The 115,343-nt window shown below is 63.1% G+C and carries 92 protein-coding genes and 3 pseudogenes (2 of these 95 cut by a window edge); 33 read left to right on the forward strand and 62 right to left on the reverse strand.

All coding sequences use genetic code 11. The features are described from left to right. From L0U80_RS23560 to L0U80_RS23620, 14 genes are all read right to left on the reverse strand, one after another. On the reverse strand, positions 1-1,726 hold the 5' portion of the coding sequence (locus tag L0U80_RS23560; protein ID WP_233870953.1) for a FimV C-terminal domain-containing protein. 593 nt of this gene lie to the left of the window's left edge; only the first 1,726 of its 2,319 coding nucleotides appear in the window; the start codon lies at positions 1,724-1,726; its stop codon lies off the left edge, out of view. A gap of 154 nt (positions 1,727-1,880) precedes the next feature. After that, positions 1,881-3,002 (reverse strand): aspartate-semialdehyde dehydrogenase, encoded by a 1,122-nt coding sequence (asd, locus tag L0U80_RS23565; RefSeq protein ID WP_233870956.1) that lies wholly within the window; start codon positions 3,000-3,002, stop codon positions 1,881-1,883. Between the two features lie 82 nt (positions 3,003-3,084). Continuing rightward, a complete protein-coding gene (locus L0U80_RS31555) occupies positions 3,085-3,216 on the reverse strand; it encodes a hypothetical protein (RefSeq protein WP_267954867.1) in 132 nt (43 codons plus the stop codon). Between the two features lie 168 nt (positions 3,217-3,384). Then, complete coding sequence (gene leuB / locus L0U80_RS23570; RefSeq protein WP_233870959.1) at positions 3,385-4,452, reverse strand: 3-isopropylmalate dehydrogenase; 1,068 nt, start codon at positions 4,450-4,452, stop codon at positions 3,385-3,387. 50 nt (positions 4,453-4,502) lie between these two features. Beyond that, on the reverse strand, positions 4,503-5,153 hold the full coding sequence (gene leuD, locus L0U80_RS23575; protein ID WP_233870962.1) for a 3-isopropylmalate dehydratase small subunit: 651 nt from the start codon (positions 5,151-5,153) through the stop codon (positions 4,503-4,505). Between the two features lie 79 nt (positions 5,154-5,232). Continuing rightward, entirely contained in the window at positions 5,233-5,373 is a 141-nt protein-coding gene (locus L0U80_RS23580; RefSeq protein ID WP_233870967.1) for a hypothetical protein, read from the reverse strand. Positions 5,374-5,377: 4 nt separating this feature from the next. After that, positions 5,378-6,787 carry a 3-isopropylmalate dehydratase large subunit gene (leuC, locus tag L0U80_RS23585; RefSeq protein WP_233870972.1) on the reverse strand — a complete coding sequence of 470 codons (1,410 nt, stop codon included), beginning with the start codon at positions 6,785-6,787 and terminating at the stop codon, positions 5,378-5,380. 364 nt (positions 6,788-7,151) lie between these two features. Further along, entirely contained in the window at positions 7,152-8,453 is a 1,302-nt protein-coding gene (gene gltA, locus L0U80_RS23590) for a citrate synthase (RefSeq protein WP_233870976.1), read from the reverse strand. Positions 8,454-8,522: 69 nt separating this feature from the next. Further along, the gene (locus L0U80_RS23595; protein ID WP_233871560.1) at positions 8,523-8,795 is read right to left on the reverse strand and encodes an FAD assembly factor SdhE; all 273 of its coding nucleotides are present in this window, start codon (positions 8,793-8,795) and stop codon (positions 8,523-8,525) included. 55 nt (positions 8,796-8,850) lie between these two features. Next, complete coding sequence (locus L0U80_RS23600; RefSeq protein WP_233870981.1) at positions 8,851-9,552, reverse strand: succinate dehydrogenase iron-sulfur subunit; 702 nt, start codon at positions 9,550-9,552, stop codon at positions 8,851-8,853. Between the two features lie 28 nt (positions 9,553-9,580). Continuing rightward, complete coding sequence (gene sdhA / locus L0U80_RS23605) at positions 9,581-11,356, reverse strand: succinate dehydrogenase flavoprotein subunit (RefSeq protein WP_233870985.1); 1,776 nt, start codon at positions 11,354-11,356, stop codon at positions 9,581-9,583. Positions 11,357-11,359: 3 nt separating this feature from the next. Next, complete coding sequence (gene sdhD / locus L0U80_RS23610; RefSeq protein WP_124153804.1) at positions 11,360-11,728, reverse strand: succinate dehydrogenase, hydrophobic membrane anchor protein; 369 nt, start codon at positions 11,726-11,728, stop codon at positions 11,360-11,362. A gap of 3 nt (positions 11,729-11,731) precedes the next feature. Beyond that, positions 11,732-12,148: a succinate dehydrogenase, cytochrome b556 subunit gene (gene sdhC, locus L0U80_RS23615; RefSeq protein WP_233870989.1), complete on the reverse strand. Its 417-nt coding sequence runs from the start codon at positions 12,146-12,148 to the stop codon at positions 11,732-11,734. Between the two features lie 158 nt (positions 12,149-12,306). After that, complete coding sequence (locus L0U80_RS23620) at positions 12,307-13,101, reverse strand: GntR family transcriptional regulator (RefSeq protein ID WP_233870992.1); 795 nt, start codon at positions 13,099-13,101, stop codon at positions 12,307-12,309. A 578-nt stretch (positions 13,102-13,679) separates the two neighbouring features. On the opposite strand from L0U80_RS23620, the gene L0U80_RS23625 reads away from it, so the two are divergent. The 6 genes from L0U80_RS23625 to L0U80_RS23650 all read left to right on the forward strand — a co-directional run bounded on the left by L0U80_RS23625 (position 13,680) and on the right by L0U80_RS23650 (position 24,853). Then, positions 13,680-14,663 carry a malate dehydrogenase gene (locus L0U80_RS23625; RefSeq protein ID WP_233870997.1) on the forward strand — a complete coding sequence of 328 codons (984 nt, stop codon included), beginning with the start codon at positions 13,680-13,682 and terminating at the stop codon, positions 14,661-14,663. Between the two features lie 215 nt (positions 14,664-14,878). Then, positions 14,879-15,895, forward strand: coding sequence for an HpcH/HpaI aldolase/citrate lyase family protein (locus L0U80_RS23630; protein ID WP_233871001.1), 1,017 nt, complete (start codon positions 14,879-14,881; stop codon positions 15,893-15,895). Positions 15,896-16,111: 216 nt separating this feature from the next. Further along, the gene (locus L0U80_RS23635; RefSeq protein ID WP_233871006.1) at positions 16,112-16,642 is read left to right on the forward strand and encodes a hypothetical protein; all 531 of its coding nucleotides are present in this window, start codon (positions 16,112-16,114) and stop codon (positions 16,640-16,642) included. Positions 16,643-16,689: 47 nt separating this feature from the next. Next, entirely contained in the window at positions 16,690-18,141 is a 1,452-nt protein-coding gene (locus L0U80_RS23640) for a bifunctional 2-methylcitrate dehydratase/aconitate hydratase (protein ID WP_233871026.1), read from the forward strand. A gap of 89 nt (positions 18,142-18,230) precedes the next feature. Next, positions 18,231-20,948 (forward strand): aconitate hydratase AcnA, encoded by a 2,718-nt coding sequence (acnA, locus tag L0U80_RS23645; RefSeq protein ID WP_233871029.1) that lies wholly within the window; start codon positions 18,231-18,233, stop codon positions 20,946-20,948. 560 nt (positions 20,949-21,508) lie between these two features. Further along, positions 21,509-24,853 (forward strand): hypothetical protein, encoded by a 3,345-nt coding sequence (locus L0U80_RS23650; protein ID WP_233871032.1) that lies wholly within the window; start codon positions 21,509-21,511, stop codon positions 24,851-24,853. Positions 24,854-24,961: 108 nt separating this feature from the next. Here the strand turns inward: L0U80_RS23650 and L0U80_RS23655 are convergent, their stop codons facing one another. Then, positions 24,962-25,564 carry a response regulator transcription factor gene (locus L0U80_RS23655; RefSeq protein ID WP_233871035.1) on the reverse strand — a complete coding sequence of 201 codons (603 nt, stop codon included), beginning with the start codon at positions 25,562-25,564 and terminating at the stop codon, positions 24,962-24,964. A 184-nt stretch (positions 25,565-25,748) separates the two neighbouring features. On the opposite strand from L0U80_RS23655, the gene L0U80_RS23660 reads away from it, so the two are divergent. From L0U80_RS23660 to L0U80_RS23680, 5 genes are read left to right on the forward strand one after another with little or no spacing between them, the layout of a single operon-like run. Further along, entirely contained in the window at positions 25,749-26,489 is a 741-nt protein-coding gene (locus L0U80_RS23660; protein ID WP_233871039.1) for a TetR/AcrR family transcriptional regulator, read from the forward strand. Beyond that, entirely contained in the window at positions 26,486-27,439 is a 954-nt protein-coding gene (locus L0U80_RS23665; protein ID WP_233871042.1) for an HlyD family secretion protein, read from the forward strand. Before L0U80_RS23660 ends, L0U80_RS23665 begins: the two co-directional genes overlap by 4 nt. Further along, a complete protein-coding gene (locus tag L0U80_RS23670; protein WP_233871045.1) occupies positions 27,436-28,428 on the forward strand; it encodes an ABC transporter ATP-binding protein in 993 nt (330 codons plus the stop codon). The genes L0U80_RS23665 and L0U80_RS23670 overlap by 4 nt, the downstream gene beginning before the upstream one ends. 20 nt (positions 28,429-28,448) lie before the next feature. After that, entirely contained in the window at positions 28,449-29,567 is a 1,119-nt protein-coding gene (locus L0U80_RS23675; RefSeq protein ID WP_233871563.1) for an ABC transporter permease, read from the forward strand. A gap of 16 nt (positions 29,568-29,583) precedes the next feature. Beyond that, a complete protein-coding gene (locus tag L0U80_RS23680; protein WP_233871048.1) occupies positions 29,584-31,059 on the forward strand; it encodes an efflux transporter outer membrane subunit in 1,476 nt (491 codons plus the stop codon). 59 nt (positions 31,060-31,118) lie between these two features. On the opposite strand, the gene L0U80_RS23685 is transcribed toward L0U80_RS23680, so the two are convergent. The 4 genes from L0U80_RS23685 to L0U80_RS23700 form a co-directional block, all read right to left on the reverse strand. Continuing rightward, positions 31,119-31,958 (reverse strand): ABC transporter permease, encoded by an 840-nt coding sequence (locus L0U80_RS23685; protein ID WP_233871051.1) that lies wholly within the window; start codon positions 31,956-31,958, stop codon positions 31,119-31,121. Positions 31,959-31,980: 22 nt separating this feature from the next. Next, positions 31,981-33,258, reverse strand: a complete 1,278-nt coding sequence (locus L0U80_RS23690; RefSeq protein WP_233871566.1) for an ABC transporter permease — start codon at positions 33,256-33,258, stop codon at positions 31,981-31,983. A 116-nt stretch (positions 33,259-33,374) separates the two neighbouring features. Continuing rightward, positions 33,375-34,418 (reverse strand): ABC transporter substrate-binding protein, encoded by a 1,044-nt coding sequence (locus L0U80_RS23695; RefSeq protein WP_233871054.1) that lies wholly within the window; start codon positions 34,416-34,418, stop codon positions 33,375-33,377. A 91-nt stretch (positions 34,419-34,509) separates the two neighbouring features. Continuing rightward, positions 34,510-35,604, reverse strand: coding sequence for an ABC transporter ATP-binding protein (locus L0U80_RS23700; RefSeq protein ID WP_233871057.1), 1,095 nt, complete (start codon positions 35,602-35,604; stop codon positions 34,510-34,512). Positions 35,605-35,790: 186 nt separating this feature from the next. Here L0U80_RS23700 and pdxR point away from each other — a divergent pair, with 186 nt between their 5' ends. Next, entirely contained in the window at positions 35,791-37,317 is a 1,527-nt protein-coding gene (pdxR, locus tag L0U80_RS23705) for a MocR-like pyridoxine biosynthesis transcription factor PdxR (protein WP_373322264.1), read from the forward strand. A gap of 35 nt (positions 37,318-37,352) precedes the next feature. On the opposite strand, the gene L0U80_RS23710 is transcribed toward pdxR, so the two are convergent. Then, positions 37,353-41,084: a DUF748 domain-containing protein gene (locus L0U80_RS23710; RefSeq protein ID WP_233871063.1), complete on the reverse strand. Its 3,732-nt coding sequence runs from the start codon at positions 41,082-41,084 to the stop codon at positions 37,353-37,355. Positions 41,085-41,422: 338 nt separating this feature from the next. Next, positions 41,423-42,844 (reverse strand): DUF1254 domain-containing protein, encoded by a 1,422-nt coding sequence (locus L0U80_RS23715; protein ID WP_233871066.1) that lies wholly within the window; start codon positions 42,842-42,844, stop codon positions 41,423-41,425. Positions 42,845-43,125: 281 nt separating this feature from the next. Between L0U80_RS23715 and L0U80_RS23720 the strand changes: the two genes are divergently transcribed. The 4 genes from L0U80_RS23720 to L0U80_RS23735 all read left to right on the forward strand — a co-directional run bounded on the left by L0U80_RS23720 (position 43,126) and on the right by L0U80_RS23735 (position 49,475). Continuing rightward, complete coding sequence (locus tag L0U80_RS23720) at positions 43,126-43,770, forward strand: FMN-binding negative transcriptional regulator (RefSeq protein WP_233871069.1); 645 nt, start codon at positions 43,126-43,128, stop codon at positions 43,768-43,770. Positions 43,771-43,994: 224 nt separating this feature from the next. Next, positions 43,995-46,472, forward strand: coding sequence for a heavy metal translocating P-type ATPase (locus tag L0U80_RS23725; RefSeq protein ID WP_233871072.1), 2,478 nt, complete (start codon positions 43,995-43,997; stop codon positions 46,470-46,472). Between the two features lie 229 nt (positions 46,473-46,701). Next, positions 46,702-48,759: a methyl-accepting chemotaxis protein gene (locus tag L0U80_RS23730; protein WP_233871075.1), complete on the forward strand. Its 2,058-nt coding sequence runs from the start codon at positions 46,702-46,704 to the stop codon at positions 48,757-48,759. A 470-nt stretch (positions 48,760-49,229) separates the two neighbouring features. After that, positions 49,230-49,475: a hypothetical protein gene (locus L0U80_RS23735; RefSeq protein ID WP_233871078.1), complete on the forward strand. Its 246-nt coding sequence runs from the start codon at positions 49,230-49,232 to the stop codon at positions 49,473-49,475. A 683-nt stretch (positions 49,476-50,158) separates the two neighbouring features. On the opposite strand, the gene L0U80_RS23740 is transcribed toward L0U80_RS23735, so the two are convergent. Next, the gene (locus L0U80_RS23740; RefSeq protein ID WP_233871081.1) at positions 50,159-50,476 is read right to left on the reverse strand and encodes a hypothetical protein; all 318 of its coding nucleotides are present in this window, start codon (positions 50,474-50,476) and stop codon (positions 50,159-50,161) included. A gap of 707 nt (positions 50,477-51,183) precedes the next feature. Here L0U80_RS23740 and L0U80_RS23745 point away from each other — a divergent pair. Next, positions 51,184-52,173 carry a DedA family protein/thiosulfate sulfurtransferase GlpE gene (locus L0U80_RS23745; RefSeq protein ID WP_233871084.1) on the forward strand — a complete coding sequence of 330 codons (990 nt, stop codon included), beginning with the start codon at positions 51,184-51,186 and terminating at the stop codon, positions 52,171-52,173. Between the two features lie 158 nt (positions 52,174-52,331). Continuing rightward, positions 52,332-54,044: an FAD-dependent oxidoreductase gene (locus tag L0U80_RS23750; RefSeq protein WP_233871101.1), complete on the forward strand. Its 1,713-nt coding sequence runs from the start codon at positions 52,332-52,334 to the stop codon at positions 54,042-54,044. A gap of 56 nt (positions 54,045-54,100) precedes the next feature. Here L0U80_RS23750 and L0U80_RS23755 read toward each other — a convergent pair. Together L0U80_RS23755 and L0U80_RS23760 are read right to left on the reverse strand one after the other, a co-directional pair. Next, positions 54,101-54,299: pseudogene (locus tag L0U80_RS23755) on the reverse strand (IS5-like element ISCARN85 family transposase); the annotation flags it as partial. A gap of 121 nt (positions 54,300-54,420) precedes the next feature. After that, positions 54,421-54,696, reverse strand: a complete 276-nt coding sequence (locus tag L0U80_RS23760) for a hypothetical protein (RefSeq protein WP_233871104.1) — start codon at positions 54,694-54,696, stop codon at positions 54,421-54,423. A gap of 572 nt (positions 54,697-55,268) precedes the next feature. Between L0U80_RS23760 and L0U80_RS23765 the strand changes: the two genes are divergently transcribed. From L0U80_RS23765 to L0U80_RS23775, 3 genes are all read left to right on the forward strand, one after another. Further along, positions 55,269-56,069 (forward strand): class I SAM-dependent methyltransferase, encoded by an 801-nt coding sequence (locus tag L0U80_RS23765; protein WP_233871120.1) that lies wholly within the window; start codon positions 55,269-55,271, stop codon positions 56,067-56,069. A 40-nt stretch (positions 56,070-56,109) separates the two neighbouring features. Further along, positions 56,110-56,433: a thioredoxin family protein gene (locus tag L0U80_RS23770; protein WP_233871123.1), complete on the forward strand. Its 324-nt coding sequence runs from the start codon at positions 56,110-56,112 to the stop codon at positions 56,431-56,433. Between the two features lie 1,392 nt (positions 56,434-57,825). Then, positions 57,826-60,546, forward strand: a complete 2,721-nt coding sequence (locus L0U80_RS23775; RefSeq protein WP_233871143.1) for a mechanosensitive ion channel domain-containing protein — start codon at positions 57,826-57,828, stop codon at positions 60,544-60,546. A gap of 457 nt (positions 60,547-61,003) precedes the next feature. Here L0U80_RS23775 and L0U80_RS23780 read toward each other — a convergent pair whose 3' ends face one another. The 7 genes from L0U80_RS23780 to L0U80_RS23810 all read right to left on the reverse strand — a co-directional run bounded on the left by L0U80_RS23780 (position 61,004) and on the right by L0U80_RS23810 (position 68,554). Continuing rightward, on the reverse strand, positions 61,004-62,341 hold the full coding sequence (locus L0U80_RS23780; protein WP_233871147.1) for an ABC transporter ATP-binding protein: 1,338 nt from the start codon (positions 62,339-62,341) through the stop codon (positions 61,004-61,006). Between the two features lie 12 nt (positions 62,342-62,353). Then, positions 62,354-64,105 (reverse strand): ABC transporter permease, encoded by a 1,752-nt coding sequence (locus tag L0U80_RS23785; protein WP_233871150.1) that lies wholly within the window; start codon positions 64,103-64,105, stop codon positions 62,354-62,356. A 149-nt stretch (positions 64,106-64,254) separates the two neighbouring features. After that, positions 64,255-64,425 carry a hypothetical protein gene (locus L0U80_RS23790; RefSeq protein ID WP_233871154.1) on the reverse strand — a complete coding sequence of 57 codons (171 nt, stop codon included), beginning with the start codon at positions 64,423-64,425 and terminating at the stop codon, positions 64,255-64,257. Between the two features lie 843 nt (positions 64,426-65,268). Continuing rightward, positions 65,269-65,733 carry a hypothetical protein gene (locus L0U80_RS23795; RefSeq protein ID WP_233871157.1) on the reverse strand — a complete coding sequence of 155 codons (465 nt, stop codon included), beginning with the start codon at positions 65,731-65,733 and terminating at the stop codon, positions 65,269-65,271. A gap of 111 nt (positions 65,734-65,844) precedes the next feature. After that, on the reverse strand, positions 65,845-66,303 hold the full coding sequence (locus tag L0U80_RS23800) for a zinc-finger-containing protein (RefSeq protein WP_233871160.1): 459 nt from the start codon (positions 66,301-66,303) through the stop codon (positions 65,845-65,847). 314 nt (positions 66,304-66,617) lie between these two features. Further along, positions 66,618-67,889 (reverse strand): MFS transporter, encoded by a 1,272-nt coding sequence (locus L0U80_RS23805; RefSeq protein ID WP_233871163.1) that lies wholly within the window; start codon positions 67,887-67,889, stop codon positions 66,618-66,620. A 233-nt stretch (positions 67,890-68,122) separates the two neighbouring features. Beyond that, positions 68,123-68,554, reverse strand: coding sequence for a TOBE domain-containing protein (locus L0U80_RS23810; RefSeq protein WP_233871166.1), 432 nt, complete (start codon positions 68,552-68,554; stop codon positions 68,123-68,125). A 179-nt stretch (positions 68,555-68,733) separates the two neighbouring features. Between L0U80_RS23810 and L0U80_RS23815 the strand changes: the two genes are divergently transcribed. After that, complete coding sequence (locus tag L0U80_RS23815; RefSeq protein ID WP_233871169.1) at positions 68,734-69,618, forward strand: extracellular solute-binding protein; 885 nt, start codon at positions 68,734-68,736, stop codon at positions 69,616-69,618. Between the two features lie 2 nt (positions 69,619-69,620). After that, positions 69,621-71,456 carry an ABC transporter ATP-binding protein/permease gene (locus tag L0U80_RS23820; protein ID WP_233871172.1) on the forward strand — a complete coding sequence of 612 codons (1,836 nt, stop codon included), beginning with the start codon at positions 69,621-69,623 and terminating at the stop codon, positions 71,454-71,456. Between the two features lie 372 nt (positions 71,457-71,828). Here the strand turns inward: L0U80_RS23820 and L0U80_RS23825 are convergent, their stop codons facing one another. Beyond that, the gene (locus tag L0U80_RS23825) at positions 71,829-72,848 is read right to left on the reverse strand and encodes a hypothetical protein (RefSeq protein ID WP_233871175.1); all 1,020 of its coding nucleotides are present in this window, start codon (positions 72,846-72,848) and stop codon (positions 71,829-71,831) included. A gap of 1,112 nt (positions 72,849-73,960) precedes the next feature. Then, positions 73,961-74,992 (reverse strand): annotated as a pseudogene (gene nirK, locus L0U80_RS23830) (copper-containing nitrite reductase); the annotation flags it as partial. A gap of 1,071 nt (positions 74,993-76,063) precedes the next feature. On the opposite strand from nirK, the gene L0U80_RS23835 reads away from it, so the two are divergent. Together L0U80_RS23835 and L0U80_RS23840 are read left to right on the forward strand one after the other, a co-directional pair. Continuing rightward, on the forward strand, positions 76,064-76,837 hold the full coding sequence (locus L0U80_RS23835) for a formylglycine-generating enzyme family protein (protein WP_233871569.1): 774 nt from the start codon (positions 76,064-76,066) through the stop codon (positions 76,835-76,837). Continuing rightward, positions 76,834-77,412, forward strand: a complete 579-nt coding sequence (locus tag L0U80_RS23840; RefSeq protein ID WP_233871178.1) for an SCO family protein — start codon at positions 76,834-76,836, stop codon at positions 77,410-77,412. The genes L0U80_RS23835 and L0U80_RS23840 overlap by 4 nt, the downstream gene beginning before the upstream one ends. Positions 77,413-77,445: 33 nt before the next feature. Here L0U80_RS23840 and L0U80_RS23845 read toward each other — a convergent pair whose 3' ends face one another. Beyond that, positions 77,446-78,084, reverse strand: coding sequence for a Crp/Fnr family transcriptional regulator (locus L0U80_RS23845; protein ID WP_373322266.1), 639 nt, complete (start codon positions 78,082-78,084; stop codon positions 77,446-77,448). A gap of 437 nt (positions 78,085-78,521) precedes the next feature. Between L0U80_RS23845 and L0U80_RS23850 the strand changes: the two genes are divergently transcribed. Beyond that, on the forward strand, positions 78,522-78,992 hold the full coding sequence (locus tag L0U80_RS23850; protein ID WP_233871184.1) for an RrF2 family transcriptional regulator: 471 nt from the start codon (positions 78,522-78,524) through the stop codon (positions 78,990-78,992). 103 nt (positions 78,993-79,095) lie between these two features. Here L0U80_RS23850 and L0U80_RS23855 read toward each other — a convergent pair whose 3' ends face one another. From L0U80_RS23855 to nosZ, 13 genes and pseudogenes are all read right to left on the reverse strand, one after another. Continuing rightward, positions 79,096-79,872 carry a cytochrome c1 gene (locus L0U80_RS23855; protein WP_233871187.1) on the reverse strand — a complete coding sequence of 259 codons (777 nt, stop codon included), beginning with the start codon at positions 79,870-79,872 and terminating at the stop codon, positions 79,096-79,098. 24 nt (positions 79,873-79,896) lie between these two features. Beyond that, on the reverse strand, positions 79,897-81,282 hold the full coding sequence (locus L0U80_RS23860; RefSeq protein ID WP_233871190.1) for a cytochrome b: 1,386 nt from the start codon (positions 81,280-81,282) through the stop codon (positions 79,897-79,899). Then, complete coding sequence (gene petA / locus L0U80_RS23865) at positions 81,283-81,903, reverse strand: ubiquinol-cytochrome c reductase iron-sulfur subunit (RefSeq protein ID WP_233871193.1); 621 nt, start codon at positions 81,901-81,903, stop codon at positions 81,283-81,285. A gap of 70 nt (positions 81,904-81,973) precedes the next feature. Next, a complete protein-coding gene (locus L0U80_RS23870; RefSeq protein WP_233871196.1) occupies positions 81,974-82,627 on the reverse strand; it encodes a c-type cytochrome in 654 nt (217 codons plus the stop codon). Continuing rightward, complete coding sequence (locus L0U80_RS23875) at positions 82,624-84,855, reverse strand: 4Fe-4S binding protein (protein ID WP_373322267.1); 2,232 nt, start codon at positions 84,853-84,855, stop codon at positions 82,624-82,626. Before L0U80_RS23875 ends, L0U80_RS23870 begins: the two co-directional genes overlap by 4 nt. Before the next feature lie 138 nt (positions 84,856-84,993). Further along, positions 84,994-85,299 (reverse strand): annotated as a pseudogene (locus L0U80_RS23880) (c-type cytochrome); the annotation flags it as partial. Between the two features lie 45 nt (positions 85,300-85,344). Beyond that, complete coding sequence (locus tag L0U80_RS23885) at positions 85,345-85,743, reverse strand: hypothetical protein (RefSeq protein WP_233871203.1); 399 nt, start codon at positions 85,741-85,743, stop codon at positions 85,345-85,347. Between the two features lie 2 nt (positions 85,744-85,745). After that, positions 85,746-86,012 carry an MJ0235 family protein gene (locus L0U80_RS23890; RefSeq protein ID WP_233871206.1) on the reverse strand — a complete coding sequence of 89 codons (267 nt, stop codon included), beginning with the start codon at positions 86,010-86,012 and terminating at the stop codon, positions 85,746-85,748. 10 nt (positions 86,013-86,022) lie between these two features. Next, positions 86,023-86,550 (reverse strand): nitrous oxide reductase accessory protein NosL, encoded by a 528-nt coding sequence (locus L0U80_RS23895; RefSeq protein WP_308444884.1) that lies wholly within the window; start codon positions 86,548-86,550, stop codon positions 86,023-86,025. After that, positions 86,547-87,380, reverse strand: coding sequence for an ABC transporter permease (locus L0U80_RS23900; RefSeq protein ID WP_233871209.1), 834 nt, complete (start codon positions 87,378-87,380; stop codon positions 86,547-86,549). The genes L0U80_RS23895 and L0U80_RS23900 overlap by 4 nt, the downstream gene beginning before the upstream one ends. Beyond that, positions 87,377-88,285, reverse strand: a complete 909-nt coding sequence (locus L0U80_RS23905; RefSeq protein WP_233871212.1) for an ABC transporter ATP-binding protein — start codon at positions 88,283-88,285, stop codon at positions 87,377-87,379. Before L0U80_RS23905 ends, L0U80_RS23900 begins: the two co-directional genes overlap by 4 nt. Continuing rightward, positions 88,278-89,534: a nitrous oxide reductase family maturation protein NosD gene (locus tag L0U80_RS23910; RefSeq protein ID WP_233871215.1), complete on the reverse strand. Its 1,257-nt coding sequence runs from the start codon at positions 89,532-89,534 to the stop codon at positions 88,278-88,280. The genes L0U80_RS23905 and L0U80_RS23910 overlap by 8 nt, the downstream gene beginning before the upstream one ends. A 112-nt stretch (positions 89,535-89,646) precedes the next feature. Continuing rightward, on the reverse strand, positions 89,647-91,608 hold the full coding sequence (nosZ, locus tag L0U80_RS23915; protein WP_233871217.1) for a TAT-dependent nitrous-oxide reductase: 1,962 nt from the start codon (positions 91,606-91,608) through the stop codon (positions 89,647-89,649). Between the two features lie 452 nt (positions 91,609-92,060). On the opposite strand from nosZ, the gene L0U80_RS23920 reads away from it, so the two are divergent. The 4 genes from L0U80_RS23920 to tatA are packed head-to-tail and all read left to right on the forward strand — an operon-like array spanning position 92,061 to position 95,072. Further along, complete coding sequence (locus L0U80_RS23920) at positions 92,061-93,104, forward strand: FAD:protein FMN transferase (protein WP_373322278.1); 1,044 nt, start codon at positions 92,061-92,063, stop codon at positions 93,102-93,104. 18 nt (positions 93,105-93,122) lie between these two features. Then, on the forward strand, positions 93,123-94,088 hold the full coding sequence (ccmA, locus tag L0U80_RS23925; RefSeq protein ID WP_233871223.1) for a heme ABC exporter ATP-binding protein CcmA: 966 nt from the start codon (positions 93,123-93,125) through the stop codon (positions 94,086-94,088). Continuing rightward, complete coding sequence (locus L0U80_RS23930; protein ID WP_233871227.1) at positions 94,085-94,825, forward strand: ABC transporter permease; 741 nt, start codon at positions 94,085-94,087, stop codon at positions 94,823-94,825. The genes ccmA and L0U80_RS23930 overlap by 4 nt, the downstream gene beginning before the upstream one ends. A 25-nt stretch (positions 94,826-94,850) precedes the next feature. After that, positions 94,851-95,072 (forward strand): Sec-independent protein translocase subunit TatA, encoded by a 222-nt coding sequence (gene tatA / locus L0U80_RS23935; RefSeq protein ID WP_233871229.1) that lies wholly within the window; start codon positions 94,851-94,853, stop codon positions 95,070-95,072. A 560-nt stretch (positions 95,073-95,632) separates the two neighbouring features. On the opposite strand, the gene L0U80_RS23940 is transcribed toward tatA, so the two are convergent. From L0U80_RS23940 to L0U80_RS23970, 7 genes are all read right to left on the reverse strand, one after another. Further along, positions 95,633-96,832 (reverse strand): porin, encoded by a 1,200-nt coding sequence (locus L0U80_RS23940; protein ID WP_233871232.1) that lies wholly within the window; start codon positions 96,830-96,832, stop codon positions 95,633-95,635. 252 nt (positions 96,833-97,084) lie between these two features. After that, a complete protein-coding gene (locus L0U80_RS23945; RefSeq protein ID WP_233871235.1) occupies positions 97,085-98,245 on the reverse strand; it encodes an MFS transporter in 1,161 nt (386 codons plus the stop codon). Positions 98,246-98,272: 27 nt separating this feature from the next. Next, positions 98,273-98,914, reverse strand: a complete 642-nt coding sequence (locus tag L0U80_RS23950) for a hypothetical protein (protein ID WP_233871238.1) — start codon at positions 98,912-98,914, stop codon at positions 98,273-98,275. A gap of 3 nt (positions 98,915-98,917) precedes the next feature. Next, positions 98,918-100,417, reverse strand: a complete 1,500-nt coding sequence (locus tag L0U80_RS23955; RefSeq protein WP_233871241.1) for an aspartate aminotransferase family protein — start codon at positions 100,415-100,417, stop codon at positions 98,918-98,920. Beyond that, positions 100,414-101,085 (reverse strand): class II aldolase/adducin family protein, encoded by a 672-nt coding sequence (locus tag L0U80_RS23960; RefSeq protein ID WP_233871244.1) that lies wholly within the window; start codon positions 101,083-101,085, stop codon positions 100,414-100,416. The genes L0U80_RS23955 and L0U80_RS23960 overlap by 4 nt, the downstream gene beginning before the upstream one ends. Then, complete coding sequence (locus L0U80_RS23965) at positions 101,082-102,674, reverse strand: xylulokinase (RefSeq protein ID WP_233871247.1); 1,593 nt, start codon at positions 102,672-102,674, stop codon at positions 101,082-101,084. Before L0U80_RS23965 ends, L0U80_RS23960 begins: the two co-directional genes overlap by 4 nt. A 114-nt stretch (positions 102,675-102,788) precedes the next feature. Further along, the gene (locus L0U80_RS23970; protein WP_233871250.1) at positions 102,789-103,211 is read right to left on the reverse strand and encodes a DUF2147 domain-containing protein; all 423 of its coding nucleotides are present in this window, start codon (positions 103,209-103,211) and stop codon (positions 102,789-102,791) included. Between the two features lie 175 nt (positions 103,212-103,386). Here L0U80_RS23970 and L0U80_RS23975 point away from each other — a divergent pair, with 175 nt between their 5' ends. The 3 genes from L0U80_RS23975 (at position 103,387) to L0U80_RS23985 (ending at position 106,586) form a co-directional block, all read left to right on the forward strand. Next, a complete protein-coding gene (locus L0U80_RS23975; RefSeq protein ID WP_233871253.1) occupies positions 103,387-104,088 on the forward strand; it encodes a TetR/AcrR family transcriptional regulator in 702 nt (233 codons plus the stop codon). A 549-nt stretch (positions 104,089-104,637) separates the two neighbouring features. Continuing rightward, complete coding sequence (locus L0U80_RS23980) at positions 104,638-105,045, forward strand: OsmC family protein (protein ID WP_233871256.1); 408 nt, start codon at positions 104,638-104,640, stop codon at positions 105,043-105,045. 405 nt (positions 105,046-105,450) lie between these two features. Then, positions 105,451-106,586 (forward strand): IS3 family transposase gene (locus L0U80_RS23985; RefSeq protein WP_373322092.1). Its coding sequence is split into 2 segments (ribosomal slippage): positions 105,451-105,706 and positions 105,706-106,586, totalling 1,137 coding nucleotides; the frame shifts between segments, so codons are not numbered across the junction. Positions 106,587-106,954: 368 nt separating this feature from the next. Here L0U80_RS23985 and L0U80_RS23990 read toward each other — a convergent pair. The 8 genes from L0U80_RS23990 to L0U80_RS24025 all read right to left on the reverse strand — a co-directional run. Continuing rightward, on the reverse strand, positions 106,955-108,103 hold the full coding sequence (locus L0U80_RS23990; protein ID WP_233871259.1) for a porin: 1,149 nt from the start codon (positions 108,101-108,103) through the stop codon (positions 106,955-106,957). Positions 108,104-108,299: 196 nt separating this feature from the next. After that, positions 108,300-109,136, reverse strand: coding sequence for an amidohydrolase family protein (locus tag L0U80_RS23995; protein ID WP_233871262.1), 837 nt, complete (start codon positions 109,134-109,136; stop codon positions 108,300-108,302). A gap of 56 nt (positions 109,137-109,192) precedes the next feature. Then, positions 109,193-109,912 (reverse strand): maleate cis-trans isomerase family protein, encoded by a 720-nt coding sequence (locus tag L0U80_RS24000; RefSeq protein WP_233871265.1) that lies wholly within the window; start codon positions 109,910-109,912, stop codon positions 109,193-109,195. Between the two features lie 150 nt (positions 109,913-110,062). Then, positions 110,063-111,493, reverse strand: a complete 1,431-nt coding sequence (locus L0U80_RS24005) for an MFS transporter (RefSeq protein WP_233871268.1) — start codon at positions 111,491-111,493, stop codon at positions 110,063-110,065. Between the two features lie 207 nt (positions 111,494-111,700). Beyond that, entirely contained in the window at positions 111,701-112,945 is a 1,245-nt protein-coding gene (locus L0U80_RS24010; protein WP_233871271.1) for a LysR family transcriptional regulator, read from the reverse strand. Between the two features lie 84 nt (positions 112,946-113,029). Beyond that, on the reverse strand, positions 113,030-113,887 hold the full coding sequence (locus L0U80_RS24015) for a fumarylacetoacetate hydrolase family protein (RefSeq protein WP_233871274.1): 858 nt from the start codon (positions 113,885-113,887) through the stop codon (positions 113,030-113,032). 19 nt (positions 113,888-113,906) lie between these two features. Further along, a complete protein-coding gene (locus tag L0U80_RS24020; RefSeq protein WP_233871278.1) occupies positions 113,907-114,686 on the reverse strand; it encodes an SDR family oxidoreductase in 780 nt (259 codons plus the stop codon). 18 nt (positions 114,687-114,704) lie between these two features. After that, on the reverse strand, positions 114,705-115,343 hold the 3' portion of the coding sequence (locus L0U80_RS24025; protein ID WP_233871280.1) for an amidohydrolase family protein. It continues 372 nt past the right edge of the window; the window shows 639 of its 1,011 coding nt (coding positions 373-1,011); the start codon falls outside the window, past its right edge — the gene reads right to left on this strand; it ends in the stop codon at positions 114,705-114,707.

Raw genomic sequence — 115,343 nt, forward strand, 5'->3', positions numbered from 1 at the left:
GCTGTACGGCGCTTTCCGGTTCGGCATGAACCGGCGTATCGGTCTCGCGAGCCGCTTCAGCTTCATGCTGGTCAGACACCGGCTCCAGTTCAGCCTCGCGCGCCAGTCTTTCGGCTTCGCCCTCCGTGCGCTGCGCTTCGGCAGGCGCCATCGGCAGCGCCGAGGCGCCCAGTTCCGCAGCAGCCGCCAAGCTGGCCGCCTCGCTCGCGTCGGCGAGCGTTTCGGGCTCACCTCGTTCGACGCCACGCGCCGTCACGCCGTGTTCCACGCGATCTTGTCGTGCGACCGGGCTGGTCTGCGTCAGCTCATCCGACGGAGCGTCGAATTGCGCCGGCGGCAAAGCTTCGCCGCCCAGCACCGCAGCGGCAGAAATGCCCGCTGTCCGGGTCGCGTGATCGAGAATTTCATCTCGTTGCGCCGGAGCGGACACAGCCGCTGCCGTCGCCGGGGCAGCTGTTGCACGGGGCTCGGCAGCAGGTGTCTCGACCGCGCGCAGCGGCGTGTCGAGAACTGGTGGCTCGACGTGCTCGGGTGCCGCTTCAACCGCCGTCTTTGCGCGCTTTTTGCGTTTGCGCAGCAGCAAACCGAAAATCAGAACCAGAATTGCGGCGGCGATCGCCGCTGCAATGCTCATCGTCTGCGGTGACAACTCAATCTGACCGCCCGTTGCGCGAGACCCCGCGGTGCCCCCCGGGACGTTCGCGCCCGGCGCGCCGGCCACATTCGCCGGTTTGCCGCTGCCGTTGGCCAGCCCTTGCGACGACTGGCCAATGCCGTGCTGCTGCAACGCCATGAGCACGCGGTTCTTCAGTGCGAGCAACTGCTGGAGACTCGACACGGTCACGGGCACCTTTACCGCCGATGCACCCTGCGCCAACGCGCCCGATGCCGCGCCGCCCGCCGGTGCCGCCTGAACAGCGCCGCTCCACACGTGGGCGTCGCTGGGCGACGTAGCCGCGGCGGGCTGACTCGCCACCGCGCCGGCCGAGGCTGCAAGCGCCGCTGCCTGCGAGGCCGCGTCAACCGCTGCCGCGCTCGCGCCGCTTGCAGCGGCCGGAACGCTTGCCGCAACGGTGGCGCTGGCCGTCGCACCGGCTATCGCAGAAGGTGCGGACGCAGTAGAAGGCGCGGTGGATGGCGCGACGGCGCTCGCCGTTGCAGTTGCAACAGTGCCGGGACTTGCCGTCACGACGGGAGAAGCGCCCTGCGCAGCCGCCTTGGCAGGCGCATTCGCCGCTGCAGCGGCAGGCAAACCCTGCGCAGCCGCCGTAGCAGGCGCGCTCGCCGCAGCCGGCGCGGAGGCCGCCGTCACCTTCGCAGCAGTTGCCGGTGCCGACGCAGGCGCTGGTGCCGCCGCGTGCGGCGCGTTTACCACGACACCAGGCACACCGGGCACGTCGAGCACGGCACCAATCTTCAACCGGCTCGGATCGTGCTTGGTGAACGCCGTCGGATTGGCCTCAAAGAGCGCCCGGCTAACGTGCGCGAGCACGTATTTGTCGTTGGACTGCGTGAGTTCGGCGGCGATGTCGTGCAGCGACTGGCCAGGCTTGACGGTATACCGGCCGACGATTTGAAAGGCCGGCACCGCCTCCGAGACGGCTGCCGGCGCTTTACCGCCCTGCGCGCTGGCAATACCGCTCAACGCAAAAAACGCTGCTGCGATGGCAGCGCGTGCTGCCCGCCGCTTCATGGCAACGGGAACAGAATCAAATCGAACGATCATCAGATGTCCTGGCATACCGCTCATGCGGCTGTCGACGAATCGGGTACGGACTGCAAGATGAAAAACCGGTCGCGCGGTCAAAATAAAAAGCGCCGCGACTGGCGCGGCGCTTTTCCATCGTGCTACGCGTCATTAGCCGCGTAGTTTAATTCATTCACTTCTCAAGCAGAATGCGCAACATGCGACGAAGCGGTTCTGCGGCACCCCAAAGCAGCTGATCGCCGACCGTGAACGCCGACAGGTACTCGCCGCCCATCGCCAGCTTGCGCAGACGACCGACCGGCACCGTGAGCGTACCCGTCACCACGGCAGGCGACAGATCGCGCATCGACGCTTCGCGCTGGTTCGGCACGACCTTGACCCAGTCGTTGGCCGAAGCGAGGATGCCGTCGATTTCGTCGAGCGGCACGTCCTTCTTCAGCTTGATCGTGAGCGCCTGCGAGTGGCAGCGCATCGCGCCGATGCGCACGCACAGCCCGTCAACAGGGATCGAACCCGGCTGACCCATGGCCGGCTTGCCGAGGATCTTGTTGGTTTCGGCGCCGCCCTTCCATTCTTCCTTCGACATGCCGTTGCCGAGATCCTTGTCGATCCACGGGATCAGCGAGCCCGCGAGCGGCACGCCGAAGTGGCTGGTCGGCATGGCGTCGCTGTTCATGGTGGCGAGCACCTTGCGGTCGATGTCGAGGATCGCCGACGACGGGTTCGCCAGATCGTCCTTGACCGCACCGTTGAGCGCGCCCATCTGCGAGAGCAGCTCGCGCATGTTCTGCGCGCCCGCGCCCGAAGCGGCCTGATAGGTCATGGCCGTCATCCAGTCGACGAGGTTCTCGCGGAACAGACCGCCGAGTGCCATCAGCATCAGGCTGACCGTGCAGTTGCCGCCGATGAAGTCCTTCTGACCCTTGATGAGCGCGTCCTTGATGACGTCGAGGTTGACCGGATCGAGGACGATGACCGCATCGTCCTTCATGCGCAGCGACGACGCCGCATCGATCCAGTAGCCCTTCCAGCCCGCCGCGCGCAGCTTCGGATACACGTCGTTCGTGTAGTCGCCGCCCTGGCACGTGATGATGATGTCGCACTTCTTGAGCTCGTCGACGCTGTTTGCGTCCTTGAGCTTCGTCTCGTTTTTGGCGAACGACGGTGCCGCGCCGCCTGCGTTACTGGTGCTGAAAAACACCGGTTCGATCAGGTCGAAATCACGTTCTTCCTGCATGCGCTGCATCAGCACGCTGCCGACCATGCCGCGCCAACCTACGAGACCTACATTCATGACTTACCCTTGAAATGGACACTTCCCCGCTTCGCTCGCCCGGCGTGGCCGCGCGGGGAAGATGAGCGGGCACGACGAGCGATCAACGAGTGGTGATCGTTTTAATAATCGTTTTCGTGGTAATCGTGGCGCTTTTCGTCGCGCTGGCGAGCGAAATCGCACGGGCGGTGCCGTGGATTTTCGAAACAGTCTTGATCTGAGGGATCGTCGCCATCGGCACAGTCTACACGAAAACCTTCAATTCGCACGGTAAAGAACCGCATGTCTCGCCATTTGCAGCGAGACATGCGACCAGACACCGCATCTCAATATTCGACGGTGCTCCGCGCACCCCTGAAACGCAGCGGGCATGTCCGTGGACATGCCCGCCTTCACCCTGCAATTACAGCGCGGCGACCACTGCGTCACCCATCGCCACCGTGCCGACTTGCTGGCAACCCGGCGTGAGGATGTCGCCCGTGCGATAGCCTTGTTCGAGCACCTTCTTCACGGCGGCCTCGATGCGGTCGGCCTGTTCGGCGCGGCCCAGCGAATAGCGCAGCATCATCGCGGCCGAGAGGATCGTCGCGAGCGGATTGGCCACGCCCTTGCCGGCGATGTCCGGTGCCGAACCGTGCGACGGCTCGTACAGGCCCTTGTTGTTCTTGTCGAGCGAGGCCGACGGCAGCATGCCGATCGAACCCGTGAGCATCGCGGCTTCGTCCGAGAGAATGTCGCCGAACATGTTGCCCGTGACCACCACGTCGAACGCCTTCGGTGCCTTCACGAGTTGCATTGCCGCGTTGTCGACGTACATGTGCGACAGCTCGACTTCCGGATATTCCTTCGAGACATCGATCATGATGTCCTTCCAGAACTGCGACGTTTCCAGCACGTTCGCCTTGTCCACCGACGTGAGCTTCTTCTGGCGCTTTTGCGCAGCCTGGAACGCGACATGCGCGATGCGGCGCACTTCGGGCTCGGAATAGCGCATCGTGTCGAAGCCTTCGCGCGCGCCCTTGAAGAGGCCGTCCGGCGCTTCGCGCGTGCCGCGCGGCTGGCCGAAGTAGATGTCGCCGTTCAGTTCGCGCACGATCAGGATGTCGAGACCCGACACGATCTCGGGCTTCAGCGACGACGCACCCGTCAACTCCGGATAGCAGATCGCCGGACGGAAGTTCGCGAACAGCTCCAGATGCTTGCGCAGACCCAGAATGGCCTGTTCCGGGCGCAGCGCGCGTTCGAGCGAGTCGTACTTCCAGTCGCCGACGGCGCCGAACAGGATCGCGTCGGCGGCCTTCGCCAGCGCGAGCGTCGCTTCCGGCAGCGGATGGCCGCTCGCCTCGTAGCCCGCGCCGCCGACCGGCGCCTCTTCCATCTCGAACTTTTCGCCGAGTGCGTTCAGCACCTTGACGGCTTCCTTGACGATCTCCGGACCGATGCCGTCGCCCGGCAGCACTGCAATCTTCATCCTGTCTTTCCTCGCGTTATTTCGTTATTCGCTGGTTCGCGCGCGTCAGTTCAGAGCACGCGGTTGTTCAGCCACGGCTGGCGCACGAGGCGCTCGGCTTCGTACTGGCGGATCTTGTCGGCGTGGCGCAGCGTGAGGCCGATGTCGTCGAAACCGTTCAACAGGCAATAGCGGCGGAACGCTGCCACTTCGAACGGAAACTCCTGTGCGCCGTCGGTCGTGCGCACGACCTGCTTGTCGAGATCGATCGTCAGCTGGAAGCCGTTGAAAGCGTAGGTCTCGTTGAAGAGCTGATCCACTTGCTGCTCGGTCAGCTGGATCGGCAAGAGGCCGTTCTTGAAGCAGTTGTTATAGAAGATGTCCGCGAAGCTCGGCGCGATGATCGCGCGAAAGCCGTACTGCTCAAGCGCCCACGGCGCGTGTTCGCGCGAGCTGCCGCAGCCGAAATTCTTTCGTGCGAGCAGCACCGATGCGCCCTGATAGCGCGGCTGGTTCAGCACGAAGTCCGGATTGAGCGGACGCTTCGAGTTGTCCTGACCCGGCTCGCCGTGGTCGAGATAACGCCATTCGTCGAAGGCGTTCGGGCCGAAGCCGGTGCGTTTGATCGACTTGAGGAACTGCTTCGGGATGATCGCGTCCGTGTCCACGTTCTCGCGATCGAGCGGCGCCACTACGCCGGTGTGTACGATGAATTTTTCCATGATCCGTGATCCAGAAGGATGCTGGGCGTTCCGGGCCGCGGACGCCGTCCGCGTTGCCCGGCCGCTGCTTCAGGCGCAATTAGAGCGCGCGTTGCACCGTGCGAGCGGAGCTGCTGATGTCCTGGCCAAAACCGGCCACGGTGTTGCAACCCGTCAGCGCGAGCAGTGCGCCCGCCAGCGAAAGGAGCGCCACGCGACGCAGAATAATGCTTGCTTTCATGGCTTTACCCCAATTTGCGAATATCGACGAAATGACCTTCGATGGCCGCCGCCGCAGCCATGGCCGGGCTCACGAGGTGAGTACGCCCACCCGCGCCCTGACGGCCTTCGAAGTTGCGGTTCGACGTTGACGCGCAACGCTCGCCCGGCTCCAGCCGGTCGGCGTTCATGGCGAGGCACATCGAGCAGCCCGGTTCGCGCCACTCGAAACCCGCATCGACGAACACCTTGTCGAGCCCTTCGCGCTCGGCCTGCGCCTTCACGAGACCCGAGCCCGGCACGACCATCGCGAGACGGACGTTCGACGCCACGCGGCGACCGAGCTTCTTCACGACATAAGCGGCGGCGCGGATGTCTTCGATGCGCGCGTTCGTGCACGAACCGATGAAAATCTTGTCCACCTTGATCGACTCGATCGGCGTGTTCGGATCGAGCGCCATGTATTGCAGCGCGCGTTCCATCGCATCGCGCTTGACCGGGTCCTTCTCGCGCTCGGGATCGGGCACGCGGCCATCGACCGAAGTGACCATTTCCGGCGACGTGCCCCACGTAACCTGCGGCACGATTTCAGCGGCGTTCAACTCGACCACGCGATCGAAGTGAGCGCCTTCGTCGGAGCGGAACGTCTTCCAGTATTCGACGGCCTGGTTCCATTCCGCGCCCTGCGGCGAGAACGGACGGTTCTTCAGGTATTCGATCGTGGTGTCGTCCACGGCGACCATGCCGGCACGCGCGCCGGCTTCGATCGCCATGTTGCACACGGTCATGCGGCCTTCCATCGTGAGCGCGCGAATCGTCGAGCCGCCGAATTCCATCGCGTAGCCCGTGCCGCCCGCCGTGCCGATCTTGCCGATGATCGCGAGCACGATGTCCTTCGCAGTGCAACCGCGCGGCAACTGGCCCTCGACCTTCACGAGCATGTTCTTGCTCTTTTTCTGCAAGAGCGTTTGCGTGGCGAGCACGTGCTCGACTTCCGAAGTGCCGATGCCGTGCGCGAGCGCGCCGAACGCGCCGTGCGTGGACGTGTGCGAGTCGCCGCAAACAATGGTCATGCCCGGCAGCGTCGCGCCCTGCTCCGGACCGACAATGTGGACGATACCCTGACGCTGGTCGGTCATCTTGAACTGCGTGATGCCGAAGGCGTCGCAGTTTGCGTCGAGCGTGTCGACCTGCAGCTTCGAAACGGGGTCGGCGATGCCGTGGCTGCGGTCGGTGGTGGGCACGTTATGGTCGGAAACCGCGAGGTTTGCGCTGATGCGCCAGACCGGGCGCTCGTGCATCTTCAGGCCCTCGAAGGCCTGCGGGCTGGTGACTTCGTGCAGCAGATGACGGTCGATATAGAGAATCGTCGTGCCGTCGTCTTCCGTGTGGACCACGTGGGAGTCCCACAATTTGTCGTAGAGCGTCTTTGCCATGATATGCGGGGAATGAATGACTGCGGGGCAATACGGTGTTTCGCGATTATGCCACGCGAACCCCACCCCTTGCTGATTCGCCCAGAAAAAACCGATAAAAAACAGTGAGTTGGGTGGTAGTGGCGATACCTGTATCGGTGTTACCCGGCAGGTCGGGTCGACGGAGTATGGACGTCGATTAGCCGCAGGCTCCGCGCACCGACACTAACGGCGATACCCGATGCGGCATATATGCCTGGGTATCCGAATTATCTGTCGACGACACGATCGACGCAAAAGCAAACGCCCCGACGAGCGAACCCGTCGGGGCGTTTGAGCTTGTGCCGGGCGCGTCACAACAGACGCGCCCGGCGGAGCCGTGTGCTTAACGCTGCGCGATCGGCTTCGCCTGACGCGGCGTATTGCCAATGAACAGCTGACGCGGACGACCAATCTTCTGCTCGGGGTCGGCGATCATCTCGTTCCACTGCGCGATCCAGCCCACCGTACGCGCCATCGCGAAGATACACGTGAACATCGACGTCGGGATGCCCAGCGCGCGCTGCACGATGCCCGAGTAGAAGTCCACGTTCGGGTACAGCTTGCGCGACACGAAGTATTCGTCTTCCAGCGCGATCTTTTCGAGCGCCATCGCGAGCTTGAACAGCGGATCGTCGTGCAGGCCCAGTTCGTTGAGCACTTCGTAGCACGTTTCGCGCATCAGCTTCGCACGCGGATCGTAGTTCTTGTACACGCGGTGACCGAAGCCCATCAGCTTCACGCCCGAGTTCTTGTCCTTCACCTGCTTGATGAATTCGGGGATCTTGTCGACCGAGCCGATCTCTTCGAGCATGTTCAGCGCGGCTTCGTTCGCACCACCGTGCGCCGGGCCCCACAGACACGCGATACCGGCCGCGATACACGCGAACGGGTTCGCACCCGACGAACCCGCCAGACGCACCGTCGAGGTCGACGCGTTCTGCTCGTGGTCGGCGTGCAGGATCAGGATGCGGTCGAGCGCGCGCGTGAGCACGTCGTTGACCTTGTACTCTTCGCACGGGTTCGAGAACATCATGCGCATGAAGTTCGCGCTGTACGAGAGGTCATTGCGCGGATACACGAACGGCTGGCCGATGCTGTACTTGTACGCCATGGCGACCAGCGTCGGCAGCTTCGCGATCATGCGGATCGCCGAAACTTCACGATGCTTCGGATTGTTGATGTCGAGCGAGTCGTGATAGAACGCAGACAGCGCGCCCACCGCGGCAACGAGAATCGACATCGGGTGAGCATCGCGGCGGAAGCCACGGAAGAAGAACTGCATCTGCTCGTGAACCATCGTGTGGTTCGTGACGGTCTTCACGAACTCGTCCTTCTGCGCCTTGTTCGGCAGTTCGCCGTTCAGGAGCAGGTAGCAGGACTCGAGGAAGTCGGCATTCTGCGCGAGGTTGTCAATCGGGTAGCCGCGGTACAGCAGTTCACCCTTGTCCCCGTCGATGTACGTGATCGCCGAGTTGCACGACGCCGTCGACATAAAGCCCGGGTCGTAGGTGAACTTGCCGGTCTGGCCGTACAGTTTGCGGATATCGATCACATCCGGGCCCATCGAGCCCTTGTAGATCGGCAGTTCGACGCTCGGCGAGTTGTCGCTGAACGATAGCGTGGCTTTTACATCAGACGGGGTCATAGCACATCCTCAATCGAAGATAAATACAGTTTGCAGGCCTGGCGCGGCGCCTCCTGGCACCGCCGCATCTCAGACGTTGCGAAGCAACTCCAGCACCCGTTTCACGTCCGGGTCGGCAAGGTCGCCCTCAGGTTCCTTGCGTGCGAGTAGCAAGTCCATCAGGTCGTTATCGCTCAGCTCGAGCAGGCGCGTGAGTGCGCCCACATCGGCGTCGCTGAGGTCATGTTCATAGCGGCTGAAGAAACGCTCGAAAATCAGGTCGTTTTCGAGCAAGCCGCGCCGTGAGCGCCAGCGGAGGCGCGCACGGCGGAGGGGATCGGACTGATGCGATTCCATTTCGATTAAAACGCGATTACAGCGCGATATTGCAGCGTCAAACGCAGTGTCAAGCGCAGCGTTAAACGGCGCGGCGAACCATCAGTTCCTTGATCTTGCCGATCGCCTTCGTCGGGTTCAGGCCCTTCGGGCAAACGTCGACGCAGTTCATGATCGTGTGGCAACGGAACAGGCGGTACGGGTCTTCCAGGTTGTCCAGACGCTCGCCGGTGGCTTGATCGCGGCTGTCCGCGATGAAGCGGTAAGCCTGCAGCAAACCTGCCGGGCCGACGAACTTGTCCGGGTTCCACCAGAAGCTCGGGCACGACGTCGAGCAGCTCGCACACAGAATACACTCGTACAGACCGTCGAGTTCGTCACGCTGCTCAGGCGACTGCAGACGCTCTTTCTCGGGCGGCGGCGCATCGTTGATCAGGAACGGCTTGATCGAGTGGTACTGGTTGAAGAACTGCGTCATGTCGACGAACAGGTCGCGAACCACCGGCAGACCCGGCAGCGGACGCAGCACAATCTTTTGCGGCAGATCGTTCAGGTTCGTCAGGCACGCGAGGCCGTTCTTGCCGTTGATGTTCATCGCGTCCGAACCGCACACGCCTTCGCGGCACGAGCGACGGTACGACAACGTCTCGTCCATTTCCTTGAGCTTGAGGAGCGCGTCGAGCAGCATGCGCTCGTGCGTGATCTCGAGCTCGTACGTCTGCATGCGCGGCGCCGCGTCCTTGTCCGGATCGTAGCGGTAGACTTCAAAAATTCGTTTGGCCATTTCCGATTCCTTTTGACTGGCTTGTGCCTTAGAACGTACGCGCCTTCGGCGGCACGGACTCGACGGTCAGCGGGTTCATGTGAACCGGCTTGTATTCGAGTCGGTTGTCGTCGCTGTACCAGAGCGTATGTTGCAGCCAGTTCTCGTCGTCGCGGTGTTCGTAGTCGCTGTGGGCGTGGGCGCCACGGCTTTCCTTGCGCGCTTCTGCCGACACCATCGTCGCGCGGGCCACTTCGATGAGGTTCGCCACTTCGAGCGCTTCGACGCGCGCGGTGTTGAACACCTTCGACTTGTCCTTCAGGTGGATGTGCTTCACGCGCTCGGCAATCTGCGCGATGTCCTTGACACCGTCTTCCAGCAGCGCCGACGTGCGGAACACGCCTGCATGCTTTTGCATCGAGCCGCGGATGTCGTTCGCCACGCTTTGCGCGTATTCACCCGACGTCGAGTTATCGAGCGCTGCGAGACGCGACAGCGAGAAGTCGCCTGCATCGGCCGGCAGCGGCTTGTGCTCGCGCAGTTCCTTGACGTGCTTGACGATGTGGTTGCCGGCCGCACGGCCGAACACCACGAGGTCGAGCAGCGAGTTCGTGCCGAGACGGTTCGCGCCGTGCACCGAGACGCACGAGCATTCGCCCACGGCGTAGAAGCCGTTGACGATTTCTTCGTGACCCTTCGGCGTACCCACGACCTGGCCGTGGATGTTCGTCGGGATGCCGCCCATCTGATAGTGGATGGTCGGAACGACCGGGATCGGTTCCTTGATGCAGTCGACGTTCGCGAACTTGAGCGCGATTTCGCGGATCGACGGCAGACGCTTCATGATCGTCTCGGCGCCGATGTGCGACAGGTCGAGCAGCACGTGGTCCTTGTGCGGACCCACGCCACGGCCTTCCTTGATTTCCTGGTCCATCGAACGCGAAACGAAGTCACGCGGTGCGAGGTCCTTCAGCGTCGGTGCGTAGCGCTCCATGAAGCGCTCGCCGTTCGCGTTACGCAGAATGCCACCTTCGCCGCGCACGCCTTCGGTAATCAGCACACCCGCGCCGGCCACGCCGGTCGGGTGGAACTGCCAGAACTCCATGTCCTGCAGCGCGATGCCCGACCGGGCCGCCATGCCGAGGCCGTCACCGGTGTTGATGAACGCGTTCGTCGATGCTGCGAAGATCCGGCCAGCGCCGCCCGTGGCGAACAGCGTGGTCTTGCCTTCGAGGATGTAGACGTCGCCCGTTTCCATTTCGAGCGCGGTCACGCCGAGCACGTCGCCGTCGGCGTCGCGGATCAGGTCGAGTGCCATCCATTCGACGAAGAACTGGGTCTTCGCCGCGACGTTCTGCTGATACAGCGTGTGCAGCAGTGCGTGGCCGGTACGGTCAGCCGCCGCGCACGCGCGCTGGACAGGCTTCTCACCGTAGTTAGCCGTGTGGCCGCCGAACGGGCGCTGGTAGATCGTGCCGTCGGCGTTACGGTCGAACGGCATGCCGAAGTGTTCGAGCTCGTACACGGCGTTCGGGGCTTCACGGCACATGAACTCGATCGCGTCCTGGTCGCCGAGCCAGTCGGAACCCTTGATCGTGTCGTAGAAGTGGTAGTGCCAGTTGTCTTCGCTCATGTTGCCGAGCGAGGCGCCGATGCCGCCTTGAGCAGCGACCGTGTGCGAACGCGTCGGGAACACTTTCGAGAGCACGCAGACCGACAGGCCCGCACGCGCGAGTTGCAGCGACGCGCGCATACCCGAGCCGCCCGCGCCGACGATAACCACGTCAAACTTGCGACGCGGCAGAGAATTCTTGATTGCAGCCATTCTTTACACTCTCCAGAGAATCTGCGCGGCATAGCCGAGGCTCGCGAGCAACCAGACGATCGTCAGCACATCCAGCGTGATACGCAGGCCGACCGGCTTGATGTAGTCCATCCAGATGTCGCGCACGCCGACCCAGGCGTGATAGAACAGCGCGAGCAGCGTGACGAACGTTGCGAGCTTCATCCATTGCGTGGCGAAGATCGACGCCCAGCCGTCGTAGGAAAAATCGTGCGCACCGAAGAACCAGGCGAGCAGGATGACCGTGTAGACGGCCATGATCACCGCGGTGGCGCGTTGCGCGATCCAGTCGCGCAGGCCGTAGTGAGCGCCGACAACGAGGCGCTTCGGACCGATTCCGTTTTTGGCAGACATGTTTTAGAACGCTCCGAAGAGTTTCGCCGCGAAGGCGATCGTGATGACCGTCGAGACGATCACGACAACGAGAGAGGTCGACTTGCCCTGCTGCTTGCCGACCAGGTCATGGTTGAAGTCCATGAGCAGGTGGCGCACGCCGGCGCAGAAGTGGAAGAAGAAGGCCCAGCCGAGCACGAGCACGATGAGCTTGACGATGCCGCTGGAGAGGAAGCCCTTGAAGACCTCGAAGCTGAGTTCCGAGGTGAGGCTCTGGTCAAACAGGTACAACAGGAAGGGCAGGAAGATAAACATCAGTATGCCGCTGATGCGGTGACCGATCGATACGCGACCCGCGAGCGGCAGGCGGTATGCGAACAATATCTGCCCAAGCCCGATGTTCCGGAATTCCGGCCTCGGTTTTTTTGCGGCTTCTGCCATGCTAGACCCCTACTTGGTAATTACACTAACTCACAATTTTAACGCCTTTTCATATCGCGCTGCAGCGAAATTGGTGTCCGGGGACTGCTGCTTGCGTGCGCAATGAAGGCGCCTGGGACGGAAGCCGCTTTTTTGCGATGCACCGCGCGGCCGCCCGTTCAGCTCAAATCATTCTGATAGTAGTACCCCGTTGTGACATACCAACCACGGCGTACTTCGACGGGGCGGTCTCCATAGGTATAGGACACACGCTCGACGGAAAGCAATGGAAAGCCGGTCGGCACGCTGAGCAAGTCAGCCACCGCAGGCTCGGCGGCCACGGCGCGGATCTTTTCGGTCGCGCGAATCATGCGCGTGCCGAACTCCGCCTCGAACATGGCGTAAAGCGGTCCTTTATAGTCGGCGAGCCGCTCGATCGTGAGGCCACGGAATACGGCGCCCGGCAACCAGATCTCGTCGAGCACGGTGTTTTCGCCGTCGAACTGCAGCAGGCGGCGGATCTGCACCACCGGATCGGCGGGCTTCAGTTCGAGCTGGCGCGCGATCTCGGCCGTCGCGCGCAGGCGCCGGCATTCGAGCAGTTTGCTGATGTGGGGGTGTTCTGCGCCGTCGTCGGCCAGCAATCTGAGAAAGCGGAACTGGGCGCGCTCTTCGTTGTGCGTTGCGACGAAGGTGCCCTTGCCCTGGCGGCGCACGAGGAGATTCTCGGCGGCGAGTTCGTCGATCGCCTTGCGCACGGTCCCCTGGCTTACCTTGTAGCGGCTGGCCAGTTCTACTTCGCTGGGGATGATCTCGCCGGGCTTCCATTCGCCGGACTCGAGACTCTGTGTAATGAGCCCCTTGATCTGCTGATAGAGCGGACTGAAAGTGGGGGACGGCGCCGCAGGCGCAGACGCAGCCGTACCGCTCTCAGGAGCGGGGGAATTCGCGTTGCTGGCCGGGTTCGCACTCATGGCGCGCATTTCAACATAAAGGCCCCCTCGGCGTCCAGCATTTCCCGGCAATAGATATGTCTTATATAAGACATATGATAGTGTTGACTTTGACCCCCACGACTCCTACACTGCCGATCGAGCAAGGGTTTGCGGGTGGGTTTGCGTCAACGTGAACGGGAACCGCCGGCAGCATCCACCTCGTGGCGCAACGCGCCGCAGGCCGCCTTCGCATCATGCTGTTCCCTCACCGCAGTAGAGGTTTCTCCGCCCCGCCGGCGCCCTTCGCGCCGCACCCTCGCGGACCAGCCAAAGCGAGCTGTAGCAGGAGTCGGCACACTTGATGCGGCCAGCGTCAGGCGCCCCTGTCGAGGTCGCGGCGCAGAGGGCGGCTTCACCCGAGGCGACCCCATCCATCCCTCGCTTTTTGTCGCACAGGTTACCGGCAAGCCGGCCCTGCCGCGACGCGCCGCCGCAGCCTCGCAGGCCGCAGGCGCGAGTCCGGCAGTCCGTCCGCCTGTTTCACGAACGTCTCGCGTAACACGCATATAGAATGGCGTTTTACCCTGGCGTCTAACGCACCTTCCTGGAGATTTTCAATGGCTAAGCCCGCAAAGCGCGTTGCCGTCACCGGCGCCGCAGGTCAGATCGGTTACTCCCTGCTGTTCCGCATCGCGAACGGCGACCTGCTCGGCAAGGATCAGCCCGTCATCCTGCAACTGCTCGACCTGCCCCAGGCGCAAGCCGCCGTCAAGGGCGTCGTGATGGAACTGGAAGACTGCGCATTCCCGCTGCTCGCGGGCGTCGTGGTCACCGACGATCCCAAGGTTGCGTTCAAGGACGCCGACGTCGCACTGCTCGTGGGCGCCCGTCCGCGTTCGAAGGGCATGGAACGCAAGGACCTGCTCTCGGCTAACGCCGAAATCTTCACGGTTCAGGGCAAGGCGCTGAACGACGTCGCCAGCCGCGACGTGAAGGTCCTGGTTGTCGGCAACCCGGCCAACACGAATGCCTACATCGCCATGAAGTCGGCTCCGGATCTGCCGAAGAAGAACTTCACGGCCATGCTGCGTCTGGACCACAACCGCGCGCTGTCGCAACTCGCCGCGAAGTCGGGCAAGCCGGTTGCGTCGATCGAAAAGCTCGCCGTGTGGGGCAACCACTCGCCGACGATGTACCCCGACTTCCGTGTCGCAACGGTCGACGGCCAGTCGCTGACGAAGCTCATCAACGACGACGAATGGAACCGCAACACGTTCATCCCGACCGTCGGCAAGCGCGGTGCGGCGATCATCGAAGCGCGCGGCCTGTCGTCGGCGGCATCGGCGGCTAACGCAGCAATCGACCACATCCGTGACTGGGTCCTCGGCACGAACGGCAAGTGGGTCACGATGGGCATCCCGTCGGACGGCTCGTACGGCATCCCCGAAGACATCATCTACGGCGTGCCGGTGACCTGCGAAAACGGCGAATACAAGCGCGTCGAAGGCCTGGAAATCGACGCGTTCTCGCGCGAGAAGATGGACGGCACGCTGAACGAACTGCTCGAAGAGCGCGACGGCGTCTCGCACCTGCTCGGCTAAGCCCGAAGCAGGCAAACCGGACTCCGTTCGCGTAACGGTTTCCGGTTTTTTTGCGCGCAGAAACACTGACGGCGCGCAAATAAAAGCGGCATGTGTACGCGTGCGGCGGGATATCCCGCCTCGCGCGCTGCCGCTGATCCGGACGCGCCTTGCGGCACACGCAGGACGCATCCGAATCAGGTTTCATCTCCAACACTCGACCCCTGACGCCGACGATGCGCGCCATCCTTCCCGCCGAAGTGCTATTTGACGGCGAAGCGCCGCCGACCCTCCTGCCCGCGTGCGACCACTACGCGGGCAGCGAGAAATTGATGCTGAAATCACTCGCGCTGCAGCAGCAGCTCGGGCCAGTATTCGACATCACGCTCGATTGCGAGGACGGTGCGCAGGTGGGCCGCGAGGCTGAGCACGCTGAACTCGTCGCGTCGCTCATCGGTAGCGAGCACGACCGCCATGGGCGCGTCGGGGTTCGCATTCACGACTTCCATCACCCCCACTGGCGCGACGACGTGCGCCTGATCCTGCGCGCCGCGAAGCGTGCGCCAGCGTTCATCACACTGCCGAAGATCCGCGCCGTCGGCGACGCCGCCGAAATGGTCGCGTTCATCGAGGCAGCGCGCGTGGAGATGGGCATCGGCAAGCCGATCCCGGTTCACCTGCTTGTCGAAACGCACGGCGCGCTCGCGCGTGTATTCGATCTCGCGGCGCTCTCCGGCGTCGAGTCGCTCAGCTTTGGCCTCATGGACTTTGTTTCTGCCCACGACGGCGCGATTCCCGACTCCGCGATGCGCTCGCCCGGTCAGTTCGACCACCCGCTCGTCCGCCGCGCGAAGCTGGAGATCGCGGCGGCCTGCCACACTTTCGGCAAAGTGCCCTCCCACAACGTGAGCACCGAAGTGCGCGACATGAGCGTGGTCGCCGGCGACGCGATGCGTGCCCGCAACGAGTTCGGCTATACGCGCATGTGGAGCATCCACCCCGCGCAGGTGAGCGCCATCGTGGCCGCGTTCGCGCCGCGCGATGAGGAAGTGACCCTCGCCACCGAGATCCTGCTCGCGGCCCAGGCGGCGCAGTGGGGCCCGACGCGCCACGCCGACTCGCTGCACGACCGCGCGAGCTATCGCTACTACTGGTCCGTTTTGCGCCGCGCCCGCGCGACGGGTCGAGCCGTACCCGCCGAGGCCGCGCCGCTGTTTGCGCCGGGCGAGCTTGCGCAGGAAACCACGTCGTGAACGGCGTGGTGTAATTCAACAAGAACAAGAACATCGGGCCCGGCGCGACGCGCGGCCGGCCGCAAGTATTGCAGTCTGTATCAATTTGCAGTCTGTATCGATAAATAGGTGAAAATAGCGTCCGCTGCGCGCTCTCGGGGCGCGCGCAGTGCTAGCCAGCGGCCGCAACAGCGGCCGCGCACTGATCAACCGATTTAGACATAAAGGTTTGACTCCATGAAGAAACTGCTGATCGCCGCCGTTGTTGGCGCACTGTCCTCGTCGATGATGCTCGCGGCTACCGACGCCGCTGCCCAGACTACGTCGAGCACGGCCAAAAAGACTCCCGCGAAGCCGGCCCCGAGCCACCGCATCATCAAGCGCAAACCGAACCCGGCCAAGGAAGCGAAAGTCGACGCTATCCCCGCGGGCTCGGAACACTGGAACTGTGCTGAAGGAATGGCATTCGACCTGAAGGGCGATATGGCGCGTGACCAGATCGTGGTCGTCCACTGGGCGAACAAGAACTACAACCTGCCGCGTCAGGTCACCACCACCGGTGCCGACCGTTTCCACGACTCGGCCACGGGCCTCGACCTCGTCGTGATCCCGACGAAGGCGATGCTGTTCTCGGACAAGGACAGCTCGCGTCTCGCCGACGAGTGCAAGACTGTTGCAATGCAGCAAGGCGCACTGGCACCGACGCAAGCCGAAGCGCTGAACCCGGCAAACCGCGCTCCGGCGTCCGCCCCGTCACAGGGCCAGTAAGCGCCGGCCCAACGCGTAACGCTTGACGTAACGCCTGGAACGCCTCGATGTCCGCTGCGATCGCCCACGTCCGGCCTGAGCCGGATCAGGTCCTGGTCGATATCGTCGACTATGTCCTGAGCTATCGAGTCGACAGTGCGATAGCACTGGAGACGGCGCGGCATTGCCTGATCGACACGCTCGGCTGCGGGCTCGAGGCGCTCTCCTACCCTGCCTGCACAAAGCTGCTGGGACCGATCGTGCCAGGCACGATCGTCCCGCACGGCGCCAGAGTGCCGGGCACGCAATTCCAGCTCGACCCGGTTCAGGCCGCGTTCTGTATCGGCGCGATGATCCGTTGGCTCGACTTCAACGACACGTGGCTCGCCGCCGAGTGGGGCCATCCGTCGGATAACCTCGGTGGCATCCTCGCGACCGCCGACTGGCTCTCGCGCACCGCAGTCGCCGCGGGCAAGACACCACTCACCATGAAGGACGTGCTCGTCGGCATGGTGAAGGCGCACGAAATCCAGGGCGCTATCGCGCTGGAGAACTCGTTCAACAAGGTCGGTCTCGATCACGTGCTGCTCGTGAAGCTCGCCTCGACCGCAGTCGTCGGCCAACTGATCGGTCTCACGCGCGACGAGCTGATCAACGCCGTCTCACTTGCGATGGTGGATGGCCAGTCGCTGCGCACCTACCGGCACGCACCCAACACCGGCTCGCGCAAGTCATGGGCCGCCGGTGACGCGACCGCGCGCGCGGTGCGCCTCGCGTTGATCGCGAAAACGGGCGAGATGGGTTATCCGTCCGCGCTCACGGCAAAAACGTGGGGCTTCTACGACGTCTCGTTCAAGGGACAGCCGTTCAGCTTCCAGCGCCCCTACGGCACGTACGTGATGGAAAACGTGCTGTTCAAGATTTCGTTCCCCGCTGAATTCCACGCGCAGACCGCGGCCGAAGCCGCGATGACGCTGCACGGCATGCTCGCGCAAAACGGGAAGACGGCGGAGGACATCAGGCGGGTCACCATTCGCACGCACGAAGCAGCGAAACGCATCATCGACAAGACCGGTCCGCTCGCGAATCCCGCTGACCGCGATCACTGCATCCAGTACATGGTCGCCGTGCCGCTCCTGTTCGGGCGCCTCACGGCCGCCGACTACGAGGACGATATCGCGCGCGACCCGCGCATCGACACGTTGCGCGCAAAGATGGTCTGTGTCGAAGACCCGCAGTTCACGAAGGATTACCACGACCCCGACAAGCGCTCGATCGCGAACGCGCTGACCGTCGAGCTGAACGACGGCACGGCGCTCGACGAAGTCGTGGTGGAGTACCCGATCGGTCACATGCGACGCCGCGACGAAGGCATCCCGCTTCTGATCGAGAAGTTCCGGACCAACCTCGCGCGCCGCTTCCCCGCGAAGCAGCAGCAGGCGATTCTCGACGTCTCGCTCGATGCGGCGCGGCTTCACGCCATGCCCGTCAACGAATACGTCGACTTGTACGTAATCTGAGCAACCAGGTAACATTCAGGCAATAATCAGGCATCCGTAGCAACCGTGTAGCAAAGCGTTATTTCCGCGATTAAACGAAGGAAAACACCATGGCCCACAATCTCCACAAAACGCTAAAGGAATTCGACAGCGGCTCCGGCAAAGGCAAGTTCTACTCGCTGCCGCAGCTCGGCAAGCAGTTGGGCGTCAAGATCAATCGCCTGCCGGTCTCGATCCGTATCGTGCTCGAGTCCGTGCTGCGCAACTACGACGGCAAGAAAATTGCGGAAGAGCACATCGAGCAGCTGGCGAACTGGAAGCCGACGGCAACGCGCGTCGACGAAATCCCGTTCGTCGTCTCGCGCGTCGTGCTGCAGGACTTCACGGGCGTGCCGCTGCTCGCCGACATCGCCGCGATGCGCGGCGTCGCCAAGCAGGCAGGCAAGGACCCGAAGGCGATCGAGCCGCTCGTGCCGGTGGATCTCGTCGTCGACCACTCGGTCCAGATCGACTACTTCCGCCAGAAGGATGCACTCGACCTCAACATGAAGCTGGAATTCCAGCGCAACAACGAGCGCTACCAGTTCATGAAGTGGGGCATGCAGGCGTTCGACACGTTCAAGGTCGTGCCGCCCGGCATCGGCATCGTGCACCAGGTCAACCTCGAGTACCTCGCACGCGGCGTACACAAGAAGGCCGAAGGCGCTGACACCGTCTACTACCCGGACACGCTCGTCGGCACCGACAGCCACACCACGATGATCAACGGTATCGGTGTTGTCGGCTGGGGCGTGGGCGGCATCGAAGCCGAAGCAGGCATGCTCGGCCAGCCGGTGTACTTCCTCACGCCGGACGTCGTCGGCGTCGAGCTGAAGGGCAAGCTGCGCGAAGGCTGCACGGCAACCGACCTCGTGCTGACCATCACCGAAATGCTGCGCAAGGAAAAGGTCGTCGGCAAGTTCGTCGAGTTCTTTGGCGAAGGCACGGCCTCGCTGTCGCTGCCGGACCGCGCGACGATCGGCAACATGGCGCCGGAGTACGGCGCAACGATGGGCTTCTTCCCGGTCGACGAAAAGACAATCGACTACTTCAAGGGCACGGGCCGCACGCAAGCCGAAATCTCGGCATTCGAGAACTACTTCAAGGCGCAGGACCTCTTCGGTATTCCGAAGGCCGGCGAAATCGACTACACGAAGACGCTCACGCTCGACCTCGGCACGGTCGCGCCGTCGCTCGCAGGTCCGAAGCGTCCGCAAGACCGCATCGAAATCGGCAACGTGAAGTCGACCTTCACGGACCTGTTCTCGAAGCCGGTCGCGGATAACGGTTTCAACAAGAAGGCCGCCGACCTCACGACCGAGTACAAGACGACCGACGGCGTCAAGCTGCACAACGGCGACGTGCTGATTGCCGCGATCACGTCGTGCACGAACACGTCGAATCCGAGCGTCCTGCTCGCTGCCGGCCTGCTGGCGAAGAAGGCGGTGGAAGCCGGCCTCACCGTCGCGCCGCACATCAAGACCTCGCTCGCCCCGGGATCGCGCATCGTCACGGAATACCTGACGAAAACGGGTCTGCTGCCGTACCTGTCGAAGCTCGGCTTCGAACTCGCGGCTTACGGCTGCACGACCTGTATCGGCAACGCGGGCGACCTCACGCCGGAACTCAACGAAGCCATCACGAAGAACGATGTCGTTGCAGCAGCCGTGCTGTCCGGCAACCGTAACTTCGAAGCGCGTATTCACCCGAACATCCGTGCGAACTTCCTGGCCTCGCCGCCGCTGGTCGTCGCCTACGCGATCGCGGGCAACATCACGCGCGACCTGATGACCGAGCCGGTCGGCAAGGGCAAGGGCGGCCGTGACATCTACCTCGGCGACATCTGGCCGACGAGCGACGAAGTCAACGCACTGCTCAAGTACGCGCTCGACGCCGACGTCTACCAGAAGAACTACAGCCAGCTCACGAAGAAGGGCGACCTGTGGAGCAAGATCGAAGGCGAAGAAGGTCAGGTGTACGACTGGCCGAAGTCGACGTACATCGCCGAACCGCCGTTCTTCGGCTCGACCTTCTCGATGACACCGTCGTCGTCAGTGGCTGCAGTCAAGGGCGCCCGCGCACTGGGTATCTTCGGTGACTCGGTCACGACCGACCACATCAGCCCGGCTGGCTCGATCAAGGAAGACTCGCCGGCAGGCAAGTGGCTGAAGGAAAACGGCGTGCAGAAGGCCGACTTCAACAGCTACGGCTCGCGTCGCGGCAACCACGACGTCATGATGCGCGGCACCTTCGCGAACGTGCGTATCAAGAACCTGATGATCCCGGCGAAGGCCGACGGCACGCGCGTCGAAGGCGGCCTGACGATCCATCAGCCGAGCGGCGAACAGATGTCGATTTACGACGCCGCGATGAAGTACATCGACGCCGGCACGCCGACCATGGTGTTCGCTGGCGAAGAGTACGGCACGGGTTCGTCGCGTGACTGGGCAGCCAAGGGCACGCAGCTCCTCGGCGTGAAGGCCGTGGTCGCGCGCAGCTTCGAGCGTATCCATCGTTCGAATCTCGTCGGCATGGGCGTTCTGCCGCTGCAGTTCAAGGGCTCGGATAGCGTGACGTCGCTCGGCCTGACCGGCGATGAAACGTTCGATATCGAAGGCCTGACCGACGACTTCAAGCCGCAGCAGGATCTGACGCTCGTGATCCATCGCAAGGACGGCAAGGAGCAACGCATCCAGGTGCTGCTGCGTATCGACACGCCGATCGAAGTCGACTACTACAAGCACGGCGGTATTCTGCCGTTCGTGCTGCGCTCGCTGCTGGCAGCGTAAGCGGGTCGCTTTACCGAAACCGCATCTGGCAACGGATGCGGGTTACATCTGGAAGCCCGACGTAAGTCGGGCTTTTTTTATGCGGCTTGCTCGATGCTACTGGGCAGTCGATGACGCCGCGAAGCCGTTGCGTTGTCTTCCTGAATCGACGCAATAAGGCGAAATACATCCACTACGCATACGCTATCGACGCGCATTGACTTGCATCGGGGCCGTGACTATAACAAACCCAAACCCCTGAAGAATTCCTAAAGGACCACGTTTCCGACTCCGTACGTAATGGAACGTCGTGCTGTCGACGCAGCGTGACGTCGCTACTCCTGTGTCCGTCGACATCAAGCTGAGTTAGATTGGAGTCCTCACGATCAGGAAGACTTCGTACGCTGGTGGCCAGGAAACTTTTTTGCCGTTGCGTCGGTGCACTTCCAGCTTTTGCGTGGAGTGGCTACTGCTGCCGGTGAAAGGGAGTCCATTGCGCTTTATGGTTGCACGTTGCCGCCAAAACACGATTTCGCCCGCGTCCTGAAGACCCCTACCTTGCGAGTCCGAGGAGGTGTGTGATGGCCATCAACGTCCTGATCGTTATCGACGGCGAGTTCCAGTTTCAAACCAATTCAGTCACGGATTTCACCTTTAACTCATTGGTAAGCACGCTGAAGGGCGCGGGCTTTCAGGTCACGACGGCCAATCGCGAAGCCGATCCCGGCGCAGACCATCAGAACTTCGTTTTTGGCGATCCCAGTATCAATCTGCTCGATTTCGACATGATCTGGATGATTGCAGACGGGGGCATTAACGATGCCCCACCGTCCGGACCCGAGGGCACAAAAGGCCCCGTCGACGCGAATCAACTCAACGCTATAGCGAATTACATGGAGCAAGGTGGAGGCGTCTTTGCCGTCGGCGATCACTACAGCCTCGGCTCGGACATGTGCGGCCAGATCCCGCGAGTCCGGATCATGCGGAGCTGGTACGGCTTGAACGACCCCACGAATCCACCGGTCCCAGCGAACGCGCCGTTCAATTTCACGGCGCTCGGCTCAACTCGAGCGGATACCACGGTCAAGAACAGTAGCGGGACATATCCCACGACCGACTACATGGGCAATACCATCACCCAGCCCTACGCCTACTTTGAAAATCAGTCGGATGCATTGCCGCAAACCATCACGCCGACTTCGTCGCCGGCTCATCCGATCCTGCGAAACAACGGGCACGATGTCACGGTCTATCCGGACCATATGCACGAAGGCAACGCGCTGGGCGTCGTGCCCAGCTATGACTACACGCAGCTATCACCTTACGGCGATACATCGAAGCGGGAATTCCGCACAATCGCCTCTGCTCCCGCAGAGATGCCGACGGTCATCGCCACCGGCCAGTCCCATAAGCAAGCCAGTTACTCGGTCAACGCCACCGGCCCAGTGGCAGTCGATTCAAGCGACGCCGGCACGTCAACGGTCAACACGCTTAGCGTGTACGACGGCCGCAACGTGGGTGTTGGCCGGATCGTCACCGGCTCCACGTTTCATCATTACCTGGACATCAATCTGACCGGCGTCCTCGCCACCACTGCGACGACGCTCAACAACATGGTCGGCGGCGACGCTGAACAAGGCCAGGGCCTCTCAGCCAATGCTGCGGCCTTCGCCGACATTCAAGCCGTTTACGTCAACATCACAAATTGGCTCGCGCGCCCGCGCCCGGCCATCGGCCTCATCCTCGATCGAAGCACTTTCAGCCAGAACGAGGTAACAGCCACGCCGAATTTCCCCGCGGCGATTTACGTGACGGTTGACGGCCTCAAGCCAACCCAGTTTCCCGGCGGCGGCATCAACACACTCTCGCCGTCCATGGCACAGCTGACACAGTGGGCACCGACGGTCATCATCAGCGGCAGCGCACCCATCACCATCGTCCCGACTGGGGTGGCGAGTGACGATCCCACTTTAGCGGATCGTCTGCAGCGGTTCACTTTCACCTATCAGGTCAATTTCACCGGCAACGCTTTCGGCTTCACCGGCAATGTCGCCACGGTGCCGGTCAGCGCATCGTTGACGACGAGTGCGGCGACTACGCCACTCACCGACTCCGGGTTACTCGAACTCATCAAAGACGCGAACCCGTATATGCTCGACCTCGCGGACGGAAATACAGCGTCATGGCTCAGTTCAGATATCAAGGTCTTTCATGTCGTAGCCGGAGACACGTTTCAGGGCGTCCCACTTCCCGCGAATGCGACCCGTGCTGACGCGCTGAATTTTCTGCGAAGCGTCGTGTCCAGCATCACCCCAAGCCAGTTCACGCAGTTGCCTTCGACGGAATCCGGCTCCGTGCTGAGCGTGGCGGCGGTGACCACGGGCAATCCGCCCAAGCCGGTCTACAACTTCGCACTGGCCCGCGTTCGACTGAGCCCTGCGGGCGGCGACGCCAATCCCGTGCAAGTTTTCTTCAGGACGTTTATTTCTCAAACCACGGCTGCGCTGACGTACCAGCTCGACGGCAGCGGCATGCCGACCGAGGGGTACCTCCAGACATCGGGCACGCCGCCCATCGATCTTCCGGGCACGCAGAATGGCGGGACGCAATGGCTATCGTTCCCGTACTTTTCGGCGATACGCGTGCAACCGCCCAGCGCGCAAACCGACTCCGACAATTCCAAACTCGTTCAGGCGAGCGTTGGCTACCAGTTTTACGGAGCGCTGATCGACAACAATCTGAACGACCCGTATCTCACCTCGACGCCGGTATCTGGCGGCCCGCAGGAATCCTTACCAACCATACTGATGGGGGAGCATCTGTGCGTTGTCACCGAGGTCATTTACATGGGCGCACCGATCTTGAACGGCGCTACCCCGTCCAAGTCCGACAAGATATCCCAGCGCAATCTGGCGATCAGCGCGGTCGCCAATCCGGGGTTGAGTGCGTCGCGCGTCGCCATGCACACGTTCGAGATCGAGGCGACGCCGGGTGCAATTTCGGCTGACTTCCCGCCTGACGAGCTGCTTTTCGCGTGGTCCAGAACGATCCCGAGTGGCACCCTGCTCAATCTTCATATCCCGACATGGAACGCCCAGGATGTGGTCGATCTCGCGAAACGCTTCTATGCGCGCCACGATATCCGCGCGATCGATGCGCATACCATCGAGCTTCCTGCCGGCGGAGATCGCTACGTCCCGATCCCGAAGTGCCTGAGCCGCCAGACAGGCGTCCTGTCCGTGCAGTTCCCTCTCGGCATACGCAAGGGCCAAAGGTTCGACGTGTCGGTTCAACAAATTACCAACCGCCAGCGCATTACCGAACCGCCGCCACGGCAGGGCGAGCAGATCACGCTGGAGGAAGCCCGGAAACTGATCGAAGGCAATTCATCCACTGCCTCGAAAGAAACGGGGATTGCGCGCTCGGCGGATGGCGTGCCTCGCGGCGTGTTCGGCCTCGGCGACGGTCGAACGCTGGTGACCGATCTATCGGTGTTCGATTCGGCGGGCGACCACGCAATAGTCCTCACACAGCCGTCCCCCAAACTGCTGGAAGCGGCGAGCCTGGAATCGAGACAATGGCGCGAACCCATCGGCGCGTTTCAGATCGGCATTCCCGTATCCACACAAGAGGATATGTTGCTCTACCATCTGCAACTGTTGTCGATCATGAGCTGGCGCGTCGAGCATCTCGATCCGAAGAGCCCGTGGTATCCAACCATGGTCTACTATCTTGAACTACTGATCCTGAAGGGTTTGGCGCTCGGCGGTAATCCACACACCGTTCCGCCGACGCCCGACGGTAATATCCCCGTGCTTCACGAGGGCGGCAAGGACGATGGCGGGGACGATGAATGTGAGGACGAAGACAGGCGGGGTGTTGTGATCGTCAACATTTACCCGCAGGGCAAAGAACACAAGAAGTGAGCGCGCGGAACCGGCCCTGCCTTGCGGCAGGGCCGCGCTTTAGTCGACGAGCAGACCACTTTCGGAAGGAACGAAGCACGTACTCTGGCAACCCATCGGCACCGAAAATTATTCGATGAGCTTGTTGAGCGATGCGAACTCGATGAGCGCCGCCAGCGACGACACGCCAAGCTTGTCGAGCACGCGCGTCTTGTACGTGCTGATGGTCTTGTCGGAGAGCCCGAGACGCGCCGCGATACCCTTGTTGCTCATGCCGCGCGCAAGATACTGCAGCACTTCCACCTCGCGCGGCGAAAGCCCGTTGAGTGCGACATCGCGCCCGCCGCCACAACTGCCGGCCGGGAAGCAGTCGTAACCCAGCAGCACGGCCTTCACGACGCTGCACAGTTCCTCCACGCCACGGCTCTTGCTCACATAACCGTTCGCGCCTGCCATGCGAGTGTGGTTCGCCATCACCAGTTCGGGCTTGGCGGAGAGCACGAGAATTCGCGTGTCCGGCTGCGTCGAGCGAACGCCGCGGATCACGGAAAGGCCGTCGAGTTTCGGCAGTTCCAGGTCGAGAATCACCAGATCCGGCTTCAACGACTGCACCATCCGCAGCCCTTCCTCGCCGTCGCCGCTCTCGCCTACGAGTTCGTATTCCGTATGCAGCACGTTGACGAGCATCTTGAGCACGATGGGATGATCGTCGATGACGACGATGCGCTTCATTATTTGATCCATATTTCCTAGGATTTGCACTCGAAAGCCTGTGGGAAGAAAACTTACAGACTGAACGACGGAGCGACGCTTGGGTATAGGAAGTGTCTGAATCGAATGGGGAACGATTGAACCGAGATCAAGTTTCCGCAGCGATGCTTTGAAATTAACTAATGCGTGAATTAGACTGGAACGCATGGTCCAGCGCCCCGTCACGACTACCAGGCCCCCTGCATCGGAGTCCGAGCGTGCGCCGTCCCGGCCGCGTGGCCGGCGTCGCGCCGACGCCGAACTTGACGTGCGGGAGCGGCTGCTCGCCTGTGCCACCCAGCTCTTCGCCGAGCACGGCATCGCGGCCACCACCATGGCGCAGATCGCCACCGCAGCGGGCGTGACGTCGGCGATGGTCCACTACTACTTCACCAACCGCGAGAAGCTGCTCGACGCCGTCGTCGACGAGCGCATCGCGCGATCGATCGAGTTTGTCTGGTCCAGCGTCGAGAACGACGGCAGTCAGGACCCGGAGGCGCTCGTCGAGGGCCTCATCGCGCGTCTCTTCGATGTCACCGCGCGCATGCCGTGGCTGCCGCCGCTCTGGCTGCGCGAGATCGTCAACGAGGGCGGCCTGTTGCGCGAGCGGATGCTCAGGCGCTTGCCCTTCGGACAGTTGCAGCGTTTCGCGGAACGCATCGGCGCGGCGCAGCTCAACGGTACAGTCAATCCCGCACTCGAAGCGCCGCTGCTGTTCATGTCGATCCTCGCGCTCATCATGCTGCCGCTCGCCACCGCAACAACGTGGCAGAGCGCGAGCGGCCTGCCGAAGATCGACCGTGAGGTATTGCATCGGCACGTTAGCGCGCTGCTCTCGGCAGCGCTGCGCGTGCCGCCTGGAAAAACGAAGGCGCCAACGCGCCGCATGCCACGGAGTGCGACATGAACCGCGTGTGGACCGGCCTCGCCCTGTGCGCCGCAAGCGCCCTGATGGCCTGCTCACGGCACGAGGCGCCTGCCTGGCAGGGCTATGTTGAAGGCGAATACGTCTATCTATCGTCATCGCAATCAGGCACGTTGACTCAGCTCGACGTTCAGCGCGGCCAGACCATCGCCGCCGGGGCGAGCGTCTTCGGACTCGAATCCGTCAACGAAACGGCCGCGCGCGACGAGGCGCAGCATCAGCTCGCCGTCGCGAAATCGCAACTTGCGGATATACAAACCGGCAAGCGCCCGCCCGAAGTACACGTGACCGAGGCGCAGCTCGCGCAGGCCATCGCGAACGCGCACAAGGCCGCACTGCAGCTCACTCGCGACGAAGCGCAATTCAGCGCGGGCGGCATCGCCCGCGCGCAACTCGACGATTCGCGCGAGGACGCCGCCGCGAAGGCGGCCCAGGTCCGCGAATTGCAGAACCAGGTGACGGTCGCGAAGCTCCCCGGCCGCACCGCTCAGCTCGCCGCGCAGGCAGCCCAGGTTGAAGCGGCGCGCGCCGCGCTCGCGCAGGCCCAGTGGAGGCTCGACCAGAAACGCGTTGCCGCGCCGCATACGGGGCTCGTCCACGACACGCTGTTTCGCGTCGGCGAATGGGTGCAGGCGGGCAACCCCGTCGTGCAGATGCTGCCCCCACAAAACGTGAAAGTGCGCTTTTTCGTGCCGCAGAACGTAGTCGGCACGCTCGCGCCGGGCCGGGGCGTCGTGATCCACTGCGACGGCTGCCGCGCCGATATCCCCGCAACGATCACCTGGATCTCGAACTCCGTCGAATACACGCCGCCCGTCATTTACAGCAACGAGAACCGGGAGAAGTTCGTCTTCATGATCGAGGCGCATCCCTCCGCCGACGACGCCATGGAGCTGCATCCGGGCCAACCCGTCGAGGTGCGGCTGCGATGAACACACCCGGCACATCCGGCATACCCGACGGCGGCAATTCCGCAGAACACGGCTACGCGATCGACGTCCACAAGCTGAACAAGCACTTCGGCAACAAGCATGTGGTCAACGACGTCACGCTGCGCGTCGCGCACGGCGAGATCTTCGGCTTTCTCGGCCCGAACGGCAGCGGCAAGACCACGTCGATCCGGCTGATGTGCGGCCTCCTCACGCCGGACTCCGGCTCCGGAACCTGCCTCGGCTACGACATCCTGCGCGAGAGCGAGCAGATCAAGCGAAACGTCGGCTACATGACGCAGCGCTTCTCTTACTGGGAAGACCTCACGATCCGCGAGAATCTGGACTTCATCGCGCGCATCTATGAGATGCAGAACCGGCGTGAAGCAGTAGACCACGCGCTCGAAACGCTCGGCCTCGCGAGCCGCGCGAATCAGCTCACTGGCGCGCTCTCGGGCGGCTGGAAACAGCGCCTCGCGCTCGCCGCGTGCATGCTGCACGAACCGCGGCTGCTGCTGCTCGACGAACCCACGGCCGGCGTCGATCCCACCGCACGCCGCGACTTCTGGGAGGAACTACACCGGCTCGCGGCGCGCGGCATATCGGTACTCGTAAGCACGCACTACATGGACGAAGCCGAGCGTTGCCACAAGCTCGCGTACATCGCCTACGGCAAGCTGCTCGCGCAGGGGACCGCCGCGGACATCATCGCCTCGCAGGATCTCGAGACCTGGTCCATACACGGCGAGCAGCTCACCGCGCTTTCGGCGCAGTTGCGCGCGATGCCCGGCGTCGACCAGACCGTGGTGTTCGGTTCGACACTGCATGCGAGCGGAAGCGATCACGCGGCGCTCGCTGCCGCCGTCGAACGTGTTACGGCAGGCAAGCCGCTGCGCGCGGAGCGTATCGACACAGGACTCGAAGACGTATTCATCTATCTGATGAGCCACGTCGAGGATAATTACGCGACGAAAAGCGGGGCGAAAAAGTGAAGCTTCGTTTTGGGTTCTCGATGGCGCGCTGGTGGAGCATCGTGCTCAAGGAATTTCTCCAGCTCAAGCGCGACCGCATCACATTCGCGATGATCGTAGGATTACCAATCATCCAGCTCACGCTGTTCGGCTACGCGATCAACACCGATCCGAAACACTTGCCCACCGCGATCGTGATCGGCGAAGACAGCGTGTTCTCGCGCAGCTTCGTCGCGGGCATGAGAAATTCCGCCTACTTCAATGTGGTCGAGACGCTGCCCAACGAAGCCGCGGCCCGTCAGGCGCTCGCGCGCGGCACGGTGCAGTTCGTGCTGAGCATTCCCGTCGATTTTTCGCGGCGGCTGTTGCGCGGCGAGCGGCCGTCGCTGCTCGTGGAGGCGGACGCCACCGATCCCACCGCCATCAACACCGCGCTCGCGGCACTGCCAGGTCTGGTGGGTCCGGTAGCCGCGAAGGACCTCACGGGTCCACTCGCACACCTGAACGGCACACCCGCCGCATTCGACGTGCAGGTCCACCGCCTCTACAACCCCGAAGGCATCACGCAATACAACGTCGTACCGGGCCTGATGGGCACGATTCTTACGATCACGATGGTGATGATGACCGGTCTCGCGATCACGCGCGAGCGTGAGCGCGGCACGATGGAAAACCTGCTCGCGACGCCGGTGCGCCCCATCGAGGTCATGACGGGCAAGATCGTCCCCTATGTGATGATCGGTCTCGTGCAGGCGACGATCATCGTGCTCGCCTCGCGCGTCGTGTTCAATGTACCGTTCGAGGGCAGCCTTATTGCGCTTTATCTCTCGTCGCTGCTCTTTATCGCGGCGAACCTCACGGTGGGCATCACGCTTTCGTCTGTTGCGCAAAACCAGTTGCAGGCCATGCAGCTGACCGTGTTCTATTTTCTGCCGAGCATGCTGCTCTCCGGCTTCATGTTCCCATTTGCGGGCATGCCTGGCTGGGCGCAGGTCATCGGTAACTTTCTGCCGCTCACCTACTTCAACCGGCTCGTGCGCGGCATCCTGCTCAAAGGCAACGGCTGGACCGACCTGTGGCCCTCGGTGTGGCCGCTCGCCGTGTTCATGGTCATCGTGATGGCGATTGCAGTGCGCTTTTACCGGCGCACGCTCGACTAGGCGGAGGCGCTCGACGATGCGTGCTTTTTCGTTGTCCGCAACCGCGTGTGCGTTGATGCTCGCGGGCTGCGCGGTCGGCCCGGACTTTCATACGCCTGCCTCGCCCGATACCGCTACTTTTACACGTGGCGGTACACCCACCGCGACCGCCGCACCGGATGGACCGGGCGGAGGCGCCCAGACGTTCCTCGCGGCGCCGGGCGCGCCCCGTGCATGGTGGACGCAGTTCGGCAGCCCGGCGCTCGACCAACTGGTCGACGCCGCCCTGAACGCCAGCCCCACGCTCGATTCCGCACGCGAAAAACTCGTGGAGGCGCGCGAGAACTACAACGCGCAGGCGGGCGCTACGCTCTTCCCCTCCGTTGATGCGAAGCTCTCAGGCACACGCCAGAAAGTCGACCTTGCTGCGTTCGGCATTACCGCCGTGCCGAATCCGCCACCATTCACGCTCTACGAGGCGACGGTCAGCGTGTCGTATGTCTTCGATATTTTCGGCGCGAATCGCCGCGCGCTCGAAGCCACGCGCGCCCAGGTCGACTATCAGGGTTACGAACTGGAAGCGGCGCGTCTTTCCGTGGCGGGTAACGTGGTGTCGGCCGCGGTGCGGCGCGCGTCGCTGCGTCGCCAGATCGAAGTCACGCAGCAACTGATCGACGCGCAGTCGCGCCAGCTTTCGATCATGGAGAAGCGGCTCGCGATAGGCGGTGCCGCTGAAATCGACGTACGCAGTCAACGCACCCTGCTTGCGCAAACGCGCGCGACGCTGCCGCCGCTCACCACGCAGCTTGCGCAGACCGATCATCAGCTTGCGATCCTGCTGGGCGTCACGCCGTCGAGCACGCAGTACGAAGCACAACTCGATGCACTCACGCTCGATGCGCTGCATTTGCCCGACACCGTTGCGCTCACGCTGCCGTCGACGCTCGCCCGCGAGCGGCCCGATATTCGCGCCGCCGAAGCGATGCTGCATCAGGCGAGCGCAAACGTGGGTGTCGCAACGGCGAATCTATATCCGCAATTCTCGCTCTCCGCACAGGCAGGCTCGGAGCGCACACGTATCGCAGACATCGTCAGTGGGCTGAACATCTGGAATTTCGGCCTCGGGCTCACGCAGCCGGTTTTTCACGGTGGCGAATTGCGGGCGAAGAAGCGTGCATCGGAGGCAGCCTGGAATGCCGCGTTTGCCGACTATCGACAGACTGTTTTGCAGGCGCTGCAGCAGGTCGCCGATACGCTGCACGCGCTTGAAGACGATGCGCTCGAACTGCAGTCGCGTGACGAGGCCGCGCGCGAGGCACAGGCGAATGTGACAATCGCGTATGCGCGCTACAAGGCAGGCGGTGTCAGCGAGTTCGGCCTCATCGACACGCAACGCACGGTGCTGCAGACCTCGCTCGACCGGACCCGCGCCCAGGCAGACCGCCTCGCCGATACAGCTGCGCTCTATCAGGCGTTGGGCGGGGCTGCACTGCCGAACGAGGCGGCACGTTAGCCTCGCGGCACGTGACACGCACAAACAAAAACGGCACCCGCAGGTGCCGTTTTTTTACATCAAGCCCTCACCGCCCGCGCGGCATTCCTGCCGCGCAACCATTCAAGCGCGAGCAACAGCGAAGTCGAGAACACGATAAGGATCGTCGCGAGCGCGGCGATGGTCGGGCTGATGTTCTCGCGAATGCCCGTGAACATCTGGCGCGGCAGCGTCGTCTGGTCGGCGCCCGCGAGGAACAGCGTCACCACCACTTCATCGAACGACGTCGCGAACGCAAACAGCGCGCCCGAAATCACGCCCGGCGCGATCACGGGGAGCGTAATGCGGAAGAATGTCTTCACCGGATTCGCGCCAAGCGAAAGACTCGCGCGAACGAGATTGTAATTGAAGCCCTGCAGCGTCGCCGCCACCGTGGTCACGACAAACGGCACGCCGAGCGATGCGTGCGCGAGGATCAGGCCGGTGTACGTATTCGCGAGGCCGAGCGGTGCGAAAAACAGGTACATGCCAACACCGACCACGACGACCGGCACGATCATCGGCGAAATGAGGATTGCCATGAGCACCGACTTACCGCGGAAATCGGCCTTCGTGATACCGATTGCGGCCAGCGTGCCGAGCACCGTCGCGACGACCGTGGCCGCCGGTCCGACGATGAAGCTGTTCTTCGCGGCGAGGCGCCACTCGCTGGACATCACGAGGTTCTCGTACCAGCGCAGCGACCACCCGGGAATCGGATAGACGAGAAAGGTACTCGACGAGAACGACAGCGGCACGATGGCGAGCACCGGCAGCACGAGATAAAGCAGCGTCAGCACGGCAAGGCCGCGCAGCACGAAGTACCACACGCGCTCGATACCCGAGGTATGCGGCGCAAAAAAGGGCTTGGCGAATTTCATCGAATGGATCTCCGCGACGGCATCAGCCGAGGCTCAGTTGCGTGCGCGTGAGGCGCCCGTAGATGAAGTACAGCACCGTCGTCGCCGCGAGCAGCAGCGCGCCGAGCGCACAGGCCATGCCCCAGTTGATCGAGATATTCGTGAAGTACGCCACGTAATAACTCACCATCTGGTCGCCAGGACCGCCGAGCAGCGCGGGCGTGATGTAGTAGCCGATCGAGAGAATGAACACGAGCAGCGCGCCTGCGCCCACGCCCGGATACGTCTGCGGCACGTACACGCGCCAGAACGCCGCGAACGGATGGCTGCCGAGCGAGACGGCTGCGCGTTGATACGTCGGCGGAATCGACTTCATCACGCTGTAGAGCGGCAGCACCATGAACGGCAGCAGGATGTGCGTCATCGAGATATAGACGCCCACGCGGTTGAACAGCAGCGCGAGCGGATGCGAAATCAGGCCGGTGCCCATCAGCGCCTTGTTGACGAGGCCCTCGCCTTGCAGGATCACGATCCACGCGGCCACGCGCACGAGGATGGACGTCCAGAACGGAATCAGCACGAGGATCATCACGAGATTCGCGCGGCGCTCGGAGAGCGTCGAGATCCAGTAGGCGAGCGGGTAGCCGAGCAACAGCGCGAATAGCGTCACGAACACGCTGATCGTGAACGTGCGGCCGAATACGTCGAGGTAGATCTGGTGGTCGGGATCGGCGGCGATGATGTTGCCGAACGCATCCTGACGATGGTCGAGCGCCGCCAGCAGATAAAACGGCGAAATGCGCGAGCTATTCTTCGCGATAGCCTGCCAGTAACTCACGTCGTCCCAGCGGTCGTCGAGTTCGACGAGCTTCGCGCGCGTTTGCGCGGGCGTCAGCGTGAGCGGATGGCCGTCGTCGTCCGAGAGCGGCATGGCGTGCGCGGTCTTCGCAACGAGCGAACGAAAGCCGGGAATTTCAACGTTCAGGCGGCGTGCGAGCGCACCCATCGCTTCGCCATCCTGGATCGCCGTGAGATCCTGCGTGAGCGCCGTGAAAGCCGCATCGGGCGGCGCGCTCTTACGGTCCCAGCCGCGCAGCGCCGTGATGGTCTGAGGCAGCGCCGTCGCCACTTCGGGGTTCTGCACCGCGCGCGTGAGCAGCGCGGCGATCGGCACGACGAAAATCAGCAGCAGAAAAATCGCCAGCGGCGCGATCAGCATCAGCGCCATCGTGCGTTTTTTCGCCTGTGCCACGCGCAATTCGCGCTTTAGCCGGGCCGTCGATTCGCTGCCGGTGTCGGCAACGGGGGTCACGGTGGTCATCGTTGTCACAGCCTGTCTCCTACCCATACAACAGGCCGCGCACGGTGCTACGCATCACGCGCGCGGCCTCTCCTCCGTTCATTCATGCAGGCACGAGCCTGCGTGAATGCGCTCGCTTACTTCGCGGCCCACGAAGCGAAGCGCTGTTCCAGCTCGTCGCCGTGGTCGGTCCAAAATGCGAGATTCTGTTGAACCGCGTTCTTGGCGTTCGCGGGCGAGTTCGGCAGGTCCTCAAGCGTCTTCGCGTCGAGCGACTTGATCGCAACCTGGTTCACCGGACCGTAGGCGATGTGCTGCGAGTAGCTCTGCTGCGGCTTCGACGAGATCGTGTACGCGATGTACTGCTCGGCCAGCGCCTTGTTCGGCGAGCCCTTCGGAATCGCCCAGTAGTCGAGGTCATAGATGCTGCCGTTCCAGACCACCTTCAGGTTCTTGCCTTCGCGACGCGCGGCGTCGATGCGGCCGTTGTACACGGTCGACATCACGACGTCACCCGCAACGAGGAACTGCGGCGGCTGTGCGCCGGCTTCCCACCACTGGATGTTCGGCTTCAGCTCGTCGAGCTTCTTGAACGCGCGGTCCTGGCCTTCCTTCGTCGCGAGCACCTTGTAGACGTCCTTCGGCGCGACGCCGTCGGCCATCAGCGCGAATTCCAGGTTGTACTCAGCGCCCTTGCGCATGCCGCGCTTGCCCGGGAATTTCTTCACGTCCCAGAAATCGGCCCAGCCCGTCGGTGCGGTCTTGAGCTTGTCGGCGTTATAGGCCAGCGCCGTCGACCAGACGAAAATGCCAGCGCCGCAGGGCTGCTGCGCAGCCTTCATGATGTCGGCCTTGTTGCCGAGCTTCGACCAGTCGAGCTTCTCGTAGGTGCCTTCGTCGCAGCCGCGCGCGATGTCGCCGGTTTCGACTTCAACCACGTCCCAGTTGACGTGCTTGGCTTCGACCATGGCCTTCACCTTGGCCTGCTCGCCGTTGTATTCCACAGCCGTGATCTTGTTGCCGGTTTGCGTCTGGAACGGGCCGTTGAACGCCGCCTTTTGTGCATCACCGTTTGCGCCGCCGAAGTTCACGACGGTCAGTTCCGCAGCGTGCGCCGCGCCGAGCGAGAGTGCGAGCGCGGCCGCGACCGCTGCAACGCGCATGTTGCCGATCTTCTTCATGGTTAAGTCTCTTCTCCAAGGTGGTGTTTTATCCCGGGCTTTGCGCCCGGTCTTCCCAACGACTACAGACAGACCCGAGCGGATTACCCGCTCAGGCGAACACGCGCAGATGCTCCGGCGCGAATTCGAGCGCGACCGGCTGGCCGGGCGCAAAGCCTTCAAGCGCTTCAGTGCCGAGCGGCACCTTCACGAAACACTCGTCCTGGTGCGGCAGACCGCAGCGCATGCGCACGTGGTCGCCGAAATAGATGAGCCCGCGCGCCTCACCGGCGATCGCGTTCACGCCTGCGCGCGCCGAGCCATTCGCGGCGAGCCTCATGCGCTCGGGTCGAATGCAGGCAACGGCCCCGTCCCCGGCCTTCGCACCCGCGACGTTGCGGCCCGTGAGACGCGTGCCGTCGGCAAGTTCGAACTGGCAGAACTCGCCGTCAACGGCGGAGATGGTGCCGCGCAGGCGGTTGCTGTCGCCGATGAAGTTCGCGACGAACGCATTGCACGGGGATTCGTAGAGGGAGTCGACCGTATCGAGCTGCTGGACGATGCCCTTGTCGAACACGGCGACGCGGTCGGACATCGTGAGCGCCTCGCCCTGATCGTGCGTGACGTAGACGAACGTAACGCCGAGCTTCTCGTGCAGCGACTTCAGTTCGTACTGCATATGTTCGCGAAGTTGCTTGTCGAGTGCGCCAAGCGGCTCGTCCATGAGCACAAGTTTCGGCTGGAACACGAGTGCGCGGGCAAGCGCGATACGCTGTTGCTGGCCGCCCGAAAGCTGCGCCGGGTAGCGCTTGGCGAAGCCTTCCATGCGGACCATCTTGAGGGCGTCGTTCACGCGCTGTGCACGTTCGGCCTTGGGCACCTTGCGCACGCCGAGCGGGTACTCGACGTTCTGCTCGACGGTCATATGCGGGAAGAGCGCATAGTTCTGGAACACCATGCCGATATCGCGCTTGTGCGGCGGCACGTTGTTGAGCAGTTTTCCGTCGAGGCGGATTTCGCCGCCGGTGGGAAACTCGAAGCCCGCGAGCATCATCAGGCAGGTGGTCTTGCCCGAGCCGGACGGTCCGAGCAGAGTCAAAAACTCTCCCTGGTAAATATCGAGGTCGAGTTGCTTCACCACCAGGGTTTCGCCGTCGTACGTCTTGCGCACGCCGCGAAAGCTGACGATCACATCGGAATTCTTCATCGCCCAGTCTCCATCCTTGTATCTGTTCTCACGAGTCGGCGGCCCCTTTCGGGCCACCCTCGGCGATCCGGCGCGATTAAATATGCTTTATGGGGCATTAACCGGATCTGACATCGCGATTACTATAGACGCTTCCGGCTCTATCCTATGGAGCCATTTCATAATTATTGATGGAACCACTTGGGCATGGAGATCCTGTCTGAATGGCTTTCGGCGCAGCTCGAGCAGGAGAGCGCCGAACCCGTATACCGCCAGTTGCTGCACCTCATGCAGCAGGCCATCCTCACCGGCCGGCTCGCGCCGGGGACGAAGCTGCCCAGTTCGCGCTCGCTCGCGGGCGACCTCCACGTCGCGCGCAACACGGTGCTGCACGTCTATGACCAGTTGAGCGCGGAAGGCTATGTGCTCTCGACCACGGGAAGTGGCACCTATGTCGCCGACACGCGCCCCGATTCCGCCGCCGTGAGCCTGCCTCCGCTCGACGGCGCGGACCCGGCGGCCGAGACGACGGCGGCCGCCTCGCCGCGGGGCGACATGTCGTCGCGGGGCCAGCGGCTCATCGACCAGGCCGGGGTATCGGCCAAACAATGGGGCGCGTTCATGCCGGGCGTGCCCGATGTCGCCGAATTTCCGGCGCGCACGTGGAGCCGCCTGCAATCGCGGCTGTGGCGGTCGGCGAGCCACGGCCTGCTTACCTACGCGCCCGGAGGCGGCTACCGGCCGCTGCGCCGCGCGTTGTCGGACTACCTGCGGGTCGCACGTTCGGTGCGCTGCACGCCCGACCAGATCATCATCACGACCGGCATCCACCAGTCGATCGATCTCACCGTGCGCCTGCTCGCCGACGTCGGCGAACGCGCGTGGGTCGAAGAGCCGTGCTACTGGGGTGCGCGCAGCGTGCTGCAATCGTCGGGGCTCAAGCTCACGCCGATCCCGATCGATGACGAAGGACTGAACCCCAGCGAAGCGGACCTGCGCGATCCGCCGCGTATCGCGCTCGTCACGCCATCGCACCAATATCCGCTCGGCATGGTGATGAGCCTCGCGCGCCGGCGCACGCTGCTCGAATACGCACGCCAGCACAAGGTGTGGATCATTGAGGATGACTACGACAGCGAATTCCGCTACGGCAGCCGCCCGCTCGCGTCCCTGCAGGGCCTCGACGACGCGAACCAGGTGATCTACGTGGGGAGTCTCGGCAAGCTGTTGTTTCCGGGGCTGCGCATTGGCTACATGGTCGTGCCCGAGCGGCTCGCGCCCATTTTCCGCACGGGCGTCGCCGAGCTTTACCGCGAAGGGCAGCTCATGCAGCAGGCCGTGCTCGCGGAATTCATCATGGACGGCTATCTCACCTCGCACGTACGCCGCATGCGCACGCTGTACGGCGAACGCCGCCAGCTATTGATCGACGCCGTGACGCGCCATTTCGGCGATGCCCTGCCCGTGATGGGTGAAGAAGCCGGTCTGCATTTCGTGCTCGGTCTGCCCGAGCACGCCGACGACCGTGCAGTAACGGCGGCCGCCCTCGACGCTGGCGTGATCGTGCGTCCGCTCACGGGGTACTACAACGGCGAGCAGAAGCGCCAGGGTCTGTTGACGGGCTATGCCTGCGTGCCGCATGAAGAGATCGAACCGGCCTTCGCGACGCTCGCGCGCGTGATCGAAGAGCAGGTGTTCGCGCGCGCGCCGCACGCGAAGCGGCGCGCCGCGTGAGGTATGCAGCATGACGCGGCACCTCGCCATGCGCGTTACTTGAGCCCGAAGTCGACGCGCGTGGTGGCGCCCTTGTCGTCGATCCCCTTCGCGTCGAGCTTCGGCGCGACGACGAACACGCGGCCCGCATCGACCTTGCCCTCCAGGTACTGCTGCACCGCCTGCGCGCGCTTCTGCGCGAGGTCGCGCAAGGCGGCATCGTCGACGGGTGCGTGATCGGCGAGTGCCTGCTTCATGTCGTCGTCGGGCAGCGTCTTCGTCAGGCCGATCATGTTGCGCGGCTTCTTGAAATCCGCCGACTTGTACGCCTTTTCCAGGTACTTGCTGTACTCCTTGTCGTCGACTGTCACTTGCGACGTGTCCACGCTCTCGCCCTTGCCCGCCGTGTCCTTCACCTTCTGCAGGCGCACCTGGTTATCGACATACGCGGTGCGCAGCGCCGGCGTATCGACCGCCGGGTCGACGCGGCCGATCAGGTCGATCTTGATCGACGGCTTGTCGGTGAGCGCCTTGATGATCATGTCGAGCTTCTTGATATCCGCATCGCTGAGCGTGGCCTTGCCGGCCTCGAACTCGACGTAGCCGAGATCCTCGCCGCCACCGCCAAAGGCATTCGCCAGCAGCGTGAACGGCGCCGTCACAGCCTTCTCGATCAGGTGCAACACCGCCGTCCAGATCAGGCTGCCGAGGCTGAACTCCGGATTCTGGAGCGAGCCCGACACGGGAATGTTCACGTCGATCACACCGTTGTGGTCCTTGAGCAGCGAAATCGCGAAGCGCACGGGCAGCTTCGTGGCGGTGTCGTTCTCGACGTGATCGCCGAACGTCAACTGGTCGATGTACAGGTGGTTATTCGCCGTCAGCAGATCGTTCGCCAGCTGGTAGTGCAGATCGACGTTGAGCTTGCCCTTCGTGATCGGGTAGCCCGCGTACTTCGCCGAATACGGCGTGAGGTTCGTGAGTTCGATGCCACGCGCGCTCGCGGTGATATCGAGCGACGGTTTGTCGATGAGCGGATTCACCGTGCCCTTGATCGCGATCGGGCCATTGGCGGCGAGTTTCGCGGAGATGTCGACGGGCGCGGGCGTCGTCGATTGCGTCCCGAACGCGCCTACCGTGCCGTGGATCTGCACGAGGTCGGCGGTGTAGTTCGGCTTGATGAAGTTGTCGGTGTAGGTCACGCTGCCGTCCTGCAGCACCAGTTGGCCGAAGTGCAGCCTCGTCGGATTTTTCGACGGCTGCGCCGCGGTGACCATGGCCGGCGCCGACGCGCTCTTCGGTGCGGCGGCCGGCGCGCTCGCTGGCTGCGGCGTAAGCGGCACGGGTTCGCGCCCGCCGCGCGTGGCGGCACTCGTGTCGCGCGTGAGCGACTGCGCTTCGCCCGTCTGCTGCGCGACCACGTTCTTGAGATTCAGGCGGCCCTGCGAGTCCAGCACGACGCGGCCGTAGAAACCCGCGAACGTCACGCGGCTTGCATCGACGTCCGTGCCGTGCGCTTCGTCGTAGTTCGCCTTCAGGTTCGACAGCGCGAGCGAGCGCCAGCCCGCGAACGGGCCCGAGGTGGCCTTGTCGAGCATGCGCACGTCGACGAGCGCCGCGTCGCCGCGATAGTTCGCCTTCATCGCCTTGCCCTGCTCCACCGCCAGATCGCCCTTCATGTTGAGCAGCGCGCTCGCAATCACGGCGTTCAGCTCGCTGCCGAAGTACGGCTCGAACGCGGCCGCGTCGAGCCGGTTCGCGTCGATCTTGAGTGTCGCCTTCAGCGGCGTCGGGTTCACGTTGCCGTTGAGCGCGAGCGTGCCTTTGCGGTTCAGCGTCGCCTTCAGGTCGATGGGCAGCGCATGGCCGAGGTCGTCGCTGATCTGCTGCACCTTCAGGTCGAGCGGCGTGATCGCGAGCTTCACGGGCTGCGGCGTGGTGCTGTCCGTGAAGTTGATCGTGCCGTTGTGCAGGTTGAGCACGTCGATCTTGTAGTGCCAGGCCGGTCCTTCCGCCGTCGCTTTCTGTGCCGCACGGATCGCCGTGCGTTCCTGCGCAACCTCGTGGTGGCCCGCGAGCTCCATGAGGTTGATGGTGCCGTTCTTCGCGCGCTCGCCGTTCACGACGAGGCCCGTCGCGTCCACCGAAGCGATCTGCGCGGTACGCGCCGTAAGATCGACCTGCGTCACCTTCACGACGCCCTGCCCGAGCGCGATGGCGGGCGTCTTCTCGCCGCGCCCCGCAGCTTTCAGCGAGTCGAGATTCAGTGTGCTATCACCGACCTGCACCGCGGCAGGCGACTTGGACCAGTCGGCGGTCACCATGGAGTCGAGGCCGAGCTTGCCGTCGATAATCTGCGCGGCGGTCAGATTGTCGATGTACGGCTGCAGCGGCACGAGCGGCAGGTTTGCCACTTCGATCTTCGCGTCGGCGACCTTGGCGACCATGCCGAACGAGCCCGCGGCTTTCACCGTGCCGCCGTCCTGGGTCGCCATGGCGAACGTGTATTTCGCGGGCGTCTTCGCCGTGCTCGAGAAATCGCTCAGCGTGGTGTTGACGTCCGTGAACACGGTGTCGACGGGGCGCGACGTGGTTTCGTCGTGTAAGTGCACTGTGCCGCCGTTGATCGCGAACTGGCGAATCGAGAGGTCGAGCGGTACGGCCTTCGCCGCAGCGGGCTGTGCTGGTGCCGCCGTAGCCGCCGCACCGCTCGCCGCGTTCGGGCTGCTCGCCAGCTTCTCGACACTCAGCACCCCGTTCTTGTCGCGCGCAATCCAGGCGGTGGGCGCATCGAGGCGGATTTCGTCGAAGTGAAACGCATTGCTGAACGGCGCCAGCGACGCCGCCGCGACATGCAGGCTGCGCGCGGCGAAGAGCGGCGCGTTGGCTGTGTCTGCGGTGTCGATGTCGTTCAGGTCGGTGGTGCCCGAGACGTGCAGTTCCGGGTTGTCGCCGGACATCACGAAGGCGAGCTTGAGGTCGGTCGAGAGCTTGCCGTTCTTGACCTGCACGGGCAGTTTCGTCGGCGCGTAGGTCAGGAGGCGTGGCACGTCGAGCGAGTCAAGCCGCAGCGAGACCTCGGATTCGCGCGACGTCGCAAACGGCTTGGTCCGGCCGTCGAACGCGAGCGTGCTGTTGCCGTCGATGCGCGCGCGCAGGAGCGGCTCGACGAAGATATCGGTCTTCGAAGGCAGCGTTGCGATGAACGGAACGCCGACTGTGATGCGGTCGATCAGGTGCTTTTCGTTGAGCAGACGATCGTCGAAGGTGATCTGGCCGTTTTCGATGCGGATATTGGAGAGCGAAAACTGCGTCGGCTTGCTGCCGGGTTGCGAAGGCTTCGAGAACTTCTCGATCAGGTCGGTGAAGTTGAAGCGCTGCGCATCGAGCCGCACGATCGTGACGCGCGGCGAGTCGAGACGTATCTCGTCGACGATGGGCGCGAGGCGGAAAATCGACGTCCACGATGGCCGTACGACGAGCCGCTCGACATCGAAGAAATTGCCTTCGCCGCCGCGCTCGCCAATATGGACGCGGTTAGCTTCCAACCGCAGCGTATAAGGATTGAGCGCGACGCTGCCGATGCTGACCGGGCGATCCAGTTGCTTGCTGAGTTGCTGGGCGGCAACGTGACGGATGATCGGCGGCGCGGCGAAAAATCCGAGCAGCCCGACGACGATGAGGAAGATCAGCACGCCGGTCAGGATGTGCCGGGTGCGGGGCGCGCGGGCGACGGCGCGGACCGTCTGCAGCGAAGAATTCAGCGATGTTTTGTCGAGGCTTGCCATGCTCACTTGCGGGTGACGCGGCAGCAGGCCCGCCGCGTGTAGTGGGACTGGGATGACGGTCGAAGAGGTCGACAGCGGAAAGTATAGGCCCGATGGCCACGCTCGCGGCAAAAGTACGACGTGAGATACGAATGCCCCGCAAGGAAGCGGTGATCGGGCACGGTGGGCGTGCCGGGATGTGACTGGCAGATGACGGCGCAATGTCCTGCTGTGTCAAGCCGATGCCGCGAAGCATCCCGTCCGCTGCATGCGTATCACGTCACTGAATTGTTACGGACTTATTAAGGGCGACGCCCGCGCCTGCACGCCCGGCGTGCACCGGGCGCGCGCCGCGCGCTTCACTGACGCTGAACCGCAGGCGGCTGCCAGTTGCCGTCGACGGCGGCGTGCGTCGCCGCGTAAATGCGCAGCACGAGCCGGAAGTTCCCGCGCGGCACGGGCACCCAGTTCGCGCTGCCGCGCGGACGCTGCGCTGCAACGTGCACGTCGAGCGAGCCGTCGCGGTTGCGCCGCGCGCCGTTGCGGTCGCCGAATGCCACGCGCACGGGCGCGTCCGCATCGAGCGCGCCGTCCGTCGTGTACGCCGTGATCGACCAGAAACCGCGCGCAGGCGGCAGCTGTTTCGCCGTGAAATGAATCACGTAGCGGTTTGCGCCGTTGAGCTGATGGCCTTCGCTGTCGACCGTCACGCGCGCACGTACCTCGTCCGCATTCTTCGCGAGACCCGGCTGCACATACGCGGTGTAGGCACGCAGCGCGTAGTCCGGCCCGTAATTGCCCGCGTCGTCGCCGACCCACTGCCAGCCGTTGCCCGCCAGCACATTCGACGGCGCCGTCGCGACGCGCGTGCGGCCGTCCGCATAGCCGGCGGCCACGGCATTTTTCGCACTGCGCGGAAACTTCACCGCGTCGCCGGGACGCACGCCGATGTCGGCGAGGATCTTGAGCGCGTGCGGGTCCTCAGGCGCGGGCGGGTTGTCTGCCAGTGCCCGCGAAAGGCGATCGAAAAATCCGCTGGCGTCGAGCGCAGCGACCTGCGAGGCCGGCGTGCCCGGCACGACCGGATCGCCGCTCTGGCTCGCTCCCGCGCCCGACGGATCGACACCGCGCCCGCCATGTTCGTCCCACGCTGAAAGCGGCGCGACACGCATCGCGCGCTGCAGCTTGTGCACCGGCGCGAGGTCGCTGCCGCCGCGCGTCTGGATGCGTGCGAGGAACCACACGTAACGCGTGCCGACTTCCACGCGCTCCACATGCGCGGGCAGCGTCCCTTTCCAGCCCGCCAGCACGAACGCAATCGTTTGCGCTTTCAGGCCGCTTACACGATCGCCGAGTTGTGCACCGGTCGACCACACGACGTTCGTCCACATGTCGAGCGCGCGGACGTCCATGTAGCGGCCATGCGTATCGGGCAGGGCCACGAGCACCGGTTCGCTGCCGACATCGAGCCAGCCGGTCGAGCCGAGCGTGTCGAGATTGGGATCGGGCGGGTTCGAGGCGCCCACCGGGGGCAGCGACTGCGCGTGGCGCAGCGTGTTCGCTTCGGACTTGCCGGGGGCGTTGCCGGTCCCGGCTTCGCGTGCGGCGTCCATCAGGACGAGCGGAAAGCCAAAAACATAGGAGTCAGAGACTTCGTCCTTTACCCAGCCGGTGTCGCTCGGCGCGACGCCTGGCACGGACGCACATCCGGCCATGAGGACGACGCCTGCAAGCGCGATGCAGGTCCGGTAAAACGGAAATTCACGACATTTTTTTGTCATTTGTGGATCTTGTGTGCGATGCAGGCGGTGCAGCAATTGACGTCACCAAACCCCGACAAAGCGCGCAGGCCCCCCTGGGCCGTGGCATTCGCGCTGTGTTGTGACAATGCTGCCGAGTGGTATCGTATCGCTCGCGCCACGGCGTGAAAAGCAGTCTAAATGGAATTCTGCGTTACAGACCACACACCGAGGCCACACACCAAGACCAAACACCAGGTCGGCTTTCGACACTGGCCGCGCGTTCGCCGCAGAGCGCCACGCGCCTTCTGGAGACCATTCACATGTATGTTCCCGCACATTTCGAAGAAAATCGGCGCGACGTGCTCGACGCGCTGATCGCCGCACAGCCTTTCGGCTCGCTGGTCACACGGGGTCCCGCCGGTCTCGACGCGAACCATATTCCTTTCGAATTCGAGCCGGCCAACGGCCCGTTCGGCACGCTGCGCGCGCACGTTGCACGCGCGAATCCGGTGTGGCGGGAAGTCGCTGACGCGCCCGAAGCGCTCGTCATCTTCCAGGGCCCGGCGGCTTACATTTCGCCGACGTGGTACCCGAGCAAGCACGAGACGCATCGTCAGGTGCCCACGTGGAACTACATGGTCGTCCACGCGCACGGTCGCATCGTCGTCCACGACGACGTGAATTACGTGCGCGGCGTGGTCGCGCGACTCACGCGCAAGATGGAAGCTGGCGAGAGCGTTCCCTGGAAGATGGGCGACGCGCCCGAGGATTACCTGACGCAGATGCTCGGCGCGATCGTCGGCATCGAGATCGAGGTGACGAAACTCGTCGGCAAGTGGAAGCTCAGCCAGAACAAGACGGCCGCCGACATCGAGGGCGCCGCCAGCACGCTCCTCGGCCGCGAGGGTGATGCGCAGCGCGCGGTCGGAAAGGCCATGCGGGAGTCGGCGCCAGCCAGCAAGTGATGTAGCGCCGGGGTGCTGCGGCTCGTGCAGGCGCTGGCGCCCTGCCAGGTGCGCGGGCACGAAGGCACTCGCGTATTCGGCGTGCTCCCCGTGCTCTGGGCGCATTTCCCGCTTTAACGTGCGGATTTCGCACGAGGATGCGTCGAAAACAGCCTTGACCTTCCCATCATGGGAACGTAGATACTGCCTGACGTCACAACATTCACAGCGTCCCGGCCCACAGCATGAACGATTCCGTCGTTGAAGACCGCGCCCCCACCCACGTCGCCGAACTCGAAATCCACGGCATGACGTGCGCGTCGTGCGCCACCCGCGTTGAAAAAGCGCTTGCCAAAGTGCCGGGCGTGACGCGCGCGTCCGTCAATCTCGCAACCGAAAAGGCCACCGTCGAGGTCCGCGACGACGTCGCGCCCGAAGCGCTGACCGGCGCGGTCGAAAAAGCCGGCTACGAAGCGGCGCCCATCGCCACCGAAACGGCCACCTTCGCCATCGGCGGCATGACCTGTGCGTCGTGCGCCACCCGTGTCGAACGTGCGCTCTCGCGCGTGCCCGGCGTCGCGGGCGTCAGCGTGAACCTCGCAACCGAGCGCGCCACGGTCAACCTGCGTGCGCCACTCACCGGCGATATGACCGACCAGCTCGTCGCTGCCGTGAAGAAGGCAGGCTACGAAGCGACACCCCTCGCCGACGAAGCCACCGCTGCAACCAGCGACGATGAAGCCGCACGCAACGTCGCGGCCCGCGACGCCACGCGTCGCGAATGGCATGCCGTGCTGATCTCGGCCGTTCTGACCGTGCCGCTCGTGCTGCCGATGGTCGGCCATGGGCTCGGCGTCCACTGGATGCTGCCCGCGAGCGTGCAATTCGTGCTCGCGTCAATCGTGCAGTTCGGCTTCGGCGCGCGGTTCTACCGCGCCGCATGGCGCGCCGTGCGCGCGGGCGCGGGCAACATGGATCTGCTCGTCGCGCTCGGCACGTCGGCGGCCTGGGGCGTGAGCGTGTACGCGATGCTCGCGCATCCCGGCGACGACGCGCATCTGTACTTCGAAGCGTCGGCCGTCGTCATCACGCTCGTGCGCTTCGGCAAGTGGCTCGAAGCGCGCGCGAAGCGCCAGACCACCGACGCCATCCGCGCCCTCAACGCCCTGCGTCCCGACCGCGCGCGCATCCGGGAGAACGGCGTCGAGCGTGAAGTCCCGCTCAACGCCGTGCGCGTGAGCACGGTGGTCGTCGTGCGTCCGGGCGAGCGTCTGCCGGTAGACGGCGTCGTGCTCGAAGGCCGCAGCCACATCGACGAATCGCTGATCACGGGCGAAAGTCTGCCCGTGCCGAAAGAGCCCGGTAACCCCGTCACGGCCGGCTCGATCAACGGCGAAGGCGCGCTGGCCGTGCGCACCACGGCCATCGGCGCGGAAACGACGCTCGCGCGCATCATCCGGCTCGTCGAGAGCGCGCAGGCGGAGAAGGCCCCGATCCAGCGCCTCGTCGACCGCGTGAGCGCCGTGTTCGTGCCCGCGATCCTCGTCATCGCGGCGATCACGCTCGCCGGCTGGCTCCTCGCGGGCGCGCATGCCGAAACCGCGATCCTCAACGCCGTCGCCGTGCTCGTCATCGCGTGCCCGTGTGCGCTCGGTCTCGCGACGCCCGCAGCAATCATGGCGGGAACCGGCGTCGCCGCGCGCCATGGTGTGCTCATCAAGGATGCCGAAGCACTGGAAACCGCACACAACGTGAGCGTGGTCGCGTTCGACAAGACCGGCACGCTCACGCTCGGCCAGCCGTCGCTCACGGCGTTCGAGACGGCCGATGGCATTGACCGTGCCGATGCGCTCGCGCTCGCGGCGGCCGTGCAGCAGCAAAGCGATCATCCGCTCGCGAAGGCGGTCGTGAAGGCGTTCGAAGCGCAGGCGGCCGGCAGCGCCCTGCCCGCTGCCGTCCATGCGCGCGCCGTGCCGGGCCGCGGCGTGGAGGCGCAAGTCAGCGGACGACGCCTCGCCATTGGCAGCGGCCGCTGGCTCGATGAGCTTGCGCTCGCGGTGCCGCCCGCGCTCGCGGCACGCGCCAAGGCGCTCGAAGAAGCCGGCAACACGGTGTCCTGGCTGAGCGGCCCCGCCGACGCCGGAGAACCCGACGCGGTGCTCGCCCTGCTCGCCTTTGGCGACACCGTGAAGCCCGCCGCGCACGAGGCCATCACGCGCCTGAAAGCGATGGGCATCCGCAGCGTGCTCGTGACCGGTGACAACGCAGGCAGCGCGGCGGCCGTCGCGTCGGAGCTGGGTATCGACGAAGTCCACGCGCAAGTGCTGCCCGACGACAAGGCCCGCACGATTCGCGACCTCAAGATCCGCACGGGCGGCATCGTCGCGATGGCGGGCGATGGCATCAACGATGCGCCCGCACTCGCCGCCGCCGATATCGGCATCGCCATGGCGACGGGCACCGACGTCGCCATGCACGCGGCTGGCATCACGCTGATGCGCGGAGATCCTTCGCTCGTCGCCGCCGCGATCGATATCTCGCGGCGGACCTGGCACAAGATCCAGCAGAACCTCTTCTGGGCGTTCGTCTACAACCTGATCGGTATTCCGCTCGCGGCGTTCGGCCTGCTCAATCCGATGCTCGCGGGCGCTGCGATGGCGTTCTCCAGCGTGAGCGTCGTCACCAACGCACTCTTGCTGCGGACCTGGCACGAGCGGCGCTGAGCCGGTCTCGTAGTCACCCAGGAATCGCCCGGGAGTCGCCTTGGGTCCGGTCGAACCGGACCAGGCCAAACGATCGTGGAAGCCGTATCGCGTCCGCGCGGCCATCTGGTCGCGCGGATTTCAGCGTTTTTCTTGATTTTCCTCAAGATTTTCCGCTGCGAGCCGTAATGCCGGATGCCGCGTCGTCCGGCGCTGGTTCCCTTTTGCTCACCAGAAGGCACCCGATTCCATGATCCCTTTCCTTCCGCGCCGCACCAGCGTCGGCGTGCGTCTCGCCTTGCTGTCCTGCGTGCTCGTGGCGCTTGCGTTCGCCGGCTTCACGTGGACGCTCACGCGCTCCGCGGGCAACCAGCTCAGCGACGAGGTCCTCGGACGCATTGCCGAGAAAAACCGCTCAGTGGCCTCGACGATCGCTCTCATCGACGGCGCCCTCGAGGCCGAAGTCGACCGCGCGACGACGCTCTTCGCGAGCTTCCTGCCAGGCGGCTTTTCGCTCGACGAAACGCGGACCGTGGACATCGCGGGCGTCGCCGCGCCGACGATGAAGGCAGGCGATCGCGTGCTCGACCTCGACTTCTCGATTCCCGACCAGTTCCTCGAACGCAGCGGGGCCATCGCCACGGTGTTCGCCCGCCGCGGCGACGACTTCGTGCGCGTCACCACCTCGCTCAAGAAGCAGGACGGTTCGCGCGCCATCGGCACGCTGCTCGACCGCAAGGGGCCGGCTTACGCGACCGTGCTTGCGGGCCGTACCTATACGGGGATTGCCCCGCTCTTCGGCAAGCAGTACATCACGCAGTACCGGCCGGTCTCCGATACGAACGGGCACGTGATCGGCGCGCTTTTCGTCGGCGTGGACGTCGGCGCGCAGATCGACGCGATCAAGTCCGAAATCGCCAAGCTCAAGATTGGCGATACGGGCTACTACTTCGTGCTCGACGCGTCGAACGGGCCGTCGCGCGGGAATTTCCTCGTCCATCCAGGCGCCGTCGGCCAGCACTACGACGACGCCAACGCGCCGTACTCACAGATGCTCGAGGCGCACGAGGGCACGCTCGACTATGCATCCGCCGACGCAACGCTCGGCGAGCACGACGCGCGCGAGAAAGTCGTTGCCTTCGCAACCGTGCCGCAATGGAAATGGCTTGTGGGCGGCGTAGCGGCGCGCAACGAAATCATGGCCGACATGCAAGCTACGCGTAACCGCTTCGCGGCGATCGGCTTCGCGCTCGTTGTGGCGTTCGCGGTGCTGTCGATCCTCGCCGCGCGCCGCCTCGTGAGCCGTCCGCTCGACGCCGCCGCCGAAGCGGCCGGACGCCTCGCAGCCGGCGACCTGAGCGTGCGCGTCCGCAACGCGCACGGTGTGCAGGCCGCGCAGACGGACTCCGAAGACGCCGACGAAATCGGCCGCCTTACGCACGCGATCGACGGCATCGGCGAAGGGCTCGCCAAGATCGTCTCGCAGGTGCGCAGCGCGTCGGCGCAGATGCGCGACGACACCTCACGCATCGCCTCCGGCAGCGGCGAGATCTCGACGCGCATCGCGAGCCAGGCCGCCTCCCTCGAACAGACGGCGGCGAGCATGGAGGAACTCACATCGACGGTGCAGCAGAACGCCGATCACACGACGCGCGCCCACACCGTCGTCTCCGGCGCGGCTGACGCGGCGCTCGATGGCGGCCGCGCCGTGGAGCGCGTCGTCAAGACCATGGACGACATCAACCAGGCGTCGCGCAAGATCACGGACATCACGAGCGTGATCGAAGGCATCGCGTTCCAGACCAACATCCTCGCGCTGAACGCAGCTGTCGAAGCCGCGCGCGCGGGCGAAGCGGGCCGCTCGTTCGCGGTCGTCGCGGGCGAAGTGCGCACGCTTGCGCAGCGCTGCGCGGCGTCGGCGAAGGAGATCAAAGACGTTGTCGACGCCAGCGTGAACGAAGTCGCTCAAGGCACCCAACTGGTCTCGCGCACGACAGCGCAAATGCGCGCGATCGACGAGGCCGTGGGCCGTGTGTCGTCGATCATCGTCGACGTGGCGAACGCGAGCAGCGAGCAAGCGGAAGGGATCCGCCAGGTGAACCAGGCCGTCACTCATCTCGACAGCGCCACGCAGCAGAACGCGGCACTCGTCGAGCAAGCGGCCGCTACCGCGATGCTCCTCGCCGATCAGGCTGACGTGCTCGACGAAGCGGTGCGGCTCTTCACCGTGGGCGGTGCTCAAACTGCGCGGCGCAACCCGGTGCGGGCGACGCAGGCGCAACCGCTCGACGAAACGGAATACGCGTGACGACTGACGCTCGGTCCGCATCAAATCAATCGCACCACCAAGGCCGATTGGTCTGAAATATCGGCGTAAGTCCCATCTCGACAGCCAGATTCGCGTCGCACACCATCTGGTCATCAGCACGTCCTAAGTGGGTCTGCTGATCCGAGTAACAACGGCGTTTCAGCGGCTCACCCGGCCATACCGGGTGAGCCGATTTTTTTTGGTGCCAAGGGTGAGCGCTTTCGGGAACCCTTCAGGGATGCGCCGCGCGCCGTATGCGCCCGTACGCACCCGCGTTGCGACAAACGCGTGCGCCATGAGGCTGTTGTGAGATGCGCAAAAACCCGCGGCAAATCTGCGAGTCGCGTTACACTGGCTTGCCGGGACTCTGCGGCACACCATGCTGTGTGCGCCCGCGCGCATTCGCAAAGCACGCTGCGCGGCCAGCCCCGTACAATGGCTCGACCACCCAACGCACGAGGACAATATCAATGCGCACGACCGGGTCTTCTGGAACCATGACCCTGCTCACCGAGCATGACGATGCAAACGCGCGCGAAGTGCGTACGCTGCGGCTCGAATCGAGTGCAGACGGCAAGAGCCTGCTGCTGATCGAAGTCGACGAGCGCAAGCCGGGCGTCCACCGCGAAGTGCGTTATGAAATCACGCCTGCGGAACTGATCGCCGCTATTCGCGCGCAAGGTGCTGAGCTACCAGGGGAATCACACAGCCGATAACACGCGCGCCGTTTGAGCGCGTCTTCCATCCCGCGCACGCACCGTCGTCGCGCGGTGCGTTGCCGCGCGGGTGCACCTGCGCGGCGCTTCATCTGCGTCACGTGATCTGTCCCGATCCGCGCTTTCCTGTTGTCCTCACGCGCCTGCGCTGCGTGTCGCGAATTGCGCGATCGAACGAACGGATCTCGAACGCGCCCATCGCACGCCACTTGAACGCCTTCGAAACGTAGTCGTTCCCCGCCGTTTCCTCGACCTGTCTGCGTCGCGTCGTTTTTCACCAACCTCACGATCGCCACGTCTTGCTCTGCGGTATCCAGTTTCAATCGGCAAGCATTCTGGATGCGTTCTGTAAGCTAGCCGTGACGTGACGCCGTGGGTCCAGTGTGATTCGACGAGAAACGATGGTGGTTCGCTGAGTTCGTGCTCACGAGTAAGGCGAACAGGAAACGCACGCCTGCGTCCGGAGGCGCATTCGTACGTCCGCTCCTCATCGTTTTCCGCTGGATGATGGTAAGGAGTATTGAGAATTGTACGTACTGAAACGGCGGAGTGTCGTCCGTACTCGCCGGGTGGGCGGTTCGAGAAGTGCGGCGCCAGGCGCAAGTCCCGCCCGGCTATTAATGGTTAGCGATTGCGCGCGACAGGTTCGTCGCACACAAGTTGGCGCGTTGACGGAGTGGCGGTTACGCCCTCAGCAATTGCCAGATCACGACGAGACCCGGCATCGAAAGCGCACCATGCGTAACCAGCGCCAGGTAGACCCGCCTGCGGAGTGCGGCATCGCCGCGACGCGAGCGCCAGAGCGCTGACAGACTTACGCCAACGCAAATCACCGATGCTGCGGCAACGACCGCCAGAGAAATATCAAGGTAACCGTCCCCCGCAAAGCGATCGAGGACGCCATTGGCATACACGGTGCCAACCGCGGCCACACATACCTCGAGAAGCGCAACGAGCAAAAGGTCAGTACCGATTTGTGCGGGCAAAGTGTCAGTGCTCAAGACGGATCTCTTTCTCAATTTTCTGTAAGTGCTGAAAGAATTGCACAGGCACCCCGAGCGCACTGTCAAATATCGTTAGATATCTGTCATCGCAAATCTCAAAATCTCCATCTTTTTGACAAAACACAAATATTGCATGCGCTATCCACTGGCAGCGGCTGCACGTCTGACGCCGCGGTATGGGGTACGCATCGACAGTCAGAATGGGGGCCGGACGGCTCCGGAGATCGCATGGCGCGCCGCTAAATTCAGCGCGGCGATCCGGCAACATCGATTGAGCCGAGCCCGAGCCTCGGGCAACCAGAATCGCGCAAATGTTTTGCGTGCGTTTCGCCGAAGGTCAGACGTTACAGGCATCCGACTCAATCGTAATCACTCGAAAATGAACAGGAATGCTAATTTTCAATGAAGATACGTCGCACGCCCTTTCCTGTGCTCCCCGCTTGCGCCCTCCATCGACACGCGAATCCCGGCACAGCCCGCGCGTAAGGCGTGAAGGCGACGGTTTAGAACGTCTGCCAACATCGTCGGCCGATTGCAACTGGCACACAAAGACAACATCGCGGCACCAGCAGCCGGTGCGAAGGCTGACTGGAACCGACGCCCGCGAGCAGATTTACCCCCTCACTTGAACGACTTCGAATTGCGTTCATAATCGTTGCGTTACTCTTCCTCCATTCGCAAACCGCGACAACGGAAGTAAGCAGATGCTACACGATCTCATCCAGCAGTACGGACCGGCTATTGTGTTTGCGAACGTGCTCGCTTCGGCGCTAGGCTTACCTGTGCCCGCGATGCCAGCGCTCGTTCTCTTCGGCGCGATGGCCGCCATGCATCCGGGAACCATCGGCCAGCAAGTCGCACCTGTGCTCGTGCTCGCCGTCTTCGCCACGCTGATCGGCGACAGCGTCTGGTTCCTCGCTGGGCGGCTCTATGGCGGCAACACGCTCAAGACGCTCTGCAAGCTCTCGCTTTCGCGCGACACCTGCGTGAAGAAGACCGAACGCTTCTTCGGACGCTGGGGCGTGCGCGTGCTCGCGGTCGCGAAGTTCATCCCCGGTCTGTCGATCGTCTCCGTGCCGATGGCCGGCGCCATGGGCACGCCGTACCGCCAGTTCCTCAGCTTCGACGGAATTGGAGCGGCGCTGTGGACCGGCACGGGCCTCCTGATTGGCGTGATGTTCGCGCCACAAATCGACATGCTGTTCGCGAGTGCAAGCCGCTTCGGGCGGCTTACTGCGGTCGTGATTGCGGCGTTGCTCGTGCTCTACGCGCTCTATCGCTGGCAACGCCGCCGCCAGCTGATCAAAAAGCTCGCTCACGCGCGCATCACCGTGGACGACCTGTATCGCGCGATGGGCGGGACACCCCCGCCCGTCGTCTTCGATATCCGCTCACATGAAAAGCGCAAGCTCGATCCGTACATCATTCCGGGCGCGCAGTTCGCTGATGAACGGCAACTCGGCGAAATTCTCGCGAAGTATCCGCACGACCAGAAGCTCGTGATCTACTGCTCGTGCCCCAATGAAATTTCCGCGGCCTGGATGGCAAAGCAACTCGCCGAGGCCGGCTACACCGACGTGCTGCCGCTGCTCGGTGGCCTCGACGCGTGGCGTGACTCAGGCCGCACGCTCGAACCGCTGCAGCACGCACCGGCCGACGAGGTCCCACCTCACATCACGCCGAAAGCCGTCTGATTCCTGCACCACGCGCGATCGGCCCGCGGCGACGAGCGGACTATCGGCCCCGGGACCGGTTCCGGTCGCGCCGTCACGCCAGTCCCGCGTCGCCTGCAGGATGTCCGCATCCGTTGGCCCGGCTGCTGCCGGGCACACTGCTCGAGGAGAACTGCCAGATGGGCACCGTCACCGAAGCCGAAGCTCGACACGCCGACACTCAACCGCAGCCGGCCGACGCGCCGTTTTCGACGCTCGCCACGCGGCACCACCAGATGTTTCCCATCCTGACCGACGAGGAAATCGATCGGCTGCGGCGCTTCGGCGTCGTGCGTAGCTGGACTCCGGGCGAGCTGCTGTTCCGCACGGGCGAGACCGGCCCTGGCATGTTCGTGATGCTGTCTGGCGCCGTGAAGGTGCGCCAGCGCGACGGGCTCGGGCAGGAGAGAGTGATCAACGAACATCATCGGGGCTCGTTCCTGGCCGAAGTCGGTCAGCTCTCGGGCGGGCCGGCGCTTGTCGACGGAGTCGCACTCGAACCCGTGGAGGCATTGCTGATCCCGCCGGAGCATCTGCGCGCGGCCATCGTCGCCGAAGCCGAGCTCGGCGAGCGCATCGTGCGCGCGCTGATATTGCGCCGCGTCGCGCTCATCGAAAAGGGCGCGGGCGGCCCGATCCTCGTCGGCAAGCACGACGACCCGACCCTGCTCGCCCTGCAGGGCTTCCTTTCGCGCAACGCGCATCCGTACAAGGTGCTCGACGAACGTGACGGGAGCATGCTCTGCGTCGTCGAGCGCTACGCGGCGTCCAGCGAAGACCTCCCGCTCGTGATCTGCCCCGATGGCTCCGTGCTGCGCCATCCCAGCCCACCTGAGCTTGCGACGTGTCTCGGCCTGTTGCCCGAACTCGATGGCAACCGCGTGTATGACGTGGCCGTCGTCGGCGCGGGTCCCGCCGGGCTCGCGACGGCGGTCTATGCGGCATCCGAGGGGCTCTCGGTGATCGTGCTCGACGCGCGTGCGCCCGGCGGCCAGGCCGGTGCAAGTTCCCGCATCGAGAACTATCTCGGCTTTCCCACCGGTATCTCCGGCCAGGCGCTCGCGGGCCGTGCTTTCGTGCAGGCGCAGAAGTTCGGCGCACACATTGCGATTCCCGTGAAGGTCAAAACGCTGCACTGCGACGAGCAGCCGAGGCGGCTCGAAACATGCAGCGGCGACGTGCGCGCGCATACCGTGGTGATCGCCAGTGGCGCGGTGTACCGGCGTCCGCACATCGATGGACTCGACCGCTTCGAAGGGCACGGCGTCTATTACTGGGCGTCACCGGTCGAAGCGAAGCTCTGCAAGCACGAGAACGTCGTGCTGGTGGGCGGCGGAAATTCGGCAGGTCAGGCGATCGTCTATCTCTCCACACACGTGCGCCACATCGACGTGCTGATCCGCAAGCCGGGATTCGAATCGACGATGTCGCGCTACCTGATTGACCGCATCGCGTCGCTGTCGAATGTGGCCGTGCATCCGGCGAGCGAGATCGGCACGCTCGGCGAAGACGACAGCGGGCTCACGTCGATCCGCCTGAAAGCGCCTTGCGCAGACGGCATCGATCATTTCGACGCGCGCCATCTGTTCCTGTTCACCGGCGCGGACCCCAACACCGAATGGCTGCGCACGTGTGGCGTGACGCTCGACCCGCACGGCTTCGTCGTCACCGGAGACAACGATTCGTCGTGCAGTCTGGCGACTTCCGTTGAAGGCGTGTACGCGATCGGAGACGCACGTGCGGGATCGACCAAGCGTGTTGCGGCAGCGGTGGGTGAAGGCGCCGCCGTCGTCGCGCAGATTCATCAGTTGCTCGCCGACATGCCTGCGCAGGTGGCGGCTGTTCATGCGTGATGAAATGAGGCAGACGCTTTCATTCAGGATGCCTGTTCAATCTGTGTTCAGACTATCTAAACCCATCTACGAACGAACACGAAATTGATGAAAGCGAGGAATATCACGTCCAGTTTTTCAAACCGGAAAGATGTGGCGGAGGGCTTTGAGGCAGCGAAACAGGCGCTCAATTTTGTTTCTGCGCTTGTACATTTTCCGAGCCTATTCCCACGGTTCAAGGCGATTGCTTTTGGGCGAAACGACGGGACGCAAGCCGAAGAATGGGATCAATCAACAATGGTGGAACACGTCCTGGCCAACGCGCCACTGTCCACATAAGCAATAACGACGCGCAACGCGAGCGGCCCGCGAACACCGCGCGCCGCTCACGAGTCGCTTAGCGCTCCAGCTTCGCGCGCAGTTCTCGCGCCGCTTCCAGCAAACCCTGGTAGCCCGAGCGAGCGTGCTCCGGCAGGTCAGGATCGCCCACCAGTGCGCCGAGCGTTTCGACCAGGCTATACACGAGGCCTTTCGCAGCACCCGCTGCAATCCGGCCGGACTTCACGCCTTCGTCGACGTGGGCAAATGCTGCGTTCAGATGTTCCAGATCGGGTTGCGCCGGCTCGCCACCCGGTGTTTGATCGTCCCGTTTGTGCATATCGTCACTCGTCATGGTGATGGGTCTCTCCTGGATATCAACGAATCGAGAAAACTCGTGATTCTGTTATATACCCATTCCCATGTGCCCGTCCATGGGCCCGGCATGCGGCTCCCGAATCCTCTCACCTTTGCGACTTCCGCTTGACTACGCCGCGCGCAGCCACTCGTCGCGCAATCGATTGCGCGGCAAAAATGCCTTGAAAACAAGGCTAAAATTCGGTTCCCGAATTCCGAAGTGCTATGCCGCGAGCCGATTCGGGTGCGTCGGCGGCATCCGTCTGCAACTCCCGCAAATGCTCACCTTTTGCTGCGTGACGCCGTTTCAACCGACGCGCCGACGCCACGGCGCACGTCACTGAAAACTCGGCTCACTCACTTTACCCCTTGTTTCAAGGCACTTTCTCTCCAATCGCCCAAACGTCCGCTCCCCGCCGCGCCCGCGACGGTGCGACTTGAGACCGCGGCCCGCTCACTCCCGAAAAAGCTCACCTATAGCGGCGCACGGCACCTTGACGCAGCCACGCAGCGTCTCCAGACTGTCGAAGCCCTACTCCCTCGCTGACCCACGCACACGTCCGAGAAGCCATGAGTTCGATCACGCCTTTTGTCCCCGACCGCTTTCGCAACGCGGCCCAGCACTATCTGACCGGCCGCCCCGCCTACTCGCCCGCCCTGATCCGCCGCGTCGCGCAGCTGACCGGGCTCGACGGCACGCAGCGCCTGCTCGACCTCGGCTGCGGCCCTGGCCAGATCTCGCTCGCGTTCGCGAGCTGGGTCGCGACGGCCATCGCGATCGATCCCGAACCCGCAATGCTCGAAGTCGCGTCGCAACTCGGCGCGGGCATCGCACCGAATGTCGAATACCGGCAAGGCAGTTCTTACGACCTCGACGCGAGTCTCGGCCCCATTCATCTCGCCGTGATCGGTCGCGCATTCCACTGGATGGATCGCGCCGATACGCTCGCCCGCCTCGACACGCTCATCACGGAACGCGGCGCCGTCGCGCTCTTTAACACCGCGCATCTCGACGACCCGCTGCGCCCGTGGGCCGCGCAATATCGCACGCTGCTCGACCAATACGCGAATCTCGATCCCGCGCGCAAATTGCGCCAGTCGGCCGACTGGGAAAGCCACACCGACGTGCTGGCACGCTCCGCGTTTGCGGCGATTGAACGCATCTCGGTGATCGAATATCGACGTGTCAGTGCGGAGCAGTTGAAGGCGCGGCCGCTTTCGATGTCGAGTCTCTCGCGCGAGCGCCTCGGCGACCGACTCGACACGCTGCTCGAAGGCATCGACGCTCTTATCGCCGAGCACGCCACCGACGACTGGCTGATCGAGCGAATCGAGTCGACTGCAACCATCGCCACGCGAGCACGCGCCTGAACGCCTCGGTACGTTGCGGTATCGTGTGACTGTCTCGTCAATGGAAAACATCATGAGCTATGCCACGAATGCGCCCGCGCGCAAGGAAATCGACGCGTTGACCGGCTCCGCCGTGCTGGAATTCGGCACCAACTGGTGCGGCTATTGCCAGGGTGCGCAGCCGTTGATCGGGGCTGCATTCGCGCAGCACGGCCACGTGCGGCATCTAAAAGTGGAAGACGGTCCCGGCCGTGCGCTCGGCCGCTCGTTTCGCGTGAAGTTGTGGCCCACCCTGATCTTTCTGCGTGACGGCGTGGAAGTCGCGCGTGTGGTGCGCCCGACAAGCGCGCACGAACTCGACGAAGCCTTCGCCGTGCTCCGCTGACCCGCGCTGCTGCCACGTGAAGTGGCCAGGGGCTGCACAATGCTCCCGTAAATCCTCACCGTCTCGCGTCGCCGTGCGCCGCGCCGTTAGCGGCTAGATCGCGGACGTTCCTCACCGTCATTCGCGATTCGCCGCATCGTTCGACAATCAGTCTGGACCGTACGTTACGCCGCGCATCATGTAGACGCCGCATACGACACACTGGAAGTGCGGTTCGCCGTTGCGCCCTCGCCCGTAGCATTTGAATCGACAGACGTGATTCCCGCCCTTCGCTTCCGCTTCGCGTAGATCGACGGATTGCGTTTTGCCAACGCACGTATGCTCGTGCAGCGGCGGATCCATCACCTGCGTCATATCACCGTCCCTTGCAATCGTTACCCGCAACGGTGTCGGACTGACGAGCCCGCGCCAGGGTAACTGACCACTAATGCTAGGGAAGAATTCTTATGGTTTCCTTATCCAGGCGTTACGCAAAGCTTGATACATCGTCGCCAGGAACTCGCCCTCGCGACAAAGCCCTCGCGCTTGAGTCGCAGAGTGTCGTCGAATGGCGTAAATGTGCACTTAACGCGCAGTGGAACGCACTTGCGGCCGCCTTCGCAAGCTCGCACGTGTCCACCCAGGTTCCGCGCAGGGCTTCATTTCGCGATTTTCGTGGCTCCAATGCGCGTCCATTTCGTAAGCCCGCCGAAATGTACATAACACCTGGCCGTATCAGTGAACACACTGTAAGGATTGGCGCTCATCAAGCCGCCTCACGTCGCACCTTGCGCGCGGCGCGAATCCAACCGGACACGGCGCCAATCAGTGCACCCGGTCCGACGGTGAGCAACGCCATCGAAGGTGTTGTGATCATGCTGCAGGTGCTGCCGGACGTGGTGCACAGGTGATACATCGCGCACATAAGCGCGGTAAATGTGATTGCCGCAGCAGCAGATGCCGCTGCCACGCATTGAAATACGCGGGCGTTTGTTTCACTTACCTGATGCGTTCTGCGCCGCATGATCGATCCTGTTCCGGTGATGACCCGTTGGGCGCAACATGGTACAGACCGGTTACATACAGCTATCGCAAAAAAATCCCTTTGCGTCTTTTTTAATCTGCAATCCTTTTTAAATTTCTCGCCGAACCAGCATCGGAGGTAGAACGGCTCGCGCGTCAAGCCGCGGCAAAGGCAGTATGAAACACGTCAGCACGACGCAGGCCTTCGCCAGGCGGTGCATACTGGCCGTTCACCGTCGCCGTCCGGGCGCCTTTCGCCTGGCACCCACCAGTCCGCGCGATAGAGGGCACGAATTTTGCGGCGACGTGTCGAATGTCCGTCCGGATCACGTGGCGTCCTTGCCGCCCGATCCCGCCACCATTGAAGCCATCGACATCCGACCCGTTCCCATGCAAAGGATCTTCCGTCATTGCGCGTTCCGCGCCCTGCGTAAGCAACTTCTGACCACCCTGGCCGCGCTCGCCTGCACGCTCTGCATAAGTGCCGCCAATGCCGCGCCGCAACCCGCGAACCAGGCGGGCGCTGCAGCCCCAGCAAATCCTGCCGCCCCCGTCGTGCTGACGCCCGCCCAGGCGCGTGCCGCACTGCAGGTGCTCGACGATCCGACGCAGCGCGCCCACGTGGAAGACACGCTGCGCGCGATCGCGGCCGCTGGCGAGCTCGCCACGCCTGCCCCGGCGCCCGCAGCCGCGAGCGCACCGGCAGCAGCATCGCCCGCGTCTGCGCCCCACGGCCATGCACTGCGCTCGAACGGCCTCGTGCTGCAAATCGCCGATCACGCCGCCCGCAGTGCGCAGATTCTCGGCGCGCGTCTGCTGCACTCACGCACGGCACTCTTCGATCTCGCGTCGGCTCGCGACTGGTGGACCGAGCGGCTAGGCACGCCCGCCGGGCACGCCATGCTGCTCGCGCTGCTGCGCGTCCTGCTGCTCACGCTCGCGCCCGCACTGATCGTCGAGGCGCTGATGCGCCGCGCCATCACGCGGCCACATCGCGCGATCGTCGCCTACGCCACGGCCACGCTCGGCGATGCCGCGCCGGCGACTAACCGGCCCGAGAACGACGAAGACGCAAGCGAAGACCAGGCGAAAGCCCTGCGCACCGCCGCAGGGATGGAGAGCGCCGGGCCGTCCGCGGTGACGGGCAACGACGCGAACGCCAATCCACATGCCAACGTGCAAGCGAGCACCGCCACGCTCGCAACACCCGGGCAAACTGCGGGGCAAACTGCGCGGCAAGCAGCGGAGCAAACGACCGGCCCACTGGCAAGCGTCATGAGCCTGGGCCATCGCAGCGTGCACCACTGGAAGCGGCTGCAACGCCTGCCTGCCGCACTGCTCGTTGCCTCGCTCGAACTCCTGCCCGTGATCGCGTTCGGGCTGTGCGCGGCCGGCGTGCTCTCGCTCTTTGGCGCCAGCGACGCCCCGTTCGCGGCGTCGGTTGGTCAACTCGTCGATACGTATGTGATATGCCGCATCGTGATCGCGGTCGGCGCGCTGCTGTTCGCACCCGACGCCGACGCCCTGCGCCTGATGCCGCTCTCCGACTGGGCGGCGGCGTTCGCGCAGCGCTGGACCACGCGCATCGTCGTGATCGGCGGCGTAGGCGGTGCGTTGACCGCGGCGGTGCCGATCGGCATGACCGAGGACGCACATCTCGCACTCGTGAAGGTCATCACGCTGATCGGCCACCTTGCGCTCGCCGTCATGATCCTGCAGTGCCGCCGCCCCGTCGCCGATGCAATCCGCCGCTCGGCCTCCGGGCGCAGCTCGCTCGCGTACCTCGTTCAGTGGTTCGCCGATATCTGGGCCGGTGTCGCTGTATTCGTCGTGGTTGCGCTGTGGCTCGTGTGGGCACTCGACGTGCGCGGCGGCTACAGCGAGTTGCTGCGCGCGGGCGGAATTTCGCTCGCTGTGTTGCTCATTGCGCGCGTGACTGCCATCGTCGTGCTCGGTGCGGTCGGCCGTGTGTTCGATCCGCTCGGCAATCGCGACGACATCACCGTCACGCAGCGCCGCGCCTACCGCTATTACCCGGCGCTGAGGCACGTCGCGACCGCAACCGTCTGGCTCATTACGCTCGATGTGCTGCTACACGTCTGGGGTCTGCACCCGGGCCGCGTGCTCGTGAGCGCGCCGATCGGTCACCTGCTCGGCTCGGCGCTCGCGACCATCGTCGTGGCGATCGTCGTCGCCCTCGTGATCTGGGAAGCCGCGAACGGCGCCGCCGAACGCCGCCTCGAGGCGTGGACCGATGCCGGCGACTACGTACGCGCCGCCCGCCTGCGCACCCTGCTGCCGATGTTCCGCACCACGCTCTTCGTCGCGATCTTCATCATCGTCGGGCTGACCGCGCTGTCGCAGCTCGGCGTCAACACGGCACCGCTTATCGCGGGCGCGAGCATCTTCGGCGTGGCGCTCGGGTTCGGCTCGCAGAAGCTCGTGCAGGACTTCATCACGGGTATCTTCCTGCTGACCGAAAACGCGATGCAGGTGGGCGACTGGGTGACGGTGGCGGGCGTCTCGGGCTCGGTCGAATTCCTGTCGATCCGCACCGTGCGCCTGCGCGGCGGCGACGGCTCGCTCTACACCGTGCCGTTCAGTTCGGTCACGACGGTCAACAACACGAATCGCGGTATCGGCAACGCGGCCGTGAAGGCGGTGATCGCGTACGGCGCGGACGTGCAGCGCGCCGTCGATACCATGAAGGAAATCGGCGCCGAACTACGCGCCGACGACAACTTCAAGGACGGCATCCTGAGCGACTTTGCCTACTGGGGTGTCGATCAGGTGGATGGTGCGAGCGTGACGCTGGTCGGGCAGATCCAGTGCAAGGACTCCGCGCGCTGGCCGGTGCAGCGCGAATTCAACCGGCGGCTGCTCGAACGCTTCACGGCGCTCGGCATCGCGCTCGCGAATCCGCAACGCAACTTCGTGGTGGGACTGCCGGGCGCGAGGGACGTCGAAGGACAGACCAGCAACGCCGACGATGATGGTGCCTCCGGCGATACGGCGCGCGCGTCGCGACGGACCGCACACGAGGGCAAGCCTCGCAACGGCCAGTCCGGCGACGGCCACGGCTCGCCGGGCGCGGGCCGTAAGCCATCCTGACGACCTCGTCTGCGCCTGACAGCGGCGAGGGCTTTTACGAAGGAATCCGTACGTCGGTGCGCACCGCACGCGCGCCACACTCACCCTGACAGCCCCCGAAAATACTCACCTCAAGCTGGTCGGACCCGCCCCAACGATCCATCGGTGCGGCGGACTTTTCAGTCCAATCAATGACCTGCGCGTGGCGTCACGATGCGGCGCTCAAGTATGGAGTGGCCTCCCGAATAAGCTCACCGTACATCGTCGTGCCTGAACACGAAGTTTCAGCAAGCATGCGTGCGCGTAGAAGGCCCGCTGCGAGCCGCCCGGTCTGGGATCGATAAGTCTTGAATGCGCAGAGAGCGGGCGCACCTGCGCGCCGCCAGCGAATAGATGCCCGGACGAACGCCCGGGCGCGAGCCACACATCGTGCGGGCAGACAAGCGACGGCAACACACCGGCACTTGCCCTTCGCCGCTTACACCTCGACGTCTTCGAGGCTGAAGATTTCCGACTGGTCGTTGTACGAAAAGATCTCGCCGTAACGGCCCCAGTCGATCACGGTATCGAGCGTTTCCTCGGCGACGACATCGGAGAGGAAGTCTTCGAGTTCCTGCTCGAAACGCACGCGCGGTGCGCGGTGGCCCGGACGCTCGCCCAGCACCTTCTTGATCCGCGCCGCGAGCGGCACGTGACGCAGCAGGTGTTCCGCGAACATCATCTTGCGCGCCTGCGTTCCCATCTCGACAAACACGCGCGCGGGCGGCGTGAGCAGCAGGTCGCCGTCGCGCACGTCCGCGAAGCCGAGCAACTGAAGCATTTCGGCAATCGGGAACAGGTCGTCCACTTCCAGATGCAGCGAGCGCGCGATTTCCGGCATGTCGGCGCGACCGTGGTACGGCGCGGCCGCCAGCGTTTCGATCAGACCGGCCATCAGGTTGGTCGAAACGTTCGGCAGACGGCTACCCACTTCGAGCCCGCCGCGCGACGCAGCGCTCGCCTCGCGCGCGGTCATCTTCGCGTAGATGTCGTCGACGAGCTTGCGGAACGCCGGGTCCAGACGGTTGCGCGGATGCTTGAACGGCACCTTGATCTCAGCGACGACACGGCCCGGATTCGACGACAGCACGAGAATGCGGTCGCACATGAACACCGCTTCCTCGATGTTGTGCGTGACGATCAGCACCGACTTGATCGGCATGCGTCCCTGGGTCCAGAGATCGAGCAGGTCGGTACGCAGCGTTTCGGCGGTCAGCACGTCGAGCGCCGAGAACGGCTCGTCCATCAGCAGCAGCGTCGGATCGACGACGAGCGCACGCGCGAAACCCACGCGCTGACGCATGCCGCCCGAGAGTTCGCGCGGATAAGCGTTCTCGAAGCCGTCGAGACCGATCAGGTCGATCGCCGCCAGCGCGCGTTCGCGGCGCTCGCGCGCGCCCACGCCTTGCGCTTCGAGACCCGCTTCCACGTTCTGGAGCACGGTGAGCCACGGAAACAGCGCGAAGGTCTGAAACACCATCGCGACGCCTTCGGCCGGACCTTCGAGCGGCTTGCCGAGCCAGTCGACTTCACCGCCAGTCGGCTCGATGAGACCTGAGATGATGCGCAGGAGCGTCGACTTGCCCGAGCCCGAGCGGCCCAGCAGCCCGACGATCTCCCCCTCGCGCAGCGAGAGGTTCACGTCGTCGAGCACGAGTCGTTCGTCGTCGGTCTTCGCGAATCCACGCGAAACGTTGCGCACGGAGAGCACTTCCGCGCCGCGGGTGGGACGCGTCGGCGCGATCAGATCGGGGGTAACGAGTTTCGGATTCAGCATCGCGGTCTACTCTCAATCGAGCCGCAGCCGGGACTCGGCATACGCATACAGCGGACGCCAGAGCACGCGGTTGAACAGCGTGACGAACAGGGACATCACGGCGATGCCCACAATGATTTTCGGAAAGTCGCCAGCAGCGGTCATCTGCGCGATGTATGCGCCGAGCCCGTGCGCCTCTACTTTCGTGTCGCCCCACTGGACGAATTCGGAGACGATGCTCGCGTTCCACGCGCCGCCCGACGCCGTGATCGCGCCGGTGATGTAGTACGGAAAGATGCCGGGCAGCATCGCCTGGCGCCACCACTGCCAGCCACGGATGCGGAAGTTCGTGGCGGCTTCCTTGTAGTCGTTCGGATAGGCCGTGGCACCCGCGATCACGTTGAACAGGATGTACCACTGCGTGCCGAGCACGATCAGCGGCGAGAGCCAGATATCCGGGTTCAGATGGAAGCGCACGATCACAATCACAAAGACGGGAAACAGCAGGTTCGCCGGGAACGCGGCCAGGAACTGCGCGAGCGGCTGGATCTTTTCAGCGAGCGCGGGACGCAAGCCGATCAGCACGCCGAGCGGCACCCAGATCACCGAAGCGATCGCGATCAGCAAAACGACGCGCAACAGCGTGATGAGGCCGAGCACGAGTACGTGGCCGACTTCGTCGAGCGACACGCCCGTGCGCACGTAGGCCACGACACGCCAGACCACATAGACGGTCAGCACGATCACGAAGATCGCCCAAACCACATCGCCGACACGCGAGCGCTTGGTGCGCGTCGCGCTGACAACCGGCACGGCTTTCGGCAGTTGCACGCGGATCGGAATGCGCGCGAGTGTGGCGAGCAGCATGCCCATCGGCACGAGCAGGCGGTGAATCAGGCGCGTGCGGCGAATCAGGTCGAGCAGCCACGACTCCGGCGCATCGCCAGAGCTCGTGGTTTCCATGCGGAATTTGTCAGCCCATGCAACGAGCGGACGGAACAGGAACTGGTCATACGCGAGAATCACGACCGTCATCGTCAGGATCACCCAGCCGACCGCGGCGAGGTTCTTATCGGAGATCGCCTGCGCGAGGTACGCGCCGATGCCCGGCAGCGTAATGGTCTTGTTGCCGACCGTGATCGCTTCGGAGGCCACGACGAAGAACCAGCCCCCCGACATCGACATCATCATGTTCCAGATGAGGCCGGGCATCGAGAACGGCACTTCGAGTTTCCAGAAGCGCTGCCAGCCGGTCAGGTGAAAGCCCTTGGACACCTCATCCAGATCGCGCGGCACCGTGCGCAGCGACTGGTAGAAGCTGAACGTCATGTTCCAGGCCTGGCTCGTGAAGATCGCGAAAATCGCCGCGAGTTCGGCGCCCAGCACGCGCGACGGAAACAGCGCGAGGAAAAACGTCACGGTGAACGAGATGTACCCGAGCACCGGCACCGACTGCAGGATGTCGAGGATCGGCACGAGCACCTGGCCCGCGCGGCGGCTCTTTGCGGCGAGCGTGCCGTAAACCAGCGTGAAGGTGAGCGACGCGACCATCGCCGCGAGCATGCGCAGCGTGGTCCGCATGGCGTACTCGGGCAACATCCGCGGATCGAGCCAAATCGCCTCGGACTGGAGCGTCGAAATGGGCGCCATCGTCTCGTGAAAGCCGATGGCCCCCATCGCGATCAGGCAAATTATCAGCGGGAACGCAATGAAGTCCCAGCGATTGGGCAGCACGCGCCACGCCGAAGCGTTGGCCGTGCGGTTCAGATTGAAGCCGAATTCCATCACTGGCCTCCCGTGCCGGTTGTACGCCGGACGCCGCGCGCTGTACGGTTAGTCGTTCGCATTGAGCGGATGAGCTGATTCATGTTGAAACACTGAAATCTGGTCGATGTGCAGGTCCCCGGCGCGTGAATGCGCGCCGGGCCGGTCTTTCAGATCCGGAACACGCGTGCGCGCAGTTCGCGCCAGCGTGCAGCGAACGTCGGCTGACTACGCGGCGGCGAAACGTCCGCGCGCAGGCGGGCGCCGTCTACATCGGGATGAAGCGGTTGCGACGTTTGCGTCAGGTGTGGCAGGTGCGGCAAAAGAAGGCTGAAGTTCATGCTGGATCTCCTCGCGTCCAGGAGGACGCGTTGGCGAGGAAAGCCAGCAGACAGGCATTGCGCGACATGCGCGCGAAGCGGCTCACGTCTGCCCGCTTTCCTCAGTTAAGGTCGAAAGGAAGCGGCATAACGGATAACTGTCACTGTCTGACATCAGAACTCCTTATTGCGCGGCGACGCGCAGACGTCGCCTGTAGCGGCGCGCGCTTCGCGAACACAAGGCGAAGCGAACACGCCGTGCCGCGAACGCGAGACCGTTCGTGGCGCGATATCAGCCAGGCGTTGCGCGCATGAATGCGAACGGCGCCTGAATGACGCTAACAAGGATGCACGTGGATTTACTGCTGGACGCGCACCATCTGCCTGCTGGCAAGACGGCGGCTTTTGGAAAAAGGGAGCGCGGACGTCCTGCCGGTCAGGCAGCGAAACTCTTCGAAGATCGACAACTGCTACTGTCCAAGGCGTCAGCCCCTTTTGTTAAGACGGGCGAATTTTAGTCACGCCGCCCGCCGGAAGTCAACACGAATTGCGCGCCGCGTCAAATCTCGTGCCAACGGCACCACTGCGGCGCCATAGCTCGGCACGTGGCGCGCAGCGCAGTCGGGGGACGGATCGCGGGCGTTCACGGCGACGATGGCCAGCGGAGTCGCCGGATAGTCCGGTTCCGCCGTACCGACGCACGCCTGCCTCGCCTTCGATCCTGCCCGTCGCTCCCCGTGCCGGCTCCCGGTTCGTCTTCCTTCCAGGGGCCCGTCAGTTACATCACATCTACTACTGCTTTCGATTCACGTTGGATGGCCGCACGCCTCATGCCCGGCGCAGCGCCGCCAGCCCCCGCGCTACTCAAGCCAGCTTGCGCATGGCCGACTGGCCGGCACCGGGCGCGCCCATCCGGTCGAGCCGATCGCTCGCCTCCGTCAGCACCCAGAGCGGCGCGCACTGCAATTGTTCGTCGTAGACGTTCAGGATCGCGGCAACCGCGTCGAAGCCCGCTTTATCGAGTTGCCAGCCGCCGCCCGATTGTCCGCGCTGGTAGCAGGCGAGCAGCGCCGCATCCGCGTCGTTGACCTGATCCTGCGTCAGCACGCCGTAACCGGCGTCGGCGATCATCGTCGCGAGCACATGCACGTGCAGCAGCGCCTGGGCGTCGTGACTGGCGCCGCCCCGACGCAGCGCCGCCAGCGCCAGATGCACCTGGAGCGCGAGATCGTCCGCGCATGCACGTGGCATCGGCAGCAGCATCTGCTTGTTGTTGCGGCGGGACCGGGCCGCCTGCGTCCGGGTCGGGAAGGAAATGGTCTTGGCCATAGCACACGAAAGAAACTGTTCTCGTGCAATAACGGCAGGCCGCGCAGAAGGTTGAGACACACGCGGTCGCATCTATGTAACCAGACGTGACCGAATCATGCGAACGGTCGTTCAGTTCTCTGCGGCCGATCCCTGGCCGCGCCGCGATGTGACGAACGCCTCGATGTGGCGGATGGCCTGCTCGCACTGTTCGAGTGTCAGATGGTGGATCGACGGATTGGGCAGGTCAAACCCGAGTTCATCCGAGAGCCAGCGCATCGCCCTGCCGCGCGCTTCGAAGGCGTTCACGCCGTCGCGCCGCACCTTGGCCGCGACGAGCGGCTCGAGCGCGTCGTGCAGCCGGCTCTTCGCGTCGCGCAGCGCGGCGTTGGCCAGGCGCCCGAGAGGCACGTTGCGCGTGCTGCGAGCCGGCACGCCGATCCACGCCTCGCAGGCCGTGCAGACCCAGAGCGGACCGTGGTCGTCGCGATACGGATACGCTTCGTCGCCGTAACGGGCGAGCAGCGCCTTCGCGCCGCAGTAGTCGCACAGCGGCTGCGGCAGCGCCTTGACGGGACGGCCTACGCGCATCGAATGCTCCTGATCGCCATGATGGGCGGTGAAATCAATATGTAAACGGGGGATGGAAAGGGTACTGCAGTCGCGAAAGGATAACGGGAAACGGCGGCGTGGTGCTTGAGGTTATGGGGGGGTGAGGCGGTCTTTCGGGGCGCCAGGTTAACGCCGAGTTGCATGGCGATGCGTCATTTCAGATCACCGCAGCTCCGGTTGCGGCCGCGCCAGAGCCAGAGCCAGAGCCAGAGCCAGAGCCAGAGCCAGAGCCCGAGCCCGAGCCAGAGCCACAGCCACAGCCACAGCCACAGCCAGCGCCCCGTTCCATCCCCTCACGCCGCTTTTGCGGTCTCGCGCGGCTCCTCGCGTTCAAGCGAGCGCGTATCGCGCAAGCCCGGAAACAGCTTCATCCAGAGCAATGCGACAGCGATCGTGGCCACGCCGCCGATCAGCACCGCACGTTGCGCGCCCCACCATCCGGCGGTCAGGCCCGACTCGAACTCGCCGAGCTGGTTCGAGGTACCGATGAAAAGCGAGCTAACGGCGCTGACGCGCCCAAGCATCTCCTCCGGCGTGCGCAACTGCACGAGCGACAGCCGCACGACCACGCTCACCACGTCCGAGGCGCCCAGCACCGCGAGCGCGATCAGCGAGACGACGAAGTTATGCGACAGCCCGAACGCGACGGTCGCGAGCCCGAACACGATCACGCCGCCGAACATCGCGAGCCCAGGGCGCCGCCGCAGCGGGAAATGCGCGAGCCAGATCGAACCCGTGAGCGCACCCACCGCCGACGCCGAGCGCAGCAGCCCGAGCGCGACGGGACCGGCATGCAGGATGTCGCGCGCGAACACTGGCAGCAGCGCGGTCGCGCCGCCGAACAGAACAGCAAAGAGATCGAGCGATAGCGCGCCGAGAATCACAGGCTGCGAGCGGATGAAAGCGATGCCCGAAAACATGGATTCGAGTGTCACGGGTGCACGCGCGACGGGCTTCGTCTGAAGCGGAATCGCGCTCGTCAGCGCGGCGGCCGCGGCGAACGACAACGCACACGTGAGATACGCGGCACCCGCACCCACGCCGTAGAGCAGGCCGCCGAGCGCCGGACCGACGATCTGCGCGGTCTGGTTCGCCGACGCGGACAACGCGGTCGCGTGGGGCAGTTGCACGCGCGGCACGACGCCCGGCAGGAGCGACGACAAGGCCGGCGACTCGAAGGCGCGCGCCGCGCCGATGCACGCTGCCAGCGCGTAGATCACCGGCGCGCCGAGCCATCCGCCGAACGTGCCGAACGCAAAGATCAGCGCGGCGACGCATTCGATCGCCTGGCACACGGCGACGATCCTGCGCCGGTCGTAGCGGTCCGCGACATGGCCGACGACGAGCGTGAGCAGAAACATCGGCACGAATTGCGCGAGGCCGACCAGGCCGAGGGCAAATGCGCTGTGCGTGAGCGCGTAGATGTGCCAGCCCATCGCCACGCCGAGCATCTGGAACGAAGCCGACGACAGCACGCGCGCGCCCCAGAAGCGCTGGAAGCCGCGACTGCGCGCGAGACTGGGCGATGCGGCGGCATCCCCGGCTGGAGAGGGGGGAGTGTTCATGAACTGCGGGAAAGGCGAAGGCCGGTTGCGCACAATCGTGCAGAACCGCACATTTTAGTGCAGACGACACACGGCCATGCGCGAAGCCCGTTGCGTACGCAAGGTCACGCACGCGCTGTGTTGAGTTGCGCCGCCGCGAAGCCAGGCCGCAAAGCCAGGCCGCGAACCAACACCTCGCACCGCCCGCGGACACAAGTCCGCGGACGTCGGAGGGAATGGCGCGTTATGTGTCGTTACGCGTCGACACCGACAATCACGCTCGACGCCTTGAATAGCGCCGAAGCAGCTTTGCCCACCGCGAGGCCGAGGTTCCCGACGCTTTCGTTGGTCACGATCGCCGCGATCTTCGCACCGCCGCCCGTTGCCGCAATCACGACTTCGGCGTTGACGGCGCCCTTCGTGACCGATTCGACCGTGCCCGCCACTACGTTGCGCGTGGACACTTTGGCCGCGTCTCCATCGACCATCACGATCACCGACGATGCCTTCACCAGCGCGAACGCCGGCTTGCCTGCCGCGAGACCCAGCGACGCAGCGCTACCGTGCGTGATGATCGCAACGATGTCGAGCCCGCTGTCCGTGCGCAGCGTGATTTCGTCGTTGACGGCGCCGGCCTTCACAGCGCTGACCTGACCAGAAAAGTGATTCCGTGCACTTGTACGCATAGAGGTTTCCTGTGGCATGCCGTCGCTACGCACACACCGGTTATTGAGAAAACCCCAGTGTAACTGAGCGCGCGAGCCCTGGAACGTCACCACGAGCACAATTGGCCATTCGGACAATCCCATTGAGGGCCAAGTCCGGCGTAATATATCGCTCTTTATTACGCCACGGGAAAACAACAATGATACGAAAGCTGATTGCCTCGGTTGCGGTGTTGTCCGGTGTGTTCGGAGCCAGCGCGAACGCCCTTGCCGCCGACGACACCGACGTCAACGTCCTGTACGCCGGTTCGCTCGTGAACCTGATGGAGAAGAGCGTCGGTCCGGCGTTCGAGAAGGAAACGGGCCTGCATTTCAAGGGCTACGCCGCCGGTTCCAACAAGATCGCCAACGAGATCAAGGGCAAGCTTCGCCGTGGCGACGTATTCATCAGCGCGAGCCCGAAGGTCAACACGAGCCTCACGGGTGACGCGAACGGCAATCACGTCTCGTGGTACGTCAACTTCGCCGAATCGCCGCTGCTGATCGGCTACAACCCGAAGAGCCGCTTCGCCACCGCCTTCAAAACGAAGAAGTGGGACGAAGTGCTCCGCGAGCCGGGCCTACGTCTTGGGCGCACCGATCCGAAGCTCGATCCGAAAGGCGCGTTTACCGTCGAACTCATGACGAAGGCCGCCGAGGCTTATCACCAGCCGGATCTCGTCGAAAAGACGCTCGGTGCGCTGGACAATCCCCAGCAGGTCCTGCCTGAAGAGACGCTCGTCGGTCGCCTGCAGTCGGGCCAGCTCGACGCCGGCTTCTTCTACTCGACCGAAACGACCGACCTCAAGATCCCGTCGATCCACCCCGCGCCCGAGTTGAAGATCAAGGCCAACTACACGCTCACGATCCTCAATGACGCCGCCAATCGAGCCGGCGCCACGCGCTTCGTCAACTTCCTGCTCAGCGCCGAAGGCCGCAAGCTGCTCGCCGAGCATGGCGTCGATGTGACGAAGCCGACGGTCCAGGGTAGCGTCGAGGCAATTCCGCCGTCGGTGCAGGCCGTGATCGACGCCGCGCAACAATAACCGTGAAGCAGACCGCGGCACGGCCGCTTCTGTGGCTCGGCGCGCTGCTCGCGGTCTATCTCTGCGCGCCGTTCGCCGCCAGCATCCCGCAGATCGGCCAGGCCGACTGGGCGAACGTCGACTGGCGCGCGACGTGGTCCGCGGTGGCCGTGTCGGCGATGAGCGCGAGCGTCGCCACGCTCATCATCCTCGCGGGCGGCGTGCCGCTCGGCTATTGGCTCGCCCGCTCGCGCTCGCGCGCGGTCGCGCTGCTCGGCTTCGTCGTGCAACTGCCGCTCGCGCTGCCGCCGCTCACGAGCGGCGTGCTGCTGCTGTTTCTCGTCGGTCCGTATAGCGGCATCGGCCAGTTCTTCGACGGCAGGATCACCGACTCGTTCGCGGGGATCGTGCTCGCGCAAACCTTTGTCTCCGCACCGTTCCTGATCATCGCGGCGCGCTCCGCGTTCGCAGCCGTCGATCCCGTCTACGACGATGTCGCCGCCACGCTCGGCCATCACGCCCTCGCGCGCTTCTTTCGCGTCACGCTGCCCATCGTGTGGCCGGCCATTCGAGCCGGACTCGCACTCGCGTGGCTGCGCGCGTTCGGCGAGTTCGGCGCGACCGTGATGGTCGCCTATCACCCGTATTCGCTGCCGGTCTATACCTACGTCGTGTTCGGCGGCCAGGGGCTGCCCGCGATGATGCCGCTCCTGTTGCCGACGCTCGCCATCGCGATCGTCTGCGCCGTGCTCTCGGTCTATAGCCGCGGCGCGCGCGCCTCGCTCGCCGCGCCCACCGAGAATGGCGACGAACCCGCGGGCTTCACACCCGCAGCACCAGTGCAGTCCGGCGAAGTCCTGCGTCTCGCCTTCGACGCGAAACGCAAGCTCGGCACGTTCAGCCTCGACGTGGCGTGGCAACCGCGCACGCGTCGGCTCGCCATCATCGGGCCGTCCGGTTCGGGCAAGTCGCTCGCCCTGCGCATCATCGCGGGGCTCGAGCAGAACGACGCGGGATCGGTCACGCTCGGCGACGCCGATCTCGGCGCGCTGCCGCCCGAGCGTCGGCAGATCGGCTACATGCCGCAGGATTACGGCCTCTTTCCGCACATGACGGTCGCGCAGCAACTGGCGTTTCCAGTCGGCGCCGATGCCACCAACGCGCGCTACTGGCTCGCGCATCTCGGACTCGACAAGCTCACGGCGCGCCTGCCGCACGAGCTATCGTTTGGCCAGCGCCAGCGCGTCGCACTCGCGCGCGCACTCTCGCGACACAGCCAATTGCTGCTCTTCGACGAACCGTTCGCGGCCCTCGACACGCCGCGCCGACGCCGTCTGCAGCAGTCGTTGCGCACACTGCAGCGTGAAATCGACGCGGTGACCGTCATCGTCACGCACGACCCCGACGAAGCCGCACTGCTCGCGGACGAAGTGCTGGTCATCGAACAAGGCTGCGTCCTGCAGGCGGGACCCGTCGACGATGTGTTCCGGCGGCCGGCATCGCTACGCGTGGCCGAGTTGCTCGGATTGCGTAACGTTGGCATCGGCATCGTGAGCGCTGCGGGCGTTATCGAAACCGCGAGCGGCCTTCGCCTGCCGTTCGCCGACGCGCCGCTCGCCGCGGGCACGCGTGTGATGTGGCGCGTCGCGCCGCGCGCGCTGCGCGCGACGCCCGATGGCACGTGGACGGGCACGCTCGCGGGCCACGCGCTCAGGCATGGCGACCGCTACGTCACAATCGAGATCGGCGGCGAGACGTTCGATATCGCCAGCGAAGACGCGCCACACGCGGCCGGCGACGTGCAGCGCTTCTCGATCGAACGCGATGGCGTTTCAGCGTGGGCATCGTCGTGTGCCTAGCTGTACTCCTGATCGCGTGCTCCTGAAAAGGCTCACCTTTCGCGTTCCCGGCTCGCGTTGAACCTTCAGCCTGAGCGTCATAGCGGCACCGCGCAAGCGGCTGGAACGCGTTTTCCGAGCGGCTCCCGAAAGTTCTCACCTTCGACCAGGACCGCACTCGCGCGCGACGAATCCCGTCTATTTGCGCGAATTTGTGCAAAATTTCCTTCGCCCAACCTGGGACTGCCAGGAAATTTTCCCGATGTGCGGCGGCGCGAGCATTCAGTGCGTCGGTGAAGCACTATCGGCTACCGGCCTCACGTGTGCTTCACACGAGGTCCGCGCCCTCACCGCTCCCGAAAACCCTCACCATTCACCGAACTACGGCGCCACTCAGATCACGAAGCGGCTGTCTTTGTCGAGCACAGAGGGCAGCGGCACGAGATCCGAGCGTGCGAAACGAACCAGCGAAAACGCCCGCTCGACGAGCGGACTCGCGGGTAGCTGTGCAAGCGGAAAGACAATTTCGCTACCATCTGGCGCCGCGCTCCCGTCGATCACCACGTTCATCGCATTCAGCCGGTAGCGTTTCATCTCGACATTCGTGTGCCGTTCGGGATGACTCAGCACATCACAGATGACGTCGAGTTCGTGCGCGAGCGCATCGGTCTTCAGACCAAGCGCGCTGATATCGCGCTCGTTGGCCTCTATCGCGGCCTCCAGTTCAATGCGCTCAGCCGCATTCGACAAAGCGTGCTCGCCGAGCATCTTGTGCGTCCCCGCGCCGTGGCGTGTCAGCAGTTGCAGCCGCGTCTTCAATAACGCGCGCTCCTGCACGAGTGCATCGCGACGCGACTCGTCGGCGCTGATCTGCGCCAGGCCCTCCAGCGCAATCTGCTCGACGACGCGCTGCACGATCTGCACGCGCAGATCGGCTTCCGTTTCGCCGCAGACGCGCACCTGATGATCGTCGAAACTCAGCGTCGTGCGCACGACGTCCGCGTGAACCGTGTCGCCGACCTGTTCGACGCCGAACACGCGACGCTCGGTCATCGCCATGCCGAGCACAGCAAAGGTCTCGCGCGCGAGCGAATGGTTTTCGAACCACGCATGCAGGTCTGGCGAACGGCTGAGAATGTGCGCGACCTCGTCGGCGGCTGCGAAGAAGGCGTGAATGTAGGGGTCGTCGAGCCAGGTTGACGCGCTCGCCTCGCGTGCCTGCGGCAGCTCGCTCACGAGGCGGCTCACGTGGTCGATCGAGCGCGCCAGCGCTGGCGTGACGCGCTCCCGAAAGCCGTCCGCGAGCCTGAGCGACGGACTCAACACCAGTAGACGCTCGATCAACGCGCGGATCTGCGGCGTTTCCGGCACCGACTTCGGTCGCGTTCCGAATAGTCTGTCGAAGATGCCCATATCAGGACTCCGTTGCGGGCCGCGCGCGGGGCGTGGCCGGAATCGGGTGTCTCACGCGATCCGTAGAGGCGATCGCGGAGCACCCCTGCCGCATCGCAGGAGACAGCACTATAGCGCGAATTTTCGAGCGGCCAGATTCGGGGCGCACATCCCGAACAAGCTCACCATTCGGTGTGCGCGACAACGCTCGTCGGTGAAATTTTTGTGGCGTCGCGCATAACCGTTATTGATCAAAACGCGCGCTGGCACGTGCACAATTAACGCCCGTTCCCGCAGATTCTCACCTTCTGAGTTTGGTTTGACAGCCACCGAGGGAATAAAGATCGATTCATCGTGCAACTGCGCAACCTTTTACATTTGCACAAGCGTCTCCCGAAAGCGCTCACCATTGCGATCGCTATGCTCCCGAAAGCTCTCACCGTTCTTCGTGGCCGAAGGCTCTCCAGCCACTTTGATATGCATAACGAACTAAATAGCGCTCGAGCATCCTCACTGCGACGGCTCCGGTATAGCCGACCGGTGGTGATTCGTTATGACCCACCGCTCGCCATCACAGCGCCAGGTAACCGTCTACCGTGCGAGCACTGCTGGTCCGTCCTCGGCGTGCGCCATTCGATCGGGCATCTGATAGCCCGCACTCCCGGAAATACTCACCGATTGCCGGCCATCGCACGCCCTAGAGGCTCACCTGTCGGCCAGGGGCTCAGTGGGGTCCGCGCAATTGGCTTCTCGCGCTTTGCGAGGCGCCAGTTCGACCGCGCGAAGGTACAGGGCTATATCAATCCCTCGCCCTGCCCTGACAACTCCTGGAAATCCTCACCATGCCGTTATGCAATCGACACCGGGGTTACAGAACCGATCACGGCCTACTGGATTCGCGTCCAGCATCCGATGACCGCATCGCGGCCAATCGCACACGAACACGAGCGAATTCTGGAGATCCACGCAAACCGCCCACCGTCCCGTTCAGCGCCGCAAAAAGCAAGCGCTGCCGCGCGGCGTAACGAGGATGCCTCGATGCCGGGCGGCAGCAGAGTAGCGCTGGCCGTCGAGTGTGAAGGCGCTAAATCACCTTCGCAAGCGACACCCCATCATTTCGCCGGTGCGGCAGCCGAATAAACGTCCGGCGCGGCGGGACCCTCCACTTTGATCATCCCCAGCGCACCCTGATTGAAGGTACGGAAGATCGAATGGTCAACGAGGAGGAAAGTGCCCGGCACCACGGTGTTGAACTGGACGACCTTGGAGCCACCCGCCGGAATCAGCGTGGTCTGCACGCTTTCCTCATAGTGCTTATACGATCCGTCCCACACCTTGTCGAAAATCGCCCCGATTACGTGGAAGCTCGACACCAGATTCGGACCGCCGTTGCCCACGAACAGCCGGACCGTTTCGCCGACTTTCGCCTTCAGCGCGTTGTCGCCGGTGAGCGAGCCTTCGCGTCCATTGAACAGGACATAGGTCGGACGCTCGTCGACGGCCTTCTCGGGATCGAACGACTGCAAGCCCTTGTCGTGATACTTGCCGTTCGTGTAGAAGTCACCCTGCATGACGTAGTATTCGCGATCGACCTTCGGCAATCCTTCTGGCGGATCGACTTCGATCATCCCATACATACCATTGGCGATATGCATGCCCACCGGGGCAGCTGCGCAGTGATAGACGAAAAGACCCGCATTCAGCGCCTTGAACGTGAACGTAGCATCGTGCCCCGGCGACGCGAGTGTCAATGCTGCGCCCCCGCCCGGGCCAGTCACCGAGTGCAGATCGATGTTGTGCGGCATGTGCGAATTCGACGGATTCTTCAGATGGAGTTCCACCGTATCGCCCTGACGCACGCGGATGAAACTACCCGGCACCGTGCCACCGAACGTCCAGAAGTCGTACGTGGCGCCATCTGCGATTTGCTGCTTCACCTCTTTGACTTCGAGATCGACGATGACTCGCGCAGGGTAGTCGCGCGTAATCGGCGGCGGCACATTCGGCGGACTGGTCAGCACGGCATGAATCGGGTCCCCCTGCGGCGGCCCGAAATCACCGGGCACTGCGCCAACCGGCGCAGTCGCGGACATCGCAGCGAGCGGATACGCGAGGCTCGCCAGCAGACCGAGGCTAGCAAGTGCGGTACACAACCTTCCTGTCATCGTTATTCTCCTTACGGGTTCCCGCCGCCCGGCGACAAAGTTCATGCGCAATGCGCCGAAGCGGATAAAACTTGGTCTTCGCTAGTTAAAGGATATTTTTTCAACGCCAACCACTTCGCCTTCATTTCCAATGCATCACGTAGTGATATATTCCGCGTCACATTGGCACAGTTAGCCCTACCCATTAAATTCAACGAATGGGGCATACGCATCTAAAGCTCAAGAGCGCTTACAAAACAAAAACAAGATTGCCGCGCGAGACCGCTGCACGCCTTAACATGAATTAATTATCCAAACCCGGTTAATTGGCAGGTTGTCGCATGCAGACCGGACGACGCACTACACGTAAATCCAGTCCACCGAAATTTCTGGTGCTGATGTGCCGACATTTCGCGAGCTTGAGCGGCGCAGCATCATTGATCGGAAACGTTTTCGGTACGGTCAGGAAAGGTGATCGGACAATCGCTCGTGTGATTCTCAGCACAGGGTGTCCGAATTGTTTCGATTTGCCACGTGCGGCAGTTTTTCGCGGCGTGCGTCTCTATCCACACGATCTTCTGTGATCCTCAAGGCCTTTGAAAAATACACAGCGTAGCTCGCTGATCGCTCGAGACAATCCCGCCTAACACCTCCCAGCCGGTCTGAATTCACTTCACCGCATATAAAGTCTTCCTCGCGATTTCGGTGATGTTCTTTCGTGTCGGAGGGAAATCTCGCTTCATTCTCCGCGTCTTTTTGGCACGACACAGTTAGGCATGTGCAACACAACGCACAACACTTTGCGTAGCGATCACCTGAATAAACATCGAACACACGACGCTAATTTCTGAAGAGATGTTAAGCATTCCAACCATCTCCCTTGACGCGGCGTATGCGTCCTCCGAGAGTGTTATCGATCATTCGCACTGTGATGGAATCCATGCGGGCCCAAAACGGCCAGACGCACGCGGGCGGATGACAACACTGCTGCACTTCGGCGCAGCAACGCAGTGATTCGTTGTCTTTGAGTTTTCGTTCGGAGGAAGCGTGTTTAGGCGATTCCGGTTGCTCATGCTCGCAGCGGCGCTGTTGATGGCCGCTTCGTGTGCTTTTGCTGAAGCGCCCTATGTAGAGGTAACGGGTGGGTCCCTCCGTAGCGCGCTCAAATTGACGGACGAGCCCGGAGATAAGCTTGTCGTAGCACCGTTTCGCATGCGGTCGAGATTCGTGACGAACGCCGAGTTCCTCGCCTTCGTCAACCGGGATGCGCGTTGGCGCCGCGATCGTATCGCTGCTCTGTTCGCCACGCGCGATTATCTGTCGCGCTGGAGCGGACCATTGAGCCTCGGTCCCGACGCTCCTCCCAATCAGGCGGTAACAGGCGTTAGCTGGTTTGCGGCGCGCGCCTATTGCGCCTCGGAAGAGGCGCGCCTTCCGCGCTGGATTGAATGGGAGTACGCGGCAGCAGCAGACGGGCAGCATCGCGATGCACGCGCGGACACCGTACGCCAGGCACGCATACTCACTGCCCTGGTGGACAGTTTCAGCAGGCCAGCTGCAACGCCCGTACGGGAGGCACCGAACGTGTATGGCCTATACGGCATGCACACGCTGGTCGGCGAATGGGTGGACGACTATGCCTCGCTATTTGCAGACGCAGATGGGCGTAGTCCGGGCGGAAGCAACGAGCTCCGTCTTTGCGGCGGCGGTGCGCTTGCATTCTCCGATCGCACCGATTTCTCACTGATCATGCGCGTCTCGGCCCTCGCCGCAATGACACCGACCGACAGCAGTAGCAGCGTGGGCTTCCGTTGCGTCAAGGATCCCGACGGGGATCAGGTCATCAACAACAAGGACGCGACATGAAGCGCATTCGAGTTTTCCTCTACGCACTCCTGATGGTTTGTCCAGCGCTCGTCGCCGCCGCGCCATCCATTTCGCTACCGGGCGACTCGCTGTACCAGTTGCCTCTTGCGTTGCAGGACCAGCAAGGACGACAGTTCGATCTCGCGTCGATGCGCGGACGGCCCGTCATTGTCAGCATGTTTTATACGGCCTGCTCCGCTGCCTGCCCATTGACGGTCGACACCATCGACCAGATTCGCCACGCACTGAACGTGCCGGACCGCGCAGAGCCTTCCGTGCTGCTAGTCAGCATGGATCCGGAACATGATGATGTCGTCAATCTCGCAGCCATGGCAAAAGCGCATCAGCTCGACCCGGCGCACTGGCGGCTCACACGCACGACAGCCGGAGACACGATGGCGTTCGCCGCAACGCTCGGCGTCGCATACCGCCGTCGCACGGACGCCGATTTCAGCCATAACGCAGTTATCGCGCTTCTGGACGAGAACGGCCGTATCGTCGCGCGTACGTCGGTCATCGGCAAAGTCGATCCGGCATTTGTCTCGGCGGTGCGAGAACGCGTAGCCCGATATTGATCAGTTCGAGTACGGAAGATCCCGGCTACTCGCTCAACCGTTTCTTAAACGCGCGACATCGGGAATCGTGATTTCCCGACCTTTAATCTGGATGAGTTGCCGGACGCGCAGATCGCGCAAGATGCGCGAAAAATGTTCCGGCGTTATGTTGAGACGCGAAGCAATCGTTCTTTTGCCGGATTCCAGACGCACTTGCTGGGGAGCCGTCGAAGTACCGTCCACAAGGTTCAGCAGATAGCCGACTACTCGCTGCGTTCCAGACTGGAGCGAATACGCCTCCACGTCACGCATCAGATTGTGAAGACGCATGCTGAGACTGGCCAGCATCTTGCGAGCAAAGACAGGATCCTGCTCGAGCCTGGTAATGACGACTGTTTTCTTCACATGTAACAGCAAGGTGTCAGCCAACGCCTGCGCGGACACGATATAGGCCTTGTCCATGAACATCAATGCTTCGCCGAAGCCGTCGCCCGGCCCCACGAGGCGCACGATCTTCTCTTCTCCAATGGGAGAACTGAAACTCAGCTTGATCAAACCATACACGACAGTATGGAAACCCAGGCAGGGATCGCCGCGGCGAAATATCGTTGCGCCACGCGCCACCCTCACCTCGGTTGTTCCCTGCGCAAGAACGTCAAGTTCCTCCGGCGACATGTCGTTGAACAACGGCATCTTCGAGAGGAATTCCTGAAATCGAATCTTACCTACCCGCATTTGGCTGCTCCGACTGGTTAGCGGCTTTGTATTGGATTGAACTGGACAGATGCGTTAGCCGCAGATCCGCCAATTGTCGCGCGCGAAAGTATGGATAGATATGCCCGCGGTCAAACAGTGATCTGCCATTTCGAGCCTTATGTCGCACCCATTCACGCAACTCCGGCGGCTTCAGCAAGGCTGTTTTTTGCGTGCGCCGAATTCTGTATATCGACGCGCACACAATCGCAAACGTTTAACTGAACCGACTCGCAAAAATATTGAGCCGTAACATTTTTTGGGCAATAAGTAGAGCCGTACTATCGATGTGCGATTAATTCATCCGGAATGTATCCGGTGCAATGCAGCCGTAAGCAAAGCACATTTCTATCGCCAATTTACGAAAGCAAATAACTATGCGGCTCACAGGCTTTACCAGGTACGGTCTGCTGGTGCTGTTCCACACCACGGTTCACGCCGACGAAGTCATCACGGTCGGCCAGATTTCCGACGCGTTCGGTATCTCGCGCAACTATCTGACGAAGGTCGTTCATGCGCTTGGTAAAGCGGGCTATCTGAGTACGGTAAGGGGCCGTGCGGGTGGCTTGCGCCTTGGCCGCCCTGCAGGGCGCATTACTATCGGTGAAATCGTTCGCGTCATGGAGCGAAATCTGGACGTGGGCGAACGCTTCGATGTTGAAGATCTCGCATGCGCAATTACCGCAGCCGCTGGACTTCGTTGCGCATTTTCCGCGGCCGCGCGTGCGTATTTCGATGTGCTCGACAGGTGTACGTTCGCCGATCTCGCCTCCGAACAAACCGAATTGACGCGCCTTCTGATCGGCAACCTCGTCTCGCATCCGGCGATGCAGCAATCCACGCCGTGAGGCATGGTTCAGAATTTTGCCTGCATCCTGAACCACGCCACTCTGCAGCAAGATAATCCGGTTTTCGGCAATCTCTCAGGAATCCAGCAGATTGCCGACCCGGTTATTTGACGTCTTTCCAGTACGCGGCATTCAACCGCCACGCAATAAACGTCATCCCCCCCAGGAATAGCAGCACCCAGACGCCGAGTCGCTTGCGCGTCGTCTGTTCCGGCTCGGACATCCAGCCGAGGTACGCCACGAGATCGGCCACGTCGGCATCGTAATCCGCCGGCGAGATCTTCCCGGGCGTGACCTGCTGGTAACCCGCGAAGCGATGGATCTTCTCGCCGCTTGCCTTGTCAACCGTGTCTTCGAACTTCGCCTTCCGCGTACCCTGCAACTGCCACAGCGGATGCGGCATGCTCACGTTCTCATACACCAGGTTATTCCAGCCGGTCGGCCGCGTGTCGTCGGTGTAGAAGCTGCGAAGGTAGGTATAAAGCCAGTCGCGGCCGCGTGAGCGCGCCTCCACCGAAAGATCCGGCGGCGTTGCGCCGAACCAGCTTTTAGCATCGTCCGGCCGTATCGCGACGGTCATCGTGCTGCCCACCTTGTCCGAGGCAAACATCAGGTTTGTCTCGATCTGCTTTTGCGAAATGCCAAGACCCTCTAGCCGGCTATAGCGCATCAGGTTCGCACTATGGCAGTTCAGGCAATAGTTGACGAACAGTTGGGCGCCATGCTGGAGCGAGGCAAGATCATTCGCCCTTTCGGGCGCGTGATCGAGCGGAATATTTTCCTCAGCCCACGCCGGCGCTCCCGTTACTGAAAATGCGAGAGCGAGCGTGGCCAGGGCCGCAGCCCTGCGGGCGAGTGTCGAAAGCAGCTTTATCTTCATAGTCGTGTTCTCTTCGCTCGTCAGTTAATGGGCCTTGAAGTGCACGCGCTCAGGCGGCTGCTTGAAGGTGCCACGCCGCGTCCAGAACGGCATGCCGAGGAAGAATGCGAAATAGATGAGCGCGCAGACCTGGGCGACAAGCGTGCCCACGGGTGACGGCGGCCGTGTGCCCAGGAACCCCAGAATGAAGAACGCCACCACGAATATCCCGAGGAACACCTTGTGGAAGAAAGGACGGTAGCGGATCGACTTCACCGGTGCCTGATCGAGCCACGGCAGGAAGAAGAGCGAAACCACCGCCGATCCCATCACCACAACACCCCAGAACTTCGATTCGGTATAGGCCATCGCGAGAACCACGAGAGCCGCCAGCACCGGCAGACCCAACCGCCACTTGCCGCGTGCGCGCACGAGCGCGAGCAGGCCGAGCAGCGCGATCACAATCATCAGCACGATCTTGAACGGATCGGTGGTGGCACGGAGCATCGCGTAGAACGCCGTGAAATACCACACCGGCGCGATTTCAGGTGGCGTCTGCAGCGGATTGGCGGGCACGAAGTTATTCGCTTCGAGGAAGTAACCGCCCATTTCCGGCGAGAAGAATATGATCGCCGCGAAGACCATCAGGAAGATGCACACACCCATGAAGTCGTGCACCGAGTAATACGGATGGAACGGAATGCCGTCGAGCGGCTTGCCATTCTCGTCCTTCTTCTCCTTGATCTCGATGCCATCGGGGTTATTCGAACCCACTTCGTGCAGCGCAACGATGTGCGCGAACACCAGCCCCAGCAGCACGAGCGGAATCGCGATCACGTGAAACGCGAAGAAGCGGTTGAGCGTGACGTCCGAGATAACGTAATCGCCGCGAATCCAGAGCGACAAGTCCGGGCCGACGACCGGAATCGCCGAGAACAGGTTCACGATCACCTGGGCGCCCCAGTAGGACATCTGGCCCCACGGAAGCAGATAGCCGAAGAACGCCTCGGCCATCAGGCACAGGAAGATCGCGCAGCCGAAAATCCACACGAGTTCGCGCGGCTTGCGATGCGAGCCGTACATCAGTCCGCGGAACATGTGCAGATAGACGACGACGAAGAACATCGAGGCGCCCGTCGAGTGCATATAACGGATCAGCCAGCCCCATGGCACCTCGCGCATGATGTACTCGACCGACGCGAACGCGAGCGTCGAGTCGGGCTTGTAGTTCATCGTGAGGAAAATGCCGGTGACGATCTGGTTCACCAGCACGAGCAGCGCGAGCGAGCCAAAGAAGTACCAGTAATTGAAATTCTTCGGCGCGTAGTATTCGGAGAGATGCGCCTTCCACGTTGCTGTCAACGGGAAACGCTTGTCGATCCAGCCGACGACTCCCTTTGTTTCGACCTTATGTTCAGTGACAGTCGCCATTTATGCTTCTCCTTTTTCGTCCTTGCCGATCACGAGTTGCGTCGCGGACGTGAACATGTAAGGCGGGATGTCTAGATTCTGCGGCGCCGGTTTGTTCTTGAACACACGGCCGGAAAGATCGTAGGTGGAACCGTGGCACGGGCACAGAAAGCCGCCCGGCCAGTTTTCGGGCAGGTTCGGCTGCGGGCCTTCCTGAAACCGCGCCGTCGGCGTGCAGCCCAGATGCGTGCACACCGCGACGGTCACGAGAATGTTCTTGTGTTCGGCGCGCGAGCGGAATTCGTTCTTGCAATACTCGGGCTCCGGCATCGAGAACGGATTCTTCGTCAGCGGATCGGCGAGATCGCTGCTGGCCTTCTGGACATCGGCGAGCATTTGATCGGTGCGGTTGAAGATCCACACAGGCTTGCCTCGCCATGCGACGGTCATCATTTCGCCGGGCTTGAGGTGGCTGATATCGACTTCAACCGGTGCGCCAGCGGCCTTCGCCTTTTCGGACGGCGCGAACGAACCCGCGAAAGGCACGACCGCGGCCAGGCCCCCGACGCCACCTGCGACCGATGCCGCAATCAGCCATGTACGGCGGCCGCTGTCGACATTTTCGTCTTCGTGGACTTGCATGACATTCCTCGTTTCTAAATTGATTTTTTAACGCCATTTCTGGGGCCGCGAGCCCGCGCGAATGGAGTCTTTAACGCAGCCCTGAAATGTAGTCGGCCACCGCCTTGATCTCGTTGTCCGAGAGACGCGATGCAATCGCATGCATCGGCACGCTGTTGTCACGCGCGCCCGCTCCCTGGGTGAACGCGGTCAACTGGGTTGCGGTATAGGCCGCCCATTGCCCCGAAAGACGCGGATACAGCGAGGGAATGCCCTGACCCGTCGGACCATGGCAGCCCGCACACGCCGGCACGCCCTTGTCGGCAATACCGCCGCGATAGATTTTTTGTCCGAGCGCGAACGTGTCCTTGTTTTGCGCGTCGCCGGGCTTCGGACTCTGCGACGCGAAATAAGCGGCGACGTCCACGACCTGTTGATCGGAAAGCGCGCCCGCCATTCCCGCCATGATCGGGTTGGCTCGGACCGGTTGACCGCCGGCGGATTGCGCCTTGAAATCCCCTAGCTGTTTGACGATATAACCGGCATGCTGCCCCGCGAGCTTCGGAAAGGTCTCGGCCGCACTGTTGCCATCGGCAGCGTGGCACGCCGCGCACACCTGCGCCACGACGGCCTGTCCTCGACTGGCATCCGGCGTGCTCACCTGTGCCGCGTGCGTGAGCACTGCCCACCCCGAGAGGCCCGCGGTTATGTGTAGGGCCACCCAAACCTTGCGCATTCGATTCATTCAACCGTCCTGTTTTGTTCTGTAGTGGAAAGAGATTCCGCAACACGCGACGCCGCCGGCGCAGCCTTGACGGCCCCCGTGTTCGCGCTCCCCGTGGTTTCGAGCTTGATCGGAATGAAATATCCGTCCTTGCCAACTCGAGTCAGCGGCAGCTTTTCCTTCTCGCGCCTTTTCCGCTCTTTCGACAATGGCGGGCAGGTGTGCTCGTCGTAATACATCACCATGCAATCGAGGCAGAGCATGCACTCCATCTGGTCGATCCGGCCTTTTTCGTCGATCGCCTGTGAGCCGCAACCGACCGCGCAGGCATGGCAACTCGTGCATTCAGGCTTGCGTCGCAGTTTGAGCAGGCGCCGCCAGCCCGGCAGTGCAAGACTTGCCCCAAGCGGGCACAGATACTTGCAGAACGGCCGTTCAATGAAAATCGATGCCCCGACAATGACGGTCCAGAACAACATGAACGGCCACGATCGGTTGAGCACGCCAACGAGGAACGTCGTCTTGAACGGTTCGATTTCCGCGAGTTTTTCAGCCCAGGGCATCGAGAAGAACGACACCACGAGCAACACCGCGAACACCACGTACTTGAGCTTGCGCAGCCGGTTGTGCCAGCGCATCGGCAGCTTGGTCTGCAGCTTCTTCAGGCCCGTAGCACGTGCCACCTTGTAAAGCATCTCGGACATCGAGCCGAACGGGCACATCCAGCCGCAGAACAAGCCGCGTCCCCAAATGATCACGGTGATCGCGATCACGATCCAGAAGACGAAAATGAACGGATCGGAAAGGAAGAGCGACATCTTCCACCCGCCGAACAGCGAATGGATGAACGTCAGCACCTGCGTGATGGATGGCTGCGCCATCTCATGCCAGCCTGCGAAGCCCACCGCGATCAACCAGCTTGCGGTTTTCGGCACGGAGACCCAACGCTTATTCGCGCGCTTTGCCTTGCGTACCCAACGGTCGCGAGTCGCAAAGAACGCCATGACGGCAACGGCCCAGCCAATGAAGAGGCCGATTTCCAGTTTCTTGCCGTTCCATGCGTTCCACCAGGAGGGCGTTTCCTCCTCGACCTTCGGACGGCCACCCTCGAGGAAGGTCGCAGGCAGCCAGTACGGTGAGTTGAATGCCGAAAAGCTCTTTGCGCCCGTTTCCTTATCCTCTTTGTGACCCAGGAACACGAACTTCCACGGATAGGCCGCACTGAATTTCGTGTTGCGGATGATAAAGATGCCGGTCTCGTTGAAGGCGGGCGTGCCGGCTGCCTCCAGCGAGTAGAGATTCAGATAATCGGAATCCTTGAACGTGAACGCGTTGATTCCCTGCTGGACCTGGATGCGATCATAGATGCCGCCTCGCACGAAGCCCGATCCCTTGAACGACTCCGTGCCGTTCGCCACAACGAAAATCGCGTGGTCTCCAGGCTGGAGACGGTTCATAAGCTGCGCGTAACCGTAGTCACCGAGAATGCTTTTGCCGATCGCGGGGGCGTTCAGGTAGCCATAGTAGAGATCGAGATAGGGCGAGCCAGTGTCTGCCGCGCCAACGTCGCTGGCATGGAGCACGAGATGCTGTACCGCCCCCATGTCCACGAGCTTGTTCCATCCGTAGCGCGTATCAGACTGCACCAGTTTTGCCTGCGGCAGAATCGCTTCCTTCACGATACCGACCTGGCTGGCGACCGCAACGGCGCAGCGCGAGATCAACTGGTTTTCGGCAATGGCCGTGACCGTCGCGCCCGAAATGGCGTCGAGGCCCTTTTCGCCCGAACTGCTCTGGCCGATCTCAAAGCGCTGGCCCGCAAACAAGCCTACGTACTGGCCAAGAAATGAGAGCAGCTTGCTCTCGGGAATACCGACCAGCAGGATTGGCTCACTGTGTTTGAGCACCCGGACGCCGGTGATCACACCTTTGGTGTCCATGCCGATCAGCGTGACGATCGGTTTACCGGAATAACCTTGTATGTCGACGATATCGGTCGACAGGAATACGTAGCCTTTGAGGGTACGCGCGTGCCCGTCGTTGGCATAGGCCTCGACGTAGGGCGGAGCGCCCTTGCGCGCGGAGAATTCGTTTGCACCTGGCAGTACGCCTGCGCAGTCGGTCCACTTGCACATCTCGGGCTGGCTGAACAGCGCGTCGGGTAACTCCTGCTCGTAAATCGAAGCGAAGACCGGATGGGTCACTGCGACCAGGAGCGCGAACAGCAAGAACCGCAACGTTACTTTCATTTTTGTCGCTTTGAGGGGGCCGCCAGGAAGGGCGCAGCTTCAACGCGATTACGCGGACGAAGCGCGCCCCAATGGCGATTACTACTAGACGCCGCACCGCTCACCAGACCCCGGCGCGGCACAGCGCTTCCACTCACATTACTGAGCCTTTGCAACCATGAAGTCGACGGCTGCTTTCACTTCGTCGTCCTTCAGGCTCGAACCACCGCCACGCGGGGGCATCGTGCCGTTGTTGCCGGTGAAGCCACCGAGCGCGTGCTTGTACAGCGTCGGCTTGCCCTGCTTGATGCGCGGTGCCCAGTCCGCCTTGTTGCCGTAAATAGGTGCACCGCCTGCGCCCGTCTGGTGGCACATGAAGCAGACGCTCTTGAACACCTTTTCGCCATCCGCAGCATTCGCGGCCGGCGCTACGCTGGCCGCTGCAACGGCAAATCCAAAGGCTGCGAGCAAAACTTTCCGATTTTTCATGATCTTTCCTCAGTAGGAGTTTCAGGATTGATGAGTCCGCGCTTCGACCGGATCGTGCGCAAACGTAGCTTCAAAACCCAACAGCGGCTGTTCGAGCAGCCGACTGATCAGCGTGCTGACGTTGCGCCACGGGTCCGCGCCGATCTCGCTGACGGGATCGTCAACGGTCCGGCCATCGGGCGTGTGAAGATGGTTCGGGAATGTGCCGAGCGTCTCGTGCAGCGGCGCGGTATCGATGCACATTCCAACTTCGCCCCAGCGCCAGCTCATCACGTACTCAGCGGGGCCGCCGATACGTAGCGTCAGTTCGACGCCGTTGGCAAGATTCACATCGATCGCATCGCGACAAAGCGTGACCGACTCCAGTTGGGTCGCGTTGAACGTCGTCTCGATCTGCTCTTTCAGTTCAATGTGCAACATGATCAGAATCCTGTGGCCAGCACTTCGCGCAACTGTTCGCGAATGACTTCGCGCGTTTCCAGAAGCGTCTTCGCGCTGAGGTAGTGTTCATAGGCCGGGTGTTCGCCAACTTTGCCCTCGGCAATCAGCGCGAGCAGCGCTTCTTCGTTTTCGGCACGGTAATTCGCGAGAATGGTTTTGCGGTCCTCGCGCAGGTCGTAGAGCAAGCGGCTCAGCGACTCGATCTGCTGGGCCGCCTCCGATGGCACGTTGTAGAAGAATTGCGTCATCTCAGTGTCCTCACATGTTCTGGTCTTTGACCACGCCGCCATCGGTCGTCGCCATATCGCTTGTGATCTGGTTGAAGTGATACAGCTTGCCGCCTTGGGATTTCACGAACTGCTCAGCATCGCTTTCCTTGGCGAACGAAGCGAAGGTCTGACCCATCGCGCCAGCCTTTTTGGAGCCGACTACGTAGGTCGCCTGGGTCGCGTCGATCCAGTGGCCCTCCGGGTGATCCCAGTCGGCCGTGGCCATGTCCTGCACGTACATCGCGCTAACCTTGCGGTCGTGCTCCGGACGCAGATAGACCGAAAAGAGCCCGAGCGTGTCGCAGAAGAAGTCCGCATGTCCGTCCGCATAGAGCATCTGGGCCTTCGGTCCCGGATATTCTTTGAGGCTCATTCCGTCGAGTACGCTGACCGTCGAATCGGTAATCTCATGCGGCGCGGGCAGCGCGCCGGATTCGTTGTGGCATCCGGCAGCAAGGCCGAAGGCAAGCACCGTGACCGCAAGCGCGGCGATGCTCTTCAAGGTATGGTGCTTCATCGATTGAATCTCCAGGCAGCAAGGCCGAGCGGCGCCGCAATCCAGGCGAGCATCACTGGGCCGAGAACAAACGGTTGTGCAAGCGCAGCCGGAAACACGCTTACGAGGCCATACATCGTGCGCAAATCGCCGGGACCGAAGATGTTCAGGATCCGGAAGATGTCGGCGGGGTTGAGCATGAGCAGCACCGGAAACAGCGATCCGAGCACCGCACCGCCGGTCAGCACGAGCGCGCCGAGCAACATGAGGTCGTACACGAGCACGAAGAAAAACCACAGTGCGATCGCAACGCCGCTTGCCGAGGTCCGGCTTGCGCAAAATACCGATGCGGTGACCGCGAGGCTCAGGAATACCCAGCCGAGCAGCACTGCGCTGATAACAAAGCCCGCGTACTGAAACCAGTCAGCGTTGGGCGCACGCACGGCGATCACGATGCCGGCGAGACCGAAGCCGGCAAGCGTCGCGCAGCTCAGCGCCGCTGCGAGGCCCACGTACTTGCCGAGCAACAGTTCGACACGCGTGACCGGATACGACAACAACAGGTTCAGGGTGCCGCGCTCACGCTCGCCAACGATTGCATCGAAACCGAGAATCAGCGCGATCAGCGGAAGCAGATAGATCGTGAGGCTGACGAGGCTCGCGATCAGTGCCTCGACGCCGTGAAAGCCGACGGCGCCCTGCGTAGCCGCTCCGAAGTAGGACGTCGCGAGCGTAAAAACGCCAAACACCAGCGACACCGCAAGCACCCAGCGGTTACGGATGCGATCGCGGAATTCCTTGCCTGCGATCACTCGGATCTGGGTCCATGACGAGAAAATGGCCAGGCTCATGCGTCAACCCCCATACAGCCCAGGAACACATCTTCGAGCGACGGCTCCTGGATTTGCAGATCCGCGATATGGCCGGACAGCGGCGACAGCGCTGCAATGGCCGACATTTTTGCTTCGCGCGGACATTCGAATACGATGTGGCGACCGCGGATCGTCAGCTTTTCGAACGGTTTGCTCTTCAATGCGTCCACGAGCGCACGCGTATCGTCCGAATGCGCGACGACTTCCATGGAGAGCGGCAGATTCGCCTCGCCGCGCAGTGCCGGCACGCTGCCGACCGCGCGGATTCGCCCGCCTTGCAGGATCGCCAGACGGTCCACGCGCTGCTGGATCTCGGCAAGAATGTGCGAGGTGATGACGATCGTCGCGCCTGCTTCCTGACGCGTCTTCAGGATTTGATAGAACTCGCGGATGCCCTCTGGATCGAGGCCATTCGTCGGCTCGTCGAGAAACAGCAGTGCAGGATTGCCGAGCAGCGCTTGCGCGAAACCAAGTCGCTGCTTCATCCCTTTCGAGTATTCGCGCACCTTACGACCCGCAGCGCCGCTGAGGCCGACCTGTTCGAGCAGCGGCATGCACTCTGCCGTGTCGGTACCCTTGAGCCGCGCGAAAAAGCGCAGGGTTTCGACGCCGGTCAGGTTGTCGTAAAGCACGATGTTTTCGGGCAGGTATCCAATCCTGCGTTTGACCGCACGAAAACGCGAACCGCCGACAACTTCACCATCGACCTGCACGCGTCCAGCGTCGGCGTGAAGAAGGCCGAGCATCAGCTGGAACAGCGTGCTCTTGCCCGCACCGTTGCGGCCAATCAGGCCAAACATTTCACCTTTGCGAACCGCAAGGTCGACACCCTGGAGCGCCAGCAGTGCGCCGTACGATTTTGCAACGCCAGTAAGTTCAATCATGTTGCCTCCCGACCCATTGCGACCAAGCCGTGTGGGACGGCTGCATGCGCGGCGCGCTGTCGACCACACTCGGCACGGCCACAAGCGGGAATTGTTGAGCGATCAGGCGCAGCGACTGCACGGCGGGGCTGTTCATCAGCACGCTCACCGCCGGCACGCGCCAGGTCAGCCGGTCGACGAGATCGTTCGCGGTATAAGGAATGTCGCCGATGCCGCGGCCGCGCTTGTCCCAGCCGTAATAGTTGCTCCAGTAGTTGCCGGTCCACGCGACGTCATTCGCCGCGACGTAACGGATCTGCTCCTGGTTACGGATGAAGTCGTTGCCGCTTACATTGTTCTCGTACGACCCGCCCCACAGATGCACGCCGACTTTGTTGTCCACAACGAGGTTGCCGCGCAACGTGTTGTATTCAGCGTCGTAAATGAACAAGCCGCGCTGGTTTCCGGCGACGACATTGTTTTCGATGACCGAATCCTGCAGCGTGCGCAGCATGATTCCGTGGTCGGTGTTACCCCACACGCGATTGTTCTTCACGACCTGGTTGCGCGACTCCATGATCGCGAGGCCACCCCGGTTGTGATACACCTCGTTGCCGTCCCATACGTTGTAATACGAATTCATGTAATGCGTTCCGTAGCGGACGTTGTGAATCGAATTACCTTTGAAGAGCGCGTGCTGCGACACATCGACATAAATGCCGTCACGCGAATAGCTGATGGAGTTGCTGACGATCTGGGCGCCAGTCGTGTTGTAAAGCTCGATGCCGTTGCCGCGATCCGGAGAACGAAGGTCTCGTTTGCCGACGATAACGTTGTCGAGCACGCGCACGTCTGCTGAGTGTTCGATCCAGAGTCCGAACAGGTTGTAGACGAGCTCGCAATGGTCAATCTGGGCACGGTCGGCGCCGGGTTGCACATAGATACCGGCGTTCTGCGCGGTCAGGTTGGCACCGCTGTTCACGACCGCGAAACCGCTGATGGTCACGTCCGGCGCCGTAATGCGGATGACGTCGCCTGTGTTGTGTCCGTCGATCATCGGCAGGTCTTTGCCGCGCAGTGTGAGCGGCTTGCCGATCTTGAGATTCTCCGCGTAGCGTCCGCCAGAGACGACGATGGTGTCGCCAGGCTTGGCCGCATCGATCGCTGCACCAATCCGCTCACCGGGATGCACGGTGAGTGTGGCGGCGGCGGCAGCGCGTACGAGCAGCATTGCAAGCGCGGGCACCACGACTAGTCGGAACTGCAGCATTCTGAACTACCGGCGAAAGGTGTATTTCAATGTTCAAACGAGGCCGGTCGGGCGGGCCAGGGCATACACCATTTCCCTGGCCCGCCAGCGCCTCAACAACTGCGTTGACGCGTTACGCCTCCACGATCATCCGCGAGCGCATTTCAAGGTGCAGCGCGTGGCAGAAGTTCGTGCAGTAGCACCAGTACACGCCCGGCTTGTCAGCGATAAACGTGACCGACTGGGTTTGTTGCGGGTGCACGACGAAGTTGACGTTGTGGAACGGGATTGCGAAGCCGTGCGTCAAGTCTTCGACCTTATCCAGGTTCGTCAGGATGATCGTGACTTCGTCGCCCTTCTTCACCGTCCACTCACGCAGACCGAACGTCGGTGCCTGCGACGTCAGATGGACCGTCACCTTCTTGCCGTTACGCTCGACGCGGCAGTCCTTCGGGCTCTTGACGGCCAGAGGGAACTCGTTGAGGTCATAGATCTGACGCGTCTTGATGATGTCGCGGCGAACCATGATCGTGTCGTGCGGTTCCGGATACATCGGATGGTCGCCCACGAGCTTCATCTTGTCGCCGCTGATGTCGATCAGCTGACCGTTTTCCGGATGCAGCGGGCCGACCGGCAGATAACGGTCCTTCGAGAACTTGTTGTCCGAAACGAAGTACTGACCGTCCGGCTGATTCGTTTCGCCCATCGACGTGAAGCCGTGACCCGGCTGGTAGTGCACGTCGATACGGTCAACGACCACCTTCGCGTCCTTGTCGCCCTTGTACGCCTTCATCGCCGCGTCGAGATCCCACTTGACGATCTGGCTGTCGAGGAACAGCGTGGTATAGACGAAGCCCTTGCCGTCGAAGCCCGTGTGCAGCGGTCCGAGACCGATTTCCGGCTCGGCGACGACTGCATCGCGCGGCTCTTTCAGACCACCGTCGAACCACTTGAGCATCAGTTCGTGCGAGATCACCGTGGCCGTCGGGGACAGCTTGCCGGCGCAGGCGTAGTACTTGCCATCCGGCGAGATGTTCACGCCGTGCGGGTTCTTCGGAACCGGAACGTAGGCGGTGAGCGCGGTCTTCGGGTCGGGGTTGCCGGCCTTCGTGCCGTCCACAACCGGCACCTTCGAATCGCCGACGTGGAAGAACTTGCCGTTCTTGACCGCTGCTTCGATGCGCGCGATGTTGAAGAACACGCAAGCGTCGCGTTCCGCCGACATCATGTCTTCGTAGTGGACGCCGCCTTCCGTGTTGTACTGATTCGAGCAGGCGAGCTTGCCGTCATACGAGGTGGCGACGAGGTCCATGTTGCCGTCGACGCGAACTTGCCAGCGCGGCTGCATCGTTTCAGCGTCGATACAGGTGAACAGGCAGCCGTACTTCGTCGGATCGTTGAGATCGTGGCCGTTGTTCGGGAGCGGAATATGGAATTCGTTACCGCAGAACACGCGCGTCGTGTAGTTGATCTTGTCGTCAACCGGGTCACGCTTGTCCGGGAAAATGCCATGGAAACCCTGCACGTTCGGCAGCGTCGTCATCGCATCACATTCCATCGTGTCGAGACGCACACGCGCGATACGCGCATTGATCTTGTCGTTGACGAAAATGTATTTGCCGTTGTACAGGCCGTCCGTGTACGACATGTGCACGTGGTGCGTGTCGCCGGTCATGTAGTTCAGCTGACCGTTCGGACGCGTGCCGATGATCTTCCGCGATTCGTTCGTGATGCCCCAGCCCGACATACAGTCGATGTTGAACACCGGAATCTTGCGGATTTCGCGGCCCGACGGGAAGCCGATGACGCGCAGGTCGCCCGAGTGCCCGCCGCTCGAAAAGCCGTAGTACGTATCGAGCTTGCCGGGATGCACTTCGTACTTATCCCAGTTGATGGAGGAGTCAGCGCTCGCGCCGCTTGCGCCGCTGCCGGCATTGGCCGGCGCAGCGGCCGCGGTGTCGCCGCTGCCCTTGTTGCAGGCCGCCAGACCCAGTGAAAGGCTCGCGCCCGCCAGACCCGCAACCGCGGAAGAAGCGAGGAATCGACGACGCCCCGGGATTGCTGCCTTTTCAGATTCTTCTTTTGAGAATGTCATAACGCTCTCACTCATCAATTCGTTTCAACTTCGACCTATCGTCTCGACACCAGAGAAGAAGGATTTCTCAGCGTCGAGGTACCTATCCACACTCCAAACCTATGCAGATTGATAACTCTGTTTCGTTACCCTCCCTTGCAAGTAAGGGCCATCGTTATCCCATTAACGGGCGGAAGAATATCTTGCAGGCACGTAGTGTGGCGTAGCGACCGTCGACACGACTTGACTTATCTTAATAAAAGATGCGCCTTAGATGCGACATTTATGAGCCCTGTGGCGATCCGTCGCGACACCCATCCAACAGTGCGTCAATCCGCCCAGATTGATGTGAATCAAACGGGTGTATAACCATCCCGAAAATCGTAACGACGAGTCAGAGCAGCGAATCAGATTGCCAGTCTGCCGAGCGTAAAACTGTCTGGAGTATTGGCAAATTGTTCACTCACCGAAGAATCCTCCTGATCTCGCTGGCCGTATTTTTTGCCATCTCCGCCGGACTCTGGGCAACGCTCCGGGCGCCGGCGGTCTACGTTCAAGGCACTTACGTTTTTGGCACTCGCGTGCAGTTGGCGCTCTATGGCGTACCGCTCGATCAGGCGCAGCAGGACACCAACGCGGTCTTCGCGCACTTCCAGACCATGCATCGCCAGATGCACGCGTGGCAGCCCTCGGAGGTCACCCGGCTCAACCACAGCATCGCGATGGGTGAGCCATTCCAGGCGTCGGCGGACCTGGCGCAGATACTTCGCGCGGCGCGGCAGCTGTCACTCGATACAAACGGATTGTTCGATCCCGGTATCGGCAAGCTCATTCGGCTGTGGGGATTTCAGGCCGATCAATTCGACGTGAAGCCGCCGTCGCGCGACGCGGTGCAGCGCGTGTCGGCCCGTCACGCCAGCATCGCGGACCTCGATATCTCGCCGTCCGGTGTCATCAGAAGTGCAAACCGTGATGTCGCGATCGATTTCGGCGGATACGCAAAGGGTTGGTCTCTCGATGACGCCGCCGCGATACTGAAACAGCGCGGTGTGGAAAATGCATTGATCGACGTGGGCGGCAACCTGCTCGCGCTCGGAAGCAAGGGCGGAACGCCCTGGCAAGTCGGCATCCAGGACCCGCGCAAGCCGGGTTCACTCGCGACGCTCGACCTGCGCGACGGCGAAGCGATCGGCACGAGCGGCGACTACGAACGATTCTTCGAGTCCAATGGTGTGCGCTATTGCCACATCCTCGATCCGCGCACTGGTTTTCCCGCCACGCAGAGCGAGTCGGTCACGGTGCTCGTCAAGCCCGGTCCGCATGCGGGTGCCTTGTCCGATGGCGCAAGCAAGCCACCGTTCATAGCCGGTTCTGCGGCGGCGATGTCGCTTGCGCACAAGATCGGCGTCGAGGCAGTGCTGATGGTCGACTCTCAGGGGCGCGTGTGGGCGTCCGCGCCAATGATGGCGCGAGTGCATTTCGCGGATCCATCGCTGCGCCCCACGCTACTCAATTGAACGGTCAGTATCTCCACCATGGCGGACGCACCCAGCATCGACCTGCGCAACGTGAGCTTCAGCCGCGGCGATCGCGCCATTCTCAACGACGTCAGCATGACGGTCGGGAGCGCCGGACTCGTGGGGATCGTTGGATTTAACGGCGCGGGCAAAACAACGCTGCTCTCGCTTCTGGCCACGCTCGCCGCACCGGACAGTGGGAGCATCTTCATCGACGGTATCGACGCCATCGCAACGCCAGCGCAAGTGCGTTCGAAGATCGGTGTCGTGTTTCAGGAATCCGCGCTGGAACCGCGTCTGAGCGCACACGACAATTTGCGTTTCATCGCGCAATGCCAGGGATTGAGGGGCCGGACTGCGCGGCAGCGCGTCGATGAGTTGCTGACGTCACTCGGGCTCGAAGCGCTCGCGGCAACACGGGTTCAGTGCCTCTCCGGCGGCCAGCGCCGTCGACTGGAACTCGCGCGCGCACTTATCGCGCGGCCGCGTGTGCTGTTGCTCGACGAACCTACGCTTGGCCTCGATGCCTCCGCACGACATGCTTTCTGGTCCGAAATCAGAACGCTCGTCGGCGACGGCCATACCGTCCTGTGCTCGACACACCATGCCGACGAGGCAAGCGACGCAGATCGCGTCATCGTGATGCATCAGGGAAGCGTGCTCGCGGATGGCCCGTGGCGGACACTGTGCGCCAATATTCCCGGCACGATCCGGCTGGACGTGCCCAACAGCGAAGACGCGCGCCGCTGGCTTGGCGATGAAGGGTATGCAGCAACCGTCCGCGAAGATGGCGTCGAGATTTCGGTCGCTAACCCGCAGGCCGCACTGCCCGCACTGCTGCAACGCATACCGTGCAGCGTCTCCCGCGCGGAAGTCGACTCGCCCAGGCTCACGGACATCGTCGAACACTGGAGCCGTGTGCGCCATAGCGAACCACGCCGCGCAATCCGCATGACCCACGCGACTGGAAGGGCATACGCATGAGCAACGTGCTCGCGATCGTGTGGTTCGACCTGAAGCGGTTCTGGGCGTCGCCGTTGCGGATCGCGTTCGGCCTCACGCAACCGCTGCTGTATCTGTTCGTTCTGGGCGCCGCGCTCAGGAGCGGCACATACGCGGAGGTCAGCGGCTATCAGGCGTACATCTTTCCGGGCGTGGTCGGCCTTTCGTTGATGTTCACGGCCATCTCAGCCGCAGTCGGCATCGTGCACGACCGGCAAACCGGTCTTTTAAACGCTCTGCTCGTCTCACCGGTGAGGCGCTCCGAGATCGCGGCTGGCAAGATCGGCGCCGGTGCGGTCGTCGCGTGGGTGCAAAGCATGCTGCTGCTCCCCTTTTCGCCGACGGTCGGCATCGGTGTAACTTTTCCGCACCTCGTCCTCCTTGTCATGGCAATGGCGCTTGCCTCACTCGCCTTCTCGGCACTCGGCCTCGCGCTCGCGCTGCCGTTCCAGTCGGTGATCGTATTTCCAGTCGTGTCGAATACGCTGCTGCTGCCCATGTTTTTCCTTTCGGGCGCGCTCTACCCACTCGATCTCGCGCCCGACTGGATCCGGCTTGCCGCCGTATTCGACCCCGCCGCTTATGCCGTCGATTTGATGCGCGGGGTTTTAACAACGCAGTTCGTAGTCCCGCCGGCACGCTCAGTGGCAACACTCGCGGCCTGTCTGATCGCGGCGGGCTGGCTCGTCGTGCGCAGGATCAGTCGGCGCAATGCGTAATCGTGTGAATTAAAGGAGAGTTTCCATGGGTGAATTCAGTATCTGGCACTGGCTTATCGTCTTGTTGATCGTGGCGCTGGTGTTCGGCACGAAGAAGCTACGCAATATAGGCGGCGATCTTGGCGGCGCTGTGAAGAGCTTCAAGGACGGAATGCGCGAGGGTGAGGCGCCGGCGCAGCACGGCGAACTGGTGCACGCCGATGTCGTCGATGTCAACGCGAAAGAAGCGGTGCGCAGCGCGCAGTAATGTCGATGATGCGTGACGCGCGCGAGCGTGGACGGATTTCGTGCTATCGCGCGTGTGGACTATAAAATCCGCGCGTTTGGGTAGCGCAGCACGTGACGCCTTTTGTTCACCACGGGAAGCTCAGTCAGCAAACCGGGGGAAGGCAAATGCTTGCCGCATCTACGGCGCTGGTGTCCCATGCTTCATCCCCTGCGTCCGCGTCGATCGAGAATATCCCGCCGAAACGGCGAGTGTTGAACCGCTCGCCAACAATCATCGCGTGCATGCTCTATGGCGCGACCTGCGGCTTGAGGCTGACCATCGCACTGCTGACGGGCGGCAACACGGCGAGCACGCGCCAGGACGCGCGTTGTCCGGCTTCGATGCGCTCTGACGTCGTGAGGATTATGGCGTGCGGACTTCCGCCTGTGACGTGCTTCCCGAATCAGGCTGCCACAACTTGCCACGCTCGCGGGTCGTCCGCCCGCGAGTGACGACGGGCTCTGCATTCGTTGGCGGCATAAGCGCTTCTGGTTATATCGAACGCTACTCCAGCCACGATCGCTATCGCGGCAAAACCTCTAGAAGTAGTGACGGAAGCCCACTGTCGCGCCGAACTGTGTAGTGCTGATGGTCGGCGCCTGCCCGTTGACGCCCACGAGCTGCGCGCCCACGAGGCCGTCGCGGTAGACCGCATAGTCGACTTCCGCGTACAGCATGGAGCGCTTCGACAGACTGTAGCCGGCGATCGCCTGGAATTGCCGCGCGTGGCCGTCGAAGTCCGACGTATAGCCGGACTGCGTGGTCCACCAGGTGTTGATCGCGGCGGTCAGCGTCGGCGAGATTTTGTAGGTGAGTCCAAACAGCCCCATTTTTCGCTTGTTGAATCCACCAGGCTGCGTCGGATCGACGACCTGTATCGGCGAGATGATGCCGAGCCCCGCGAGATCGATCGGGCTGAACGGACCGTTCGAGAACGAAGTGAAGTTGTTGTCGCGTGCGTTCTCGATATAGCCGGCGTTGAAGGTTGCATTGCCGAGCGTCACCGAACCGCCGACGGTGTAGATGTCGAACTTTGCATGGCTGTTGTCGTCCCAACTGCGCAGGAACGACGCGCCGAACGTGAACGGTCCCTTGTCGGGTGCATAGGCGACGCCCGCGCCTGTCTGGCTGCCCTGCGTGCCGCTGCCCGCGTGCCCGCCGAGCGCGTATTGGGCGAGCACGTAAAGGTCGCCGAACTGCGCGCCATACTGGACCATGTTGCTCGTGCGCGCGGCTGCCAGCATGGTCATTTCCGGTTTGAACAGGTTGAAGTACGGATCCTGCGGACCGGCCCACAGATTCGATCCATACGCGAGCGACACCGTCTCGAACGCGACGTTGTACTGCCGACCGAGCATCAGTTCGCCGAACTTCTGTGACACAAGTCCCACATAGGCAACCTGGAAGAAGTTGTCCGAACCCGCCGGTACGATGCTGCCGGTGTTCGGCCCGAAGTGGCTCTCGAGCTGGAACTGGACCTGCAGGTCGGTATCGATCTGCTCCTGGCCCTTGAGACCCCAGTAGCTCTCAGTCAGTCCGCCCCCGTCGGTCATCGACACCTTCCTGCCCGTCGACACCGGCATGCCGTCTGGCCCGTAGCTCACGCCGTGCGTTTCATAGCGAATGCCTGCGTCGAGCACGCCATACAGCGTGACGCTGCTTTGTGCGTGTGCTGTTACACCGGCGAGTGTCATCGCCGCGCAGCACGCCACCCGGATACTTTCTTTTCGTTTATTCATTTTGGTCTCCGAAATATAAAGTTCTTGTTATGGAAAAGAGCTTCTTTACCCCCAACTCACGCCGTCGCTCCAGACTGCGTCGCCGCCAGCGTGTCAGGTCACGCCACGCGCGGCAGTCACGACACGCTGGCTATGCATGGATCGCTCGAAGCAACCGTAAATCAGCAGCGAGCAGGATTTCGCATGGCCCCTCCCGGCAGCGCGACGCTTGACCGATCTGATCCGGACGGTTCGTCATATCTTGAGGATGCCCTATGCTGCGGCGGACACCCGTCGCTCGCGCATCCTTCGCAGCGGCAGTGTGGCGAGCACGGCGAAGACGATGCTTGCGAGCGGCACGGCCGTTGCGTTGTCGCCCTGCACGAGGAGCGACGCCGCGAGCGGTCCGAACGCGCTGCCGATCAACTGCGCGGCGGGAACGAGACTCGCCAGACGGCCACTCGGGTCGGCCTGGAACGCGAGCGCGACATGAAACGGCAGCGCGAAAAGCCAGACGAAACCGAACAGCAGGCTGGCGACGCCAAACGTCAGTGCGTGTCCCGCCGACATCCAGTGCACCGTCGTCAAGGCGGCGATGAATATGAGGGAGGCGCAGAACAGCACCGGCCTCGCTCCGACGCGGCGAGCAAGCAGCGACGCCGCGGTGCCGCCCAGGACCTGCGCCGCCAATACGCCTGAAATCAAGGTCTGGGACGAGCGGCCATCCAGCCCGGCGACCTTGCCCAAGGGTTCCATATAGGCCCAGAAGGCACCCACCGCCGCGAGTTGCAGGAATGCGACGAAGAGCGGCAGCAACAGGGCTGGAAACCAGCGGAAGTCCCCTGTGGAACCGGACGCGAGCGGGGGCAACGTGGCGGGCTGGACAAACGCCAGGCCGCAGGTCAGCAGCGATAGTCCGGCCAGCGTCTCGAAACCGCCTTGCCAACCCGCGCGCGGGATGACGAGGTTGGCAAGGACCGCACCGACCAGCGCCTGAGCGAGGGTCTGCACGACGAAGAAGATCGCGGCGACGCGGGTTGGATTGGCGCTGCGCACCACCACGCCAGTGGTGCCCCAGACCAGCAAACCTTCCGCCAGGCCAGCGCACGCACGCACGGTGAGCATCGGACCGTCACCCGAAGCGTGCGTCGTCAGCAGATCGAACGCGGCGCTCGACAAGCCCGCAACAATCGCAACTCGTCTTAGCCACCGCACTGGCACGAGCAGATCGCCGAGCGCCACGCCGAGGCCGAGCGTCACGATCTCGCCCATCGCCACGAGACCCACACCCTCGAGCGTCACGCGCTTCGCGTCGACCAGTTCACCCAGCAGGATCGGCTGGATCCCGATCATCAGAAGCGCAATGGTTCCGATCGCAAGCGCGGCGCTCACTTGCACCGCGGAAAATCCGCTTGCGGTATTTGTCGTTTTCATGTGGTCTCCCCTTCGTTTTTGGTGCCCTCAATAACTCCGACTTTCCTCCGGCAGCATTCCCTGCTGGATGCGCTCCATCGCACGTCGCTCGTCCTTCATCAGACGTCCATTCGCTACGGTGCGCACGAGCCATGGCAACTGCTTCACGCGTGAGCCGGCTGCCATGGCGAGCACAAACGCCTTGGCGCATTTCTCGAACAGTTCGGCATTCAGCGCAAGGCGGGACGCTGTCATGCCCAGACAGACCGGGTCCCCTTGCGCGATTAGCGCATTGGTCCCGCCGCCCAGCGCCCGCTTGACCTCGCGAACGTGCCCGACGGCGGGACACATGCGACCGAGATGACGTACCTGCTCATCGAATACGCCCGGCATCGCGTCGCCCGAGTGAGCCAGCAAGCGGCCGAACGTCCCGCCGCCGACGCCGATCGCGCCCACGTCTTTTCGCGCGGCATAGATCGCAAAATGAAGATCGCTGCCGGGAACCGCCGTGGCCGTATCGTCCACGGCTATCCTGCGGGGTGCGTTGTCGGTAGCGGCACCGAACCACATGGTGTTCGTCCCCGGGATTCGCAGTGAAAGGCTCGCGTGCGACAGTCCCAGCAACTGTTTCGCGACAAGACGGTCGCGCGTCTGTACCCACTGTGCCTCGATCATCTGTTCGATCGACATGATTCAAACCAGCCTGAAAACGTCTTCGAAGCGGTTCAGCGCGTCGTCGACGACCTCGTCGGTATCCGCGAAACTGGTGTAGATCCGGCTTCCGGCGAGCGTGATCAAACCGTGTGCCGTATAGGCCGCGCCCATCTCCTCCATCATGGTTTTGCGCGCCCTGGCTTCATTTTTCACACGCAGCAGCTTGACGATGTTGCTCGTATCCAGCAGGAGCACGCCCGATGTCTGCAGGTGCACGATGGAGCCCATGTTGTACGTCACGTAGGGCAGCCCGAGGCGTTCGATGATTTCAGCGAGACCCTGGCACAGGCGCTCGCCTGCACGCCCGGCGACGCCGGCCGCATTCACGCGTTGCGCCTCGAGCAGCGCGTGGTAGCCCGCAGCACACGAGAGCGGATTCGCCGACAGCGTGCCGCCGACGAATGCACGGCGCGACGTAGTGCCGATTCCGCCGACCAGCAGCATCATCACTTCTTTGCGCCCACCGATCGCGCCCGCCATCGGATAGCCGCCGGTCAGGCACTTGCCGAGCACGGTCAGATCGGGGGTCACGCCGAAGTAGGCTTGCGCGCCGCCCATTCCGGCGCGAAAGCCGGTGACCACCTCGTCGAAAATCAGCAGCGCGCCGAATTCATCGCACAGTGCGCGGACCTGGCGGTTGTAGTCGCGATGCACGGGCCGCGTTCCGCTTTCCGGCCCGAACGGCTCGACCAGCACGGCGGCCGTCCCGCCACGCAGGCGATTGAGTTGAAGCTTGCGGCGCAGCGCGTCGAGATCGTTGGGATGGCACTCCTGGGTGTGGGCCGTCGCGCCGCGCGGAATGCCCACCGCCTCCATGCGGCCCGTTCCGGGCAAGCGCATGCCGAACACCAGTTGATCGCTCCAGCCGTGGTACGCGCCGCCGATTTTGACGACCCATTTTTTCCGGGTGTAGGCGCGGGCGAGACGAACCGCCCCCATCACGGCTTCCGTGCCGGAACCCAGTAACCGCACCATCTCGACGCCCGGCATGGACTGGCACACCAGTTCCGCGAGCTTCACCTCATATTCGTGCAGCAGACCGGTGACCGGGCCGCACGTGTCCAGCACTTCGTTCACTTTCTGCCGCACGGTCGGATGATTGGAGCCAAGGAGCGTCGGCCCGCCCGCCTGGAGGAAGTCGATATAGCGATTTCCGTCCACGTCCGTCATGTGTGCCCCTTCGGCCTGTGCGATAGCAAGGGGAAACGGATGATTGAATGCGAGGTTGTGCTGGACGCCGCCGGGAATGACGGTTTTTGCTTCGTCCGCCAACTGTTTCGAACGCCTGCAACGCTCATTGAAGTAACGCGTCACCTGGTCCATCGCGTCGGCCCGGATGGGCCGCATCGGTTGCCGGACTAGCGCGTCGAACCGGCGGTACAGGTTATCCACGTCGGGCCACGTCGGGATCGCAGGTAAAGCGGCGTTGGCGTCGGCGGCTGCGTTGCCGGACGAATGGGCGATGACGGTGTTACTCATAACGTGTCGGTCCGATCGAATGGAGATGTTTCTGCGAGCGCGCTCGCCACTTGCAGCAAGATGGTCCGCTGTTTGGGTTCGCGCGCGGCGCGCGCCTCGATCATGTGCATCAGATGCATGCGAGTCAGGGTCTCGAGATGTTCGACCGCTTCGACGGCGGCAGTCGGACTCGCCCCGCAGCACAGCACGCCATGGTTCAACATCAAGTACGCCTGAATGTCTTCGCGCAGTGCGCGGGCCAGCTTTGACGACAACCACGCGCTACCCGAAGGCGCGTAGCCGATCACCGGAACCTGCGATCCAAGCGATCGGCGCAGGGGACCTTCCGGCACGTCCAGCGGCTTCCCCAGCAACGCACATGCGCTCGCCACGGGCTGATGCGTGTGAATGCTGCACTGAACGTCGGCGCGAGCGCGCAGCACGCGCGCGTGCAGACCGCTTTCCACCGACGGGGCCCGCTTGCCTTCCATAGGCTTCAGATCGTCGAGGCGCAGCACGCAGACGTCGGCGGCGCTCATCGTGGCGTAGTCCGTCGCCGACGGGGTCACGGCGAACCGGTCCGTGCCGATCCGGATGGCGATGTTGCCGCCCGTGCCCGCAAGGTAGCCGCGACGCGAAAGTTCGTTGCAGAGTTCGACTACGGCCTGGCGTACGTGGAAGGTGCTCATGCGGTCGTCACCGTGGGTGCGTTCAGGCGGCGATAGAGGGGCGCGAGGTGTGCGCGCACTTCCTTGAAGGCCTCGAACTTGTCGCCGTACAAGCGCCGCAGGGCGGTTGCCGGTTCATACGTGCGCCGAATCCTGCGTAACGCGGAAAGGTCGCTGAAACGCAACGCGCCCAACGCCACACCGGCGATGAACGCCGCTCCGGTCGCGTTGGCCTGGATCGGCCTCGCGAGTTGACGAACCGGTTGTCCGGTCACGTCCGCAATAATCTGGCACCACACGTCGGATTGCGCTCCCCCGCCCACGGCTGTGATGGTTCCGGCGTCGCGGCCCAGAAAGCGTGCGAAGGGTTCGAGCATCCAGCGCGTGTTCAGCGCAACGCCTTCAAGGAACGCCCGGAAGATGTCCTCGCGCGAGTGCTCGAGCGACAGGTTGATCAGCCCCGCGCGCAGGCACGGATCGTCGACCGGCGTGCGCTCGCCTTGCAGCCACGGGGTGTAGATCAGCCCACGCGCGCCAGCGGGTACGCGCGCCGCGATCTGGTTCAACACCTCGTACACGGCCGGGTGCTCTTCGTCGCTCGCGAGTTCGTCCGGGTGATAGAGGATGCGCTCGCGCAGGAACGTAAGATTCGCGCCCGCGGTCGATTGCAGCGCCATCGCGAGGTAGCGTCCATCGCGCGCGCAGGGCACCGCGGCGATCTTGTTCCGGACGTCGGTCTTCATCGACGGAACATGCGCTCCGAGCCACGACGACGTGCCGAGATACAGATGGGTCTCGAAGTCGTCGACGGCCGCGCCGACCGCGACTGCCGAGTTGTCTACGGCGCCGGCCACGACGACGGTCCCGGCATCGAGCCCGAGTGCGGCCGCGACATCCGGCAAAAGCGTTCCGATAACATCAGTAGAACGTACTATTTCCGGCAGTTTGTCCGGATCGATACGCAGCATGCGCAACAGGCCGTCATCGTACTTCACATGATCGACGTCCCGATTGTCCGTGACCCACGTGGTCAGGATCGAATCCCGGGTCGTGCAGAACCGGCCGGTCAGCCGCAGGTTCATGAAGTCCAGGACGTTCAGGAACTTGTAGGTTCGGTCGTACCGTTCCGGTTCTTGGTCGCGCAGCCAGGCGATGTGCCCGGCGCTGTCCCGCCCGGAGAGCGACGGTGCGCCGCCGGTCAGGCGCAGCCAGCGCCAGAGTTTCAACGGGCCATAGCCCTCGATGTTAGGCCCGCGTCCGCGCACACGCCGCGCCATCGGCGCCGCGCCGCGCGAGTCGAGCCAGGTCATTGCGGGGCCGATGCTTCGGTGATCGCGGTCCACGCAAACCGTTCCTTCCGATTGCGTCGAACAGCACACGGCCAGCACGCGGCGACGCAATCCGGCTTCCGTGGCGAACAGTTCGTTAGCGCTTTCCAGAAAGGCCGCCCACCACGCGTTCGGGTCCTGCTCGGCCGCGCCCGCCTCGACATGCAACGGCACGGAGCGAAACGACCATCCATGCACGTCTCCGTCAAGGTCGACCAACGCACATTTGCAGCCGGACGTTCCCAGATCGACGGCCAGCACCAACCCGCTTTTAGCTTCCATTCGTATTGTCTCGATCACCCAGGCAAGCCGGGTTGTCCGTTGCACGGAAACTGACTGAGTCGTTCAGGCTGGAACGATGGCGCGCAGTAGCACGGCTAGCTCCGATGGGCGTGATTACTTGCAAACCGGCGTAGCCGGCAACGCAGCAACATGCGTGAGTTGTTCGGTCTCTCCAAGCATTTCGACACCCACGAACGCACGCAGATATAGATTCCCGGACTTCACACGAACAACTCCTTTGTATTTTTTCTTGTCGCGTGGATCGTAGACCCAGCCGTCGCGCCACGCACCGTCGTCGTATCGCCCCAACTGGGCGATGCGGATGCCGCACGTGTCGGTCGGCGTGCCGGCATCCCTGTCCCAGACGATACTCCCGCACAACGCGCCGCCCGGGGCATCGCACGGCTTGAATTCGATCACGGCGTCGTGCTCCGCAGTCATCCAGAGGCCGTTGGCGTCGTCGGCGCTGTTGGCTGCGAATGCCGTCGAGACCAACGCGAGAGTGCCAGCGAGAAGCAGTGCTATCCTGACTTTCACAATGAAGTTCCTTGGCAGGGAAAGAACCGTCCGGGGGAAAGAAGGTTATGCTTCAACCAAAACGATAGTCATCACTAATATATAGCCATGACTATCGTTTGACGCAGTATATAGTGATCACTATCTTTTTGGTGCACGCCGCTCCCTGGGACAATCCCGGACGCGGCGCACAGACATGCATGCAATGAATACCGACCGCAAACAGAAGCCATCGCTCGCGACGAAGATGCAACCTGCCCAGCAACGGGCCGCCGAAACATACGAGCGCATACTCGAAGTGGCCGCGCAGACGCTCGCCGATGTTGGAATCGAACGCCTCTCGACGAACATGGTTTGCGAGCGCGCGAGCTTGACGCCTCCGGCGCTGTATCGCTACTTCCCAAACAAGTACGCGCTACTGTCCGAACTCGGCCACCGGCTGATGCAGCGGCAAAACGAACGGATCGAGCGCTGGATCTCGCGGGGGTTGTTCGACGGCACGGTCGCGGACCTCGAGCATGCTCTGGAGGGGCTGATCCTGGATACCTACGCCGCAACCCAGCAAGCCGTGGGTGGGGTGTGGATCATGCGCGCCATGCGTGCGGTTCCGGTCCTGCAGGACGTGCGTCTCACCTCGCACGCAAAGGTCACAAAAATGCAGACCCAGCTGCTGTCGCAGGTACTTCCGGATGCGCCCAAGGCCGAACTGGAGCTCACCTGCCGCATCGCGGTCGAGCTGATTTACGCTACGGTCGAGATGCTGTTCGACGAGCGTCAAGACACGGCCGCGGTAGCCCGTACGGTAGCAAGCATGATCGCGAGCCAACTGGAGCAGCTGCGCTCGCGCAACGAAGCGGGTACACGGAAACGATCACGGAAAGCGCCCGCGCGCGCTTGATTCGCGTCGGCCTCGCGTGCTGCGAGCACATCGCCGCGCCATCCGTCCACCGGGCGTGTCCCGCGCTTTCATCCACGCCATGGTTCCGGCGCAGCATCTGTCCGTCGCAGTTTGCACGTCCCGCTCTCGGCTTGTCCCGACCAGAATTCACGTCGCGGAACGCAGCTTCGGGTGTCGTCGGCACGATCTATTTCTGGTTCTTCAGGGACGCCCGTCCGGCGGCCATAACCGAAAGACTTGAGCGCGCACTGGATGGGTAGCCGATGTATCCACACGGTACATCCGCATGGTCCGTTAGCCGCGCGCGAGCAGCGCGGCTTCGTCGAGCACGCACGCATCGCACCGATCAATTCGCCGTGCGATTGCACGGCGGCAACGGACGCATGGCGCGAGGCAGCCCGAGATAGTACGACTTGCGCTTAGCGCAGCCTCGCAGGCGGTGGCACAATCGTTAACGCCAGCGCCGAGTCGCACGTGGTCGGCGAAAATAGACGTGTTCCGCCGCAATTCAATGCCGTCGTTGCGGACGTCCAACCCCGAGGAGACACCATGCCGCTCGCCACCGCGTCTGCGCGACTTGCCGCCGATGCACCCAACTACCTCGTCCCCCTCCAGGCCGGCCGCCATGCGCTAGCGGGCGACGAGGGCCCGCACGAAGGCGGTCAGGATCGCGGGCCTGCTCCGTTCGAATTCGTGCTGGCGGGACTCGCGGCGTGTACGTCTGCGACGCTGCGCATGTACATGCAGCGCAAGGGCTGGCCCGACGGCGACATCGATGTGACCACGACCCTGCACGTCGACCACGATGGCAATCAGTACGTCCGCCGTACGGTCGCTGTGAATGCGCCGCTCGACGCCGCGCAACGGACTCGACTCGCGGAGGTCTGTGAGAAGACGCCTGTCACGCTGTTCATCAAGCGTGGCACGCGCATTGACACAACGATGATCGAGCAGTGAAGGCGTCACTGTGGGCCTCACGAGTTGTCACGGGTGCTTTCGAAAAGGAGTCGGACGCATCGGGGTGCCCAGAGTTGCGGCGGGTCCGCCAGCGGATGGCCGTGACATCCACGTACCGCCCGTCGATCCCGTTATCGCTTTGCGGCCTGCTGTTCGTGTGCGACGGGCCCTTTTCGACGCTGCGTCAGTGACCGCGTCGAAGTTGCTTCGGACGACGCCGACCGGCTGGCACCCCGTGTTCCCGAGCCTCTGACCGAGAGTATTGGCCGTGATGATCGCGGCGTTGAACGCAGCCATAGCCACCTCAGAGCGGGCTGGAGAGGTGGCCGCGCAAATTCGGACAGTCGGATAAGTGGTTTGGCCGGGGCCTGAGCCAGCGATAATGCTGGCAAAGGAACCGAGGAAATGACGAAGAGAACCCGACGGACGCACTCAGCGGCGTTCAAAGCGAAAGTGGCACTGGCAGCGGTCAAAGGTGAGCGCACGCTGGCCGAACTGGCACAGCAGTTTGATGTACATCCGAACCAGATCACGGAATGGAAGCGGCAGTTGCAGGAGCGTGCGGCAGACGTGTTTGGTGCGACAGGTGCACCGTCGAGCGATCCGCCGGTGGACGTGAAAACGCTGCACGCGAAGATCGGGCAGTTGACGCTGGAGAACGATTTTTTGTCAGGAGCGCTCGGCAAAGCCGGACTGCTGAGCGCAAAGCGATGATTGACTGTACGCATGCGCTGCCGGTTTCGCGACAGACGCGACTGGTTGGCATCGCGAGATCGAGCGCATATTACCGGGCGCAGCCGGTCAGCGAGGTCGATCAGTTGCTGATGCGGCGAATCGACGAACTGCACATGGAGTTCCCATTTGCAGGGGCGCGGATGCTGGCGCGCCTGTTGCGCCGGGAAGGCCATGAGGTGGGTCGCCGTCGCGTACGCACGCTGATGAAGCGCATGGGCGTCGAGGCGCTGTACTGCAAGCCGAACACGAGCCGCCGCAACGCGCAGCACAAGATCTGGCCGTACCTGCTGCGCGGCATGAAGATCGAGCGTGCCAATCAGGTGTTCGCCCTCGACACGACGTACATTCCGATGGCGCGCGGCTTCGTGTACCTGACGGCAGTGGTGGACTGGGCGAGCCGCAAGATTCTCGCGTACCGGGTCGCCATCACGCTGGAAGCCACGCACGCCGTCGAGGCGCTGGAAGAGGCGTTCGCCCGCTACGGACTGCCCGACATCGTGAACACCGATCAGGGTAGCCAGTTCACGGCGGGCGCGTTCACCGAGGCGGTGCTGAGCCGGGGCGTGCGGCTGTCGATGGACGGCAAAGGGGCCTGGCGCGACAACGTGTTCGTCGAACGGGTGTGGCGCAGCATCAAGTACGAAGAGGTCTACCTGAAAGCGTACGAGTCGGTCAGCCATGCCCGGCGCTCCATCGGCGAATACGTCGAGCTGTACAACCGGAAACGGCCCCATTCGAGCCTGGCGGATCAGACCCCGGATGAGGCATACTTCGCGACGCTGCCTGCGATCAAATCGGCAGCATGATTGCCTCGGACGTTCCACTTAAAAATCTCAGATGACTGTCCGAACGAGTGAGGCCACCTCTTGGCGCAATTCGGGCTGTCAATCGTACCGAACAGCGTGGACGGGTTTCGTGCTATCGCGCGTATGGACTATAAAGTCCGCGCGTTTGGGTACCGCAGCACGTGACGCCTTTTGTCCACCACGGGAAGCTCAATCAGCAAACCGGGGCAAGGCAAAATTTTTTGCGCGGCGCAAATGACTTGCGAGACTGGCATAAGCGCAACCTGCAGGCCGCCGCTTTTCCTTCGCAACAGGTACCGTCACGCCGCCAACAACCCAGATGCGATTTGGCGACGTGACGGCTCCGATCCGCCGTACACCGACTCGGGTTAGAACTTATGCATGATCCCCGACTCGATCAGCGTCTGGTTTTTCCCCGACGAAGGTGAAGCCGTATAGATCTGTGCAAAGGTGCCCTGACCGCTTGCGCGCTGATAGATCCCGATGAGATACAGCTCGGTGCGCTTCGACAGCAGGTAGTGGCCTGCAAGATCGACCTGGTTGTAGTGCGTCGAACGGCCAACCGAGTACTCGCCGTGCGTGTAGACATACGAGAGCCCCAGTATCACGAACGGCGTGATGTACTTATAGGCCGACCCTTCCAGGTTCTGCAGGCGTAATCCCGTCGAATCCGCGTAGTTGAACAGCACGTTCGTATAGTTGCCCAGTACGTGGAACGTTCCGAAGTCGTAGCTACCGCCCACGCCGAAGATGCGCTGCTGGTCCGTACCCGCCCCCGAGAGGCTGTTGATGAACGGCGAACTGAAGCCCCAGCCCGTGTTGTCGACCGCCCCGCTCGCGAGGTTCGACGGCACGGCTGCGCTGCGCCGGTTGAACTGCGTGAACGCACCGGCCACCTTCAGTGGTCCGCTCGAATACGTCACGCTGCCGCTGTAGCCGTTGTTATTGTTGAACTGCGTCGAGTTCGAGAACGCGTAGCTGCCCGCGAACGAAAAGCCCGAGAAGTTCGGCGACGCGTAGCGCACTGCATTGTTGAACCGGTTCGTGAAGAACATGTTGTCGTTGTCGCCGATGTGCGCGCCATACCCCGCGAAGACGTTCGATGCGGTGGCAAACCACAACGTGCTCGTCATTTCCTCGTACTGACGACCCATCGTCACCGTACCGGCGCGGTCGTTGCTGAGGCCCACATACGCCTGCCGACCGAAAATACCGCCGTTGAGCATCGCACCGTTCGTGATGTTGAAGCCGTTTTCCAGCGTGAAGATGGCTTTGGTGCCTCCGCCGAGATCCTCAACGCCGCGCAGGCCAAAACGCGGCGGCATCATGCCCGCATTGGACAGCGCGAAAAGGTGATTACCCCTGGCGTTGCTGACGTATTCCAGCGACGTCGATATCACGCCATAAAGCGTCACGCTGCTTTGTGCGTGTGCGGCCGTGCCCACGCCCCCCAGCGTCATTGCGGCGCATACCCATGCGATGTGCTTGAGGCCTGCGGAAAAATTCTTGCGGTTCATCTTGTCTCCTTCCGTTGTCTTTAGTTGAGTTTTAATTTAGTTATCTTGATTTTTTCTCATACTTCCACTTCGTCGCGAACCCTGCCGTATTAGCTGGCACACTCGCTACCGGAGCGACCACGGGTCAGCATGGGTTGCATCCGATATCGCTTGAGTTGTTTGCTTCACACCTTTTTTCGCGCTGGCGACCCGTCGTTTATCCCGTACGACCCCGCCCATCGGTACTACGCTGATGCCAGCCGAGCAGGCGGCACAGGTTGCCGCCCATGACCGCCGCCCGATCGGCGTCGGAAAGCCAGCCAAGCGTTTCGCTGAAGTGCGTGACGCACTGGCGGTACGGGTGGTGCAGGCGCGACAGGTCACTGGCCCAGACGATCCGCTCTGCGCCGAAGGCATCGAACACCTGACGCAACGGCTGTTCAAGCGATCGGAACGGGTACGGGTCGAGCGCGTAATCTCCCACGCCAGCGGCCTTCACGTGCACGTTCGGATAGCGCGCCAACGCGAGCAGTGACGGCAAATGATCGAAAGCGGCCGGACCACTCGAACCGCGCGGCACGCCCAGATGATCGACGATCAGCTGCAGGCGAGGGAAGCGCCGCGCGATGGCAGCCGCCTCTTTGAGCGCGCCCGGCACATGCAGCGCCACGACGAGCCCGGTTTCCTGCGCCACCGGCCACACGCTTTCATAGCGCCCTTCGCGCAGCGGCGCGATGCGATCGGGCGTGTTGAACAGGAAGCGCACGCCAAGCATGCCCGGCTGATCGCGCCATGTTGCGATGGCCGCGGCCGGATCCTCGGCGCCTGCCGGCAGAAGACCCATCACCGCGAAGCGCTCGGGCTCGGCCTGCGCGAGCGTGAGTGAATAGGCGTTACCCTCGGGATCCCACAGCGGCGGCACCAGCAGGACGCGACTTACTTCGGCGCGCTCCATCTCGTCCACGAGTACATCGCGCGTAATCGGCGCGCGACGGTGATGTCCCGTCGACTCTCCACTTACCCACGCGTGCACCTGGGCATCGACAATTTGCATGCTATTTCTCTTCGATTTCGTATTGATTTGCCTGGCGACGTTCGTTGCGCACGCGCTCACTTTCCATCGAACAGGCTGCCCGCTCCCGCAATGCGGCCATGCCAGCCTGCAGCGCGCAGCACCGCCCACAACGTCGCCTGGTTGCTCGTCACGACGGGCATGCCAAGCGCGCTTTCGAGCCCGTCCGCAGCCTCAAACGCACGCACGTTGGCGCACGAGAGCAATACCGCGCCGATATCGGTGCCAATCTGCTCGCGCACGATGCCGGCAATCTGCTGCGGCGTCATCAATGCGGCCTCTTTTGCGTCGGTGAAGCCGAGCGAAACGGTACGCGCCACGGTGTGCCCTGATGCTTCGAGCGATTCGCGCTCGCTACGCGCGAACTCATCGGCGAACGGGCACACGTGCAGCAGACGCTTGGCGCTCAGCGCCGTGAGTGCTTCCTTGATGGCCACCATCGTGTTCGTTGCCGGCAGACCGAGACGCTCGGTCATACGCCGTGCGAGGAGCGCATCGCCGTGGGGGCCATTGGCGACGCTCGCACCCGTGCAGTTGAAGACGACGGCATCGGGCGACAGGTCCTTCAGGTATTCCGATTCCTCGCCTGCTTCGAGCCAGGCCCGCAGGAGGCTCTCCATCGTCACACGACCACCCTCCTTCCTCAGGCGGATACGGTGAACGTGATACGAGACCTCCTCAGGGCAGAACAGGAAAAAATCGTCTTCGGCAATCGTGTTCAACGACGGCACCACCATGCCCACGCGCAATCTCTTCATCTCAATCCTCTACCGATACCAGGTACGACTTGTGTGTATCGCGAGCGCCAGGACGGCGCTGCGAGTTTGAACCAGTGTATTTTTCAGGCTTTTGCGTCACCAATCGGAAAACGGCTGGCGCGATTGGTTTTTGCTTAACAGTGCGCGCCGTTACGAACCGGTATGGTCGTTGGCCGACTGCATGCCGCGCACGCCCTCGCGTTGTTGTGCGAAGTTATCGTCGAGCGATTCGAGTGTCTTGCCGCGCGCTTCGATGCCGATGAAGAGATACGTCACGCCACACAGGAGGAGGCACAGCGCGAGGAACTGAAATGCCGGCACAATCACGCCGAGCGTGGCCGCGGGCATCACCATGTTGGACGACCCCGCCACGAGCGCGAGGCCAACAGGTCCGATCATCTTGCCGATCGAGCCCGTGAGGCCCGCAAAGCCCGCGCCGCTGCCGCGCACGCGCGACGGCCAGATTTCGGTGGAATAGACCGCGCAGACCGAGAAGCTGCCATCGGCGAACACGAACGCGAGCAACAGCGGCAGCCAGAACAACGACGGGGTCAACAGGTCACCGTGTCCGACATAACCCGCAGCGAGCGCGGCGACAGCAGCAGCGAGCGCGAAATAGCCGCCCGTACGCCGTCGCCCGATGCGATCGGCGAGGTTGGCCGCGACCAGCCGCGAGACGATGCCGCACACGCTGAAGCCGATCATGAATCGCGACGCGTCGACCGGCGTGACCTGCAGCACCTGGGCAAGCAACGTGGGCGCCCACATCACGATACCGTAGTAACCCGAAATCAGGCCGACGTTGACGAGCGCCGCCGTCAACACACTGCGCGGGTACCCGAAGATTTCCGACCAGCGCGCGACCGGTGCGTTGCGCACTGGCGTATCGGCGTCGCGCCATTCGACGTCCGTGCCGAGCGCCCATTTCACTGAGCGACGTGCCTCTTCCCGGCGACCCTGCAGGCTGAGCCACCGCGGCGACTCGGGCACATAGAACGCGCCGATCAGCGCGATAATCGCGGGCGCTGCGCCAAGCGCGAACGTAAAGCGCCACCCGATAGCCGGAATGAGAAATGCGCCGCTAAATGCGCCGAGAAAAAGCCCGCCGGTGGTAATCGCCGACACAACGCCCGTCAACGCAGCGCGCCGGCGCGGCGGAATGAATTCGTGCACGAGCGCGATCTGGACGAAGTAGCCGCCGGTGCAGAAACCGATCACGACGCGCAACACGGCCATGTAGATCCAGCCGCCAGTTGGCGTGAACGCGAGGCCGAGGCTCATGGCCGCGAGCAGCAGCAGCGACCCGACGAACACCGGCTTGCGCCCAATGCGGTCCGCAAGCATGCCCCAGACTCCCCCGCCGACGACCGCACCGGCGCCGGATGCGAGCAGCACCGTGCCCATCATCCCGTACGTCATGCCCCACGGCTTGACGAGAAACGCCATGATGAAGCCGATCAGATAAGCGTCCCAGAACTCCAGCATGCTGCCGACGCCGATCAGCACGAGCAGCATGCGCTGATTCCTGCTCAGGACGCTCTGGTCCTGGAAAGGGCTTTGCCCGCTCTGGATGAGTTGCATTTGGATCTGTCTCCTTCGAGGTGCGTCGCTCGCAGCAAGTGCGGGGCACCAATATCATTATCAGGAGACCTGATTCTAGTGGGCCGCCGACTTTCATCGGCATAGAAAAAGAGCGGCTCGTCATCAGTTCTTGCTGTGCGCGAGCATCGTTCTGGCTCGCGGCGTTCGGCCGCTTTCCTGGCGCGAACGCGTCGGGATTCGCGCGCGCTAACCGCCCGCCATCGCCTGCGCGTTGCGGCGCACGCTGCGCAGGAAGGTCTGCTGAACGTCGTTCGGTTGCCAGTCACGGCGCGCCGTGATGCCCACGACAGGACCGTCCCATGGCACGTCGATGGTGAGCGGAGCAAGCAGCCCGAAACGTCGCTCGCTCAGCACCTCGGTCCAGCTCAGGACGGTTAGCGTGTCACTGTCGAAGAGCGTGATGCGGATCGTGGAGAGCGAATACGTCTCGATGCTCGCGAGCGGTGGTGCGCTTTCCGAAAACACGTATTCGTAGGCCTCGCGGCGTGGCGAGCCGCGCGGCGGCAGGATCCACTGATAGCTGCGCAACGCATCGACCGTCACGGCACTCTCGCGCGCGAGCGGATGATCGCGCCGCGCGACGACGCAATAGCGCTCGTGATAAAGCGGCTCTTCGACGAAATCGAATGACTGGTCCGGGTTCTTGAGCACACCCAGCATGAAATCGATCTCGCCGCGCAACAGCTTGTTGAGCAACTGATCGTACGTACCGTTGATGATCACGACGCGCGCGTCGGGAAAGTGCGCGGTAAGTTCGCGGATCGCGCTGACGATCAGGATCGACGGATCGAGCATCAGCACGCCCACCGTCACGCTGCGTTCCACCGGAAACTGATACGCGCGCAGCGCGTCGGCCATCGCGGCGATCTGGTTGGAAATCGTCTGAAGCTGGCGCGCGAAGGTCTGGCCGATGGCGGTCGTCGTCACGCCCGAGGCCGATTGCCGGTAGAGGGGCGCGCCGAGATTCTGCTCGAGGGTGCGTGCCGCGCGCTGCAGCGACGCCTCGGTGATCCCTAGCAGGCGCGCAGCCGCACGGAACGAGCCGCACTCCGCGATGGCGATCAGGCAACGCATCTGCGTGCGCGTGATGCCGCCCACCAGCACGTCCGGCGACACATTGCGCGTGCTCTCCAACTGCGCAACGGCGTCCCGCGCAGCCTGCAGGATCTTGCGCGCGCGCACGAGCGCCGCGACGCCTGCTGGCGCGAGCCAGGTGCCCGTGGTCGAGCGCTCGAACAGGCTTACGCCGAGCAGCGCCTCGAACGCTGCGAGGCACGAGGTCGTTGCGGGCTGCGAGCGCAGCAACTCCTGCGATGCCTGGGTGACGTTCTCGTGACGCGCCACCGTTTCAAACACGCGAAGCTGCCAGAGGCTTGGCAGCTCGGTGATGGTTTCTTTCTGCTCGGTGGGTGGCGCGACGACCGGGACCATATTGCGGCTTTTAGTGCGTGAAAAACGTGACAAAGACGACCGTTTTATATAGCACACGGCCCCGGAAGCGCGCGACCAGGACTGCTACTCACCCACGCGGTTGTGCAGCGTGCCGATTCCTTCGATGGTGATCTCGCACTTGTCGCCCGGCTTCATGAATACGGGCGGCGTGCGCGAAAACCCTACGCCGCTCGGCGTGCCGGTAGCGAGAATGTCGCCGGGGCACAGGGGCGCGATCGTCGAAACGTACTCGATGAAGCGAGGGATCTTGTGCACCATGCTGGCCACGATGTCGTCCTGCATAAGCTCACCGTTGAGCAACGTCCGGATACGCAGCGCGTCCACGTCGCCGATTTCGTCGCGCGGCACGATCCACGGACCGATCGAACCACTCTGATAAAAGTTCTTGCCCGGCGTGATCTGGCGCGTGTGGAATTGCCAGTCGCGCACGCAACCTTCGTTCATGATCGTGTAGCCCGCGACGTGCTCGAACGCGTTTTCAGCCTTCACGCGATAGCCCGGTTTGCCGATCACGACAACCAGTTCGCCTTCATAGTCGAACTGCTCGCTCACGCCGGGATGGCGTAGCGGCGTGCCGTGGCCAACGAGCGAGTCGATTGCGCGCGCGAACAGCGCCGGCTGTTTCGGCAACTCCTGCACGCGGCCCGCGTTCTGTACTTCGTTGTGGTGCTCGACATAGTTGAGCGCGAGGCACCAGATGTGCATCGGATCGGCGATCGGGGGCAGAAACGTAATGTCGCCGAGCGCGTAGTCAGCTTCACCGGCCACGGATGCCACCGCCTCGCGGGGCAGGTCTGCCGCGCAGAGCGCCTTTAGCGTGGGATACCGGTCGCCGATGCGCTTGCCAAGATCGATCACCTTGTTGCCGTCGATGATGCCGTAGGTCTCGCGCCCGCCCACCAGAAAGCTCGCGTACTTCATAGAAACTCCTCTCCAATCGTCAAACGAGGCCGGCATACGAGCCGCCGTCGAGTTGCAGGTTCTGCCCCGAGATATAACCGGCCTGCGCGCTGCACAGGAAAGCGCACGCGTCGCCGAACTCCATCGGGTCGCCAAGACGCTTCGCGGCGATCGTGGCCGCAATGCGCTGCTTCGCTTCCGCGACCGTAATGCCGTCCTTCTTCGACATGCGATCGGCCATGTAGCGCTGGCGATCCGTGTCGAAGCGCTCGGGCAGCATGTTGTTGATCGTCACGTTGTCGACCACGGAGTCGCGCTGCACCGACTTGCTGAGCGCGGTGAGGCCCGCACGCACGGCGGCCGAGAGACCCATCATCGCGCTCGGCGACTTCACCATCGCTGACGTGATGTTGACGATGCGGCCGAACTTGCGGCTGCGCATGCCCGGCACGTAGTGCTTGATCAGCATGATCGGCGCGAGCATGTTGCCCTCGACGGCATTGAGCCAGTCCTCGCGGGTCCAGTCGCCGATCTTGCCCGGCTCCGGACCGGCATTGTTGTTCACGAGAATGTCGGGCTCCGGGCAAGCCGCGAGGATCGCGGCGCGGCCCGCCTCTGTGTTCAGGTCCGCGACGACAATCTGCGGGCGGTTGCCCGTCGCCGCTTCGATCTGATGCGCGGCGGTTTCGAGCACGTCGGCATGACGTCCGTTGATGTAGACGCGGCAGCCCTCGCGTGCGAGCGCCGTGGCGCACGCGAGGCCGAGTCCGCGCGACGAGGCGCAGACGAGCGCCGTCTTTCCAGCGATTCCAAGTTCCATGTGCTTTCTCTCGTTCGATCAATCCTGGCAGCGGTACTTCAGGCCGGGATACACGCGCAGGGTGTTATTGCAGAACACGTCGTGACGATGCGCATCGCACAAATGCGGCGTGGCGCTCACGTAACGCTTCGTGTCGTCGTAGTGATGACCCGTGCGCGGGTCGATGCCCTTGACCGCGCCGATCATTTCGGAGCCGAACAGGATGTTCTGGTGCGGCACGACTTCGGTGAGCAGGTTCACGCCCGACTGGTGATAGACGCAGGTATCGAAGAAGATGTTGTTCATGAGGCCGTCTTCGAGCGCCTTGAAGCCCAGATCCTGCGCGAGGCCGCGATAGCGACCCCAGTGGTACGGCACCGCGCCGCCGCCATGCGGGATGACGAAGCGCAACGTCGGGAAATCCTTGAAGAGCTGCGGTGCGAGCAGGAACTGCATGAACGCCGATGTATCGCCGTTCAGATAGTGCGCGCCCACGTGGTGAAAGCACGGGTTGCACGATCCGCTCACGTGGATCATGGCCGGTACGTCCAGCTCGACCATCTTCTCGTAGAGCGGATAGTAGTGACGATCGGTAAGTGGCGGATCGGTCCAGTAGCCGCCGGAAGGATCCGGGTTCAGGTTGCAGCCGACGAAGCCGAGTTCCTTCACGCAGCGCTC

The organism is Paraburkholderia adhaesiva, assembly GCF_021390575.1.
GTDB lineage: Bacteria > Pseudomonadota > Gammaproteobacteria > Burkholderiales > Burkholderiaceae > Paraburkholderia > Paraburkholderia adhaesiva.

Bases quoted from the DNA above. Each gene is read 5' to 3' on its own strand.
- asd (WP_233870956.1), bottom strand. From the start codon at position 3,002: ATGAATGTAGGTCTCGTAGGTTGGCGCGGCATGGTCGGCAGCGTGCTG.
- L0U80_RS31555 (WP_267954867.1), bottom strand. From the start codon at position 3,216: ATGGCGACGATCCCTCAGATCAAGACTGTTTCGAAAATCCACGGCACC.
- leuB (WP_233870959.1), bottom strand. From the start codon at position 4,452: ATGAAGATTGCAGTGCTGCCGGGCGACGGCATCGGTCCGGAGATCGTC.
- leuD (WP_233870962.1), bottom strand. From the start codon at position 5,153: ATGGAAAAATTCATCGTACACACCGGCGTAGTGGCGCCGCTCGATCGC.
- L0U80_RS23580 (WP_233870967.1), bottom strand. From the start codon at position 5,373: ATGAAAGCAAGCATTATTCTGCGTCGCGTGGCGCTCCTTTCGCTGGCG.
- leuC (WP_233870972.1), bottom strand. From the start codon at position 6,787: ATGGCAAAGACGCTCTACGACAAATTGTGGGACTCCCACGTGGTCCAC.
- gltA (WP_233870976.1), bottom strand. From the start codon at position 8,453: ATGACCCCGTCTGATGTAAAAGCCACGCTATCGTTCAGCGACAACTCG.
- L0U80_RS23600 (WP_233870981.1), bottom strand. From the start codon at position 9,552: ATGGCCAAACGAATTTTTGAAGTCTACCGCTACGATCCGGACAAGGAC.
- sdhA (WP_233870985.1), bottom strand. From the start codon at position 11,356: ATGGCTGCAATCAAGAATTCTCTGCCGCGTCGCAAGTTTGACGTGGTT.
- sdhD (WP_124153804.1), bottom strand. From the start codon at position 11,728: ATGTCTGCCAAAAACGGAATCGGTCCGAAGCGCCTCGTTGTCGGCGCT.
- sdhC (WP_233870989.1), bottom strand. From the start codon at position 12,148: ATGGCAGAAGCCGCAAAAAAACCGAGGCCGGAATTCCGGAACATCGGG.
- L0U80_RS23620 (WP_233870992.1), bottom strand. From the start codon at position 13,101: ATGAGTGCGAACCCGGCCAGCAACGCGAATTCCCCCGCTCCTGAGAGC.
- L0U80_RS23625 (WP_233870997.1), top strand. From the start codon at position 13,680: ATGGCTAAGCCCGCAAAGCGCGTTGCCGTCACCGGCGCCGCAGGTCAG.
- L0U80_RS23630 (WP_233871001.1), top strand. From the start codon at position 14,879: ATGCGCGCCATCCTTCCCGCCGAAGTGCTATTTGACGGCGAAGCGCCG.
- L0U80_RS23635 (WP_233871006.1), top strand. From the start codon at position 16,112: ATGAAGAAACTGCTGATCGCCGCCGTTGTTGGCGCACTGTCCTCGTCG.
- L0U80_RS23640 (WP_233871026.1), top strand. From the start codon at position 16,690: ATGTCCGCTGCGATCGCCCACGTCCGGCCTGAGCCGGATCAGGTCCTG.
- acnA (WP_233871029.1), top strand. From the start codon at position 18,231: ATGGCCCACAATCTCCACAAAACGCTAAAGGAATTCGACAGCGGCTCC.
- L0U80_RS23650 (WP_233871032.1), top strand. From the start codon at position 21,509: ATGGCCATCAACGTCCTGATCGTTATCGACGGCGAGTTCCAGTTTCAA.
- L0U80_RS23655 (WP_233871035.1), bottom strand. From the start codon at position 25,564: ATGAAGCGCATCGTCGTCATCGACGATCATCCCATCGTGCTCAAGATG.
- L0U80_RS23660 (WP_233871039.1), top strand. From the start codon at position 25,749: ATGGTCCAGCGCCCCGTCACGACTACCAGGCCCCCTGCATCGGAGTCC.
- L0U80_RS23665 (WP_233871042.1), top strand. From the start codon at position 26,486: ATGAACCGCGTGTGGACCGGCCTCGCCCTGTGCGCCGCAAGCGCCCTG.
- L0U80_RS23670 (WP_233871045.1), top strand. From the start codon at position 27,436: ATGAACACACCCGGCACATCCGGCATACCCGACGGCGGCAATTCCGCA.
- L0U80_RS23675 (WP_233871563.1), top strand. From the start codon at position 28,449: ATGGCGCGCTGGTGGAGCATCGTGCTCAAGGAATTTCTCCAGCTCAAG.
- L0U80_RS23680 (WP_233871048.1), top strand. From the start codon at position 29,584: ATGCGTGCTTTTTCGTTGTCCGCAACCGCGTGTGCGTTGATGCTCGCG.
- L0U80_RS23685 (WP_233871051.1), bottom strand. From the start codon at position 31,958: ATGAAATTCGCCAAGCCCTTTTTTGCGCCGCATACCTCGGGTATCGAG.
- L0U80_RS23690 (WP_233871566.1), bottom strand. From the start codon at position 33,258: ATGACCACCGTGACCCCCGTTGCCGACACCGGCAGCGAATCGACGGCC.
- L0U80_RS23695 (WP_233871054.1), bottom strand. From the start codon at position 34,418: ATGAAGAAGATCGGCAACATGCGCGTTGCAGCGGTCGCGGCCGCGCTC.
- L0U80_RS23700 (WP_233871057.1), bottom strand. From the start codon at position 35,604: ATGAAGAATTCCGATGTGATCGTCAGCTTTCGCGGCGTGCGCAAGACG.
- pdxR (WP_373322264.1), top strand. From the start codon at position 35,791: ATGGAGATCCTGTCTGAATGGCTTTCGGCGCAGCTCGAGCAGGAGAGC.
- L0U80_RS23710 (WP_233871063.1), bottom strand. From the start codon at position 41,084: ATGGCAAGCCTCGACAAAACATCGCTGAATTCTTCGCTGCAGACGGTC.
- L0U80_RS23715 (WP_233871066.1), bottom strand. From the start codon at position 42,844: ATGACAAAAAAATGTCGTGAATTTCCGTTTTACCGGACCTGCATCGCG.
- L0U80_RS23720 (WP_233871069.1), top strand. From the start codon at position 43,126: ATGTATGTTCCCGCACATTTCGAAGAAAATCGGCGCGACGTGCTCGAC.
- L0U80_RS23725 (WP_233871072.1), top strand. From the start codon at position 43,995: ATGAACGATTCCGTCGTTGAAGACCGCGCCCCCACCCACGTCGCCGAA.
- L0U80_RS23730 (WP_233871075.1), top strand. From the start codon at position 46,702: ATGATCCCTTTCCTTCCGCGCCGCACCAGCGTCGGCGTGCGTCTCGCC.
- L0U80_RS23735 (WP_233871078.1), top strand. From the start codon at position 49,230: ATGCGCACGACCGGGTCTTCTGGAACCATGACCCTGCTCACCGAGCAT.
- L0U80_RS23745 (WP_233871084.1), top strand. From the start codon at position 51,184: ATGCTACACGATCTCATCCAGCAGTACGGACCGGCTATTGTGTTTGCG.
- L0U80_RS23750 (WP_233871101.1), top strand. From the start codon at position 52,332: ATGGGCACCGTCACCGAAGCCGAAGCTCGACACGCCGACACTCAACCG.
- L0U80_RS23760 (WP_233871104.1), bottom strand. From the start codon at position 54,696: ATGACGAGTGACGATATGCACAAACGGGACGATCAAACACCGGGTGGC.
- L0U80_RS23765 (WP_233871120.1), top strand. From the start codon at position 55,269: ATGAGTTCGATCACGCCTTTTGTCCCCGACCGCTTTCGCAACGCGGCC.
- L0U80_RS23770 (WP_233871123.1), top strand. From the start codon at position 56,110: ATGGAAAACATCATGAGCTATGCCACGAATGCGCCCGCGCGCAAGGAA.
- L0U80_RS23775 (WP_233871143.1), top strand. From the start codon at position 57,826: ATGCAAAGGATCTTCCGTCATTGCGCGTTCCGCGCCCTGCGTAAGCAA.
- L0U80_RS23780 (WP_233871147.1), bottom strand. From the start codon at position 62,341: ATGCTGAATCCGAAACTCGTTACCCCCGATCTGATCGCGCCGACGCGT.
- L0U80_RS23785 (WP_233871150.1), bottom strand. From the start codon at position 64,105: ATGGAATTCGGCTTCAATCTGAACCGCACGGCCAACGCTTCGGCGTGG.
- L0U80_RS23790 (WP_233871154.1), bottom strand. From the start codon at position 64,425: ATGAACTTCAGCCTTCTTTTGCCGCACCTGCCACACCTGACGCAAACG.
- L0U80_RS23795 (WP_233871157.1), bottom strand. From the start codon at position 65,733: ATGGCCAAGACCATTTCCTTCCCGACCCGGACGCAGGCGGCCCGGTCC.
- L0U80_RS23800 (WP_233871160.1), bottom strand. From the start codon at position 66,303: ATGCGCGTAGGCCGTCCCGTCAAGGCGCTGCCGCAGCCGCTGTGCGAC.
- L0U80_RS23805 (WP_233871163.1), bottom strand. From the start codon at position 67,889: ATGAACACTCCCCCCTCTCCAGCCGGGGATGCCGCCGCATCGCCCAGT.
- L0U80_RS23810 (WP_233871166.1), bottom strand. From the start codon at position 68,554: ATGCGTACAAGTGCACGGAATCACTTTTCTGGTCAGGTCAGCGCTGTG.
- L0U80_RS23815 (WP_233871169.1), top strand. From the start codon at position 68,734: ATGATACGAAAGCTGATTGCCTCGGTTGCGGTGTTGTCCGGTGTGTTC.
- L0U80_RS23825 (WP_233871175.1), bottom strand. From the start codon at position 72,848: ATGGGCATCTTCGACAGACTATTCGGAACGCGACCGAAGTCGGTGCCG.
- L0U80_RS23835 (WP_233871569.1), top strand. From the start codon at position 76,064: ATGGCCGCTTCGTGTGCTTTTGCTGAAGCGCCCTATGTAGAGGTAACG.
- L0U80_RS23840 (WP_233871178.1), top strand. From the start codon at position 76,834: ATGAAGCGCATTCGAGTTTTCCTCTACGCACTCCTGATGGTTTGTCCA.
- L0U80_RS23845 (WP_373322266.1), bottom strand. From the start codon at position 78,084: ATGCCGTTGTTCAACGACATGTCGCCGGAGGAACTTGACGTTCTTGCG.
- L0U80_RS23850 (WP_233871184.1), top strand. From the start codon at position 78,522: ATGCGGCTCACAGGCTTTACCAGGTACGGTCTGCTGGTGCTGTTCCAC.
- L0U80_RS23855 (WP_233871187.1), bottom strand. From the start codon at position 79,872: ATGAAGATAAAGCTGCTTTCGACACTCGCCCGCAGGGCTGCGGCCCTG.
- L0U80_RS23860 (WP_233871190.1), bottom strand. From the start codon at position 81,282: ATGGCGACTGTCACTGAACATAAGGTCGAAACAAAGGGAGTCGTCGGC.
- petA (WP_233871193.1), bottom strand. From the start codon at position 81,903: ATGCAAGTCCACGAAGACGAAAATGTCGACAGCGGCCGCCGTACATGG.
- L0U80_RS23870 (WP_233871196.1), bottom strand. From the start codon at position 82,627: ATGAATCGAATGCGCAAGGTTTGGGTGGCCCTACACATAACCGCGGGC.
- L0U80_RS23875 (WP_373322267.1), bottom strand. From the start codon at position 84,855: ATGAAAGTAACGTTGCGGTTCTTGCTGTTCGCGCTCCTGGTCGCAGTG.
- L0U80_RS23885 (WP_233871203.1), bottom strand. From the start codon at position 85,743: ATGTTGCACATTGAACTGAAAGAGCAGATCGAGACGACGTTCAACGCG.
- L0U80_RS23890 (WP_233871206.1), bottom strand. From the start codon at position 86,012: ATGACGCAATTCTTCTACAACGTGCCATCGGAGGCGGCCCAGCAGATC.
- L0U80_RS23895 (WP_308444884.1), bottom strand. From the start codon at position 86,550: ATGAAGCACCATACCTTGAAGAGCATCGCCGCGCTTGCGGTCACGGTG.
- L0U80_RS23900 (WP_233871209.1), bottom strand. From the start codon at position 87,380: ATGAGCCTGGCCATTTTCTCGTCATGGACCCAGATCCGAGTGATCGCA.
- L0U80_RS23905 (WP_233871212.1), bottom strand. From the start codon at position 88,285: ATGATTGAACTTACTGGCGTTGCAAAATCGTACGGCGCACTGCTGGCG.
- L0U80_RS23910 (WP_233871215.1), bottom strand. From the start codon at position 89,534: ATGCTGCAGTTCCGACTAGTCGTGGTGCCCGCGCTTGCAATGCTGCTC.
- nosZ (WP_233871217.1), bottom strand. From the start codon at position 91,608: ATGACATTCTCAAAAGAAGAATCTGAAAAGGCAGCAATCCCGGGGCGT.
- ccmA (WP_233871223.1), top strand. From the start codon at position 93,123: ATGGCGGACGCACCCAGCATCGACCTGCGCAACGTGAGCTTCAGCCGC.
- L0U80_RS23930 (WP_233871227.1), top strand. From the start codon at position 94,085: ATGAGCAACGTGCTCGCGATCGTGTGGTTCGACCTGAAGCGGTTCTGG.
- tatA (WP_233871229.1), top strand. From the start codon at position 94,851: ATGGGTGAATTCAGTATCTGGCACTGGCTTATCGTCTTGTTGATCGTG.
- L0U80_RS23940 (WP_233871232.1), bottom strand. From the start codon at position 96,832: ATGAATAAACGAAAAGAAAGTATCCGGGTGGCGTGCTGCGCGGCGATG.
- L0U80_RS23945 (WP_233871235.1), bottom strand. From the start codon at position 98,245: ATGAAAACGACAAATACCGCAAGCGGATTTTCCGCGGTGCAAGTGAGC.
- L0U80_RS23950 (WP_233871238.1), bottom strand. From the start codon at position 98,914: ATGTCGATCGAACAGATGATCGAGGCACAGTGGGTACAGACGCGCGAC.
- L0U80_RS23955 (WP_233871241.1), bottom strand. From the start codon at position 100,417: ATGAGTAACACCGTCATCGCCCATTCGTCCGGCAACGCAGCCGCCGAC.
- L0U80_RS23960 (WP_233871244.1), bottom strand. From the start codon at position 101,085: ATGAGCACCTTCCACGTACGCCAGGCCGTAGTCGAACTCTGCAACGAA.
- L0U80_RS23965 (WP_233871247.1), bottom strand. From the start codon at position 102,674: ATGGAAGCTAAAAGCGGGTTGGTGCTGGCCGTCGATCTGGGAACGTCC.
- L0U80_RS23975 (WP_233871253.1), top strand. From the start codon at position 103,387: ATGCATGCAATGAATACCGACCGCAAACAGAAGCCATCGCTCGCGACG.
- L0U80_RS23980 (WP_233871256.1), top strand. From the start codon at position 104,638: ATGCCGCTCGCCACCGCGTCTGCGCGACTTGCCGCCGATGCACCCAAC.
- L0U80_RS23990 (WP_233871259.1), bottom strand. From the start codon at position 108,103: ATGAACCGCAAGAATTTTTCCGCAGGCCTCAAGCACATCGCATGGGTA.
- L0U80_RS23995 (WP_233871262.1), bottom strand. From the start codon at position 109,136: ATGCAAATTGTCGATGCCCAGGTGCACGCGTGGGTAAGTGGAGAGTCG.
- L0U80_RS24000 (WP_233871265.1), bottom strand. From the start codon at position 109,912: ATGAAGAGATTGCGCGTGGGCATGGTGGTGCCGTCGTTGAACACGATT.
- L0U80_RS24005 (WP_233871268.1), bottom strand. From the start codon at position 111,493: ATGCAACTCATCCAGAGCGGGCAAAGCCCTTTCCAGGACCAGAGCGTC.
- L0U80_RS24010 (WP_233871271.1), bottom strand. From the start codon at position 112,945: ATGGTCCCGGTCGTCGCGCCACCCACCGAGCAGAAAGAAACCATCACC.
- L0U80_RS24015 (WP_233871274.1), bottom strand. From the start codon at position 113,887: ATGAAGTACGCGAGCTTTCTGGTGGGCGGGCGCGAGACCTACGGCATC.
- L0U80_RS24020 (WP_233871278.1), bottom strand. From the start codon at position 114,686: ATGGAACTTGGAATCGCTGGAAAGACGGCGCTCGTCTGCGCCTCGTCG.